103 protein-coding genes and 2 tRNA genes (1 of these 105 running past the window's edge) are annotated in these 113,266 nt (G+C 63.4%); 55 read left to right on the top strand and 50 right to left on the bottom strand.

The window, feature by feature from the left end; all coding sequences use genetic code 11:
- Nucleotides 1–781: 781 nt before the first annotated feature.
- From ACQKRQ_RS20180 to ACQKRQ_RS20190, 3 genes are all read right to left on the bottom strand, one after another.
- Nucleotides 782–1,186: a RidA family protein gene (locus ACQKRQ_RS20180; RefSeq protein WP_427478969.1), complete on the bottom strand. Its 405-nt coding sequence runs from the start codon at nt 1,184–1,186 to the stop codon at nt 782–784.
- A 189-nt stretch (nt 1,187–1,375) separates the two neighbouring features.
- Nucleotides 1,376–1,606 (bottom strand): hypothetical protein, encoded by a 231-nt coding sequence (locus ACQKRQ_RS20185; RefSeq protein WP_132373439.1) that lies wholly within the window; start codon nt 1,604–1,606, stop codon nt 1,376–1,378.
- Nucleotides 1,607–1,725: 119 nt separating this feature from the next.
- Complete coding sequence (locus ACQKRQ_RS20190; RefSeq protein ID WP_427478971.1) at nt 1,726–2,946, bottom strand: Bcr/CflA family multidrug efflux MFS transporter; 1,221 nt, start codon at nt 2,944–2,946, stop codon at nt 1,726–1,728.
- Nucleotides 2,947–3,215: 269 nt separating this feature from the next.
- Here ACQKRQ_RS20190 and ACQKRQ_RS20195 point away from each other — a divergent pair, with 269 nt between their 5' ends.
- From ACQKRQ_RS20195 to ACQKRQ_RS20230, 8 genes are all read left to right on the top strand, one after another.
- Nucleotides 3,216–3,905, top strand: coding sequence for a hypothetical protein (locus tag ACQKRQ_RS20195; protein WP_427478973.1), 690 nt, complete (start codon nt 3,216–3,218; stop codon nt 3,903–3,905).
- A gap of 139 nt (nt 3,906–4,044) precedes the next feature.
- Complete coding sequence (hemL, locus tag ACQKRQ_RS20200) at nt 4,045–5,328, top strand: glutamate-1-semialdehyde 2,1-aminomutase (protein WP_408316283.1); 1,284 nt, start codon at nt 4,045–4,047, stop codon at nt 5,326–5,328.
- 69 nt (nt 5,329–5,397) lie between these two features.
- Nucleotides 5,398–6,567 (top strand): bifunctional diaminohydroxyphosphoribosylaminopyrimidine deaminase/5-amino-6-(5-phosphoribosylamino)uracil reductase RibD, encoded by a 1,170-nt coding sequence (gene ribD, locus ACQKRQ_RS20205; protein WP_427478975.1) that lies wholly within the window; start codon nt 5,398–5,400, stop codon nt 6,565–6,567.
- 15 nt (nt 6,568–6,582) lie between these two features.
- Complete coding sequence (locus ACQKRQ_RS20210) at nt 6,583–7,197, top strand: riboflavin synthase (RefSeq protein ID WP_106283367.1); 615 nt, start codon at nt 6,583–6,585, stop codon at nt 7,195–7,197.
- Between the two features lie 200 nt (nt 7,198–7,397).
- Entirely contained in the window at nt 7,398–8,534 is a 1,137-nt protein-coding gene (gene ribBA / locus ACQKRQ_RS20215) for a bifunctional 3,4-dihydroxy-2-butanone-4-phosphate synthase/GTP cyclohydrolase II (RefSeq protein WP_132373434.1), read from the top strand.
- Between the two features lie 49 nt (nt 8,535–8,583).
- Nucleotides 8,584–9,090: a 6,7-dimethyl-8-ribityllumazine synthase gene (ribH, locus tag ACQKRQ_RS20220; protein WP_006050161.1), complete on the top strand. Its 507-nt coding sequence runs from the start codon at nt 8,584–8,586 to the stop codon at nt 9,088–9,090.
- Nucleotides 9,087–9,521 (top strand): transcription antitermination factor NusB, encoded by a 435-nt coding sequence (nusB, locus tag ACQKRQ_RS20225; protein WP_132373433.1) that lies wholly within the window; start codon nt 9,087–9,089, stop codon nt 9,519–9,521. The genes ribH and nusB overlap by 4 nt, the downstream gene beginning before the upstream one ends.
- 151 nt (nt 9,522–9,672) lie before the next feature.
- On the top strand, nt 9,673–10,869 hold the full coding sequence (locus ACQKRQ_RS20230) for a pyridoxal phosphate-dependent aminotransferase (RefSeq protein WP_427478978.1): 1,197 nt from the start codon (nt 9,673–9,675) through the stop codon (nt 10,867–10,869).
- A gap of 112 nt (nt 10,870–10,981) precedes the next feature.
- On the opposite strand, the gene ACQKRQ_RS20235 is transcribed toward ACQKRQ_RS20230, so the two are convergent.
- On the bottom strand, nt 10,982–12,187 hold the full coding sequence (locus ACQKRQ_RS20235) for a lytic transglycosylase domain-containing protein (RefSeq protein WP_132373431.1): 1,206 nt from the start codon (nt 12,185–12,187) through the stop codon (nt 10,982–10,984).
- A gap of 606 nt (nt 12,188–12,793) precedes the next feature.
- Between ACQKRQ_RS20235 and ACQKRQ_RS20240 the strand changes: the two genes are divergently transcribed.
- Both ACQKRQ_RS20240 and ACQKRQ_RS20245 read left to right on the top strand, forming a co-directional pair.
- Nucleotides 12,794–14,362, top strand: coding sequence for a UbiD family decarboxylase (locus ACQKRQ_RS20240; RefSeq protein WP_427478980.1), 1,569 nt, complete (start codon nt 12,794–12,796; stop codon nt 14,360–14,362).
- A gap of 52 nt (nt 14,363–14,414) precedes the next feature.
- Nucleotides 14,415–15,098 (top strand): LysE family translocator, encoded by a 684-nt coding sequence (locus ACQKRQ_RS20245; RefSeq protein WP_427478982.1) that lies wholly within the window; start codon nt 14,415–14,417, stop codon nt 15,096–15,098.
- Between the two features lie 89 nt (nt 15,099–15,187).
- On the opposite strand, the gene ACQKRQ_RS20250 is transcribed toward ACQKRQ_RS20245, so the two are convergent.
- From ACQKRQ_RS20250 to ACQKRQ_RS20260, 3 genes are all read right to left on the bottom strand, one after another.
- On the bottom strand, nt 15,188–16,153 hold the full coding sequence (locus tag ACQKRQ_RS20250) for a threo-3-hydroxy-L-aspartate ammonia-lyase (protein ID WP_427478984.1): 966 nt from the start codon (nt 16,151–16,153) through the stop codon (nt 15,188–15,190).
- Between the two features lie 247 nt (nt 16,154–16,400).
- Nucleotides 16,401–16,697: a hypothetical protein gene (locus tag ACQKRQ_RS20255; protein ID WP_427478986.1), complete on the bottom strand. Its 297-nt coding sequence runs from the start codon at nt 16,695–16,697 to the stop codon at nt 16,401–16,403.
- Nucleotides 16,698–17,069: 372 nt separating this feature from the next.
- Nucleotides 17,070–17,231, bottom strand: coding sequence for a hypothetical protein (locus ACQKRQ_RS20260; protein WP_007180743.1), 162 nt, complete (start codon nt 17,229–17,231; stop codon nt 17,070–17,072).
- Nucleotides 17,232–17,468: 237 nt separating this feature from the next.
- On the opposite strand from ACQKRQ_RS20260, the gene ACQKRQ_RS20265 reads away from it, so the two are divergent.
- The 3 genes from ACQKRQ_RS20265 to ACQKRQ_RS20275 all read left to right on the top strand — a co-directional run bounded on the left by ACQKRQ_RS20265 (nt 17,469) and on the right by ACQKRQ_RS20275 (nt 19,597).
- A complete protein-coding gene (locus tag ACQKRQ_RS20265) occupies nt 17,469–18,407 on the top strand; it encodes a Rossmann-like and DUF2520 domain-containing protein (RefSeq protein ID WP_408182455.1) in 939 nt (312 codons plus the stop codon).
- A gap of 77 nt (nt 18,408–18,484) precedes the next feature.
- Nucleotides 18,485–18,805, top strand: coding sequence for an EthD family reductase (locus tag ACQKRQ_RS20270; protein ID WP_408182456.1), 321 nt, complete (start codon nt 18,485–18,487; stop codon nt 18,803–18,805).
- Nucleotides 18,806–19,033: 228 nt separating this feature from the next.
- The gene (locus ACQKRQ_RS20275) at nt 19,034–19,597 is read left to right on the top strand and encodes a YggT family protein (RefSeq protein ID WP_132373424.1); all 564 of its coding nucleotides are present in this window, start codon (nt 19,034–19,036) and stop codon (nt 19,595–19,597) included.
- 108 nt (nt 19,598–19,705) lie between these two features.
- On the opposite strand, the gene ACQKRQ_RS20280 is transcribed toward ACQKRQ_RS20275, so the two are convergent.
- Nucleotides 19,706–20,599 (bottom strand): hypothetical protein, encoded by an 894-nt coding sequence (locus ACQKRQ_RS20280; protein ID WP_427478989.1) that lies wholly within the window; start codon nt 20,597–20,599, stop codon nt 19,706–19,708.
- A gap of 680 nt (nt 20,600–21,279) precedes the next feature.
- Here ACQKRQ_RS20280 and ACQKRQ_RS20285 point away from each other — a divergent pair.
- Both ACQKRQ_RS20285 and trmB read left to right on the top strand, forming a co-directional pair.
- Nucleotides 21,280–21,353, top strand: a tRNA-Gly gene (locus tag ACQKRQ_RS20285).
- A 659-nt stretch (nt 21,354–22,012) separates the two neighbouring features.
- On the top strand, nt 22,013–22,795 hold the full coding sequence (gene trmB, locus ACQKRQ_RS20290; protein WP_427478990.1) for a tRNA (guanosine(46)-N7)-methyltransferase TrmB: 783 nt from the start codon (nt 22,013–22,015) through the stop codon (nt 22,793–22,795).
- A gap of 81 nt (nt 22,796–22,876) precedes the next feature.
- Here trmB and ACQKRQ_RS20295 read toward each other — a convergent pair whose 3' ends face one another.
- The 3 genes from ACQKRQ_RS20295 to ACQKRQ_RS20305 all read right to left on the bottom strand — a co-directional run bounded on the left by ACQKRQ_RS20295 (nt 22,877) and on the right by ACQKRQ_RS20305 (nt 24,824).
- Entirely contained in the window at nt 22,877–23,713 is an 837-nt protein-coding gene (locus ACQKRQ_RS20295) for an undecaprenyl-diphosphate phosphatase (RefSeq protein WP_132373421.1), read from the bottom strand.
- 81 nt (nt 23,714–23,794) lie between these two features.
- On the bottom strand, nt 23,795–24,388 hold the full coding sequence (locus ACQKRQ_RS20300; protein ID WP_132373420.1) for a DUF1439 domain-containing protein: 594 nt from the start codon (nt 24,386–24,388) through the stop codon (nt 23,795–23,797).
- A 100-nt stretch (nt 24,389–24,488) separates the two neighbouring features.
- A complete protein-coding gene (locus ACQKRQ_RS20305; protein ID WP_408179771.1) occupies nt 24,489–24,824 on the bottom strand; it encodes a YkgJ family cysteine cluster protein in 336 nt (111 codons plus the stop codon).
- Nucleotides 24,825–25,048: 224 nt separating this feature from the next.
- Between ACQKRQ_RS20305 and hemN the strand changes: the two genes are divergently transcribed.
- Together hemN and ACQKRQ_RS20315 are read left to right on the top strand one after the other, a co-directional pair.
- Nucleotides 25,049–26,434, top strand: coding sequence for an oxygen-independent coproporphyrinogen III oxidase (hemN, locus tag ACQKRQ_RS20310; protein ID WP_427478993.1), 1,386 nt, complete (start codon nt 25,049–25,051; stop codon nt 26,432–26,434).
- A 106-nt stretch (nt 26,435–26,540) separates the two neighbouring features.
- Nucleotides 26,541–26,625, top strand: a tRNA-Leu gene (locus tag ACQKRQ_RS20315).
- Nucleotides 26,626–26,775: 150 nt separating this feature from the next.
- On the opposite strand, the gene ACQKRQ_RS20320 is transcribed toward ACQKRQ_RS20315, so the two are convergent.
- On the bottom strand, nt 26,776–28,161 hold the full coding sequence (locus ACQKRQ_RS20320; protein ID WP_427479272.1) for an amino acid permease: 1,386 nt from the start codon (nt 28,159–28,161) through the stop codon (nt 26,776–26,778).
- Nucleotides 28,162–28,376: 215 nt separating this feature from the next.
- Here ACQKRQ_RS20320 and ACQKRQ_RS20325 point away from each other — a divergent pair, with 215 nt between their 5' ends.
- Nucleotides 28,377–29,336, top strand: coding sequence for an alpha/beta fold hydrolase (locus ACQKRQ_RS20325; RefSeq protein WP_427478995.1), 960 nt, complete (start codon nt 28,377–28,379; stop codon nt 29,334–29,336).
- Between the two features lie 68 nt (nt 29,337–29,404).
- On the opposite strand, the gene poxB is transcribed toward ACQKRQ_RS20325, so the two are convergent.
- From poxB to ACQKRQ_RS20375, 10 genes are all read right to left on the bottom strand, one after another.
- On the bottom strand, nt 29,405–31,129 hold the full coding sequence (gene poxB, locus ACQKRQ_RS20330) for a ubiquinone-dependent pyruvate dehydrogenase (protein WP_132373415.1): 1,725 nt from the start codon (nt 31,127–31,129) through the stop codon (nt 29,405–29,407).
- Between the two features lie 138 nt (nt 31,130–31,267).
- Nucleotides 31,268–32,101, bottom strand: a complete 834-nt coding sequence (locus tag ACQKRQ_RS20335) for a M55 family metallopeptidase (RefSeq protein WP_427478996.1) — start codon at nt 32,099–32,101, stop codon at nt 31,268–31,270.
- Nucleotides 32,101–33,183 (bottom strand): P1 family peptidase, encoded by a 1,083-nt coding sequence (locus ACQKRQ_RS20340; RefSeq protein ID WP_427478998.1) that lies wholly within the window; start codon nt 33,181–33,183, stop codon nt 32,101–32,103. Before ACQKRQ_RS20340 ends, ACQKRQ_RS20335 begins: the two co-directional genes overlap by 1 nt.
- Nucleotides 33,180–34,085 carry a glutathione ABC transporter permease GsiD gene (gene gsiD, locus ACQKRQ_RS20345; protein ID WP_408179777.1) on the bottom strand — a complete coding sequence of 302 codons (906 nt, stop codon included), beginning with the start codon at nt 34,083–34,085 and terminating at the stop codon, nt 33,180–33,182. The genes ACQKRQ_RS20340 and gsiD overlap by 4 nt, the downstream gene beginning before the upstream one ends.
- Before the next feature lie 7 nt (nt 34,086–34,092).
- Nucleotides 34,093–35,013, bottom strand: a complete 921-nt coding sequence (gene gsiC / locus ACQKRQ_RS20350) for a glutathione ABC transporter permease GsiC (protein WP_132373411.1) — start codon at nt 35,011–35,013, stop codon at nt 34,093–34,095.
- A gap of 123 nt (nt 35,014–35,136) precedes the next feature.
- Nucleotides 35,137–36,699, bottom strand: a complete 1,563-nt coding sequence (gene gsiB / locus ACQKRQ_RS20355) for a glutathione ABC transporter substrate-binding protein GsiB (RefSeq protein ID WP_427479000.1) — start codon at nt 36,697–36,699, stop codon at nt 35,137–35,139.
- Nucleotides 36,700–36,769: 70 nt separating this feature from the next.
- Nucleotides 36,770–38,692, bottom strand: coding sequence for a dipeptide ABC transporter ATP-binding protein (locus ACQKRQ_RS20360; protein WP_408286838.1), 1,923 nt, complete (start codon nt 38,690–38,692; stop codon nt 36,770–36,772).
- Nucleotides 38,693–38,753: 61 nt separating this feature from the next.
- On the bottom strand, nt 38,754–39,746 hold the full coding sequence (locus ACQKRQ_RS20365; RefSeq protein WP_408286836.1) for an isoaspartyl peptidase/L-asparaginase family protein: 993 nt from the start codon (nt 39,744–39,746) through the stop codon (nt 38,754–38,756).
- Complete coding sequence (locus ACQKRQ_RS20370; protein WP_132373407.1) at nt 39,743–40,726, bottom strand: MurR/RpiR family transcriptional regulator; 984 nt, start codon at nt 40,724–40,726, stop codon at nt 39,743–39,745. The genes ACQKRQ_RS20365 and ACQKRQ_RS20370 overlap by 4 nt, the downstream gene beginning before the upstream one ends.
- 169 nt (nt 40,727–40,895) lie before the next feature.
- On the bottom strand, nt 40,896–42,149 hold the full coding sequence (locus ACQKRQ_RS20375) for an MFS transporter (protein WP_427479003.1): 1,254 nt from the start codon (nt 42,147–42,149) through the stop codon (nt 40,896–40,898).
- A gap of 95 nt (nt 42,150–42,244) precedes the next feature.
- Between ACQKRQ_RS20375 and ACQKRQ_RS20380 the strand changes: the two genes are divergently transcribed.
- Entirely contained in the window at nt 42,245–42,955 is a 711-nt protein-coding gene (locus ACQKRQ_RS20380) for a pseudouridine synthase (protein WP_427479005.1), read from the top strand.
- A 167-nt stretch (nt 42,956–43,122) separates the two neighbouring features.
- Nucleotides 43,123–43,311 carry a hypothetical protein gene (locus ACQKRQ_RS20385; RefSeq protein WP_132373404.1) on the top strand — a complete coding sequence of 63 codons (189 nt, stop codon included), beginning with the start codon at nt 43,123–43,125 and terminating at the stop codon, nt 43,309–43,311.
- 177 nt (nt 43,312–43,488) lie between these two features.
- Here ACQKRQ_RS20385 and ACQKRQ_RS20390 read toward each other — a convergent pair whose 3' ends face one another.
- The gene (locus ACQKRQ_RS20390; protein ID WP_427479008.1) at nt 43,489–44,514 is read right to left on the bottom strand and encodes an SDR family NAD(P)-dependent oxidoreductase; all 1,026 of its coding nucleotides are present in this window, start codon (nt 44,512–44,514) and stop codon (nt 43,489–43,491) included.
- Nucleotides 44,515–44,610: 96 nt separating this feature from the next.
- Here ACQKRQ_RS20390 and ACQKRQ_RS20395 point away from each other — a divergent pair, with 96 nt between their 5' ends.
- Nucleotides 44,611–45,642 carry a CDP-6-deoxy-delta-3,4-glucoseen reductase gene (locus ACQKRQ_RS20395; RefSeq protein ID WP_427479010.1) on the top strand — a complete coding sequence of 344 codons (1,032 nt, stop codon included), beginning with the start codon at nt 44,611–44,613 and terminating at the stop codon, nt 45,640–45,642.
- On the opposite strand, the gene ACQKRQ_RS20400 is transcribed toward ACQKRQ_RS20395, so the two are convergent.
- Nucleotides 45,608–46,093, bottom strand: coding sequence for a hypothetical protein (locus ACQKRQ_RS20400; RefSeq protein WP_427479012.1), 486 nt, complete (start codon nt 46,091–46,093; stop codon nt 45,608–45,610). The two genes, ACQKRQ_RS20395 and ACQKRQ_RS20400, sit on opposite strands and share 35 nt — an antisense overlap.
- Nucleotides 46,094–46,296: 203 nt before the next feature.
- Complete coding sequence (locus tag ACQKRQ_RS20405; protein WP_427479014.1) at nt 46,297–46,590, bottom strand: hypothetical protein; 294 nt, start codon at nt 46,588–46,590, stop codon at nt 46,297–46,299.
- Nucleotides 46,591–46,624: 34 nt separating this feature from the next.
- Between ACQKRQ_RS20405 and ACQKRQ_RS20410 the strand changes: the two genes are divergently transcribed.
- On the top strand, nt 46,625–47,809 hold the full coding sequence (locus tag ACQKRQ_RS20410; protein ID WP_427479015.1) for an acetylornithine transaminase: 1,185 nt from the start codon (nt 46,625–46,627) through the stop codon (nt 47,807–47,809).
- An 18-nt stretch (nt 47,810–47,827) separates the two neighbouring features.
- Nucleotides 47,828–48,298: a GNAT family acetyltransferase gene (locus ACQKRQ_RS20415; RefSeq protein ID WP_132373398.1), complete on the top strand. Its 471-nt coding sequence runs from the start codon at nt 47,828–47,830 to the stop codon at nt 48,296–48,298.
- Between the two features lie 87 nt (nt 48,299–48,385).
- On the opposite strand, the gene ACQKRQ_RS20420 is transcribed toward ACQKRQ_RS20415, so the two are convergent.
- The 7 genes from ACQKRQ_RS20420 to ACQKRQ_RS20450 all read right to left on the bottom strand — a co-directional run bounded on the left by ACQKRQ_RS20420 (nt 48,386) and on the right by ACQKRQ_RS20450 (nt 55,423).
- A complete protein-coding gene (locus ACQKRQ_RS20420; RefSeq protein ID WP_116139411.1) occupies nt 48,386–49,102 on the bottom strand; it encodes an ABC transporter ATP-binding protein in 717 nt (238 codons plus the stop codon).
- Nucleotides 49,102–49,875, bottom strand: a complete 774-nt coding sequence (locus tag ACQKRQ_RS20425; protein WP_132373397.1) for an ABC transporter ATP-binding protein — start codon at nt 49,873–49,875, stop codon at nt 49,102–49,104. Before ACQKRQ_RS20425 ends, ACQKRQ_RS20420 begins: the two co-directional genes overlap by 1 nt.
- 18 nt (nt 49,876–49,893) lie before the next feature.
- Nucleotides 49,894–51,063, bottom strand: coding sequence for a branched-chain amino acid ABC transporter permease (locus tag ACQKRQ_RS20430; RefSeq protein ID WP_132373396.1), 1,170 nt, complete (start codon nt 51,061–51,063; stop codon nt 49,894–49,896).
- Between the two features lie 18 nt (nt 51,064–51,081).
- Nucleotides 51,082–52,032, bottom strand: a complete 951-nt coding sequence (locus ACQKRQ_RS20435) for a branched-chain amino acid ABC transporter permease (RefSeq protein WP_012434109.1) — start codon at nt 52,030–52,032, stop codon at nt 51,082–51,084.
- A gap of 230 nt (nt 52,033–52,262) precedes the next feature.
- On the bottom strand, nt 52,263–53,462 hold the full coding sequence (locus tag ACQKRQ_RS20440; protein WP_132373395.1) for a branched-chain amino acid ABC transporter substrate-binding protein: 1,200 nt from the start codon (nt 53,460–53,462) through the stop codon (nt 52,263–52,265).
- 543 nt (nt 53,463–54,005) lie between these two features.
- Complete coding sequence (gene ispH / locus ACQKRQ_RS20445) at nt 54,006–54,965, bottom strand: 4-hydroxy-3-methylbut-2-enyl diphosphate reductase (protein WP_132373394.1); 960 nt, start codon at nt 54,963–54,965, stop codon at nt 54,006–54,008.
- 2 nt (nt 54,966–54,967) lie between these two features.
- Nucleotides 54,968–55,423 carry an FKBP-type peptidyl-prolyl cis-trans isomerase gene (locus ACQKRQ_RS20450; RefSeq protein ID WP_427479019.1) on the bottom strand — a complete coding sequence of 152 codons (456 nt, stop codon included), beginning with the start codon at nt 55,421–55,423 and terminating at the stop codon, nt 54,968–54,970.
- Between the two features lie 167 nt (nt 55,424–55,590).
- Here ACQKRQ_RS20450 and radC point away from each other — a divergent pair, with 167 nt between their 5' ends.
- From radC to nadB, 4 genes are all read left to right on the top strand, one after another.
- A complete protein-coding gene (gene radC / locus ACQKRQ_RS20455) occupies nt 55,591–56,370 on the top strand; it encodes a RadC family protein (RefSeq protein WP_427479274.1) in 780 nt (259 codons plus the stop codon).
- A 229-nt stretch (nt 56,371–56,599) separates the two neighbouring features.
- Nucleotides 56,600–56,833 (top strand): 50S ribosomal protein L28, encoded by a 234-nt coding sequence (gene rpmB / locus ACQKRQ_RS20460; RefSeq protein ID WP_007180631.1) that lies wholly within the window; start codon nt 56,600–56,602, stop codon nt 56,831–56,833.
- A 10-nt stretch (nt 56,834–56,843) separates the two neighbouring features.
- The gene (gene rpmG / locus ACQKRQ_RS20465) at nt 56,844–57,011 is read left to right on the top strand and encodes a 50S ribosomal protein L33 (protein ID WP_007180630.1); all 168 of its coding nucleotides are present in this window, start codon (nt 56,844–56,846) and stop codon (nt 57,009–57,011) included.
- Nucleotides 57,012–57,258: 247 nt separating this feature from the next.
- Nucleotides 57,259–58,857, top strand: coding sequence for an L-aspartate oxidase (gene nadB, locus ACQKRQ_RS20470; protein ID WP_408179791.1), 1,599 nt, complete (start codon nt 57,259–57,261; stop codon nt 58,855–58,857).
- Between the two features lie 89 nt (nt 58,858–58,946).
- On the opposite strand, the gene nadC is transcribed toward nadB, so the two are convergent.
- From nadC to purN, 6 genes are all read right to left on the bottom strand, one after another.
- On the bottom strand, nt 58,947–59,846 hold the full coding sequence (gene nadC / locus ACQKRQ_RS20475; RefSeq protein ID WP_427479023.1) for a carboxylating nicotinate-nucleotide diphosphorylase: 900 nt from the start codon (nt 59,844–59,846) through the stop codon (nt 58,947–58,949).
- Nucleotides 59,846–60,985, bottom strand: coding sequence for a quinolinate synthase NadA (gene nadA, locus ACQKRQ_RS20480; protein WP_427479025.1), 1,140 nt, complete (start codon nt 60,983–60,985; stop codon nt 59,846–59,848). Before nadA ends, nadC begins: the two co-directional genes overlap by 1 nt.
- A 130-nt stretch (nt 60,986–61,115) precedes the next feature.
- Nucleotides 61,116–62,312 carry a DesA family fatty acid desaturase gene (locus ACQKRQ_RS20485; protein ID WP_132373390.1) on the bottom strand — a complete coding sequence of 399 codons (1,197 nt, stop codon included), beginning with the start codon at nt 62,310–62,312 and terminating at the stop codon, nt 61,116–61,118.
- Nucleotides 62,313–62,514: 202 nt separating this feature from the next.
- Nucleotides 62,515–63,870 (bottom strand): mechanosensitive ion channel family protein, encoded by a 1,356-nt coding sequence (locus ACQKRQ_RS20490; RefSeq protein WP_427479027.1) that lies wholly within the window; start codon nt 63,868–63,870, stop codon nt 62,515–62,517.
- Between the two features lie 73 nt (nt 63,871–63,943).
- Complete coding sequence (locus ACQKRQ_RS20495; protein WP_408179795.1) at nt 63,944–65,203, bottom strand: RsmB/NOP family class I SAM-dependent RNA methyltransferase; 1,260 nt, start codon at nt 65,201–65,203, stop codon at nt 63,944–63,946.
- On the bottom strand, nt 65,200–65,853 hold the full coding sequence (gene purN, locus ACQKRQ_RS20500; RefSeq protein ID WP_132373387.1) for a phosphoribosylglycinamide formyltransferase: 654 nt from the start codon (nt 65,851–65,853) through the stop codon (nt 65,200–65,202). The genes ACQKRQ_RS20495 and purN overlap by 4 nt, the downstream gene beginning before the upstream one ends.
- A gap of 117 nt (nt 65,854–65,970) precedes the next feature.
- Between purN and ACQKRQ_RS20505 the strand changes: the two genes are divergently transcribed.
- From ACQKRQ_RS20505 to dut, 6 genes are all read left to right on the top strand, one after another.
- Nucleotides 65,971–66,966: a bifunctional riboflavin kinase/FAD synthetase gene (locus ACQKRQ_RS20505; protein ID WP_408179796.1), complete on the top strand. Its 996-nt coding sequence runs from the start codon at nt 65,971–65,973 to the stop codon at nt 66,964–66,966.
- Nucleotides 66,967–67,137: 171 nt separating this feature from the next.
- Nucleotides 67,138–69,975, top strand: a complete 2,838-nt coding sequence (gene ileS / locus ACQKRQ_RS20510; protein ID WP_427479030.1) for an isoleucine--tRNA ligase — start codon at nt 67,138–67,140, stop codon at nt 69,973–69,975.
- On the top strand, nt 69,975–70,493 hold the full coding sequence (gene lspA, locus ACQKRQ_RS20515; protein ID WP_132373384.1) for a signal peptidase II: 519 nt from the start codon (nt 69,975–69,977) through the stop codon (nt 70,491–70,493). The genes ileS and lspA overlap by 1 nt, the downstream gene beginning before the upstream one ends.
- A 100-nt stretch (nt 70,494–70,593) precedes the next feature.
- Nucleotides 70,594–71,808, top strand: coding sequence for a bifunctional phosphopantothenoylcysteine decarboxylase/phosphopantothenate--cysteine ligase CoaBC (gene coaBC, locus ACQKRQ_RS20520; protein ID WP_427479033.1), 1,215 nt, complete (start codon nt 70,594–70,596; stop codon nt 71,806–71,808).
- Between the two features lie 74 nt (nt 71,809–71,882).
- Nucleotides 71,883–72,902, top strand: a complete 1,020-nt coding sequence (locus ACQKRQ_RS20525) for an LLM class flavin-dependent oxidoreductase (RefSeq protein WP_427479035.1) — start codon at nt 71,883–71,885, stop codon at nt 72,900–72,902.
- Between the two features lie 13 nt (nt 72,903–72,915).
- On the top strand, nt 72,916–73,362 hold the full coding sequence (dut, locus tag ACQKRQ_RS20530; protein ID WP_427479037.1) for a dUTP diphosphatase: 447 nt from the start codon (nt 72,916–72,918) through the stop codon (nt 73,360–73,362).
- Between the two features lie 123 nt (nt 73,363–73,485).
- On the opposite strand, the gene clpA is transcribed toward dut, so the two are convergent.
- Nucleotides 73,486–75,783 carry an ATP-dependent Clp protease ATP-binding subunit ClpA gene (clpA, locus tag ACQKRQ_RS20535; protein ID WP_012434129.1) on the bottom strand — a complete coding sequence of 766 codons (2,298 nt, stop codon included), beginning with the start codon at nt 75,781–75,783 and terminating at the stop codon, nt 73,486–73,488.
- On the bottom strand, nt 75,780–76,094 hold the full coding sequence (gene clpS / locus ACQKRQ_RS20540) for an ATP-dependent Clp protease adapter ClpS (protein ID WP_006050100.1): 315 nt from the start codon (nt 76,092–76,094) through the stop codon (nt 75,780–75,782). Before clpS ends, clpA begins: the two co-directional genes overlap by 4 nt.
- A 550-nt stretch (nt 76,095–76,644) precedes the next feature.
- Here clpS and ACQKRQ_RS20545 point away from each other — a divergent pair.
- Entirely contained in the window at nt 76,645–76,851 is a 207-nt protein-coding gene (locus tag ACQKRQ_RS20545) for a cold-shock protein (protein WP_007180614.1), read from the top strand.
- Between the two features lie 348 nt (nt 76,852–77,199).
- On the opposite strand, the gene icd is transcribed toward ACQKRQ_RS20545, so the two are convergent.
- Nucleotides 77,200–78,456, bottom strand: a complete 1,257-nt coding sequence (gene icd / locus ACQKRQ_RS20550; protein ID WP_012434132.1) for an NADP-dependent isocitrate dehydrogenase — start codon at nt 78,454–78,456, stop codon at nt 77,200–77,202.
- A gap of 315 nt (nt 78,457–78,771) precedes the next feature.
- Here icd and ACQKRQ_RS20555 point away from each other — a divergent pair, with 315 nt between their 5' ends.
- The 10 genes from ACQKRQ_RS20555 (at nt 78,772) to ACQKRQ_RS20600 (ending at nt 90,869) form a co-directional block, all read left to right on the top strand.
- On the top strand, nt 78,772–79,341 hold the full coding sequence (locus ACQKRQ_RS20555) for a pseudouridine synthase (RefSeq protein WP_427479041.1): 570 nt from the start codon (nt 78,772–78,774) through the stop codon (nt 79,339–79,341).
- A 456-nt stretch (nt 79,342–79,797) separates the two neighbouring features.
- Nucleotides 79,798–79,992: a hypothetical protein gene (locus tag ACQKRQ_RS20560; protein WP_011489640.1), complete on the top strand. Its 195-nt coding sequence runs from the start codon at nt 79,798–79,800 to the stop codon at nt 79,990–79,992.
- A 145-nt stretch (nt 79,993–80,137) separates the two neighbouring features.
- Nucleotides 80,138–80,644, top strand: a complete 507-nt coding sequence (locus ACQKRQ_RS20565; protein WP_132373381.1) for a DUF192 domain-containing protein — start codon at nt 80,138–80,140, stop codon at nt 80,642–80,644.
- Between the two features lie 328 nt (nt 80,645–80,972).
- The gene (gene fusA, locus ACQKRQ_RS20570; RefSeq protein WP_132373380.1) at nt 80,973–83,078 is read left to right on the top strand and encodes an elongation factor G; all 2,106 of its coding nucleotides are present in this window, start codon (nt 80,973–80,975) and stop codon (nt 83,076–83,078) included.
- A gap of 177 nt (nt 83,079–83,255) precedes the next feature.
- On the top strand, nt 83,256–83,771 hold the full coding sequence (locus tag ACQKRQ_RS20575; protein WP_408179804.1) for a cupin domain-containing protein: 516 nt from the start codon (nt 83,256–83,258) through the stop codon (nt 83,769–83,771).
- 18 nt (nt 83,772–83,789) lie between these two features.
- Nucleotides 83,790–84,809: a HoxN/HupN/NixA family nickel/cobalt transporter gene (locus ACQKRQ_RS20580; protein ID WP_427479276.1), complete on the top strand. Its 1,020-nt coding sequence runs from the start codon at nt 83,790–83,792 to the stop codon at nt 84,807–84,809.
- Between the two features lie 316 nt (nt 84,810–85,125).
- The gene (locus ACQKRQ_RS20585; protein ID WP_427479044.1) at nt 85,126–86,790 is read left to right on the top strand and encodes an ABC transporter substrate-binding protein; all 1,665 of its coding nucleotides are present in this window, start codon (nt 85,126–85,128) and stop codon (nt 86,788–86,790) included.
- A 25-nt stretch (nt 86,791–86,815) separates the two neighbouring features.
- The gene (locus ACQKRQ_RS20590) at nt 86,816–87,826 is read left to right on the top strand and encodes an ABC transporter permease (protein WP_427479046.1); all 1,011 of its coding nucleotides are present in this window, start codon (nt 86,816–86,818) and stop codon (nt 87,824–87,826) included.
- Nucleotides 87,823–88,689: an ABC transporter permease gene (locus tag ACQKRQ_RS20595; protein WP_427479048.1), complete on the top strand. Its 867-nt coding sequence runs from the start codon at nt 87,823–87,825 to the stop codon at nt 88,687–88,689. Before ACQKRQ_RS20590 ends, ACQKRQ_RS20595 begins: the two co-directional genes overlap by 4 nt.
- Nucleotides 88,686–90,869 (top strand): ABC transporter ATP-binding protein, encoded by a 2,184-nt coding sequence (locus tag ACQKRQ_RS20600; protein ID WP_427479050.1) that lies wholly within the window; start codon nt 88,686–88,688, stop codon nt 90,867–90,869. The genes ACQKRQ_RS20595 and ACQKRQ_RS20600 overlap by 4 nt, the downstream gene beginning before the upstream one ends.
- A gap of 61 nt (nt 90,870–90,930) precedes the next feature.
- Here ACQKRQ_RS20600 and ACQKRQ_RS20605 read toward each other — a convergent pair whose 3' ends face one another.
- On the bottom strand, nt 90,931–91,185 hold the full coding sequence (locus tag ACQKRQ_RS20605; protein ID WP_427479052.1) for a hypothetical protein: 255 nt from the start codon (nt 91,183–91,185) through the stop codon (nt 90,931–90,933).
- A 328-nt stretch (nt 91,186–91,513) separates the two neighbouring features.
- Between ACQKRQ_RS20605 and ACQKRQ_RS20610 the strand changes: the two genes are divergently transcribed.
- Nucleotides 91,514–92,005 carry a hypothetical protein gene (locus ACQKRQ_RS20610; protein ID WP_408286788.1) on the top strand — a complete coding sequence of 164 codons (492 nt, stop codon included), beginning with the start codon at nt 91,514–91,516 and terminating at the stop codon, nt 92,003–92,005.
- Between the two features lie 27 nt (nt 92,006–92,032).
- Here ACQKRQ_RS20610 and ACQKRQ_RS20615 read toward each other — a convergent pair whose 3' ends face one another.
- The gene (locus tag ACQKRQ_RS20615; RefSeq protein WP_427479054.1) at nt 92,033–92,878 is read right to left on the bottom strand and encodes an aldo/keto reductase; all 846 of its coding nucleotides are present in this window, start codon (nt 92,876–92,878) and stop codon (nt 92,033–92,035) included.
- 190 nt (nt 92,879–93,068) lie between these two features.
- Here ACQKRQ_RS20615 and ACQKRQ_RS20620 point away from each other — a divergent pair, with 190 nt between their 5' ends.
- Nucleotides 93,069–93,815, top strand: a complete 747-nt coding sequence (locus tag ACQKRQ_RS20620) for a GntR family transcriptional regulator (protein ID WP_012434145.1) — start codon at nt 93,069–93,071, stop codon at nt 93,813–93,815.
- A gap of 88 nt (nt 93,816–93,903) precedes the next feature.
- On the opposite strand, the gene ACQKRQ_RS20625 is transcribed toward ACQKRQ_RS20620, so the two are convergent.
- Nucleotides 93,904–95,295 (bottom strand): CoA transferase, encoded by a 1,392-nt coding sequence (locus tag ACQKRQ_RS20625; RefSeq protein WP_427479056.1) that lies wholly within the window; start codon nt 95,293–95,295, stop codon nt 93,904–93,906.
- Nucleotides 95,296–95,420: 125 nt separating this feature from the next.
- On the opposite strand from ACQKRQ_RS20625, the gene ACQKRQ_RS20630 reads away from it, so the two are divergent.
- Nucleotides 95,421–96,662, top strand: coding sequence for a citrate/2-methylcitrate synthase (locus ACQKRQ_RS20630; RefSeq protein ID WP_408179813.1), 1,242 nt, complete (start codon nt 95,421–95,423; stop codon nt 96,660–96,662).
- A 36-nt stretch (nt 96,663–96,698) separates the two neighbouring features.
- On the opposite strand, the gene ACQKRQ_RS20635 is transcribed toward ACQKRQ_RS20630, so the two are convergent.
- The gene (locus tag ACQKRQ_RS20635; RefSeq protein ID WP_427479059.1) at nt 96,699–97,004 is read right to left on the bottom strand and encodes a DUF2917 domain-containing protein; all 306 of its coding nucleotides are present in this window, start codon (nt 97,002–97,004) and stop codon (nt 96,699–96,701) included.
- Between the two features lie 190 nt (nt 97,005–97,194).
- On the opposite strand from ACQKRQ_RS20635, the gene ACQKRQ_RS20640 reads away from it, so the two are divergent.
- From ACQKRQ_RS20640 to ACQKRQ_RS20650, 3 genes are all read left to right on the top strand, one after another.
- Nucleotides 97,195–98,613: a PLP-dependent aminotransferase family protein gene (locus ACQKRQ_RS20640; RefSeq protein WP_427479060.1), complete on the top strand. Its 1,419-nt coding sequence runs from the start codon at nt 97,195–97,197 to the stop codon at nt 98,611–98,613.
- A 78-nt stretch (nt 98,614–98,691) separates the two neighbouring features.
- A complete protein-coding gene (gene mdtD / locus ACQKRQ_RS20645) occupies nt 98,692–100,149 on the top strand; it encodes a multidrug transporter subunit MdtD (RefSeq protein ID WP_427479062.1) in 1,458 nt (485 codons plus the stop codon).
- A 251-nt stretch (nt 100,150–100,400) separates the two neighbouring features.
- Nucleotides 100,401–101,675 carry an EAL domain-containing protein gene (locus ACQKRQ_RS20650; RefSeq protein WP_132373366.1) on the top strand — a complete coding sequence of 425 codons (1,275 nt, stop codon included), beginning with the start codon at nt 100,401–100,403 and terminating at the stop codon, nt 101,673–101,675.
- Here the strand turns inward: ACQKRQ_RS20650 and ACQKRQ_RS20655 are convergent.
- A complete protein-coding gene (locus ACQKRQ_RS20655; protein ID WP_427479064.1) occupies nt 101,631–102,617 on the bottom strand; it encodes a sigma-70 family RNA polymerase sigma factor in 987 nt (328 codons plus the stop codon). The genes ACQKRQ_RS20650 and ACQKRQ_RS20655 overlap by 45 nt on opposite strands.
- 300 nt (nt 102,618–102,917) lie before the next feature.
- Here ACQKRQ_RS20655 and clpP point away from each other — a divergent pair, with 300 nt between their 5' ends.
- Nucleotides 102,918–103,565: an ATP-dependent Clp endopeptidase proteolytic subunit ClpP gene (gene clpP, locus ACQKRQ_RS20660; protein ID WP_132373364.1), complete on the top strand. Its 648-nt coding sequence runs from the start codon at nt 102,918–102,920 to the stop codon at nt 103,563–103,565.
- Nucleotides 103,566–103,809: 244 nt separating this feature from the next.
- On the top strand, nt 103,810–105,252 hold the full coding sequence (locus tag ACQKRQ_RS20665; RefSeq protein ID WP_427479067.1) for an NYN domain-containing protein: 1,443 nt from the start codon (nt 103,810–103,812) through the stop codon (nt 105,250–105,252).
- Between the two features lie 299 nt (nt 105,253–105,551).
- Here the strand turns inward: ACQKRQ_RS20665 and ACQKRQ_RS20670 are convergent, their stop codons facing one another.
- The 4 genes from ACQKRQ_RS20670 to xseA form a co-directional block, all read right to left on the bottom strand.
- Nucleotides 105,552–107,357 (bottom strand): pyrrolo-quinoline quinone, encoded by a 1,806-nt coding sequence (locus ACQKRQ_RS20670; RefSeq protein WP_427479069.1) that lies wholly within the window; start codon nt 107,355–107,357, stop codon nt 105,552–105,554.
- Between the two features lie 260 nt (nt 107,358–107,617).
- On the bottom strand, nt 107,618–108,175 hold the full coding sequence (locus ACQKRQ_RS20675; RefSeq protein WP_427479071.1) for a glycine zipper family protein: 558 nt from the start codon (nt 108,173–108,175) through the stop codon (nt 107,618–107,620).
- 383 nt (nt 108,176–108,558) lie between these two features.
- A complete protein-coding gene (sodB, locus tag ACQKRQ_RS20680; protein WP_132373360.1) occupies nt 108,559–109,137 on the bottom strand; it encodes a superoxide dismutase [Fe] in 579 nt (192 codons plus the stop codon).
- Between the two features lie 219 nt (nt 109,138–109,356).
- Nucleotides 109,357–110,736, bottom strand: a complete 1,380-nt coding sequence (gene xseA / locus ACQKRQ_RS20685; RefSeq protein ID WP_427479073.1) for an exodeoxyribonuclease VII large subunit — start codon at nt 110,734–110,736, stop codon at nt 109,357–109,359.
- Between the two features lie 567 nt (nt 110,737–111,303).
- On the opposite strand from xseA, the gene lpxK reads away from it, so the two are divergent.
- The 3 genes from lpxK to kdsB form a co-directional block, all read left to right on the top strand.
- Complete coding sequence (gene lpxK, locus ACQKRQ_RS20690) at nt 111,304–112,320, top strand: tetraacyldisaccharide 4'-kinase (protein ID WP_132373358.1); 1,017 nt, start codon at nt 111,304–111,306, stop codon at nt 112,318–112,320.
- Nucleotides 112,301–112,504 (top strand): Trm112 family protein, encoded by a 204-nt coding sequence (locus tag ACQKRQ_RS20695; protein ID WP_007180583.1) that lies wholly within the window; start codon nt 112,301–112,303, stop codon nt 112,502–112,504. Before lpxK ends, ACQKRQ_RS20695 begins: the two co-directional genes overlap by 20 nt.
- A 148-nt stretch (nt 112,505–112,652) precedes the next feature.
- Nucleotides 112,653–113,266 carry the 5' portion of a 3-deoxy-manno-octulosonate cytidylyltransferase gene (gene kdsB, locus ACQKRQ_RS20700; protein WP_408286769.1) on the top strand. The gene runs 187 nt beyond the window's last position, so only the first 614 of its 801 coding nucleotides appear in the window; it begins with the start codon at nt 112,653–112,655; the stop codon falls past the right edge of the window.

Genomic DNA, 113,266 nt, shown 5'->3' on the forward strand with positions numbered 1-113,266 from the left:
GTCGCCTTGGGTGTCGCCTTGGGTGTCGCCTTGGGTGTCGCCTTGGGTGTCGCCTTGGGTGTCGCCTTGGGTGTCGCCTTGGGTGTCGCCTTGGGTGTAATCATCCGTGTGCACTTGCTAGGCAGATGCCAAGCACTTCTAGATGCATCTTGCCGGATGCTCCAATCATTCCTTCAAGCACCCTCGTTGCATCGCGTTGGGCTGCATTGCCGTGCGTTGCACGCCCTGCAAGACGGTCCCGAATTTGGGACAGTTCCGGTTTTGGTACCGCTGGCGTCCTATCGTGGGCCTAGTCCCGATTCGTGACGCCTTAGGGACCGGATATTGCTGTCCAGTTCATGAAGGGGGACAAGATCATGATCAGACTATTCGGCATATTGGCCTTAGGGGCCGGTCTCGCGGGCTGTGTGGTGGCCGCGCCATACCAGGACGGCTACGGTTATGGGCCAGTACCTGCGTACGACTATGGCCCCGGCTATTACGCGCCGCGCACTAATATTGGCGTCGGCGTTGGTGGTGGCAGCGTTGGCGGCGGCGTTGGTGTTGGAGTAGGCGTCGGTTTCTGAGCCAGCGCGAAGCTCGACGCATCGACTGCGTCGATCGGCGTGTGCGCGATGACGAACATGAGCGGCAACGTCGGCGTGAATATCGCGGCCGGTGTGAGCAATGTCAGTTCAATGGACTCGTAGCCCACCGAGCTTAAGCATTGACGCGACCCGTTGAACGCCGTTATCCCACTGCCCCAAACGCGCGCCAAAACTTGAGACGCCAACGCCGCTAGCTAAACCAGCGCGGTCGCCTCGACCTCGATCTTGAAACCGTAATGCAGTTGAGGAACCGGCACGACGGCTCTCGCCGGACGCGCTTCACCGGCCCAACGCGCGTAGATCTGATTGAAGCTCATCCAGTTCTCGACATCGACGATGTAGACGCGCACCCGCACCAGTTGCGCGACGCTGCTGCCGACGCTTTCGAGCGCGGCCCGCACATTGGCCAACACCTGTTCGGCCTGATCCTCGAACGAGGCCTCGGATAGCTTGTCGCCTTGCGCGGTGATCGGCAATTGTCCCGAGACGAACACGAAACCATTTGCGACCGCGACGTGACTGTAATGACCGCCCGGCTGCGAAAGCGTAGCGGGATTGTTTGTATGCGGCAGATGCGGGTCGTGCTGGCTACCAGCCATGAATATCACTCCAGGTGTGACGGCGGCACACGACACTGCGTACGACTCATCCGCACGACCGCATCCCGTTTCGCAAAAGCGATGAAGCGATCACGCGAGGAATCATGCAACGCACTAGCGCCGCCCACTCCGGGCACAGCGCCTCGCAAAATAGACACGCTTCCACAAATAAGCCGCACGCATCACGCATCACACGCTAAGCATCTCCAGCTTCTCGCGCGCATCCGCACAACGGTGGTTCAGGTCGCGATGCATCAACTGACTGTCGAGCAGTGTCGATACATCAGACAAACCATAATCAAAGCGCAAGACGTATTCGATGTCTGTGTAATCGTGATAGGCGCCGCTGTCCGCCAGCTTCTGCGCTTCAGCGAATGCAGCTTGTTGCCGTTCGCCGTTCATCAAATCTCTGATCGCCATGAATGCCGCTCCGAGGAACAGTGGCTCCATCATAGCAATGCAAATTGAGACACACGGTCGCGCGCGCGCAACACCTGGTGTTTTCCGTAGACGCCGCGCGACTCGCGCCTCGCCCGTCCTCAAACGGCAGCGACAGGCGCCTTGATCCCATGCCACCTGACAACCAGAATCCGGCCGAGATAACACAGCAAGCCCGCCACGCCGACCGTCACGCCCATGCCCTTGGGAGAACCGTCCTGCCAGATTCCAACCGCGAGGCTCGACAACGCGCCGAGCGCCAACTGCACGGCGCCGAACACGGCGGCCGCGGCGCCGGCATTCATCGGATAGCGATGCATCAGATCGGTCGTGCAGTTCGCGGACAGAAGTCCGACGACGCCGACCACGAAGAACAGTCCGAACACGATCGACCACAGACCGCCCCAACCGGTCAACGAGACCAGACACACAAACAGCGAGGCAATGCAGCTTACGGTTGCAGCAAAACTAATGATCGGCAGCGAGCCGAGCCGGCCGACAAGCCGCGTATTCATGAAGTTGCCAAACATGATGCCGACGATATTCAGCGCGAACAGGAAGCCGTAATGCTGCGCCGACACATGGAAATACTCGATGTAGACAAACGGCGTCGCGGTGATATACGCAAACATCGACGCGAACGCCATGCCGCCGCACAGCATGTGCCCCCACGCAACCGGATCGCGCAGCAACTTGCCGTACGCGCCGAACGACTTCAGCAACGCGGAATGCGCACGCTTCTCACGCGGCCACGTTTCCGGCACCTTGAGAAACGCGGTCACCGCGCACACCGTGCCGAATAGCGTCAGCACGATAAAGACGACACGCCAGCCGCCGATCAGCAGCAACTGCCCGCCGAGCAGCGGCGCGAGCAATGGCCCGATCGACGTGACGATGGCGAGCATCGACAGCACGCGAGCGGCATCGGTCGGGCCGTGAGCATCGCGGGCAATGGCGCGCGCCAGCACCGAAGCCGCGCCCGCGCCCAGCGCCTGCACGAAACGGAACGTCACCAGCGAGCCGATCGAGAACGACATCGCACAGGCGACACTGGCCAGCGCATACATCACGATGCCGCCGAGCAACACCGGCCGGCGGCCATAGGTATCGGACAGCGGACCATACAACAGCATGCCGATCGAAAAGCCGAACATGAAGCTGGTGAGTGTCGTCTGCGCGGCGCCAGTGCTGATGGCGAACGCCTGCGCGATGGTCGGCAGGCTCGGCAGGTACATATCGATCGAAATCGGCCCGCATGCGGCAAGCGCACCGAGCAACAGAATCAGCCGGCCATCGGGCCGGCTTCTGGTGATGTGAGACATGGGAATCCAGATGAAGCGCCGCGCCGTTGTCGGCAGCGGAACAGGTGAAACGGGGAAAACAGCAACTTGACGGCCTCAATTGTACGCGACGGTTAACACGGCAGCCGGGCTTCGGACATGATCGAGGCCATGATCGCGAAGACGCGAATGATGCATCGGCGACATGCGGCAAGCACGCCGCCAATCGGTTAAGCTGCCGCCTGAACGCCTCGGGCGACGCGCGAAGCTGTGCGCAGCGCCCTTCCCCGCCATCCTGTACCGACCATGCGATGACCGCATTCCTGTTGATCTGGAGCCCCAAGAAATGGCCGTGGCCCGAGTTGCCCGACGTGGCCAAACGCGTGGCCGCGGGTGTCGCGGTGGCCGACGTATGGGGCTGCGGATTTGCGCGCAGCATCCTGCCGGGTGACCGCGTCTTCCTGCATCGGGTCGCGCAGGAACCGAAGGGCATCTTCGGCTCCGGCTATGTGACGCGTGCGCCATACGAGGTCCCCGATCCGGCGACGAAGCGTGGCTACCGTTTGTGCATCGACTTCGTGTACGACTGGGTGGTCGATGCACACGAAGGTGTGGTGATTCCCCGCGAGATGTTGCGCGCACATCCTTTCTCCGTGCAGACGTGGGACGCGCAGAGTTCGGGGACCGTGATCAAGCCGATGGCCGAAGGCGCGTTGGAAAAGCGCTGGGCGGAACTGACCGGCAAGCGCAAGCCGCCGAAGTTCGATATGCCGGCGGGTCCCACACGCTCGAGCAAGGTCACGGCTCACGCGGCGGTGGAAAAGCGCGCGGCGGACGGCCGCACCGTCACGAAGGCGAAGGCGGCGGCTAAACGGGTCGCTACGCAAGTGGCGACCCCGCCATCCCAGTCAGTTGCGACGCAGGACAGCAGGCGGATCACGAAACCGGCGACCCGGCCGGTAACAAAGACGGCAACCGCCAAGCGCGCACACAAAAACTGAGCGGGCGACCCGCTGCGCAGGCGCATCCGGAAAACCTGTTCACGCTGACTCCGGTACAATTTCCCCACCTATCCCAGCGCCGCGCGACTCGCCGACAGGCAAGCTGCGCCGCTGCGCAACCCCGATTCCAGCCATCGCCATGTCCAAAAACGAAACCCTTTTCGAACGCGCGCAACGCACCATTCCCGGCGGCGTGAACTCGCCTGTGCGCGCCTTCCGCTCGGTCGGCGGCACGCCGCGCTTCATCGAACGCGCGCAAGGCCCCTACTTCTGGGACGCGGACGGTCAGCGTTATATCGACTACATCGGCTCATGGGGCCCGATGATCCTCGGTCATGTCCATCCGGAAGTCCTCGAAGCCGTGCAGCGCGTGCTGGGCAATGGCTTCTCGTTCGGCGCGCCGACCGAATCGGAAGTGGAAATCGCCGAAGAAATCTGCAAGCTGGTGCCCTCCATCGAGCAGGTCCGCATGGTGTCGAGCGGTACTGAAGCGACCATGAGCGCGCTGCGTCTCGCGCGCGGCTTCACGAACCGCAGCCGCATCGTCAAGTTCGAGGGCTGCTATCACGGCCACGCGGACAGCCTGCTGGTCAAGGCGGGCTCGGGGCTGCTGACGTTCGGCAATCCGACTTCGGCGGGCGTGCCGGTGGATATTGCCAAGCACACCACCGTGCTCGAGTACAACAACGTCGCTGAACTCGAGGAAGCGTTCAAGGCGTTCGGCAACGAGATCGCCTCGGTGATCGTCGAGCCGGTGGCCGGCAACATGAACCTCGTGCGCGCCACGCCGGAATTCCTGCAAGCGTTGCGGCGCCTGTGCACCGAGTACGGCTCGGTGCTGATTTTCGACGAAGTGATGTGCGGCTTCCGCGTTGCCCTGGGTGGCGCGCAAGAGGTGTACGGCATCACGCCGGATCTGACCTGCCTCGGCAAGGTGATAGGCGGCGGCATGCCGGCGGCGGCTTTCGGAGGCCGGCGCGACATCATGGCTCACCTCGCGCCGCTCGGCGGCGTCTACCAGGCGGGCACGCTGTCGGGTAACCCGATTGCGGTTGCGGCCGGCCTGAAAACGTTGCAACTGATCCAGGCGCCCGGCTTTTACGACACGCTCGCCGCGCGCACCACGCGCCTCGTGCAAGGTCTCGCGAAGGTCGCGCGTGAAGCCAAAGTGCCGTTCGCGGCCGACTCGCTCGGCGGCATGTTCGGCCTCTACTTCACGGACTCGATCCCGACCAGCTTCGCCGAGGTCACGAAGAGCGACGTGCCGCGTTTCAACGCGTTCTTTCACAAGATGCTCGACGCCGGCGTGTACTTCGCGCCGTCGGCGTATGAAGCGGGCTTCGTGTCGATCGTTCACGACGACGCAATCGTCGACGCCACGATCGACGCTGCGCGCGGCGCGTTCGCCTCGCTCGCTGCCTGAAGCCGGCGAGACAACATCGCTAAAATCGAAACCCATTACAGCCTAGCCACCGTACCCGACCGGACACCGATGTTTTCGCAAACCGATTTCGTCCATATGGAACGCGCGCTCGCGTTGGCCAAGCGCGGCATGTACACCACCGACCCGAATCCTCGGGTCGGCTGCGTGCTCGTCAAGAACGGCGAGGTGATCGGCGAAGGCTTCACGCAACCGGCCGGTCAGGATCATGCCGAGATCCGCGCGTTGAAAGACGCGCGCTCGCGCGGCCATGACCTGCGCGGCGCTACGGCCTACGTGACGCTGGAGCCGTGCAGCCACTTCGGGCGCACGCCGCCGTGTGCGAACGCGCTCATCGAAGCGCAGGTCGCGCGCGTGGTCGCGGCGATGGAAGACCCCAATCCGCAGGTATCCGGACGCGGTCTCGCCATGCTGCGCGACGCCGGCATCGAAGTGCGCTGCGGACTGCTCGCCCTCGAAGCGCACGAACTCAATATCGGCTTCGTCTCGCGCATGACACGTGGCCGCCCGTGGGTGCGCATGAAAGTGGCGGCCTCGCTGGATGGCCGCACCGGTTTGCCTTCGGGCGATAGCCAGTGGATCACCGGTGAAGCGGCACGCGCGGACGGCCACGCCTGGCGCGCTCGCGCGTCGGCGATCCTGACCGGCATCGGCACCGTCAGGGAAGACGATCCGCGCATGACGGTGCGCGCAGTCGACACGCCGCGCCAGCCGCAACGCGTGCTGATCGACAGTCAGCTCGACGTGCCGCCCGGGGCGCAGATTCTGGCCGGCGCACCTACGCTGATCTTCTGCGGCAATCTGGATCAGCGCCATACCGATCGCGCCAACGCACTGCGCGATCGCGGCGCCGAGATCGTCCAGTTGGCGAACCCGGCCGGCAAGGTCGATCTGCCTGGGGTGCTGAAAGTGCTCGGCGAGCGCAACGTCAACGAACTGCATGTCGAGGCGGGCTACAAGCTGAACGGCTCGCTGCTGCGCGAAGGCTGTGTCGACGAACTGCTCGTGTATCTCGCGCCGAGCCTGCTCGGCATGGATTCGATGAGCATGTTCAATCTGGCCGCGCCCGAAACGCTCGAAGGCCGCGTCAAACTGAACTTCCACGCGATCGACCGGATCGGGGAGGATCTGCGGATTCTCGCGCGCTTTGTGCCCCAACACGCGCCCGAGGCCACGCCCGGACCCGGCGGCGATCCCGCGTCCCAACCCGTTTCGAAATGATCAAGGATTAGTACGATGTTCACAGGAATCGTCGCGGCCGTGGGCCGCATTGAATCAGTCAAGCCGCTCGGCACCGACGGCGACGCGGGCGTACGGCTGAACGTCGAAGCCGGTGGCCTCGATCTCGGCGACGTGCAGCTCGGCGACAGCATCACGATCCAGGGCGCCTGCATGACCGTGGTCGCGAAGACCGCCCACTCGTTCGAAGTCGACGTCTCGCGCGAAAGCCTGAACTGCACGGCGGGGCTCGGCGAGACCGGCGAAGTCAATCTCGAGAAGGCGCTGCGCGCGCACGACCGGCTCGGCGGACATATCGTCTCCGGCCATGTGGACGGCCTCGGCACGGTCACGCACTTCGCGCCGGTCGGCGAATCGCACGAACTGCGCGTGCTGGCGCCGCGCGAGATCGGCCGCTACCTGGCGTACAAAGGCTCTATCACTGTCAACGGCGTGAGCTTGACCGTCAACTCGGTTAAAGATCGCGACGATGGCTGCGAATTCTCGATCAACCTGATTCCGCACACAGTCGAAGTGACGGCGCTCAAGCGTTTGCGGGAAGGCACACAGGTGAATCTGGAGATCGATCTGATCGCGCGCTACGTCGAGCGCATGCTGAACGCGCCGAAATAAACGGCCGCAAGCCCTGCCCCGCATGGCCCGGCGGCGGCGCCCCGCCGCTTTCAGCCGGTTCATGCGTCCATCGTTTCGACGAGCATAGCAACGGCGGACGGCTCATCGCCAGTCGGCCAAACGGCCTATGCCGTTCGGCGGAGGCGACTTGGGCTCGCGCGTGGCGTAAAATACGCGCTTTCTTCGAAACTCTCGCCAACATGACGCTCGCCTCCACTCTAGAGATCATTGCCGAACTGAAAGCAGGCCGGATGGTGATCCTCGTCGACGAAGAAGACCGCGAAAACGAGGGCGACCTCGTGATCGCCGCCGAATTCGTCACGCCGGAAGCGATCAATTTCATGGCCCGTTACGGCCGTGGCCTGATCTGCCTGACGCTTACGCAGGAACGCTGCAAGCTGCTGAACCTGCCGCTCATGACCTACCGCAACGGCACGCAGTACGGAACGGCGTTCACGGTCAGTATCGAAGCGGCCGAAGGCGTCACGACCGGCATTTCGGCGGCGGACCGCGCCCGCACGATCGCCACCGCGGTGGCGCCGGACGCCAAGGCCGAGCACATCGTGCAGCCGGGCCACGTGTTTCCGATCATGGCCCAGCCCGGCGGCGTGCTGGTGCGCGCCGGCCACACCGAGGCGGGCTGCGACTTCACCGCGCTGGCGGGCCTCACGCCGGCCGCGGTGATCTGCGAAGTCATCAAGGACGACGGCACGATGGCGCGCCTGCCGGACCTGATGGAATTCGCCAAAGAACACGATCTGAAAATCGGCACGATTGCGGATCTGATCCACTATCGCAGCCGCACGGAGTCGATCGTCGAGCGGATTTGCGAACGCACCATGCAGACCGCGCACGGCGCGTTCCGCGCAGTCATGTATCTGGACCAGCCGAGCGGCCAGCCGCATATCGCGTTGGTGCGCGGCACGCCATGCACGGATCAGGACACGCTGGTGCGCGTGCATGAACCGCTGTCGGTGCTGGATCTGCTGGAAGTTGGCGAATCCACCCACTCGTGGACGCTGGACGCGGCCATGAAAGAGATCGCCGCACGCGACTGCGGCGTGATCGTGCTGCTGAACTGCGGCGACTCGAAGGACCATCTGATCGACGTTTTCAAGGCGTTCGACTCCAAGGAAAGAGCCGACGCGCTCAAACGCCGCCCGGTCGACTTCAAGACGTATGGCATCGGCGCGCAGATTCTGCGTGAGCTCGGTGTCGGCAAGATGCAGGTGCTGTCGAACCCGCGCAAGCTGGGCAGCATGTCGGGCTACGGTCTCGAAGTCACGGGCTTCGTGCCGATGCCGGGCAGCAAGCCACAATCTCCGCAACAAGGCTGATCCGACCATTCACGCGCTTAGCGCCCACTCAAAACACTACGGAATTCACATGGAAATCGGACAATACCAACCGAATCTCGACGGCGACGGACTGCGTATCGGCATCGTCCAGGCGCGCTTTAACGAACCCGTTTGCAATGGCCTCGCGGACTCCTGCATCGAAGAACTCGAACGCCTCGGCGTGACCGGCGAAGACGTGCTGCTCGTCACCGTGCCGGGCGCGCTGGAAATCCCGCTGGCGCTGCAAAAGCTCGCCGAAAGCGCGCAATTCGACGCACTGATCGCGCTCGGCGCGGTGATTCGCGGCGAAACGTACCACTTCGAACTGGTCTCGAACGAAAGTGGCGCGGGCATCACGCGTATCGGCCTCGACTTCGGCATTCCGGTCGCGAACGCGGTGCTGACCACCGAAAACGACGAACAGGCCGTCGCGCGCATGACCGAAAAGGGTCGTGACGCAGCACGCGTGGCCGTCGAAATGGCGAATCTCGCCGTCGCGCTCGAACAACTCGGCGGCGATGACGAGGAAGAAGACGAAGAAGAGGAAGAGGCATGAAGAGCGCACGCCGACGCTCCCGCGAACTGGCCACGCAGGGGCTTTATCAGTGGCTGCTGTCGGGCTCGCCCGGCGGTGAAATCGACGCGCAACTGCGCGGCGCGCAAGGCTTCGACAAGGCCGACCACGAACATCTGAACGCCATTCTGCACGGCGTGATCCGCGATTCGGAAGCACTGTCCGCGGCAATCGCTCCGTGTCTGGATCGTCCGATCGAACAACTCTCGCCGGTCGAACGTGCCGTGTTGCTGGTGGCCGCGTTCGAACTGAAGAATCACGTCGATATTCCGTATCGCGTGGTCATCAACGAAGCGGTCGAACTCGCCAAGACGTTCGGCGGCGCGGACGGCTACAAGTACGTGAACGGCGTGCTGGACAAGCTGTCGGCACAACTGCGCGTGGATGAAACGCAGGCGGCTCGCAAGCGTTGAGCGCCAGGCGCATGAGCGGCATGCATGATCGTCGTCATGCGCCTCGCTAAACGCGGCGGCGCAACCGGACCGTTTGCAAGGACGCCGCTTCGCGCGTGAACACTCGCGCCAAACGTCTTCCCGCTTTTGCTTTTGAACTGGATTTGATCGTATGAACTCCGTGACCGAACCCTTGGTGCGGCTTGCTGCACGCGTGGACGCCATCCAGCCTTTCTATGTGATGGAGCTGGCCAAGGAGGCCGCGCTTCTTGAGCGCGAGGGGCGCGACATCATTCACATGGGAATCGGCGAACCCGATTTCACCGCGCCCGAGCCGGTCATCGAGGCGGCCGCGAGCGCGCTGCGCCGTGGCGTCACGCAATACACCAGCGCGCTCGGACTGCATGCGTTGCGCGAAGCGATCTCGGCGCATTACGCCGACTTCTACGGCGTCGACGTGGATCCGGCGCGGATCGTCGTCACCGCCGGCGCATCGGCGGCATTGCTGCTGGCTTGCGCGGCGCTGGTCGATCGCGACGACGAAGTGCTGACGCCCGACCCGTGCTATCCGTGCAACCGCCATTTCGTGATCGCCGCCGAAGGCAAGCCGGTGATGGTGCCCAGTGGCCCGGCCGAACGTTTCCAACTCACCGCCGCCGACGTCGAGCGCCTCTGGAACGAGCGCACCCGTGGCGTGCTGCTGGCGTCGCCGTCGAATCCGACCGGCACGTCGATCGAACCGGCTGAACTGGAGCGCATCGTCAAGGCCGTGCGGGCGCGTGGCGGCTTTACGATCGTCGACGAGATCTACCAGGGCCTGAGCTACGACGCAAAGCCGGTGTCGGCGCTCTCGTTCGGCGACGACGTGATCACTGTCAACAGCTTCTCGAAGTACTTCAACATGACCGGCTGGCGGCTCGGCTGGCTGGTGGTGCCGCCCGGCATGGTCAGCGCGTTTGAAAAGCTCGCGCAAAACCTGTTCATCTGCGCCTCCGCGCTCGCCCAGCATGCGGCGCTTGCCTGCTTCGAGCCGGAAACGATCGCAATCTACGAAGCGCGGCGCCTGGAATTCAAGCGTCGCCGCGACTTCATCGCGCCGGCGCTGGAATCGCTTGGTTTCTCGGTGCCGGTCATGCCCGACGGCGCGTTCTATGTGTACGCCGATTGCCGCACGGTCGCGCATCCCGCGGCCGGCGACAGCGCGGCGCTCACCAAGGCCATGCTGCACGATGCCGGCGTGGTGCTGGTGCCGGGCATGGATTTCGGTACGCACGCGCCGAAGGAGTACATCCGGCTGTCGTACGCCACCGCCTATCCGAAGCTGGAAGAAGCGGTCGAGCGGCTGGCGAAGTTCTTCGGCAAGGGTTGAGCGAAGCGGCGCGCTCTCAATCGCCAGACAAAAAAAAGGACACTCCTGATGGGTGTCCTTTTTTTGTTGCCGCTTGCTTCAACATCGAGCCGTCAACTTTGCGCTACCGACCTCAAGCGCCCAACTCCGAAGCCGATGCCACGTGCTTGGTCGCGTTGGCGCTCGCGTCGTCCTGCTCGGAGGAAACCGGCGTCTTCACCGATGTCGCCGCACTCAACTGATGACTGCCTTCAAGCGTCACCTGCACGCGCTTGCCGTTGCCGGCAGGTGCAGCCGCAGTCGTATTGGTCGACGCAGTCAGAACCGGCGCTTGCGGCGCGTTGATCGGCACCTTGCGGCCACGCGCTACGTCGCGCAGACGGCCGCGCTCGGCCATCACCTTGGCGCCGTAGCCGCCGTCGTCCTGCGAGGTCGAGCCGACGTACAGGCGCAAGCCGCCCGGCAGCGAGCCGCCGCGTGCGATGCAATCCTTCAGCACCAGCGCGCCCACCTTGATGTTCGCGACCGGTTCGAGCGCCGCGCTCTGGCCGCCGAAATACTGGAATTTGTCCGAGTGCACCTTGGACATCACCTGCATCAGGCCTTGCGCGCCCACGCCGCTCTCGGCGTACGGGTTGAAGCCCGATTCAATCGCCATCACGGACAGCAGCAGCAGCGGATCGAGACCGACTTCGCGGCCGGTGTCGAACGCGGCCTTCACGAGCTCGCTGACGGGCTCCTGAGCGACGCGATAGCGCCGTGCCAGATAGGATGCAACCAGATCCTGCTCGCGGGTCGAGATCAGCACGCGGTCGTCGCGCGCGTCGGCGGATACGCGTTGCGACGGGATCAGCCGTGCCAGCGCGGTCACGCTTTGCATGGTGCGCGGGTCGAGACCGTTCAGCGCCGCAACACCCATACCGCTCACGCCGGTCGAGCCGGTGGTGTCGAATGCGCCGTCAAAGCTGGTGTTGCCCGCGGTGACGTCGGTGTTGCCGTTGCTACCGCTGTTCGTGCCGCTCAAGGCATCGGGGACGTTCGTGTTCGCGGACAGCGAGTCGTCAGAGGACGCGCGGGCGGGCGGTCCGAAAGCCGGCAGCGGGTTGCCCTGCAGCAGGCGGGCGGGACCGGCTTGCACAGCGGCGGAAATGACCGGCATCAACTTGGCGGCTAGCGTGCCGCGCAGGGCCGGCATCAGCCACAGTGCGACTGTCAGCACAACGGCGATCCCGCCGACGATGCTGAACAGGTGATGACTCATTCGCGTCCCGCGACGCAGCACACCACGCACAACTTGCGCGATACGCTCATCGGGACGCCACGATAACCAGGCGTTCATTCAGATCTCCCATGTTGCATGATCCGCGAACCCCGCCGGATGAAGAAGCGGTGAGGCACGTTCGCAGAATCAAGACATCGCGTGCTCTGTCTGGTTAGGGCAGCAGCGACGTCGGGAAAACGGCAAATACCGTTTGTGGGGAGCCATCCTGAAAGAGGACCGCGGCATGTCAAAAAAGCATGCGGGCGGTGGCTCCCACGCGAAAAACCAGCGTCAGTTGGCGCTGGCAGGACATCAATAAGGCCGTTAGATACCGTGCAGGGGTCGGTAAGCGGTGACGCGTTGCGTCTGATGGGACCGGGGGCAGTGGTAAAAACGTTCACGCCCTGCAACCAATGTGGACGGATTCTATGCAGGGTTTTATAGATCGTCAACACTATAGATAGGCAAATGTATAACTAATTGTAATAATGAACAGTGTTCAGACCGTCCAAAACCGCGCGGCACGCGCCTTTTGAGCTATCTCGACTCATCCGTCTCACTTAGGCCGTTTTGCCGATCTACGTGCGCTTACCAACACAGGTAAAATCGACAATCGTTCTGGCGCCGTTAAACCCTGCTGCGCCTCTCCTTTTTCGCCGCTTGCGCGGCACTGAACAGCACCAGATGAAATACAAAGACCTGCGCGATTTCGTCGGCCGTCTTGAGACGATCGGTGAACTGCGCCGCATCTCACAAAACGTCTCGCCGGTCCTGGAAATGACCGAGTTGTGCGACCGCGTGTTGCGCGCCGGCGGTCCCGCTTTGCTGTTCGAGAGCAAGGCACAGCACGCGTTCCCGGTGCTCGGCAACCTGTTCGGCACGCCTCGGCGGGTCGCGCTCGGCATGGGTGTCGACGCGCAAGCCGGCGAAGGCGACGGGGCCGCGCTCGAATCGCTGCGCGATGTGGGCCGGCTGCTCTCCGCGTTGAAGGAACCGGAGCCGCCGAAGGGGCTCAAGGACGCCGGTAAACTGTTCTCGCTGGCGAAGGCGGTATGGGACATGGCGCCCAAGACGGTAAGCGCGCCGCCCTGCCAGGAAATCGTCTGGGAAGGCAACGACGTGGACCTCGCCAGGCTGCCGATTCAGACCTGCTGGCCGGGCGACGCCGGCCCGCTGATCACATGGGGCCTGACCGTCACGAAAGGCCCGAACAAAAGCCGACAAAACTTAGGGATATATCGCCAGCAATTGATCGGACGTAACAAACTGATCATGCGATGGCTCGCGCATCGCGGCGGCGCGCTCGATTTTCGCGAGTTCGCGCTGCAGAACCCGGGCAAGCCATATCCGGTGGCCGTCGTGCTGGGCGCCGATCCCGCGACTATCCTCGGCGCGGTCACGCCGGTGCCCGACACGCTGTCCGAATACCAGTTCGCCGGCCTGCTGCGCGGCGGCCGCACCGAACTGGCGAAGTGCATCACGCCGGGCGTCGACGGCTTGCAGGTGCCCGCGCGCGCCGAGATCGTCCTCGAAGGTTTCATCTACCCGCAGGACGGTGCGCCCTCGCCCGCTCCCGCAGGCGCGCCGCCACGTCCGGTCAAGGGCGCGTCGGCGGCCTACGAACATGCGCTGGAAGGCCCGTACGGCGATCACACCGGCTACTACAACGAACAGGAGTGGTTCCCCGTCTTCACGGTCGAGCGCATCACCATGCGCCGCGACGCAATCTACCACTCCACCTACACCGGCAAACCGCCCGACGAACCTGCCGTACTCGGCGTCGCGCTCAACGAAGTGTTCGTGCCGCTGTTGCAAAAGCAGTTCAGCGAGATCACCGACTTCTATCTGCCGCCCGAAGGCTGCAGCTACCGCATGGCCATCGTGCAGATGAAGAAGAGCTACCCCGGCCACGCAAAACGCGTGATGTTCGGCGTGTGGAGCTTCCTGCGGCAGTTCATGTATACGAAGTTCATCGTCGTGGTCGACGAGGACGTGAATATCCGCGACTGGAAGGAAGTGATCTGGGCAATCACCACGCGCATCGATCCGGCGCGCGACACGGTGCTGGTGGATCGCACGCCGATCGACTATCTGGATTTCGCCTCGCCGGTGGCCGGACTGGGATCGAAGATGGGGCTCGACGCGACCAACAAGTGGCCCGGCGAAACCGATCGCGAATGGGGCCGTCCCATCGTAATGGACGACGCGGTCAAACAGCGCATCGACACCTTGTGGAACGAGTTGGGCCTCTGAGGCAAGCCGTACAACAAGACTGAATAACAAAGCGATCGGAGCCGTTGCGCGGATGCATGCCTTTTCAATGATGTCGGATGGATTCTTTCTGTCGCTGTCGCTGTGTCTGGATATCGGTCTCGTGAACGTCGCCATGATTTCCCTGGCGCTCTCGCATGGCTTCAAACCGGGCTTCTGGCTCGGCCTCGGTTCGTGCATCGGCGATCTGATTTACGCGGCGCTCGCGCTCGCGGGCATGGCCGCCTTGCTGCAGTTCGAGTCGGTGCGCTGGGTGGTGTGGCTCGGTGGCGCGGCGATCCTGCTCTTCCTGACCTGGAAGATGGCGCGTGAAGCGATGTTCCCGGCAACGGCGCCAGCCGTGGCCGTGGCCGGCGAAGCGGACGCGAGTGCGCCGCATCTGTCCGCGTGGCGCGGTTTCTTGCGCGGCGTCTTGCTGGCGGTGTCGTCGCCATCGGCGATTCTGTGGTTCGCCGCGGTCGGCGGCGCGTTGATCGCGAAAGCGGGCGCCACGAGCGTCACGACCGCGCCGGTGTTTCTCGGCGGATTTTTTCTCGGCGGCCTGTGCTGGACGATCTTTATCTGCGGACTCGGCAGCCACGGACGCAAACGCGCCGGCACCGGTTTGCTGCGCGCTTGTCATGTGCTGTCCGCGCTGCTGTTTGCGTACTTCTCGTATAGCGTGATCGTCAACGGATATCGCGATCTGATCGTGCAAACCGCGCACGTGGCAAGTTGACATGAAAACGGCTCGCGTTGGCGAGCCGTTTTCGATCACGCGTCAGGCATCGGCTACGGCAAGCGCAACAACGCCAGCCGGCGCATGTATCAGGCTAGGTATTGCGCGAGCTTTTCCAGATCGACGTTGCCGCCGCTCACCACCACCCCGACACGCTTGCCCTTCACCGGCAAGATGCCGTTGAGCACCGCAGCCGCGGCGAGGCAGCCCGTCGGCTCGACCACGATCTTCATGCGCTGCGCGAAAAAGCGCATCGTCTCGATCAACTGCTGGTCGCTGACCGTTTCGATCTGCGAGACCAGTTTCCGGATGATCGCGAACGTGTAGTCGCCGAGATGCGTGGAGGCGGCGCCATCGGCGATCGTGCGCGGTGTGTCGATATGCACGATCTCGCCGCGCGCCAGCGACTGCTGGCCGTCGTTGCCCGCTTCCGGCTCGATGCCGATCACCGTGCACGCCGGGCTCAACGCCGCCGCCGACAACGCGCTGCCGCTGATCAGCCCGCCGCCGCCGAGGCACACGAACAGCATGTCGAGCGGGCCGGTTTCCTCGATCAACTCTTTCACCGCCGTGCCCTGCCCGGCGATCACATGCGGATGGTCATACGGTGGAATCAGCGTCATGCCACGCTCTTCGGCAAGCCGCCGGCCGATCTCTTCGCGGTTCTCCGTGTAGCGGTCGTAGGTGATCACTTCACCGCCGTAGCCCTTGGTCGCCGCGACTTTGGCCGCGGGTGCGTCCTGCGGCATGACGATCGTCGAGTGGATGCCGGCCAGGCGTGCAGACAAGGCGATCGCCTGAGCATGGTTACCGGACGAATACGTCAGCACGCCGGCTTTGCGCTGCTCCGCGTCGAAATGCGAGATCGCGTTATAAGCGCCGCGAAATTTGAAGGCGCCCATGCGCTGAAAATTTTCGCACTTGAAGAACACCGCCGCCCCCGTGCGCTCGTTGAACGTGCTGGAGGTTAGAACGGGGGTGCGGTGGGCGACGCCTTCGAGACGCGCAGCGGCGTCGAGTACGTCGTCGAAAGTGGGAGCGGGAAGCGCTTGCATCGGCGAAACTCTCCAAAGCGGTGGCGAAACCGCCATTCTCCCAGCTTCGACCCAGGTTTGGAACGTCAGGCGTGCGGTGAGCTTCGGTGGCGACTCTCCGCCCTAACCGGCAAGCGCCCATTCAAATCGTCACTCCGACGATAAGCGCGGCATTGGCTGCATGAAAAGCGGCCACAAAAAAACAAACGGCGTAACCCGGCGATCAAGCCGGCGTTACGCCGCTAAAGAATAGCGTTGCGTGCCGCGGTTAGCGGCGATAGTAGCCGTGGCCGTAATAACCGCGGTAATAGCCGTGGTGGTGGTAGTAAGGGCGTCCATAGCCACCGTAGTAACCGCCCACCACGACTGGCGGCGGCGCATATACGACCGGCGGCGCATAGACCGGCTGCGGCGCGTAGTAAACCGGCGGCGGCGCGGCATAGACCGGGTAAGCCGGCGCAATCGGAACCCCAATACCGATACCGACAGAAACGTGCGCCTGAGCGGCACCGGCAAGTCCCAAGCCGAGTGCTCCGGCAACGACAAACGGAACGATCTTTTTCACTTTTATTCTCCTAGCGCGGCCCACCAAGGTCGCCGACTTCGCATGCCCTGCATGCTATGAAACCAATGTATCGAAAAAGACCACGCCTATCTGTTCGCATTTGTTGCAAATTGCAATTGGCGGCAGAAGCCCGCAATTCCTGCGTACGCCGTCAGTGACCAATGAGCTTCGCAATACGCTGAAAACTCAAGGATTGCAGGTGTCCGACCGCACCGCAATCAGTCGCAATGCCCGCATTACGGCTTGAGGCATTCGCTTCACGGTAATCTTTGATTACAAATTAGCTTCAATCCTGACGGCATCAATTGAGCCCCAAAATGAAAAATGCCCGGTCGACTGACCGGGCATTTCTTACCAGCGAAGGCTGCTACGTCAGCCGACCTTCACATACGCGAACTCGCGGGACACGCTCGGCGGGACATAGGCGCCGCTGATCCGCACGCGCGGCGTCAGGCGCTTTTTCTGGTCCCACCAGCGACGACGCTGTGCATGCGTCAGGAACCGCAAGTGCTTTCGGTAAGAAAAAATATTCATCGTGAACCTCCCGAATCTGACTGCGAGACGAAATACCCAGGACAGCAACTGCCAAACCGGCTCTGAAGAATTGTGAGCAGTTTTCAAACCCGCGGGGGGCGCGCCGCCGGATGACCGGCCGGGCGCTCCATATCGCGCGCGCACTTGTCAAGGAAAAGCCGGCGCCAAGCCGCGCCGCGGGCGTGGCGGATGCGCGATACTTCTGCTTTCCCAATGTTCCGTGTGGAGCAGGCAACCATGTCCCAGTCCTCTCTGCCGCGCCTCGGCTTTATCGGTGCGGGCCGGCTCGCGCGTTGTCTCGCGCTGAGCTTTTCACGCGCCGGCTATCCGGTCACGGCGGTGGCAAGCCGCTCGGCGGCCTCTGCCGGCCGGCTTGCCAGTCAAATCGAGCATTGCGCGGCATTCGAGAACCCACAACAGGTGGTCGACGCCGCCGATATCGTCTTTTTAGCTGTTCCCGATGACAGCATCGGTACGTCAGCGCACACACTCCGGTACGGGCCGGACGGCGCGGCCGGCGCGCACGGCAAGGCGCTCGTGCATTGCAGCGGCGCCTCGCCGGTCGAATTGCTCGCCCCGGCACGCGACCAGGGCGCCTCGATCGGCGGTTTTCATCCACTGTACCTCTTTAGCGGCGAACTCGCCGATCTCGAGCGCATCGCCGGCTGCTCGGTGACGATCGAGGCCGACGGCGCACTAAAAGACACCCTGACGGCGCTCGCCGTCGCGCTGCGCTGCCATCCGCTGTCGATTCCGGCGGGCGGCCGCATGCTCTATCACGCCGCCGCGCACTACGCCGCCAGCTTCGCGCTGTGCAGCCTCGCGGAATGCGTCGCGCTGTGGCGCACGCTGGGTTTTGCCGAAGACGACGCGCTGCGCGCGCTGCTGCCGATGCTCTCCGGCACCATCGAAACCGCTCGCGACAAAGGTTTGCCCAACGCGCTCGCGGGCCCCGTATCGCGCGGCGACACGGGCGTCGTGCAGAAGCAGCTGGCGTTGCTGGAAGGCCTCGGCGGCGACCACGCCGCGCTGTACGGGCTGATGTCGCGGCGCGCGGTCGGGCTGGCCGAACGCCGCGCCACGCCGCCCGCCGCGATCGACGCCATCTCCGAGGTGGTGGAAGAATCCCTCGAGCGGTCGCTGAATCAGGCCGCAGCAGGTGCAAGCGTCAAGTAAGCCGTGATAATGTGACGTCCGGCGCCGCGCGCAATCCGCCAGCGCCGCGCATCGGGACCAACAGACGAGAACGCACAATGATCAAGGTCAGCATCCTCTATCCGTACCGGGAAAACGGCCACTTCGACGTGGACTATTACTGCGTCGCGCATATGCCGCTCGCGGCGAAGCTGTTCGGGCCGTCGCTGAAGAGCTGGTCGGTCGACGTCGGCATCAATGCCGGCCCGCCTGGAACACCGCCGCCGTACGTCGCCGCGGGCCACTTCCTGTTCGACAGCGCGGACGACTTCTACAAAGTCTTCAAGCCGGCCTCCGAGAAATTGATGGCCGACATCCCCAACTACACGGACGGTGGCAACGGCACGATTCTGATCAGCGAGATCAAGATTTCCGTGTGATGCCCCGCGGAAGCGGGACGAATCGCGGCCTTTAATACAGTGAGCCGTTGATCGTGACCCGCGAACCTTGGCATCGCAAAACTACGCGGCCGCTTCAAACGACGCGTAACGCGCCCCAGTGCGGCAAAGGCGCGGGAAATTCCAAATGAAACCGCCGGCGCGCCGTTCGGAGAGCGCCGGCACCCTGCGGCCGGTCGGCGGCCGTCATCCGAAGGATAAGGACACGAGATGTTTGGCGATATCGCCCGTTTTCTGCTCAATACCGTCTTCACGCTGTTCGGCGCGGCGCTGTTGCTGCGCGCATGGCTGCAGGTCGTGCGCATGCCGCCCTACAACCCCGTCACGAACGCGGTGCTGCAAGTCACCAACTGGATCGTGCTGCCGCTGCGGCATATCTTGCCGAGCACGCGCAAGATCGATTGGGCGAGCCTCGTCGCGGCGTTGCTCGCGGCGATGGTGTATGTGGTGCTGATGGTGGTGCTGACCGGCGCCGATCCGCTCACGCTGTTGCCGACGCTGCTGATCGTCGCGGTGCTGACGCTGATCAAGTGGGCGCTGAATCTGATCATCTGGCTGACGATCTTGATGGCGCTGCTGTCGTGGCTCAATCCACGTTCGCCGGCTATGCCGATCCTGTACCAGCTCACGGCGCCATTTCTGAATCCGCTGCGCCGCGTGGTGCCGCAACTCGGCGGCATCGACCTCTCGCCGATCCTGCTGTTCGTGATCGTGCAGGTGCTGCTGATGGTGGTCACCCGCGCGGCCGTGCAACTGACTTACTTTGTGATCTGAAGGCACATGTAGCGAGCATTCAGAAGCCGCCGCCCATCAAAAAGGCGGCGGCTTTGTTTCGTGCGTCGCTTATGGCTTCCGCTTATTGCTTCCGCTTATTGCTTCCGCTTATTGCTTCGTTAGCTGACCGTAGGCGACCGTGGTGTTGGTCGCTGTCTTGATCATGAAGAAAATCGTGCGCACGTACAGGTTGCTGCCCGTGATCGGCAGGAACGTAATCGCCGCACTGCCCGAATACGTCGCGCCCGATTTCAACGTGCAGGATGCGGTCGTGCCGGTCACGCTCAAATTGTAGAGATTCTTGCTGGATGACGGCGTGGCGAGCAGCAACGTGCCGGAGACCGGGCAGTTGCTCAATGTCCCGCTTAACGTGCCGTCGCTTGCAATCGTCAGCGACGAGCCGGTTTCCGCCCACGTGCCCGCGACGCTCGACTGCGTGACAGCTAGCGCATTCGCCGCGTCGTAGTTCCAGGACAGATTCACCGTGGTGCCATTCTCGACATAGCTGCCCGTGAACGTCTGGTTATTGACGAACGAGCCCGAGCCGGAGGTCGTCGGAAAATAGACGTTGCCGATGAATGCCGCACCTGAGGTGAGCGTCCAGTTCGGCGCGGTGGCCGCGATGACGCCGAAGAATTCCGACAAGCCGATGCCGCTTACCGTATTCAGGTAAGAGATGTTGCCCTGCGCATCGACGAGCGCCGTGGTCTTGTCGACGCCGAACTGCGTGGTCCAGACTCCTTCTACGCCGTTGCCCGAGGCCGCAGCCGAACCGCTCTGCGGACTGGACAGACTCGGTAGTGGCTCGCCACTGAGGGCGGGCGAAGAAGCCGGATCCGGCGCGCTTGCGGGACCGGGAGCACTTGCCACCGCCGGCGCCGAAGCGCTGCCGGCCGACGGCGTCGCCGCCGAATTGCCCCCGCCGCCACCGCCGCCGCACGCTGCCAGAGCGAGCGAAGCGAGCAGGGATAACGTCAATTTAGCCTTAATTTTCATATCCATTTTTGTTTTTGGGCGACTGCGCAGCCAATCAGATTGGCTGTGTTACGCCGTTAGTAGTTTTGATCTCGATGTTTGCCGTCAGCGCCAATTCGTTGAATCATTCCAAAAATCCACTTGACAGAATCAAATCGAATGAACTCCTGTAACAATTGGAAAGGACGCTAGAGAAGTAAACGGCGGGATTTCGACAAGCTTTAATATTTGTTTGAAGTTTTTCGATAGCCGCATCCGTTATGCCGACGAAATATCATGCATAACGAATTAAAATCGAAGCGGGTTGCGCGTATCTATTTGATTGGTCTTGTATTTAGATGGGCTTCCATCTGCATTCAATTTCCGCGATCTGATTGACAGCCGAAGCGTTACTCGCCGCGTTCCGTTGTGCGTGGTAGCGGGTGGATCCGGCCTCGATCTACCCGGCCGCGGCGCCAGATGACAGCAGAAGTCACTTCAGGATCCCGTCGCAGGTAAAGCTCGCGAGAGACATAGCCGACCGAATGCGCGACAACACGCAAGGAAGCGCTGAATGCGTGGCTGGCTTAGTGAGGTGAATCGTTGTGCCGTGGCGCTGAACACTGCGCGCGCCGCGTCAACGCTCCCGCAGCGAGCGCCCATTCAGACGGGCCGCCGACGTCCACGTTTGCCAAATCGCGTGAAACCCGCGTAGAATGGCGTGCTCTGCGGGCGTCGTATAATGGTAATACCCTAGCTTCCCAAGCTAGAGCCGTGGGTTCGATTCCCATCGCCCGCTCCAGATACTTTTCAGTCGGCCCGTGAATAAGCGGGCTGCTTCGCGAAAAGGTCTGCCTCCACCGCTCTCTTCCTCCGTCGCTTCCTGGGAATTTTTTCTCGAACGACAAATTCGACAATCGATTCACTTGCGCAAACCGGCCGAGAAAAACGTCGAGTAAGCGACACCGCCTCGATTGGCATCCGACAACGAAGTGCATGCCACAGGTAACCGTAAACTGCGGGAAGGCCGGCGGCAAAGATGCGAACGCTTGCTCATGCTAGTTTCTCATCCAGATAATCGGCCCAAGCAATTACCTTACAAAACTATTAAATCAATTGGACAGGCATCTCCGTTATCTAGATGTAATATCCCCACCCGCATTCATACTCCCCGCCGTCCCCGGTCCGTCTGGACGCGCCCTTTTCGGTTGTGCTACCTTACGCGCACTTGCAACGCCCGCTCCACCTTCCTGCTGATGCCTTCAGCAGAATCCAGCACGAGCCGCCTCCATGAAGGCGGCTTTTTTGTCATAGCGGCAGCCCGGCGCAGCGAGCCGTAAACCTTGTGCTCACCAGCCGTGCCGATCGGCGCTCGCGCCCCATAAGGCGTGAGCATCGACAGGCACCGTGCAGCACGCGAGGCTTGCCGCGAAAGCCCTCACCCTTGTAGCAGCATCGAAGATGATCCACGATCCAAACGACGCCGGCCTGCCGGACGAACTCCCGACGCCCTCCAGCGATACCGAACACCGGCCCGCCGGCGACGACGCGCCGCAAGAAGAAGCTCTGCACCGGCGCCGCATCCGCAGCTTTGTCACGCGCGCCGGCCGCGTCTCGACAGGCCAGCGGCGCGCCATGGACGAACTCGGCCCGCGCTTCGTGGTGCCCTTCGCTCCACAGCAGCCCGACTGGAACAGCGTATTCGGCCGCGAGGCGCCACGCGTGCTGGAAATCGGCTTCGGCATGGGAGCGACCACCGCTGAAATCGCCTCGCACCGTCCCGGCGACGATTTCCTCGGCGTCGAGGTGCATGAGCCGGGCGTCGGCGCACTGCTGAAACTGATGGGCGAACAGAACGTGGCGAACATCCGCATCATTCAGCACGACGCGGTCGAAGTGCTCGAACAGATGATCGCGCCGGACAGCCTCGACGGCGTGCATATCTTCTTTCCGGATCCGTGGCACAAGGCGCGTCACCACAAGCGCCGGCTGATCCAGCCGAAGTTTGTCGCGCTGCTCGTATCGCGCCTGAAACCCGGCGCCTACCTGCATTGCGCGACCGACTGGCAGAACTACGCCGAACAGATGCTCGAAGTGCTGGGCGCCGAACCGGCGCTGGAAAACACCGCCGACGGCTATGCGCCGCGTCCGGAGTATCGTCCGGTGACGAAGTTCGAGCGCCGCGGGCTGCGGCTCGGACACGGCGTGTGGGATCTGGTCTTCCGCAAACGCGGCGCTGCGTAAAAGCGCAGCGAAGTTGGCCAGCAAATAAAAAAGGTCCGCACATGCGGACCTTTTCTCATGGATCGTGCGAAACGGAAGCGCTCAATCCGTCCAGCTCAACGCGCCGCTGTAGCCGACCAGCAGGATCAGCAGTCCGAAGCCGATGCGATACCACGCAAACGCGGTGAAATCGTGCGCGGCGATGTAGCGCAACAGCCAACGCACGCAGGCGAAAGCGCTGACGAAGGCCGCCACGAAACCGACCGCGAAGGTGCCGAGCGCGTCGACGGACAGCACATGCCAGTCTTTGTACAGCTCGTAACCGGTCGCACCGAAAATGATCGGAATCGCGAGGAAGAAGGAAAACTCCGTGGCGACGCGCCGGTCGAGACCGAACAGCATCCCGCCGATGATCGTCGAACCCGAGCGCGACATGCCCGGGATCAGCGCGAAGCATTGCGCGAGGCCGACTTTCAGCGCGTCCAGCGCATTCAGGTCGTCCACGCTCTGCACACGCGCCGCCGGCTCGCCGCGCGCGCGCTGACGCGATTCCGCCCACAGGATCACGACGCCGCCCGCCACCAGCGCGAACGCGACCGGCACCGGCGAGAACAACGCCGCCTTGATCGATTTTTCGAACAGCAAGCCAAGCACGATCGCCGGAATCGTGGCGATGATCACGTTCAGCGTGAAACGACGCGCATCCGGCCGGCTCGGCAAGCCGGACACCACACTGCCGATGCGGCGGCGAAATTCCCAGCACACGGCGAGAATCGCGCCGAGCTGGATCACGACATCGAAGGTTTTCGCATGCTCATCGGTAAAGTTCAGCAGGCTGCCCGCGACGATCAAATGCCCGGTGCTCGACACGGGCAAAAACTCCGTCAACCCTTCGACGACGCCCAGAATCAGCGCCTTGCAAGCCAATAGCCAGTCCATCCGTGCCCCTCATCGCTGTAGATAGTCGGAACGCACAGGGCCGGCACGAAAAGCGCGCGGCCCTGCCGGCCGCGCGCCGCGTCATTTTTCGACGATCTGCACGCGTATGCCGTTTGTAAGGATGGTGATTGTACCGGGTTCGTAATTCACTCCGGCAAATTGCAGTTGTTCGGGCTTGAAGGTGTAGATCGGATAGTTGGTCAGCAACTGCGTGGCGAGCACCGCCGCCGCGGCGTTGATCTGCTGCGTATAGGCCTGCGCCTGCCCGCTCACGCTGACATTGTCGACGTTCGGCGACTTGAGCACGACCGATTTGCTGGCGGCGTCGTAGGCTAGTTCGCTCGACAGCGTGAACACGCCGTCGACCGGCTGCGGCATGAAGGGACTTACGAGGCGCGCGTCGAGCTTCACCGAGACGCGGTTCGCGTCCGGCAGCAAGCCGACCACCGGGTTGGTGAGCGCGACATCGAACACTTGCGACACCGTACGCTGATAGGGAAATTTGCGCTGCACCGCGTCCTGCACCTGTTGCCGCGAGAACGTGTACTGCGAGGGGATGAACGGAAAAGTCGACGTCGCGCAGGCCGCGAGCGAAACGGTGATGCCGAGCGCGCTACAGCCTGTCAGCGCGGCAAGCAGGAAGCGGCGCCGGGCCGGCGCAGCGGGTCGAGTCATGCGAAATCTCCTGTGGAAACCTGTACGGGCATGCGATTGCGTTGTTTGTTTTCGGCTTGTGGTTTGCGGTTTGCGGCTTGCAGCGATTCGCTTGCGCGCGTTAGCAGCGAGCCACCGGTTGCGCGTGCGGTTGGGTTTGCGTTTCAAGCTGCGTGAGCCACGCGAGGGCCTCGCCGCGGTTCGTGCCGCACATTTCCATCTGCGGTTGCAGACCGGAACAGCACGCCGGCCGCTCCGGCTGGCCGAAGATCGCGCAGCGCAGATCGTCGCCGAGTTGCGCGCAGCGCACGCCCGCCGGCTTGCCGTTCGGCATGCCCGGAATCGGACTCGAAATCGACGGCGCAATACAGCACGCGCCGCAATCGGGGCGGCACGCGTGACCGGCCACGTGGAACGGAGACTCGCGCTTCACGGCGCTGTTCGACACATCACTCACGACATTTTTCCTGAACCCGAAAACGGGCAACGCACTATCAGACCCGCATTGTGCCACCGCATTCCGTGCGACCTTTTTACGCAATCGGGCGAACGCCCGCTCACGTAAACTCGCAAGATCCGAAAGGCCATGCTCAAGAGGCGTCCGCGCGGTTCGATCCGATCGCGCGAACCGCGGCGGTCCGCTTCTTCCTCGATGGCCGCCCGCCAGCCGTCGAGTCCCTCATGTCCATCGCCAGCATGCTGTTCCGCCCTGACCTGCTCGCCAAATACAGCGCGAACGGCCCACGGTATACGTCCTATCCGACCGCCCTGCAGTTCCGCGACAACTTCGATCCCGCCGACTATTTGCGCGCCGCCGCCGACCCGGGCGCGTCGGCCACGGATCTCTCGCTGTACTTCCACATTCCTTTTTGCGACACCGTGTGCTTCTACTGCGGTTGCAATAAGGTCGCCACGAAAAACCGCGCCCATGCGCGTCCGTACCTCGAGCGGCTGAAACGCGAAATGGCTCTGCAGGCGGTATGTTTCGACACGCGGCGTCCGGTGTCGCAATTGCACTGGGGCGGCGGCACGCCGACTTTTCTGTCGCACGACGAAACAGCCGAGTTGATGGCCGCCACGCGCGAGCACTTCACGCTGCTGCCCGATGCTGACGCCGAATATTCGATCGAAGTCGATCCGCGCGAAGCATCGCCTGAGACCATCGCGCATCTGCGCAAGCTGGGCTTCAACCGGCTGAGCCTTGGCGTGCAGGACTTCGATCCGGTCGTGCAGCAGGCGATCAACCGCATTCAACCGCTCGAGATGACCGCCTCGGTGATGCAGGCCGCGCGCGACACCGGCTTTCACTCGATTGGCGTCGATCTGATTTACGGACTGCCGCATCAAACGGTCGAGAGCTTCAGCCGTACGCTCGACACGATGCTCGCACTCGCGCCCGATCGTCTCTCGGTGTTTGCCTATGCGCACATGCCGCAGCTCTTCAAGATGCAACGTCAGATGGACCCTGCCACGCTGCCTTCGCCCGAGGTGCGGCTCGCGATCCTGCAGCGCGTGGTCGAACGTCTGACGGGCGCGGGTTATGTGTACATCGGCATGGATCACTTCGCGCTGCCCACGGACGAACTCGCGCGCGCGCAAGCGCAACGAACCTTGCACCGTAATTTCCAGGGCTATAGCACGCGGGCTGAATGCGATCTGATCGGCTTCGGCGCATCGTCGATCGGCAAAGTCGGCGACGTGTACGCGCAGAACATCAAGGATCTGCCGGGCTACGCCGCGGCGATCGATGCTGGCAAGCTCGCCATCGCACGCGGCGTGCGCCTTTCCGCCGACGACCGTCTGCGCCGCGACGTGATCACGCAACTCATGTGCAACCTGGAATTGCGCTTCGACGAATTCGAAGCGGCTTATGGCATCCACTTCGCCGAGACGTTCGAGCCGGAGCTGGAGCGTTTGCACGGCTTCGAGCAGGACGGCCTGGTGTCGCTCGCAGCGGACAAGCTTGAAGTGCGGATGGCCGGACGCATGCTGGTGCGCAACATCGCGATGGTGTTCGATCGGTATCTCGGCCAGCAGACACTCGAACGATTTTCCCGCACGGTTTGAAGGCCTTGAGGCGGACGAAAGCAACTGGCTTGCCCGTCGTCGAATTTTCGGCCATAATCTGCGTCTTCGCCGCGCGCCAGCTTCTGACGCGTGCGCTGCAAGACCTGCCCAGGTGGTGAAATTGGTAGACGCAGGGGACTCAAAATCCCCCGCCGCAAGGCGTGCCGGTTCGATTCCGGCCCTGGGCACCAACGAATTCGAAAGACCGCTGTTTCCGTATTCCTCGAACCCCGCCAGCGCATGCTGCTCGCGGGGTTTGTCGTTTCTGGGCCGCCCGAAAACCTCAGCAGACTCAAACGGCGTGAGCGCGAACATCGCCCCTCACGCCATTCGAGACACCTTTACTGCCCCACCACCCGCGCGCCACCGTGCACAGCCGCGCGCCGGCGCTTGAACACATACCCGCCCCACATCACCACGAGCCACGCCGGCACCAACCACACCGACACCGACAGACCCGGCGTCATCGCCAGAATCACGAGGATCAGCGCCATGAACGCGAGGCAGATCCAGTTGCTGACCGGGAACCAGAACGACTTGAACACGAGCGTCTCGCCGGCCGCGACCATCGCCTTGCGCGACTTCAAATGCGTCAGGCTGATCAGCGCCCAGTTCAGCACCAGCGCCGCCACCACCAGCGCCATCAGCAAGCCGAGCGCTTCGGCCGGAATCAGGTAGTTGACGATCACGCACGTAAACGTGGCGAGCGCCGACAACCCGATCGCCATATACGGCACGCCGCGCCGGTCGACCTTCATCAGCGCGCGCGGCGCATTGCCCTGCTCCGCGAGGCCGTACAGCATGCGGCTATTCGCATATACGCCGCTGTTGTACACCGACAGCGCCGCGGTCAACACCACGACGTTGAGGACGTTCGCGGTCAGCGTCGAACCGATCTGCGAGAAGATCATCACGAACGGACTGCCGCCGGCCGCCACTTCATTCCACGGGTACAACGACAGCAGCACCGCCAGCGAGCAGATGTAGAAAATCAGAATCCGGTAGATCACCTGATTCACGGCCTTCGGAATGCTCTTCTGCGGCTCGTCGGCTTCCGCCGCTGTAATGCCGATCAGTTCCAGCCCGCCGAACGAAAACATGATGACGGCGAGCATCATGAAGAGGCCATGAAATCCATGCGGGAAAAAGCCGCCGTGAGCCCAGAGGTTGGAGATCGAGGCTTGCGGGCCGCCGTGGCCGCTGATCAACAGATAGCCGCCGAACACGATCATGCCGATCACCGCCACGACCTTGATGATCGCGAACCAGAACTCGGTTTCGCCGTAGGCTTTGACGTTGGCGAGATTGATCGCGTTGATCAAGGCGAAACACACCAGCGCCGACACCCACGTCGGCACGCCGGGCCACCAGTAATGCACATAGGTACCGACGGCGGTCAGCTCGGCCATGCTCACGAGCACGTACAGCACCCAGTAGTTCCAGCCGGACAGAAAGCCGGGAAAGTCGCCCCAATATTTGTACGCGAAGTGGCTGAACGAACCGGCCACCGGCTCCTGCGCCACCATTTCGCCCAACTGCCGCATGATCATGAAGGCGATGATGCCGCCGATCGCGTAGCCGAGAATCATCGACGGCCCGGCTGCCTGCAACACGCTGGCGGAGCCGAGAAACAAGCCGGTGCCGATCGCGCCGCCCAGTGCGATCAGTTGGATATGGCGATTCTTGAGCCCGCGCTTCAGGCCGTCTTGCTGCTGTGCACTATTCAACATTGCGCCCCAGTGTATGGATATCGATCACCTGATCGGACTTATGGTCCGGCCCGGCAGAACCTGAAATTTTACCGTGGCCGATAAAGCCTAAATACTGGGAGCAACCCGCGCTTGGTTCTGCGCCGCACTTAACGGCGCGGATAGTGATTGTCACTGGCGCAGGGCTTCTGTATGTTGCCCTAGTCGAGCTTTTCAGCCTTCGGAGATTCAACATGTCGCCCAAACGTTTGCTTTGCGCCGCTGCTTTGTGTCTCTGCTTCACGGGCGCCGCCGCGCTCGCTCAAACCACCGCGCCCGCCGCGGCACCGGCGCCTGCGCCCACCATGGCGCCGAGCATGGCGCCCGCTGCCGAGCCGGCCGACGAGCCGGGCATGGAGGCGAGCGCGCCCGAAGCGCCGGCTCCGGCACCTGTGGCGCCCGCCGCACCGCCCGCCAAGGCCGCCGCCGCGGCGCCCCCCGCCGCGCCTATGACCGGGCCAGTGCGCAACGTCGTGCTGGTGCACGGCGCGTTCGTCGACGGCTCGAGCTGGAACGGCGTGGTCGCCAAATTGCAGCAGAAGGGCTATCACGTGAGCTCGGTGCAGAATCCGCTCACCTCCCTCGCCGACGATGTCGCCGCGACCCGCCGCGTCCTCGCGCGTCAGAACGGGCCGACCATACTGGTGGGACACTCGTGGGGCGGCGTCGTGATCACCGAGGCGGGCGCGAACGCGCCGAACGTCGCCGGTCTCGTCTATATCGCGGCGATCGCACCGGACCTGCACGAGTCGACCATGGATCTGATGAAGCGCGCTGCGCCGGCGCCCGCGGGCGCCAGCATCATGACGGATTCGAGCGGCTTCCTCTGGCTCGACCGCACGAAATACCACGCGGACTTCGCCGCGGACGTCCCTGAGAATCTGACGCGCGTACTGGCCACCGCCCAGGTACCGATCGCCGCGACAGCATTCAATGAAACGGTCAGCCAGGTCGCGTGGAAGGAAAAGCCGTCGTGGTACGTGCTCACGACGCGCGACCGGGCGGTGTCGCCGGGCGTGGAAAAATTCATGGCCGACCGGATGGGCGCCAAGATCGTGCCGATGGCGTCGAGCCACCTGGCACCCGTGTCGCACGCGGGCGCGATTGCCGACGTGATCGATCGCGCGGCGCGCGAATTGAGCCGGCAGCAGTAGTCCCGTTCAGGCGTATGCGCGTATCCCATCGCGCATACGCCGGTCGAAACAAACCAACCCAACGCGTTTCAGCGCAGATTCGTGGTCGCCAGTTCGACGACCTCGTCACCGCGGCCGTTCAGCACGGCCCGCAGCATGTACAGGCTGAAGCCCTTGGCCTGCGCCCACTGGATTTTCGGCGGCATTGCGAGTTCGTGCTTCGCGGTCACCACGTCGATCACCGCCGGGCCCGGATGCGCGAATGCTTCGCGCAATGCCGGCTCGATATTCTCGGACAGCTCGATTCGGACACCGTAGATTCCCGCGCCGCGCGCGATCGCCGAGAAGTCGGTCGTGGCCAGATCGGTGCCGGCCTCGAGATAGCCGCCCGCCTTCATCTCCATCGCGACGAAGCCGAGCGTGCTGTTGTTGAACACCACCACCTTGATCGGCAGATTGAGCTGACGCGCGGTGAGCAGATCGCCGAGCAGCATCGACAGGCCGCCGTCGCCCGATAGCGAAATCACCTGGCGGCCCGGCTCGGCTGCCTGCGCGCCCAAGGCCTGCGGCATCGCATTGGCCATCGAGCCGTGATTGAACGAGCCGTGCAGCGTACGCTTGCCGTTCATGGTCAGATAACGCGCGGCCCAGAGCGTCGGCGTGCCGACGTCGACGGAGAACACCGCGTCTTCGTTGGCGACCTTGTCGACGATGCTGGTGAGGTATTGCGGATGAATGGCGCGCCCCGGATCGGACGGCCGCGCGAGGTCGTCGAGGTCCTTGCGCGCGCTCGCGTAGTGCTTGCGCGCATTCTCGAGGAAGCGCCGGTCGGTCTTGCGCTTGAGCTTCGGCATCAGCGCCTGCAAGGTCGCCTTCACATCGCCGACCAGACCGAGCTTCAACGGCGCGCGCTTGCCCAGCGCGGAGCCGCGCCGGTCGATTTGCACCACGTTGCCATGCGACGGATAGAAGTTGCGATACGGGAAATCGGTGCCGAGCATCACGAGCGTGTCGCACGACATCATCGCGTGATAGCCGGAGCTAAAGCCGATCAGCCCGGTCATGCCGACGTCGAACGGGTTGTCCCACTCCACGTATTGCTTGCCGCGCAGCGCATGCACGGTCGGCGCGCCGAGCTGATCGGCGAAGGCGACCACTTCATCGTGCGCGCCGGCGCAGCCGCTGCCGCACAGCAGCGTCACGCCGCCCGCCTGGTTGAGCAGATCGGCGAGCCGGTCGAGATCCGCCTCGGACGGCACCACCGTCGAGCGTTCCAACGTGCCGGCCCACGCCGGCGTTTCCTCAGGCGCTTCGCCCAGTGCGACATCGCCCGGCAGCACGATCACGGCAACGCCGCGTTCTTCGATCGCGGTGCGCATGGCGCGCGCCAGCACGCGCGGAAACTGTGAAGGGTTCGTCACCAGTTCGACGTAGTGACTGCACTCCTTGAACAGCTCTTGCGGATGGGTTTCCTGAAAGTAGCCGAGCCCGATTTCCGACGACGGAATGTGCGCGGCAATCGCGAGCACGGGCTGATGATTGCGATGGCAGTCGTACAGGCCGTTGATCAGGTGCAGATTGCCGGGACCGCAACTGCCCGCGCAGACGGCGAGCTTGCCGGTCGCGGCGGCATCGGCGCCGGCGGCGAAGGCGGCCACTTCTTCGTGGCGCGTGTGCATCCAGCGAATCGAACCGAGGCGCTGCAAGCTATCCGACAGGCCGTTCAGGCTGTCGCCCGTGACGCCCCAGATTCGCTCGATGTCTGCCGCCGCCAGTGTTTTGGCCAGATAATCCGCGATAGTCTGCTTACCCATGCTGTACTCCGCTCAGTGAGAAAGACGCTGCCTCCGGAATGCAGGAGAGTAACGCTTCCTCACGAAACGTGCCGTCACGGTGCCGCTGTAAGCGTGGTGAAATGGCCGCGCCTGGGAGGACGGCCAGCCGTCGCGCGATCAGCGCAACATGAACGACATCGCCGACAGGCAATTCAACATACGCACCGCATGCTCCGCCGACGCCGCGCCAAAGCGCAGCGTGACCGCATCGACGCGCGTGAGCGTCGGCCATTGGCAGAACAGATCGGCGAGCGCGCTGGTTTGCACGCGCAGTTCGCATTCCACGGGCTTCGCTTCGGCGCGTGTGGATTCTCGTGCGCGTCCTTTGGCGAGATGCTGCTGAATCACCTCACGCGCGGCGGCTTCGATAGCGGCGCGCGCGCTTGCCGGCGATTGCGTGACGCCGCTCGCGTGCCCCGTCGCGCTCTTGGTGACGACAAACCGCGCGCCAGGAAAACGCGGCGCGGTTTCTTCGGCGAAGACGTCATCGCCGGATAAAAGCGCGACCTGTGCGCCATATTCTTCCGCCAGCGCGCCATAGACGCCCGCCTCGCCGACCTCGACACCGTTCAGCGAAACGCGCGCGAAGGCAAAGCTGTTGATGGTGTGCGCGAGGATGCCGCGCGTTTGCGACATCGCGTGATAGCCGATCATGAAGACCAGCGCCGCGCCGTATTCGAGCCCGGCCATCATGCCGAGCGTGCGCGGCTTGCCGAGCACCACCTGGGCGCGCGCGTCGAGCAGGTCGGGCAGCAGATTGCGAAAGCCGCCGTGAGAGTCATTGACCCACACGTGCGTTGCGCCGCCGGCGAATGCGCCTTCGATTGCGGCGTTGGCTTCGAGCGTCATCCAGCGGCGTGCGGCTTCGTATTCGCCGTTGCCCGCGCGCGTTTGTTCTGGATGAAACACACCGGCGATGCCTTCGATGTCGGTGGAAATGAGGACTTTCATCAGGGAGTGGGCTTGGGTAGTTGGGCGAGATCGGGGACTGAGTCACGCAGCGATAGCCGCCGGTGGCCGTCGCGCCCGGTGACGGACGCAGCGCTCCACAACGCATCGAGAATCGCCTGCTCCACGCTGTCCGCGCACGCGCGAAAGAGCGGGTCCAGACGCTCGTCGGCGAGCAATGGCGGGAGCGTGATGAAGTCGGCACCGTGCGGCACGGTATAGGCCGTCGAAAACGCGAGTGCGATATCGCCGCTGCCGTGGCCGTACACCGAGCCGGTGCGCGCAAGACCCGCTGCCGCACGCAATGAGAGACGCTTGAGCTGGCGCGCGTCGAGCGGCGCGTCGGTGGCGACGATCATGATGATCGAGCCTTGCTCCGGCTTCGTTGCCGCCGCCGTCGCCGTCGCCGCTTTGGCCGCGCGTGCGGCCAGCACACGGCCGAGCGGCGTGCCGTCGACGAGCAGCATCGGCAGGCGGCCGAAGTTCGCCAGCACGAGTGCGCCGACGGTATAGCAACGGTTCGCTATGCTCACCACACGCGACGCATTGCCGATGCCGCCCTTCAGATCGAAGCACGACATGCCCCGGCCCGCGCCGACCGATCCACTCACGACATCCGCGCTGGCCGCTGCATACGCATCGTCGAAATGCTGCGCGGTGACGGCGAGCGCCTGGATATCGTTCAGATACCCGTCATTGCATTCGAACACCAAGGGATTGACCGTCGACCACTCGCGCCCGATCTGCGGATTCGCGCGAATGGCCGCGCGAATCTGCGCCTGCGCGACGGCGGCAACGCCGAATGTGTTGGTCAACGCGATTGGCGTTTCCAGCGTACCGAGTTCGTCAACTTGCACGAGCCCAATGCTTTTGCCGAACCCGTTGATCACCGCCGACGCCGCCGGCACCTTGTCGAGAAACGAATCGCCGTCGTGTGGACGAATCACGGTCACGCCGGTTTGCACGGCACCTTGATCGAGCGTGCAATGACCAACCGTCACGCCCGGCACATCGGCAATCGTGCCGAGCGGACCCGCCGCCAACGTACCGATATGCGGCGCGTTCTGAACCCCAGTCGAATTCATGGCCGGTCGAGCTTCGGATCGAGCGCATCGCGCAAACCGTCGCCGAGCAGGTTGAACGCCAGCACGGTCAGGAAAATCGCCAGACTCGGAAACAGCGCGATATGCGGCGCGGTGACCATGTCGGCGCGCGCTTCGTTGAGCATCGCGCCCCACTCCGGCGTCGGCGGCTGCGCGCCGAGCCCGAGAAACGACAAACTTGCGGCGGTGATGATCGAAGTGCCGATACGCATCGTGAAGTACACCACCACCGAGGAAATCGTCCCCGGCAAAATGTGCCGCACGATGATCGTCCAATCCGACGCGCCGATGCTGCGCGCCGCCTCGATATACGTGAGCTGCTTGAGCATCAGGGTATTGCCGCGCACGAGCCGCGCGAACGCCGGAATGCTGAAGATCGCGACCGCGCAGATCACGTTGATCATGCCGTTGCCGAGAATCGCCACCACGCCGATGGCCAGCAGAATGCCGGGAAAGGCGAACAGCACATCGGCGACGCGCATCGTGATGCGATCCCACCAGCCTTCGTAGTAGCCGGCCAGCAGGCCGAAGAACGTGCCGATCACCGCGCCGATCGCAACGGACAGAAAGCCCGCTTCGAGCGAAATGCGCGAACCCGCGAGAATGCGGCTGAAAATATCGCGGCCCAGCGAATCCACGCCGAACCAGTGCGCGGCGGACGGCCCCGCATTCAACGCGTCGTAGTCGAAGAAATTCTCCGGATCGTACGGCACGATATGCGGCGCAATGATCGCGACCGCAATCAACAGCAGCACGAAGATGCCGGCGCCGAGCGCCACGTGCTGCTTACGGAATTTGCGCCAGAACTCGCTCCACGGCGTGCGGATCGCGCGTTCTGCTTTGGCGGCTTGCGCCGCGGTCGGCTCGGTGGCGGTCGTGCTCATGCGGGCCTCACTTGAAACGGATGGTCGGGTTGATCACGGCGTACAGCACGTCCACGACCAGATTGATGATGATGAATTCCAGCGAGAACAACAGCACTTCGGCCTGGATCACCGGATAGTCGCGCATCGATACCGCGTCCACCAGCAGGCGCCCGAGGCCCGGCCAGTTGAACACCACTTCGACCACGATCGAGCCGCCCAGCAGAAAGCCGAATTGCAGGCCCATCATCGTGATCACGGGAATCATCGCGTTGCGCAGGCAGTGTTTGACGATCACGAGACGTTCGGGCACGCCCTTGGCGCGCGCGGTGCGCACGAAATCTTCGTTCATCACTTCGACGAACGACGCGCGGGTGAAGCGTGCCATCACCGCCGCGACGGCCGCGCCGAGCGTGAGCGAGGGCAGCACGTAGCTCTGCCACGAACCATCGCCGACGATAGGCAGCCAGCCGAGCTTCACCGAAAAAATCTCCATCAGCAGCATGCCGAGCGCGAATGCGGGAAATGAAATGCCCGACACCGCGAGCGTCATGCCGAGCCGGTCGGGCCAGCGGTTGCGCCACACGGCCGAGACGATGCCGATGCCCATGCCCAGCACGACCGCCCACACCATGCTGGCGAGCGTGAGCAGCAGCGTGGGCATGAAGCGCTCGCCGATTTCCTGGCTGACCGGACGCTTGCTGCGCGTCGAGATGCCGAAGTCGCCATGCGCGATCTTCACGAAGAAGCTGGCGAATTGCTGCGGCATCGGCTTGTTCAGGCCGAGGTCGGCACGCACCAGCGCGACGGTCGCCTCGTCCGCATCGGGACCGGCGGCGAGCCGCGCCGGATCGCCCGGCAACAGATGCACGAACAGGAACACCAGCACGGCGACGATAAAGAGCGTCGGCAGCAGGCCAAAGAGACGTTTGACGAGGAAGTTCAGCATGACATCCAATCCGGCAATGATGCGGGCAACGAAAGATCTTGTGCGGCGCGTAATGGTGCAAAGCAGCGCCCGTGCGGCACGGCGTGCCAATGAAACGACACGCCGGCGCGCACGGTCAGCTCATTACTTGATCGCGATCTCGTCGAAATTGAACGAACCGTCCGGCGCCACATAGGCACCCGACAGACGCTTGCTGCGCGCGTACACGACCTTCTCCTTGACGAGGAAGATCCACGGCGCGTCGGCCCAGATGCGCTTTTGCGCGTCGGTGTAGAGCTCGGCCTTCTTCGTGCGGTCGGTGGTTTCGAGTGCCTGCTTCAGATCGCTGTCGACGGTGTCGTTCTTGTAGTACGCCGTATTGACCATCTTCGGCGGGAACGAGACCGACGCGAGCAGCGGCGTGATCGCCCAATCCGCTTCACCCGTCGACGACGACCAGCCCGCGTAGTACATGCGCACCGGTGCCGTTGAGGCGTCCTGCGCGCTTTCCACCTTGGCGACGCGCTGACCCGCCTCGAGCGCTTCGACCTGCGCCTTGATGCCCACTTGCGCGAGCTGCTGCTGCACGAACTGAATCACCTTCTGCGCGGTCGAGTAGTTATACGCGGACCACAGCGTGGTTTCAAAACCGTTCGGATAGCCCGCTTCCTTCAGCAAGGCGCGCGCCTTCGCCGGATCGTACGGCCACGGGCCCTGCTTCACCGCGTAGTCGACGCCTTGCGGCACCACGCCGTCGGCCGGCGTCGCGTAACCGGCGAACACGACCTTGGTGAGCGCATCCTTGTTGACCGCATAGTTCAGCGCTTCACGCACCTTCGGATTGTCGAACGGCTTCTGGTTCACGTTCAGGCTGATGTAGCGCTGAATGATCGACGGCGACGCGATCAGATCGACCTTCGGGCTCGACTGCAATTGCGCGGCCTGTTCGAACGGCACCTGGAACGCGAAATCCGCTTCGCCGGTGCGCATCAACGCAGCGCGCGTGTTGTTGTCGACCACCGGCTTCCAGTCGATCGCGTCGACCTTCGGGTAGCCCTTCTTCCAGTAGCCCGCGAACTTCTTCACCGTCAGATCGCCCGCCGGATCCCACTTCACCAGTTCGAACGGACCCGTGCCGACCGGATGGAACGCGATGTCCTTGCCGTACTTCTTCAGCGCGTCCGGCGAAATCATCACCGCCGACGGATGCGCCAGCACGTTGACGAACGCCGAGAACGGCGCCTTCAGCGTGATCCTCACCGTGTACGGATCGACCACTTCGGTCTTCTCGATGCGGTTGAACATGTTGTAGCGCTTGAGCTTGTTCGCCGGATCGGTGACGCGGTCGAAGTTCGCTTTCACCGCGGCGGCGTTGAAGTCGGTGCCGTCCTGGAACTTCACGCCGTGGCGCAGCTTGAACGTGTAGACCTTCGCATCCGGGCTGGCTTCGTAGCTATCGGCCAGCACGTTGACCAGCTTCATGTCCTTGTCGAACCCGAACAGCCCTTGATAGAACGACTTGGCGACGGCTTGCGAGAGCGTGTCGTTGGCATCGTAGGGATCGAGCGTCGTGAAGGTCGAGGCGACGGCCATCACGGCCGTGGTGTCGGCATGCGCCGCATTGCCCGCGAGCATCGCGAACACCACCGCGCCGCCGCTGATCAGCGCGCGCAAACGAAACGGAGAAGACGGGACCAGCAGGTTCATGAGGTTGGCTCCAGGCTGCGAAATGAAAACAGGTTGTGATGCTGCGAGAAGAAGCGTGTTTCTTTAGGTTTTAGTACGCGCCGCCCACCCGATGCTGGGCGACGAAATGATCCGGTCCGACCGCAACGAGCGGCGCCACGACGGGTTCATCGTGTAGTGCACGGATCGGGCTCGGAATCTCATCGGCGGCGAGCATGCGTTTCGCGTGACGGCGCGCCGGATCGGCGACCGGCACCGCGCCCATCAGCTTGCGTGTGTAGGGATGCTGCGGCGCTTCGAACACCGCGCGGCGCGGGCCGATTTCGACGATCTGGCCGAGGTACATCACCGCGACCCGATGACTGACGCGTTCGACCACGGCCATATCGTGCGAAATGAACAGATACGCGACGCCGAGTTCACGCTGCAAATCGAGCATCAGATTGACGATCTGCGCTTGCACGGAGACGTCGAGTGCGGACACGGATTCGTCGGCGATCACGACTTTGGGGTTCAACGCCAGCGCCCGCGCAATCGCGATGCGTTGCCGTTGACCGCCGGAGAATTCGTGCGGATAGCGTCGCGCGGCTTCGGGCGGCAGGCCGACTTTCTCGAGCAGCCACGCCACGCGCGCCTGCGCTTGCGCACCCTGTGCGACGCCGTGCACGAGCAGCGGCTCCATGATCGAGAAGCCGACGGTCAAGCGCGGATTCAGCGAGGCGAACGGGTCCTGGAAAATAAACTGGATATCGCGGCGCAGCGCCTGCAACGCGGGGCCCGTCAGCGAACTGATTTCCTTGCCGTTGAATTCGATCGACCCGCTTTGACTTTCGACGAGACGCAGCAGCGAGCGGCCCGTGGTCGATTTGCCGCAACCCGACTCGCCGACCAGCGCGAGCGTTTCGCCGGGCCGCAAATCGAAGCTGACTTTTTCCACCGCGTGCACGCGGCCCGTCAGGCGGCCGAACAATCCGCTCTTGACCGGAAAGCGCGTGACCAGATCGCGAACCCGCAGAATCGGCGGCGTGGTTTCTTGCACTAGCGGCTGCGTTTCCGCGGCGACGGCGGCAGCGGGACGCACGGCCTGATCGGTGCCGCTCAGGCTCGCCTGCTCGACGGTCAGGATCGGAAACTTGGCCGGCTGATCCGTGCCTTGCATCGCACCGAGACGCGGCACCGCGGCGAGCAACGCCTTCGTATAAGGATGCGACGGCGCGGCGAACAACGCGTCGGACGCGCCCTCTTCCACCTTCTCGCCGCGATACATCACGAGCACGCGATCGGCCACTTCGGCGACTACGCCCATGTCGTGCGTGATGAAGATCACGCCCATGTTCATCTCATCCTGCAAACCGCGAATCAATTGCAGGATCTGCGCCTGGATCGTCACGTCGAGCGCGGTGGTCGGCTCATCCGCAATCAGCAAGGCGGGCTTGCACGACAGCGCCATCGCGATCATCACGCGCTGGCGCATGCCGCCCGACAGTTGATGCGGAAAACGCGCCGCCACGCGCCGCGCTTCCGGAATGCGCACGAGTTCGAGTAGGCGCAGCGTCTCGGCGTGCGCGGCGGAGCGGCTCTTGCCCTGATGCAAGGCGATAGCCTCGCTGATCTGATCGCCCACCGTGAAGACCGGATTGAGTGACGTCATCGGCTCCTGAAAGATCATCGCGATGTCGGCGCCGCGAATCGAACGCATCGTGCCAGACGACGCTTTCGCGAGGTCGAGCACGCTGCCGTCGCGGCGCCGGAAAGCGATGCTGCCGCCGGCAAGGCGCCCACCGCCATGCTCGATCAGCCGCATCAACGCGAGTGAAGTGACCGATTTGCCCGAACCCGATTCGCCGACGATCGCCAGCGTCTCGCCACGCTCGACTGTCAGCGAGAGATTGCGCACCGCGTTGAAGGTGGTGTCGCCGCTGCGGAATGCGACCGACAGATCGTCGACCGCGAGCACGCGTTGCGGCGGCAAGGTTTCGATAAGCGGACGGGCGGTGTGCGATGAAGTCGGCACGGTGGTTCCTTTGAATTCGAACGCGGCTAACGGGGGTTCATGCTGTAAGCGGCCAGACTGACTAGCGGTAAATCGCCGTCACCGGCGCTTCACCGAGCCGCGCAAAACCGCGATACATGCCTTCGGTATTGAACGGCAGCGTGACATTGCCGCGCGCATCGACGGCAATCAGGCCGCCGCGTCCGTCGATCTTCGGCAGGCGGTTCATCACCACGTCGTCGGCCGCTTCCTGCAGCGACACGTTGCGGTAAGCCATTTGCGCGGCGACGTCGTAGGCCGCAACCATGCGCATGAACATTTCACCCGAGCCGGTGGTCGAGACCGCGCAGGTCGCGTCGTCCGCATAGCAGCCCGCGCCGATTAGCGGCGTATCGCCGACCCGGCCGGCCTGCTTGTTGGTGACGCCGCCGGTCGATGTCGCTGCCGCCACGTGCCCGTGCTGATCGAGCGCGACGGCGCCGACGGTGCCGAACTTGCGGTTCGGATCGATCGGTTCGTGCGGCGTCGGGTCGTCGTCAGTGGGAGATGGCGCGGCGGCGAGTGTGGCGCCGTCGTGATCGAGCATGGCGCGCTGTTGCCCGCGCGCGATCAGCCATTGGCGATGGCGCGCTTCGGTATGGAAATACTCGGGCTCGGCGAATTCGAGTCCTTGCGCGGCGGCGAACGCTTCCGCGCCTTCGCCGGTGAACAGCACATGCTCGCTGCGTTCGAGCACGCGGCGCGCCGCCAGAATCGGATTGCGCACGCGCTTCACGCAGCAGATCGCGCCGGCGTCGAGCGTGCTGCCGTCCATGATCGCCGCGTCGAGTTCGTGCGTGCCGGCCGCGGTGTAGACCGCGCCGCGGCCCGCGTTGAAGAGCGGGCAGTCTTCGAGGAGGCGTACGGCTTCGCTGACGGCGTCGAGCGCGCTGCCGCCGTCGGCGAGCACGCGCTGGCCGGCGCTCAGCACCGCGTGCAACGCGGCGTGGTAGTCGGCTTCGGCGCTGGCCGACATCGACGAGCGCAGGATCGTCCCTGCCCCGCCATGAATGGCAATGACTGCGTTGGAGTTCATCGTTTGGCTTTCGTAGTGCGAGGAGTGCGGGAAGTTCGGGTGGTTCGGGTCGCGCCGCGCGCGGGCCGCGCGCTCGTGCCGGCAGCCTCGGCTTGCGGGTCGACGAGCCACGGCAGCAGGAATTCGCTGACTTCGGCGGCGGCCTTCACCGAGCGTTTGGCCCGATACGCCACCGCGTCGCACAGCGCCTCGATCACGGCGAGCACGGCCGAATCGGCATTCGCCGCGAGCCGCCGGTCGGCGCGGACGTAGAGCGAGATGTCGGCGAACTGCGCGAGCGGCGAACGCGGACTGTCGGTAAGCGCGAGCACGCGAGCGCCACGGCCCGCCGCGCGATGCGCGAGCTCGATCGTGTCTTCGACATAACGCGGAAAAGCGATACCGATGACGAGGTCGCCCTCGTTGGAAGCAAACAGACGCCGCGCGGCGTGCGACGGTCCGCCCATTAGCGCGAGCGACTGCACGTTGTCGTGATACGGCATCAGGCCGTGTTCCATCAGACCCGCGAGAAACGCGCTGGCGCCGAAGCCGAGCACGAACACGCGGCGCGCGGCGATGATCGCTTCGACGGCGGCTTCGGCCGCGGCGCTGTCGATCGCCGTGCGGGTGGCGTGCAGATTGTTGGCGGCCTGTTCGAGCGAGGCGTCGACCACATCGTCGCCGGCTGCGAGCGACTCCTGCGCACTGCGCAAGCGCTCGACCGGTGCAAGCGTCGCCTCGAAGCCGCGAACCAGCGCCTCACGAAACTGCGGATAACCGTCGAAACCGAGCGCGCGCGCAAAGCGATTCGCCGTCGCCACCGACGCACCGACCACGCTGGCCAGCTCGTCGATCCGCATGGTCGCCGCGCGAAACAGATTGGCCAGCACGTAGTCGCCCATGCGCCGATGAATCGGCGTGAGGGTCGGCATGGCCGCGGCGATACGCGCGGCGATGGCCTGCTCGGCGGAATCGGAAGCAACGGACGGTTGATGGATCATGCGAGCGAGGGCGCGGTGCCTGGGGCGTAATGAAAATGAATGAAAGTATATTTACACGGAAATCTCGCAGAAAAAAATTCATTTTCATTTTCGAGGGTTTTCACCGACGCCCCGCGTACAAACGACGCATCCCAATCGCTCACCGGCGCGGCTTCGTGAAAATCTGTTTTCAGCAAGCCGCGGCGCTTTGCTCCGGAATGCGCGCAAGCCGCGCCGCCGGCGACATGACGATGATCAGCGCCTGCACGAGGAAGGCGGCCGCAGCAGCGACCAGACACGCGTCCATGCCCCAGCGCGCGCTGATTGCGGCACCGAGCAATGCACCGAGCGGCCGCGCACCGTAGGTGGCGGTGCTGTTGAGCGCGGAGACGCGCCCCATCATCCGTTCGGGCGTGATGGCCTGGCGCAGCGTGGTCGAGCCGACCACCCACAAAATCGGTCCGGCGCCGAGCAGGAAGAAGCTCAGCATCGCCAGCCAGAACGACGGCGCAACGAGTGTCGCCACCATCACGAGCGACGCGAGCAGTCCGCACGACGGCCCGATGATCAGCACACGGCCGAATGCGAGACGTCGCGCGATGGCGGACGCGGCGAGCGCGCCGCACACCATGCCGACACCGTAGGCGCCGAGCGTCACGCCGACCGCCGACGCGCTCAGACCCAGCCGATGCACCGCGTACGGTACATATACCGCTTGCAGCACGAAGAAGCCGAGGTTGAAGAACACCGCGGTCGCGAGCATCGGACGCAGCAGCGCGTCGCGCAGCACGAAACGCGTACCGTCGCGCAGTTCCAGCATGAAGTGACGCTGCGGTGCGGCCGCGCGCGGCGGCTCGCGCAAGCCCGCCAGCAACGCGACGGCCAACCCCGACAGCGCGGCCGCGCAGCCATACGCCCAACCCGCGCCGATCCAGCCGACCAGCAGTCCGCCGAGCGCCGGCCCCGCGGAATACGCCACGCTGCGCGCAAGTTCCAGCCGGCCGTTCGCGCTGGCGTAGGCTTCGCGCGGCACGAGCGCGGGCACCAGAGAAGGCGCCGCGACGTTGTAGGCCACCGTGCCGGTCGCGGCGATGAAGCCGAGCGCGGCGAGCAGCGGCAAGCTCAACGCATGGGTCATCACGAGCAACAGCACGCATAGCATGGCGATCACGCGCACGCTTTCAGCGAGCGTCATCAACGTGCGGCGCGAGCGACGGTCGGCCCAGACGCCGAGCGGTATCGACAGCAACAGGAACGGCAGCGTCTGCGCGGTTTGCAGCAGACCCGTGTCGCGCGCGTCGGCGCCGAGTGCGAAGACCGCGACGAGCGGCGCCGCGGCGAGGCTGATCTGCTCGGCGGATTGCGCGACCAGGTTCGACCACGCGAGCCGCTGAAAGGCGGCCGGCAGTCGGTGTACGGATAACGCGGAGGACGGGACGTGCATCGATGAGCTCCTGCGACGGGACATGGAAGCGTTCATCGTGGTCCGACTCGCCCCGTGGGGCGCTCCGCTTCTTGCGGTGTTATTCTTCGCTCGCCATGAATCTCGAAAGCATTCTCTTCACTCAAGGTTTCGGCTCGCGCCGCCAATGCCGCGCGCTGATCGCCGACGCGCGCGTGAGCATCGGCGGCGCTGTCTGCACCGATGCCGACGCCGATTTCCCCACCGGCGACACCACCTTCTCCTTCTGCGTGGACGGCGTCGTCTGGCCGTATCGCGAGCAGGCCTATCTGCTGCTGAACAAGCCGGCGGGCTACGAGTGTTCGCGCGATCCGCAGCATCATCTGAGCGTGTTCAGCCTGTTGCCGCCGCAGTTCGCCGAGCGCGGCGTGCAATGCGTGGGCCGGCTCGATCAGGACACGACCGGCCTGCTGCTGCTCTCCGACGACGGCAAGTTCGTGCACCTGTTCACGTCGCCGAAACGCAAAGTGCCGAAGGTGTATGTCGCGACCACGCGTCATCCGATCGACGACGCGCAATTGAGCGCGCTGCGCGACGGCGTGCTGCTGCACGGCGAGCCCAAACCGATCGCGGCAGTCGACGCAGAGGCACGCGGCGATCACGCGCTCGCGCTCACCGTGATGGAAGGCAAGTATCACCAGGTCAAGCGGATGATCGCCGCAGCCGGCAACCGCTGCGAGGCGCTGCATCGCGAGCGGATCGGCGGACTTGCTTTGCCCGAAACGCTTGCGCCAGGCGCGTGGCAATGGCTCGATGAAACCGACCTCGGATCTCTACGGAGCGGGTAAACCGGTAGCGCCCCTTTAAGCTCTTGATGCAGCAGGAAATCGCATGCGCGGCTGCGCACATAGCGCGCGCGGCGCCTGCTCGCGCGCTGCGTCGCAGCATGATCTTCCTTACACCTCGCCCTATACTCGTTTAAACAATGACTACAAAGGGTTCAGGGAGGGGCGCCATGATCATCCAAAACGGTTTCCAGATTCCGGCGGTGATGATTGCTTTTCTGTGCCTTGGACTGGTCGTGATCGGCGGCTTGCTGGTCATGATGCGGCTGCGGCACAAATATCATCCGAACCTGATCGGCGCATTGATCGGCGCGATGCTGTGTTTCCTGCTGCTGGAAGCATTGCCCGCGCTGACGTAGGCCTCGCGACGCCGCGCCGCGCTGCTGCAGTGGAGCGCGGCGCGGGTCGGATTTTTTCCGGGCGGTGCCTGGAGAGATGGTTTTTTGCCGCGCTTTTTTGTGGGTTTTTGCGGTGTGTGGGAAGGTTGAAGCGACGCTCTTCAACCTTCCCTTTCAGACCTTCACACCTTCACGCCTTCACGCCTTCACGCCTTCACGCAGAAAATCTTCGACGCTCGGATACCGCAAGCGCACGCGCAATTCCTCTTTGAGACGCCGATTCACCAGCCGCCTCGATTCACGCATGAAAGACAGCAAGGTCGGCTCGATCTTCGACTCTGCTTCGGCTCGCGTAATGCGTGGCGCACGCGCGAGGCCGAACGCATCGGCGACCTCGTCGAAGTACTCGCCCATTTTCAGCGACGTGTCGTCGGACGCGTGGACCACGCGCCCCGGCCGCCCGTGCGTGGCGAGGCGCACGAGGATCGCCGCCAGATCGTCGGCGTGAATGTGGTTGGTGTAGACGTCGTCGGCATCGATCAAGGCCGGCGTACGTTTTTCGAGCCGCGCGAGCGGCAGGCGGTTGCCCGCATAGATGCCCGGAATCCGCGCGATGCTCGCCGCGACGCTGCCGCGCGCGGTCGCGCGCCGCAATTGCCGTTCGGCCGAGACACGGCGCTTGGCGCGCGGATTGGCTGCTTGCGTCACGCGGGTCTCGTCGATCCACGCGCCGCCGCAGTCGCCGTAGACGCCCGTCGTGCTCGCGTACACGAGTCGCACCGGTGCGCGCGAACCGGCGGTCCGGCGCACCCCGTCGGGTACAATATTGGCTGTTCCAGATTCCGCCCACGAGGCACGAAGTTGGCGCAACCGCCCCACCGGCGAAACGGCAGGCGCCACAGCGGCCCGCGCTGAATCGCGGCGCGCGCTTAGCGTAGCGAGCAAGGCGCGGGTACGGCGGTCGTCGTCGCCGGTTTTCTGCGGTGGCGCGAGATGCAGCACCGTCGGCGCGAGGCCCGCGAGTCTTTTCAGGCTGCGGCGCACATCCAGATCGCCGACCAGCGGCGTCACGCCCGCCGCGCGCAATTCGGCGCAGCGCCCGGCGTGACTGGTCAGCGCGAAGACATGCGCGCGTGGCCGCAGCAAGGGCACGCAGCGCATGCCGACATCGCCGCAACCTACGATTAACACGCGCGGCCGGCGGAAGTTTCGTGTCGCTTTCATAGTGGACGCATTGTAGCCGTCACGCGCGGCAGGCACCGCGCCGTTGACACGGCAGCTCCGATAACGATTACCGACTTTTTCGATTTCGAACACTTTATGGCATTTAACGTCACGCTCCGGCAAAGCGGCCGGCAGTTTCAGGTAGAACAGGACGAACCGGTGCTGAGCGCCGCCTTGCGCCAGGGTATTGGCCTGCCGTACGGCTGCAAGAACGGCGCTTGCGGTTCGTGCAAGGGCACTGTGGTCAGCGGGGAAATCGAGCAGCGTGCCCATTCGTCGTCGGCTTTGTCGAACGACGAAAAAACGCGCGGCATGGCGCTCTTCTGCTGCGCGACTGCCTGCACCGATCTCGAAGTGGATATCCGCGAAGTGGCGGGCGTCGGCGACGTGCAGGTCAAGAAACTGCCGTGCCGCGTGAACGCGATCGAGCGCAAGGCCAACGACGTCGTCGTGCTGAAGCTGCAATTGCCCGCCAACGAGCGGCTGCAATATCTCGCCGGCCAGTACCTCGAATTCATTCTGAAAGACGGCAAGCGCCGCAGCTATTCGATGGCGAACGCGCCGCATACGGAAGGCCCGATTGAATTGCACATCCGTCACATGCCCGGCGGCGCCTTCACGGATCACGTGTTCAACGCCATGAAGGAGCGCGACATTCTGCGCTTCGAAGCGCCGCTCGGCACGTTCTTCCTGCGTGAAGATTCGGACAAGCCGATCGTGCTGCTCGCCTCGGGTACGGGCTTCGCGCCGCTGAAGGCGATCGTCGAACACGCGGTGTTCAAGAACCTGAACCGGCCGATGACGCTCTACTGGGGCGCACGTCGCAAGAAGGATCTGTATTTGCTCGAACTGGCCGAGCAATGGGCGCGCGAGATTCCGAACTTCAAGTTCGTGCCGGTGCTGTCGGAGCCGGACGCGGGCGACGCATGGACCGGCCGCGTCGGCTTCGTGCATCGCGCGGTGATCGAGGACTTGCCGGATCTGTCGGCGTATCAGGTGTACGCGTGCGGCGCGCCGGTGATGGTCGAGTCGGCGCAGCGCGATTTCACGCAGCATCACGGTCTGCCGGAAGACGAGTTCTACGCGGATTCGTTCACGAGCGCAGCGGATCTCGCGAACGCGGTTTGATGGGAGAGGCGTCGGCGCAGATGCGTCGATGCTCGCCATGCGCATTTCTGGAAGCGCGGCTATGCAAATGGCCGCGCTTCGCGCATTGATGATTTGCACCGGCGCAAGTCTCGATTTTGAGCCGAAGTACGTGCGCCTGATTCTCGAGCGCGGCATGCTCGGACCGCAGCACTTTATGCAAGGCGGTGCGGCCATCGCTGCCGGCCGTTCCCAGATTCGAAGCCAGAAAATTCACCGCGTTCAGTGTGTCGAATAGCCGGTGACCATACACCGGTTCATGATGTGCGACGCGATTGCGTGTCTGGTAGATGCGCTCCAGTTGAACAGCGACCGCGGACCGGTCGATCCGCTTGTTCGGGAAAATTGGCTTCAACGCTGGTTTCCATAGCGTCTGTTCGTAATCGCGGGAAAAAAAGCGCTTCCAGAAGTACATCGTGAGTTGGGTAATCACCTGACCACTTCTAACAGCGATCGCTTTTTGCTGCGCATCGACCCGATACTCATGTTCCAGGCCCGGAGGCACACCGCGACGGAACGCGGCTTGATTCAAAATGGGCGCTCAGTCGAGCGCCCATTTGCATTTCCAGCGGCCGTTCTTCGTGACCTGCCCCGCCCGCCGGGCAGGCGGTTCAAACGACCGCCGTCACATTTTAGTCAGCCGGACATCTCATAATCGGCAAGCCGCATGAACTCGCGCGATGGACAAAAATATCCCTCCGACGCAAATTCATGGTTTACACCAGCGCTTTCCTTGTCGTATTCTTTCGCGCATGAACCGCATCCAATCCGAACTTCGACGTCGCCGCTCGCCGCTCCCCTAGGGACGCCGCTGGCTTCGTCACGGATTCGCGCCACACAAAGGCGCAAGCTGTTCGAATCATGAAAGCCACGGCATGCCGTGGCTTTTCTGTTTTTCGGCCCCTGGTTTCGTAGTTGGCCGATCTTCATCCACCCTTCACCCCGCTGTCTGGAGCCTGCCGTCATGAATTTCAATGAATATCCGATCGAGTCGCTGATGTACATCACGAACCGGCCCGAAATCGTTTTCACGCACGGCAAAGGCTCGTGGCTCTACGACAATAACGGCAAGCGATATCTGGACTTCATCCAGGGCTGGGCGGTCAACAGTCTCGGCCATTGCAACGACGGCATGATCGAAGCGCTGAACAAGCAGGCCAAGCTGCTGCTCAATCCGTCCCCGGCCTTCTACAACGAGCCGATGGCGCAACTCGCCGGCCTGCTCACGCAACACAGCTGCTTCGACAAGGTGTTCTTCGCAAACAGCGGCGCCGAAGCCAACGAAGGCGCGATCAAGCTCGCGCGCAAGTGGGGCAAGAAGTTCAAGGACGGCGCGTTCGAGATCATCACGTTCGATCACAGCTTCCACGGCCGCACACTCGCCACCATGTCGGCGAGCGGCAAGCCGGGCTGGGACACGATCTACGCACCGCAAGTGCCGGGCTTCCCGAAGGCGGATCTGAACGACATTGCATCGGTGGAGAAGCTCATCACCGCGAAGACCGTTGCCGTGATGCTCGAACCGATTCAGGGCGAAGGCGGCGTGATTCCCGCCACGCGCGAGTTCATGCAGCAACTGCGCGAGCTGACCAAAAAGCACAACCTGCTGCTGATCGTCGACGAAGTGCAAAGCGGCTGCGGCCGCGCCGGCACGCTGTTCGCATACGAGTTGTCGGGCATCGAGCCGGACATCATGACGCTCGGCAAGGGCATCGGCGGCGGCGTGCCACTCGCGGCGCTGCTCGCGAAAGCGGACATCGCCGTGTTCGAAGCGGGCGATCAGGGCGGCACCTACAACGGCAATCCGCTGATGACCGCGGTCGGCTACTCGGTGATCACGCAACTCACGGCGCGGGGCTTCCTCGAAGGCGTGCGGGCGCGCGGCGAGTATCTGCGCTCGAAGCTGCTGGAGTTGTCGGAAGAACGCGGCTTCCTGGGCGAGCGCGGTGAAGGCCTGCTGCGCGCACTGCTGCTCGGCAAGGACATCGGCAACCAGATCGTCGAAAAGGCGCGCGACATGCAACCCGACGGCCTGCTGCTGAACGCGGCGCGTCCGAACCTGCTGCGCTTCATGCCGGCGCTGAACGTGACGAACGAAGAAATCGACCAGATGATGGCGATGCTGCGTTCGATTCTCGACACGCTGTAACCGAACGGGACCGCGCGTATGACATCGAGCGCATCGTTATCGATCCGCCGCTTCGAAGCGAGCGACACCGATGCCGTGGTCGCACTGTGGCAGGAGGCCTTCCCGGAGTATCGGGACGTCACGAGGCCGCAGCGCAATCCGCATCTGTCGATCGCCAACAAGCTGGCGACGCAACCGGAACTGTTCTTTGTCGCGGTGCTCGGCGAGCGAATCGTCGGCACGGTGATGGGCGGCTACGACGGCCACCGCGGCTGGCTGTATTCGCTCGCGGTGGATGAGTCGCTGCGTCGTCATGGGATCGGCACGCGCCTCGTCGCGCATGTCGAAAACGCGCTGACGGAGCGTGGCTGCCCGAAGCTGAATCTGCAGGTGTTGTCCGCGAAGGCCGATGTGCGCGCGTTTTACGAGGCGCTCGGTTATCGCGCCGATGCGGTGGTCAGTCTCGGCAAGCGTCTGGGTGAATTCGCGGACGCGGTGCCTGCCGTATAAAGTATAAAGCTCCGCAGAATAGAGAAAGGCCGCATGCGTAGTTCACGCATGCGGCCTTTTTTCATAGGCAGAGCAAACTAACGGGGCTTATTCACCCAGATAAGCCGCCCGCACCTTCGGATCATCCAGCATCTGCTTCGCGTCACCCGACATCGTGACCAGTCCCGAGTCCATCACGTAGCCGCGATTCGCCGCCTGCAACGCCAGACGGGCGTTCTGCTCGACCAGCAGCACCGTCATGCCTTCCGCCGAGATCGCCCGCACCACTTCGAAGATCTTCTCGACCATGATCGGCGACAAACCCATCGACGGCTCATCCAGCAGCAACAGCTTGGGACGCGAGATGATCGCGCGCGCCATCGCCAGCATCTGCTGCTCGCCGCCCGAAAGCGTGCCCGCGTATTGCGCCGCGCGTTCCTTCAGACGCGGGAAGAAGCCGAACATGCGATCGACGTCCGCCTTGATGCCGTCCGTGTCCGTACGCAGATAAGCACCCATCTGCATGTTCTCGACGATCGACATGCGCGCGAAAATACCGCGGCCTTCCGGCACCATCGCGAGACCCCGCTTGAGCAGCAGATGCGGCGGCACGCCCTTGATCGACTCGCCCATGTACTCGATGTCACCGATCGTGTACGGCTTCAGACCCGTGATCGCCTTCATCGTCGTGGTCTTGCCCGCGCCGTTCGCGCCGATCAGCGTGACCAGCTCGCCCTGCGCGACCTCGAGGTCGATCCCCTTGACTGCCTGGATGCCGCCGTAATTGACCTGCAGGCCCTTGATTTTCAACATTGCCGTTGCCATTAGTGGACCCCCGCACCCAGATAAGCTTCGATCACCTTCGGATCCTTCTGCACGTCGTGCGGCAGACCCTGCGCGATCACCTTGCCGTAGTCGAGCACCGTCATCTGGTTGCACAGACCCATCACGAGTTTCACGTCGTGTTCGATCAGCAGGATCGTCTTGCCGTCCGCGCGGATCTTGTCGAGCAGCTTGGTCAGCTCGACCTTCTCCGTCGCGTTCATGCCGGCGGCCGGTTCGTCCAGCGCGAGCAGCTTCGGATCGGTCGCCAGTGCGCGGGCAATTTCCAGCCGGCGCTGGTGGCCGTACGACAGGTTGCGCGACGTGTAGTCCGCGTACTGCGCAATGCCGACGTACTCCAGCAGTTCGATCGCGCGTTCCTTGATCTCGCGCTCTTCCTTGCGCTCGGCCGGCGTCTGGAACACCGCGCCGATCAGGCCGTGCTTGGTGCGCACGTGACGTCCAACCATCACGTTTTCCAGCGCGGTCATGCCGCCGAACAGACGGATGTTCTGGAACGTGCGCGCGATGCCGGCCTTCGCCACCTGATACACCGCGGTCGGCGTATAGTTCACGCCGTCGAGCTTGAAGTCGCCCGAATCCGGCGTGTACAACCCCGTGATCACGTTGAAGAACGTCGTCTTGCCGGCGCCGTTCGGGCCGATCAGACCGTAGATCGTGCCTTCCTTGATCTCCAGTCCGACGTCGGACAATGCCTGCAAACCGCCGAAGCGCTTGTTGACGCCTTTCACGGACAGTCGAATGTTGTCGCTCATGTTTTTCTCTCCGGTCCGTTAAGCCCGTATCGGCTTCTTGCCGCTACGCTTCGACAGTTTCGCGATCTTGTCTTCGTGCTTGGGCGACGGCCACAAGCCTTCTGAGCGATACAGCATGATCAGCACCATCGCGAGTGCGTAGACCAGCTGACGGATCACTTCCGTATCGACGATTTCATGGCCGAAGATCATGTTCTGCAGCGGACCCATCGTCGAGCGCAGGAATTCCGGCAGCACCGCGAGCAGCACCGCGCCGAGAATCACGCCCGGAATGTGGCCCATGCCGCCCAGCACCACGCACGCCAGCACCACGATCGACTCCGGCAGCGTGAACGATTCCGGCGACACGAAGCCCTGGAACGAGCCGAACATCGCGCCCGACAGGCCGCCGAACGACGCACCCATCGCGAACGCCAGCAGCTTCACGTTACGGGTGTTGATGCCCATCGCCTTGGCGGCGATTTCGTCTTCCCGGATCGCGGCCCAGGCACGGCCGATACGCGAGTGCTGCAAACGCGTACACACCCAGATCACCAGCAGCGCGGCCAGCACGAACAGGTAGTAGTACGAGTACACCGACGGGAACTGGAAGCCGAACAGCGAGTGCGTTTGCGCGAGGCTGAAATCGCCCACGTGCACTGGGTCGATCCCCGTGATCCCCTTCGGGCCGTTGGTGATATTCACCGGGCGGTCTAGGTTGTTCAGGAAGATCCGCACGATTTCCCCGAAGCCCAACGTCACGATGGCGAGGTAGTCGCCGCGCAGACGCAGCGTCGGCGCACCGAGAATCACGCCGAAGAACGCGGCGACAGCCATCGCGCAGGGCACGATGATGAGAAACGGCACGTGCAGGCCATTCGGCGCGAGATGCGCGATCCACTCGAATTGCGACACCAGGTGCGGCGAGCTCAGCAGCGCGGCCGTGTAGGCGCCGACCGCGTAGAACGCGATGTAGCCCAAATCCAGCAGGCCGGCGAAGCCAACCACCACATTGAGGCCGAGCGCGAGCATCACGTACAGCATCGCGAAGTCGAGCACGCGGACCCAGTAGTTGCCGCCGGCCGAGCCGATGATCATCGGCGCCGCGATCACGAAGATCGCGGTGATGATGCCGACGGTCAGCGTCTTCGTCAGGTTCTTTTCAGGGATGAGCGTCGTGGACGGCTCGATCGGTTGAATTGAGGTCATGTCTGTTTTCTCCCGGGATCAGGCGCGATCCGCAACACGTTCGCCAAGCAGGCCCGACGGACGGAACACCAGCACGATGATCAGCACGATGAAGGCGAACACGTCCTGATAGTTACTACCGAACACACCGCCGGTGAGGTTGCCGATATAGCCGGCGCCCAACTGTTCGATCAGGCCGAGAATCACGCCACCCACCATCGCGCCGCCGAGATTGCCGATACCGCCCAGCACCGCCGCGGTAAAGGCCTTCAGGCCGGGGATGAAGCCCATATAGAAGTGTGCGTTGCCGTATTCCGACGCGATCATCACGCCGGCCAGAGCGGCGAGCGCCGAGCCGATCATGAAGGTGGCCGAGATCACGAAGTTCGGGTTCACGCCCATCAGCGAGGCATTGCCCGGGTTCTCGGCGATCGCCCGCATGGCGCGACCGAGCTTGGTCTTGTGCACCAGCAGCAGCAGGCCGCCCATCACGAGGAACGCCACCACGATGATCACGATTTCAGTCATCGAGATCACGGCGCCAGGCGTCGTGTCGGTGGCCTTGATCACGTTGAGCGGGTCGGTGGGCAACAGCTGCGGGAACGGCAGCGGGTTGCGCGACCAGATCATCATGGCCAGCGTCTGCAGCAGGATCGACACGCCGATCGCGGTGATCAGCGGTGCGAGACGCGGCGCTTTACGCAACGGCCGGTAGGCCACGCGCTCGATCGTGTAGCCGACTGCCGCGCACACAATGGCCGCGATGATCAGCGCGATGATGAGCGTCGGCACATTGCCGAGGCCAGGGAAGTGGTTCTGAAGCACGCCTATGGCTGAGAGCGCAACCATCGCGCCCACCATCAACACATCGCCGTGAGCGAAGTTGATGATGCCCAAGATGCCGTAAACCATCGTATAGCCCAGTGCGATGATGGCGTAAACGCTGCCAAGCACCAGCCCGTTGAGGACCTGCTGGATGAAAATATCCATTTAATGCTCCTTAGCCCGTGCGACTGGATTCGCGTTCTTCATCAGCCGGTGGGCGGTGATGCGGTACGCCAATCTCAACGGCACTGCGGGTACTGATGTAAAAGACCGGTAAGGGTTATCCGCTGCCGGTTCGCCTTGGCGACTGGATGACAGTCGCGGGCTTGCCTTGGACGGATGCAAAAACGGCACCGTTGGGTGGTTTCGGTGCCGTCAGGCTGAACGTCCCGTCATCACATCTTCACGACGTCGAGAACTGCTTTTTTGCCGTCCTTGAAGTCGTAAAGCGTAATGGCGCCCTCTTTCAAATCACCCTTGTCGTCGAACGCGATGTGACCGATTACCCCGTTGTAATCAGTCGACGGCATCGCAGCCAGCACCTTGGGCGCCTCGATCGAATTAGCGCGCTTCATTGCATCGACAATCACGTACACAGCGTCATACGTGAACGGTGCGTAAATCTGCACCGGTGTGTGGAAGCGGTCCACGTACTTCTTCTCGAAGTCCGCTCCCTTGTCCATTTTCGAAAGCGCAAGTCCTGCCTCCGAACAGACCAGGTTTTGCACGGCGGTTCCCGCCAGCTCACCCACCTTGTCGGTACACACACCGTCGCCGCCAAGGATTTTTGCCCTGATACCGAGCGCCGCCGCCTGTTTGGTGAACGGCCCGCCCGTCGCGTCCATGCCGCCGAACATGATCACGTCCGGCTGAACACGCTTGATCTTTTTAAGGACGGCCTGAAACTCCGTAGCCCTGTCATTCGTGGATTCACGCGAGACGATCTTTGCCCCGCTCGCCTGGGCTGCTTTCGCAAACTCGTCGGCCAATCCCTTGCCGTAGACGCTCGAGTCGTCGACGATCGCGATGCGTTTCGCGTTAAGCACCTTCGTTGCGTAGTTGGCAAGCGCCGGCCCTTGCTGGGCATCGGTCGCGACCACACGATAAGTCGTCTTGAAACCTTGTTGCGTATAACCCGGGTTCGTCGACGACGGCGAGATTTGCACGATACCGGCATCGCTATAGATCTTCGACGCAGGAATCGAGACGCCCGAATTCAAGTGGCCGACCACGGCGACGACGTGATCGTCGACGAATTTTTCAGCGACCGCCGTTCCCGTTTTCGGGTCCGCGGCGTCGTCTTGTGCGTCGAGCTCCAACTGAATCTTGTGGCCGTCGATGGTCAAACCCTGTGTGTTGATTTCATCAACCGCCAAACGCGCGCCGTTTTCATTGTCTTTACCGAGGTGAGCAATGGGGCCCGTCAATGGGGCCGCATGACCGATCTTGACGATAGTCGCTTCGCTCGCCGGTGCCGCCGCGACCGTTGCCGCCGACGCCCCCGCTCCCGCCTCGCCATCCTGTTTCTTGCCGCACGCGGTCAACATCGCAACCGCGGCCGCGATGGACACGGCGTAAGCAAATTTGACTCGCATTAAGTAGGTCTCCTGCGCCTTCCAAAAACTATTGTTCGGGGCCCTAAGGCCTTGAGAACGCGCGCATTGTAACTCCAATTTTGCGACGGGCAATATTGTTGAACCGGCAGGGTTTTCCTGCATTGCAACCTTATTTTGAGAGCGAAATCCGCTAATAGGCGCAACCCGGTTGCGATTATTTTCCGTGCATCAGTTGCACCAGCGCTGCACCCAATCGCATCAAGTGTTGCGGCGAATTCCCTTGACGCCCGATTGCACCGCGCTTCGCGTTAAGTATTACGTTTCCAGCAATATCGAGACGCACGCACTATCTTAGTGCGTCAAAAAACCGCGCAGCCCGTTTAGGTCTTATAAAACGGGGACGCATCACTTATAAATCTATAAAAAACCGGATCACATTTCAAAGAAATTTGTGCGAGAGGACACCAAATTCAGCACTTTTTTATGATCTGGCACTTTATTTAGTGCGAGCTTGCGGAAGTTTGAAGATAAAAAAAGCGCGCCCTCGGGCGCGCTTTTCTTCTAGCAGTCGGCGATTGATCGTCAGGCCGGCAAACCCAGCCCGCGCGGCAACGGAAACGCTATGTTTTCCTCGATGCCGTCCAGCGCGCGCACGTTGCGCACGCCAAGCTCACGCAGCCGGGCGATCACCGCCTGCGCCAGCACCTCCGGCGCCGAGGCGCCGGCCGTCACGCCGATGCGGCGTTTGCCCTCGACCCAGACCGGATCGATCTGGTCGGGCGAGTCCACCATATAGGCCGGCACACCGAGCTTTTCCGCCAACTCGCGAAGCCGGTTGGAGTTTGAACTATTCGGGCTGCCGACCACGATCACGACGTCGCACTGCGGCGCCATGAACTTCACCGCGTCCTGGCGGTTTTGCGTCGCGTAGCAGATGTCCTGCTTCTTCGGCTCGCGGATGGACGGGTATTTGGCCTTCAGGGCGCCGATGATCTCGGCGGCGTCGTCGACCGACAGCGTGGTTTGCGTGACGAAGGCGATCCGCTCCGGGTCGGCCAGTTGCAAGGCCTGCACGTCTTCGATGTCTTCCACCAGATGCATGCCCTCACCCGCCTGGCCCATCGTGCCTTCGACTTCAGGATGGCCTTTGTGGCCGATCATGACGATGTCGAAGCCGTCCTGGCGCATCTTCGCGACTTCGATATGCACCTTGGTGACGAGCGGACAGGTGGCGTCGTACACGCGCAGCCCGCGCGACTCGGCTTCCGAACGCACAGCCTTGGACACACCGTGCGCGCTGAAAATCACCGTATTGCCGGGCGGCACTTCTTCCAGCCGCTCGATGAAGATCGCGCCCTTCTTGCGCAGATCCTCGACAACGTAGGCGTTATGGACGATTTCGTGACGCACGTAGATCGGCGAGCCGTGCAGCTTGATAGCCCGCTCGACGATCTCGATCGCCCGGTCGACGCCGGCGCAGAACCCGCGCGGCTGCGCCAGCAGGATCTCGGTTTCAGCAAGAGTCGTATCCGTGATGCTCATGTTTACAGAATCCCGATGATTTTGACTTCAAACGCCAGCGCCTGGCCGGCAAGCGGGTGGTTGAAATCGAACAGGGCCGACGTTTCGCCGACTTCTTTCAGGACGCCGGCGTAGCGGCCGCCACCTGGCGCGTTGAATTCGACCAGGTCGCCCGGCGAAAAATCCTCGCCGATCATGCTGTTTTCCCACAGCGTGGCCAGCGACACGCGCTGGATCAATTCCGGATTGCGGGGACCGAACGCCTGCCCTGGCGCTAGCTGAAAGGTCGAATGGTGGCCCACCTTCAAACCTAGCAGAATATCTTCGAGTGGCGGCGCCAATTGGCCGGCGCCGAGCAGCAGCGTGGCGGGTTTGTCGTTAAACGTATTGATGACTTCGGCGCCATCGGCAAGGGAAAGCCGGTAGTGCAGCGTCACGTGTGAACCGGGTTTCACTTCGGAAATGTCGATGATGCTCATGCAATGCTCGCTCAGTCGAAGCGCGCTGCACGCGTGCGCCGCTGGCGCAGTCGACGCGTGTGGCAAACCGTCGGGGTGCCGTGCGCAAAGCGTCTATTGTAAGCCACATAGCGGGCGGCGGCTTGCGTCCGTGGCGCCCCCAACCCGAAGCGGAGGACACTCTATATATGGCAGATCACGCCACCCTATTCGACGAGGCAACCCCTGAAACGGCCGCCCCCGAGCCGCCGGCGCCCAATGTAGCGGCTTGCGGCGAGCCCGCGTCCCCGCCGCTCCTGCGGGGTAAATGGCTAAAAAACGACATGCCGCGCGAGCGGCTGCTCGAACAGGGGCCCGGCGTGCTTTCGGATACCGAGATGATCGTGCTGATACTCGGCTCCGGCCTGCCCGGCCACGACGTCTTCAGTGTCGCGCGCGCGTTGCTCGACCGTTTCGGCTCGCTGCGCGCGATGCTCGACGCGACCTACACGGATTTCGACGGCCTGCGCGGCATCGGCCCGGCGAAAAAGGCGCAGCTGCTGGCCATCATGGAAATGGCGCGGCGCTCGCTGGTCGAAAAAATGCGCTCGCGCTCGCTGATGAATTCACCCGAAGCCGTGGAAAACTACCTGCGCCTGCGGATCGGCGGCCGTCCGCAGGAAGTTTTCGTGTCGCTTTTCCTCGACGCCCGGCATCGGCTGATACGCTGCGAAGAAAGCGCGCAGGGCACGCTCACGCGCATGGCCGTGTATCCGCGCGAGATCGTGCGGCGCGCGCTGAGCCTGAATGCAGCCAGCCTGATCGTCGCGCATAATCACCCTTCCGGCGCCGTCCAGCCGAGCGCGAGCGACAGCCGTCTGACGCGCACGCTGCGCGACGCCCTCACACTGATCGACGTACAACTGGTCGATCACCTGGTGATCGGCACGGACAGCGTCTACTCCTTCGCCCGCGCCGGCTGGCCGTGAGACGGCACGAACCAGGGCCGCGCAGACGTTGCGCCGTGTCCGGCATCGCAAATAAGGTTTGATTTTGCGGCTTTTTTTCCGCTATAATTCCGGTTTGCCTATTTCCAACCCCCTGTTCCGAAGCCACCAAGGCGTTCCGGAAAGGAAACGTGCCTGAATTTCAGCGCGGCTCTTTTCGGGAAACTTTCACGGCGTTCGAACTCAGAATTAGCGTATTAGGAGTGCTCTCATGGCACGCGTATGCCAAGTAACTGGGAAAGCGCCGATGAGCGGCAACAACGTTTCCCACGCGAACAACAAAACCAAGCGCCGGTTCCTGCCGAACCTGCAAAACCGCCGCATTTGGGTGGAAAGCGAAAACCGTTGGGTGCGTCTGCGCGTTTCGAACGCCGGCCTGCGCCTGATCGACAAGAACGGTATCGACGCTGTGCTCGCAGATCTGCGCGCACGCGGTGAAGCCTAAGGAGTAAATCATGGCGAAAGGCGCACGCGACAAGATCAAGTTGGAATCGACCGCAGGCACGGGTCACTTCTACACGACGACCAAGAACAAACGCAACATGCCTGAAAAGATGCTGATCAAGAAGTTTGATCCGGTCGTTCGTAAGCACGTTGAGTACAAGGAAACCAAGATTAAATAAATCTTGGCTCCTGCCTGACGAAGGCAAAAGACATGCAAAAAAGCCTCGCACTCGTGCGAGGCTTTTTTGTTTTCAGCGTTCGCATGTTTCTGCTTTTGAGTTTCTACTTCTGTTTATTCGCCAACGCGAACAGTCTTATGTCGTTCGGCCAGCTTTCCCTCATCCGTCGCGGCGCGTATCCTTTCTCGTTTTAGCGGCGAGCAAATGGCACGCCGTCACCGCAAAACGAAAGACGGAGATGTAGGCAATGGAATTCGATGTGGCGATTGTCGGTAGCGGTCTGGCTGGTTTGAGCGTCGCGCTCAATCTGGCGGAGACCCGGCGGGTGGCAGTGGTCGCCAAGCGATCGATGACCGAAGGCGCGAGCGACTGGGCGCAAGGCGGCATCGCCGCAGTTCTGGATTCGGCGGACAGCATCGAAAATCACGTGCGCGATACGCTGATCGCCGGCGGCGGGCTGTGCGACGAAGCGGCAACGCGCTTTATCGTCGAACACGGGCGTGCGGCGATCGAATGGTTGATCGAACAAGGCGTGCCGTTCACCAAGGACGACGCCGCCGAGCTCGGTTTCCATCTGACGCGCGAAGGCGGCCATAGCCATCGCCGGATCATTCATGCTGCCGATGCAACGGGCCATGCCGTGGTGGCCACGCTCAGCGAGCGGGTGCGCCGTCACCCGAACATCACGCTGCTCGAAGATCACTACGCCATCGATCTGATCACGTCCGACCGCCTCGGCTTGCCAGGACGTCGTTGTCACGGCCTGTACGCGCTCGATCTGCAAAGCGGGCGCACCGTCACGATCGAGGCGCCCCACACCGTGCTCGCCACTGGGGGCGCGGGCAAGGTCTACCTCTACACCACGAATCCCGACACTGCGACGGGCGACGGCATCGCGATGGCGTGGCGGGCCGGCTGCCGCGTGTCGAATATGGAGTTCATCCAGTTCCATCCAACCTGCCTGTTCCATCCGTACGCGAAGTCCTTTCTGATTTCGGAGGCGGTGCGCGGCGAAGGTGGCATTCTCAAACTGCCGGACGGCACCCGCTTCATGCCGAATCACGACGAACGCGCCGAACTCGCGCCGCGCGACATCGTCGCGCGTGCGATCGACTTCGAAATCAAGAAGCGTGGCATCGATTGTGTGTATCTCGACATCAGCCATCAGCCGCCTGAATTCCTGCGTGAACACTTCCCGACGATTCTGGCGCGCTGCCAGGAATTCGGCATCGACATCACCAAGCAAGCGATTCCGGTCGTGCCGGCCGCGCACTATACGTGTGGTGGCGTCGTAACCGATCTGGCGGGCCGCACGGATCTGGCCGGCCTCTATGCGGTGGGTGAGACGTCATGCACGGGTCTGCACGGCGCGAACCGGCTTGCCAGCAATTCCCTGCTCGAGTGCCTCGTGATCGGACGCTCCGCGGCGCAGGCTATCGAGGAAGAAGGGTTTAGCGCCGCCGTCCACGCACCGCTGCCCGATTGGGACGAAAGCCGCGTGTCCGATCCGGATGAGGAGGTCGTGGTTGCCCACAACTGGGACGAACTGCGCCGGCTGATGTGGAATTACGTCGGTATCGTACGGACCGACAAACGGCTCGCGCGCGCGAAGCACCGGCTCGCCCTGCTGCGCGACGAAATCCACGAGTACTACGCGAACTTCAAGGTGAGCCGCGACCTGCTCGAATTGCGCAATCTGGTGGACGTGGCATCGTTGATCGTCGAAGGCGCGCGTTCGCGGCGTGAAAGCCGCGGCCTGCACTTCAGCCGTGACTGGCCGGCCACCTTACCCAAGGCGCTGCCGACGGTGCTCTCACCGGAGCATGTGCGCAACCGCAACGTGTGATCGAGACGAACTGAAACGAAAAGGCCATCGCCGAAATGAACTGGCGATGGCCTTTTTTGCTTGAATGCTGCTGATTGCGGGCTTGGGCGTCAGACGATCCGCATCGAGTAATCCGTTGCGCGCACGTCTTTGGTCAGCGCGCCGATCGACACGCGATCGACACCGGTTTCCGCGATCGTACGCACCGTATCGAAGTTCACGCCGCCCGATACCTCCAGCACCGCGCGCCCCGCTGTGATGCGCACCGCTTCGCGCATGGCATCGAACGAGAAATTGTCCAGCAGAATGGATTGCGCGCGGTGCGCCAGCGCGGTCTCCAACTGTTCGAGCGTCTCGACTTCGATCTGGATCGAGACCCCAGCATTCAGCGCCAATGCCGCGTCCATCGCCGCGCCCACGCCGCCGGCCGCGGCAATGTGGTTTTCCTTGATGAGGATGCCGTCGTACAGCGCGAGCCGTTGATTCGCCCCACCGCCGACGCGCACCGCGTACTTCTGCGCGAGCCGCAAGCCCGGCAAGGTCTTGCGCGTGTCGAGAATGCGTGTGCGGGTATGTGCGACCGCATCGACATAACGGCGCGTCGCACTCGCCACGCCCGACAGCAGTTGCAGAAAGTTCAGCGCGTTGCGTTCCGCGGTCAACAATGCGCGAACGGGCCCGCGCATTTCGCAAACCGTTGTGTCGGCCGTCATTAGCTCGCCTTCGCGATAGCGCCACTGGACTTCGATACGCGGATCGACCTGGCGCATCACTGCTTCAAACCACGGCACGCCGCACAGCACGGCATCTTCGCGCACGATGATGCGTGCATCGCGCACGTCGTCCGCGGGAACGAGGCGGCCTGTCTGGTCGCCCGCGCCGACGTCTTCGGCCAGTGCATCGGTCACATTGCGCGCCAAAGCGGCGTCGAATGCCTCGCCGTATTGCGCGTGAATTTCAGCGAATAGCGGCGACACCGCTTCGAGCTTGTTGCTTTCTACCGCGCCCATCAAGCCGCCCCCACATTCGAATACAGTTGCGTGTCGCGCGCGAGATCGCCACTCGCTTGCACCCGCTTCTTGTGGCGCGCCGCGAAGTCCAGCATCCGGTCGATCGGCAGACGCGCCCGCTCGCCGATCGCGCGATCGACGAAAATTTCGTTGTGGCCGCGCTCGAGCACTTCGGCAAGATTCGCGAGGCCGTTCATCGCCATCCACGGACAATGCGCGCAGCTCTTGCAAGTCGCGCTGTTGCCGGCCGTCGGCGCGGCAATCAAGGTCTTGCCGGGTGCGGCGAGTTGCATCTTGTGCAAAATGCCGAGATCGGTCGCCACGATGAAATGCGTCGCGTCGAGTTTTTGCGCCGCGTCGATCAATTGCGTGGTCGATCCGACCACGTCCGCTTGCGCAACCACGTTAGCCGGCGACTCCGGATGCACCAACACTTTCGCGCCCGGATATTCGGCACGCAGCAGATCGAGTTCGATACCTTTGAATTCGTCGTGCACCAGACATGAACCCTGCCACAGCAGCATGTCCGCGCCGGTCTTGTTCTGGATATAGCTGCCGAGGTGCCGGTCCGGCGCCCAGATGATCTTTTCGCCGCGCGCATGCAGATCGGCAACGATCTCAAGGCCTATCGACGACGTCACCATCCAGTCCGCGCGCGCCTTCACCGCCGCGCTCGTGTTCGCATACACGACCACCGTGCGATCCGGATGCGCGTCGCAGAAAGCCGAGAATTCATCGACCGGACAGCCGAGATCAAGCGAACAGGTCGCGTCGAGATCCGGCATCAGAATGCGCTTGTCCGGACTCAGAATTTTCGCGGTCTCGCCCATGAAGCGCACACCCGCGACAACCAGCGTCTGCGCCGCGTGATCGCGCCCGAAGCGCGCCATCTCCAGCGAGTCGGCCACGCAGCCGCCGGTCTCGTCGGCCAGCTCCTGCAATTCCGCATCGACATAATAGTGCGCGACGAGCACCGCCTTCTCGCGCTCGAGCAATGCGCGGATGCGTGCCTTCAGCGCCACCTTCTCCTCCGCCGACGGCATGTCGGGCACCTTCGCCCATGCCTGCCCGATCCCGCAGGTTGTACCCTGCGCCTGCGGCCGGTCGTATTCCACGGCCCTGATCGCCTGCTGATCCATGATCTCCTCTGCCTTCGCTCTGCCGCCGCGGACTGTCAATCGCGTGTCATTGCAGTTTCCGCGGCCCAAAAAGCAAAACCCCGCCAACGCGGGGTTTTGTGACGTACTGAGATTTTAATGGATTTCGCTATCAGGCATAACGACGCAGTCGCATCGCAAACTCTTGCAGCGCTTTAATACCGCTCTGCTCAGCGCGATGACACCAGTCCTGCAACTGGATCAGCAACTGGTCGCGCGATGCATTCGAGCGCTCCCACATGGCGGCGAGCTCGTTGCGCATGTCGATGTAGGTCTTAAGCTTCTGGCTGTTCGCGAAGATTTGCGGCAGCTGGCGTTTCTGCGGCTCGTCGAGACCCGCTTCTTCCTTGTGGAACCAGCTACGCGCGCCGCGCATGACCTGATACTTCTCACGCGCGCCGACTTCCTTCAAATGCGCCAGTTCCTGACGATACGCGCGCTTGAGCGCCTTGCCGTAACGTGCCATCACTTCGTAGCGGTTGGCCAGCACGGCTTGCAGCGTGTCCTGATCGAGCACCATCTTGCCAGTGGTCAGACGCGGCGTGGGCGCCACCTTCTTCACCTTGGCCAGACGGAATGCCGACATGATGCGGATGTACATCCAGCCGATGTCGAACTCGTACCACTTGTTCGACAGCTTGGCCGACGTCGCATACGTGTGGTGATTGTTGTGCAACTCTTCGCCGCCGATGATGATGCCCCACGGGAAGATGTTGGTGCTGGCATCCGACGAGTTGAAGTTGCGGTAGCCCCAGAAGTGCGCGAGGCCGTTGACCACGCCGGCGGCCCAGAAGGGGATCCACACCATCTGCACAGCCCAGATCGTCAGACCGACGACGCCGAACAGCGCGACGTTCAGCACCATCATCAGGCTCACGCCGAGGATCGGGTACTTGGTGTAGACGTTGCGTTCCATCCAGTCGTTCGGCGTGCCGTGACTGAACTTGCGCATCGTTTCTTCGTTTTTCGCTTCGACGCGATAGAGTTCCGCGCCTTCGAGCAGCACCTTCCAGATGCCGCGCGTTTGCGGGCTGTGCGGATCTTCTTCGGTCTCGCACTTGGCGTGGTGCTTACGGTGAATCGCGGCCCACTGGCCGGTCAACATGCCCGTGGTCATCCACAGCCAGAAGCGGAAAAAATGACTGACGATCGGATGCAGCTCCAGCGCGCGGTGCGCCTGGCAGCGATGCAGATAGACCGTCACGCCGATGATCGTGATGTGCGTCGCGATCGCCGTGTACAGCACAAGTTGCCACCACGAGAAGTGCAACAGACCGTGGGCAAGGAAATCGAGCAAAGAATTCAACAAGGCAATTTACCTGTGGAACGAGAGACACCAGACACACGCAAAATGCGCATGTCAAGAAAGTGAAAGCATACAGCGGGATTGGACGACATTCTACTTGAACCGTTCCAAGTGTTTGTAACAAATAGGGATTTTTTGTGCGGCATCAACAGAAGGAACGCGCCGAAGGTCTTTCTAAGACCCACTGGCGCGCTCAAAGTGCCCGTCAGCGCGCGCTGTCGGACGGATTGACTGCCGGCGCGGTCATTGTTACCGGCCGCGGCATGGCGTCGCTCATGTTGCCGACGATTCGCACTTCGCGTTGCGCGAGGGGAATCGAGATGTCGTGCTCGGAGAACAGACGCCAGATATTGCGGTTGACGGCCGAGCGCACGCCCGAGGTTCCGGTGGCCGCGTCCTCGATCCAGAAACCTAGTTCGAGATTGATGCCGTCTGAGCCGAAACCCGCCAGATAAGCTGTCGGCGCCGGCTCCTGCAGCACGCGCGGTACGCCCTGAGCGGCCTGCGCAAGCAGCGCCATGGCCTGCTCGACGTCGGACGTGTACGCGACCTGCACGGCCGCCTTCGCATGGCCGCGCGTCAGGTACGACGACTGGTTCTGCACCACGTCCGTGATCAGTTTTTCGTTCGGAATCAGCGTTTCGATGCCGTCCAGCCCGCGCACCACGGTGTAGCGCGTGCGAATCTGCGTGACCATGCCCTGCAGGCCCCCCACGTTGATCGTGTCGCCAATGCGCAGCGAGCGGTCGATCAGGATGATGAAGCCCGACACGTAATTGCTGGCGATCTTCTGCAGGCCGAAGCCGAGACCGACGCCCAGCGCGCCGCCGAACACGCCCAGCACCGTGATATCGATGCCGACCAGCGACAGGCTGATCAGCACCGCCGCCAGCACGAACGCCGCCCGGCCGACCCGCGCCACCACCACCTTCAGGTTGGCATCGAGCGTCTTCGAGCGCATCAGGCGGTCTTCGAAGGTTGAGCCGAGCCACATCGCGACGATCATCGTCACGCACACCCACAGCAGGCCCGAGATGAGCGAGAGCAGCGTCAGATGCGCGTTGGCGACGCTGAAATGGACCCCCGCCATCCATGTGATCACGTCGTCCTGGATGCCCATCACCGTGAGCACCATGCCGATCCAGACCACCGTCGAGACGATCCTCTCGACGAGGAACAGCAACGGGTGCGTCTCGCCGTCGTGGCTGAACACCCGTCGCGCGAAGAAAAACACGATGTAAATCAAGCCGATGCCGAAGAGCGGCACCAGCGCCAGATCGAGCAGCGCGGTATGCATGAACTGGCCGGTGATCGACCGCGCAAGCCACACGAGGGCCGCGCCGATCAACGGGAAGAACGCGCGGTTCAGGCTTTCGGCGCCGAAGCGCAGCGTCTGGTAACGCGTCTGGCGGCGCAGATCCAGCGCACGGCGCAACACGCGCGCGAGCAGCCACGCGATCGCGAGCGTCGCGACCAGCACGCCGACCTGCCACAGCATCACGGGCTGGCCGAAGTCGCGTGCGAGGTCGCTGAACATATGAGGAAAAAGACGGTTTTGCATGATGTCGCCGAAATCGCCGGCGCACGGCCGGGTCCAGGAATCGAACCCGCGCGCCGGCAAAAGCCTGTTGCGCTTAGCTCTGGCGTTCCAGCACGGCGGCGAAGAAGCCGTCGGTTGCGTGGCGATGCGGCCACAGCGAAAGGTAATCGCCCATTTCCAGATCGATGCGCTGCTCGGCCAGCACGTCGCGTGCGGGCACCAGCGCGAAATCCGGATGGTCGGCGAGGAACTGCTGCACCACCGCTTCGTTTTCCGCTTCCAGAATCGAGCAGGTGGCGTAGACGAGGCGGCCGCCCTTCTTCACCAAACGCGCGGCGCTGGCCAGAATCGACGCCTGCTTCGGCGCCAGTTCGGCCACCGATTCCGGCGACTGCCGCCACTTCAGGTCCGGGTTGCGGCGCAGCGTGCCCAAGCCGCTGCACGGTGCGTCGACCAGCACGCGGTCGATCTTGCCCGCGAGCCGCTTGATCTTGGCGTCGTGTTCACTGTCGATCAGCACCGGATTCACGTTCGACAAACCGCTGCGCGCAAGGCGCGGCTTGAGCTTGGCGAGGCGCCGCTCGGAGATGTCGAACGCATAGAGCCGGCCGGTGGAGCGCATCGCCGCGCCCAGCGCCAGCGTCTTGCCACCCGCGCCCGCGCAGAAGTCGACGATCATTTCGCCGCGTTTGGGCGCGACCAGCGAGCACAACAGCTGGCTGCCTTCGTCTTGCACTTCGAGCCAGCCGTGCTGGAACGCGTCGAGCTTGGTGAGCGGCGGCTTGCCGACCACGCGCACGCCGAATGGCGCGAACGGCGTCGCGCCGCCCTCGATGCCGGCCTTCGATAGCGCGTTCAACACGTCGTCGCGACTCGCCTTGATCGGGTTCGCGCGCAGATCCAGCGGCGCCGGATAGTTCAGCGCGGCGGCCAGTTGCGCCAGTTCCTCGGGCTCGAAGCGCTTGCTGAGCGCCTGATAGATCCAGTCGGGCAGATTCAGGCGAATCCGCAACGGCAGGCTCTCCGGGTCGATCTTCGACACGTGTTCGAGCCAGCTCAACTCCTGTTCCGACACGAACGGCTTGAGCGCGTTACGCCCCGCCGTCTGCATCAGACCGAGCAGCGCCATGCGGCGCGCCGGGCTGCCGGCGCCGCCTTCGGCCAGATGGGCGAATTCCATCCGGCGACGCAGCACCGCGAAAACGGCCTCGGCGATCACGCCGCGTTCGCCGTGCCCGAGCTTCGGATGCGCGCGGAAGAAACGGCTCGTGGTAGCGTCGGCGGGGCCGTTGAGTCTTAGGACTTCAGCCAACAAAGTCTCAGTTTGTCCAATCAAAAAACCATGCAATCTCATGCGCCCTCTCCGGCGGTGTGACCGGCAAAGAGCCATTGCGGCTCCGGCGGCGTAAGCGTGACACGCAGGCCATCCAGAGCAAGACGCCCTTCGACGAACCAGCGCACCGCGCGTGGATAAATGATGTGTTCGGTTGCCAGCACGCGTTCGGCGAGCATGGCTGGGGTGTCGCCTGTTTCCACGGGAACCGCCGACTGCGCGACGATCGGCCCGTGATCGAGTTGCGACGTGACAAAATGCACGGACGCGCCGTGCAGCCGCACGCCCGCGTCGAGCGCCTGCTGATGGGTTTTCAGTCCCGGAAAGCTCGGCAGCAGCGACGGATGCACGTTCAGCATGCGCCCGGCGTAATGATCGACGAAACCGGCTGTCAGCACTCGCATGAATCCAGCGAGCACCACCAGGTCGGGGGCGAAACTATCGATTTCTTTGGCGAGCGCGGCGTCGAAGCTGTCTCGGTCCGGAAACTGGCGGTGGTCGACCACCGCCGTGGCAATACCGTGCGACGCCGCGAACGCAAGCCCCGCGGCATCAGGACGGTTGGCAATCACGGCGGCGACTTGCGCCGGCCAGGCCTCGTCCGAGCAGGCTCGAACGATGGCTTCCATGTTGCTTCCCCGTCCGGAAATCAGGATGACGAGTTTTTTCATCCGCGGATTTTATCATTCGGGGACACCGAAACCGCGACGCGCCGCCGTCCACTGCGCTGAACGTTTATAATCGTTTGTTTTGCGGCACTCCGCCCGCTCCACCTCAAACCCGCTATCGTGAGAGTCTTCCGCGGTCTTCCCAATGCTGAAAGCCGTGCGCCTTGCGCACTGACCATCGGCAACTTCGACGGTGTCCACCGCGGCCATCAGGCGTTGCTCGCCCACGTGCGCGCCGCCGCCGATGCACGCGGCCTGCCCGTCTGCGTGATGACCTTCGAGCCGCACCCGCGCGAGTTCTTCAACCCGGCGGGCGCGCCGCCGCGTATCGCCATGCTGCGCGACAAGCTCGAGGCGCTGCGCACCAACGGCGTCGACCGGGTGGTGGTCGAGCACTTCAACCACACGTTCGCGAGCCAGTCGCCGGACACGTTCGTCGAACGGATCATCGTCAACGGGCTGCACGCGCGCTGGGTCATGATCGGCGACGACTTCCGCTACGGCGCGAAGCGCGCGGGCGACTTCGGATCGCTCAAGGCCGCGGGGCAGCAATACGGTTTCGAAGTCGAGCAGATGGCCACCGTCGCCGATCCGTCGGGCGCGCGCATTTCCAGCTCGGGCGTGCGCGCCGCGCTGGTGGCGGGCGACCTCGACTCGGCGCGCGCCGCGCTGGGCCGCGACTATCTGATCAGCGGCCATGTCGTGCACGGCATGAAGCTCGGCCGCGATCTCGGTTTTCCCACGCTCAATCTGCCGATCGCCCACAAGCGTCCGGCGCTCGCGGGCATTTTCGTGGTGCGCGTGCACGGCGTGGCGGACGAACCGCTGCCGGGCGTCGCGAGCCTCGGCCTGCGCCCCACGGTGGATGATTCCGGCCGCGTGCTGCTCGAAGTTCACCTGCTCGACTGGCACGGCGACGCGTATGGCAAACTCGTGCGCGTCGAATTCCTGAAGAAGCTGCGCGACGAGGAAAAGTACGTCGACCTCGAAACGCTAACCGCCGCCATCAAGCGCGACGTCGTCAACGCGCGCGCGTGGTTCGCGGCCGTCGGCGCCGACACGCCGGGCAGCCGCTCCACCGGCTTCTCCACCTCGGCCACTGATCGAATTAGATAACCGCCGTGGTCCGTGCAGGCGCTCAGGCGCCGCGTGTGTGGACCCTCGCCGCGCGCATCGAAAGGCGTCCGTGGATCACGCGACATGCCTGCCGGGCGCGCCCAACGCCCTCGCGCATCGTGCGCATTCCGCGCCCTGCTGCGCATAGAAAGAATTCACCGCGACCTCATCATGAGCAACAAGAAAGCCGATTCGAAACCGCAGTCACGCTACCCGGTCAACCTGCTCGACACGCCGTTCCCGATGCGCGGCGACTTGCCCAAGCGCGAGCCGCAATGGGTCAAGGAATGGCAGGAACGTAAGGTCTACGAGAAGATCCGCGCCGCCTCCAAGGGCCGCAAGAAGTTCATCCTGCACGACGGCCCGCCGTATGCGAATGGTGACATCCACCTCGGCCACGCGGTGAACAAGATCCTGAAGGACATGATCGTCAAGGCGCGCAATCTGGCGGGCTTCGACGCGGTCTACGTGCCGGGCTGGGATTGCCACGGCATGCCGATCGAAATCCAGATCGAAAAACAGTTCGGCAAGTCGCTGCCGGCCGCCGAAGTCATGCAGAAGGCGCGCGCCTACGCAACCGAGCAGATCGAGAAGCAGAAGGTCGGTTTCCGCCGGCTGGGCGTGCTCGGCGACTGGGACAACCCGTACAAGACCATGAACTTCACGAACGAAGCCGGCGAAATCCGCGCGCTCGCGAAGATCATGGAAAAAGGCTACGTGTTCCGCGGCCTGAAGCCGGTGAACTGGTGTTTCGACTGCGGCTCGGCGTTGGCCGAAGCGGAAGTCGAATACAAGGACAAGACCGATCCGACCATCGACGTACTGTTCAGCTTCGCCGAACCGGAAAAGACCGCGCAAGCGTTCGGTCTGAATGCGCTGCCGCGCAACGAAGGCGGCATCGTAATCTGGACCACCACGCCGTGGACCATCCCCGCCAACCAGGCGCTGAACCTGCATCCGGAAATCGTCTACGCGCTGGTCGACACGCCGCGCGGCCTGCTGATCCTCGCCGAAGAGCGTGTTGAAGCCTGCCTGAAGCTGTACGGCCTGGAAGGCACGATCGTCGCCACCACGCCGGGCGCCAAGCTCGTCAACCTGCGCTTCAACCACCCGCTCGCGTCCGCGCATCCGGGTTACAAGCGCACGGCGCCGGTGTATCTCGGCGACTATGTGACGACCGAAACGGGTACGGGTATCGTGCACTCGTCGCCGGCGTACGGCGTGGAAGACTTCGTGTCGTGCAAGGCGCACGGCATGGCGGACTCGGACATCATCAATCCGGTGATGGGCGACGGCCGTTATATCGAATCACTCGCGCTGTTCGGCGGGCTGTCGATCTGGGCGGCCAACCCGCAGATCGTCGAAGCGCTGCAAGGCGCCGGCTCGCTGATGCGCACCGAGAAGTACACGCACAGCTACATGCACTGCTGGCGCCACAAGACGCCGATCATCTACCGCGCGACGTCGCAATGGTTCGCCGGCATGGACGTGCAGCCGAACGACACCGACAAGACGCTGCGTGAGACCGCGCTCGAAGGCATCGAAAACACCGCCTTCTATCCGGCGTGGGGCAAGCAGCGCCTGTTCAGCATGATCGCCAACCGCCCGGACTGGACGCTGTCGCGTCAACGCCAATGGGGCGTGCCGATGGCGTTCTTCGTGCACAAGGAAACCGGCGAGCTGCATCCGCGTACGCTGGAGTTGCTCGAAGAAGTCGCGCAACGCGTCGAGAAGGCCGGCATCGAAGCCTGGCAAACCCTCGACCCGCGCGAACTGATCGGCGACGACGCCAACATGTACGAAAAGAATCGCGACACGCTGGACGTGTGGTTCGACTCGGGCACCACGCACTGGCACGTGTTGCGCGGCTCGCACAAAGACGAACTGCAATTCCCGGCCGACCTGTATCTGGAAGGCTCGGACCAGCACCGCGGCTGGTTCCACTCGTCGCTGCTGACCGCGTCGATGCTCGACGGCCGTCCGCCGTATAACGCGCTGCTCACGCACGGCTTCACCGTGGACGGCGAAGGCCGCAAGATGAGCAAGTCGCTCGGCAACGGCATCGATCCGCACGAAGTGGCGAACCGCCTCGGCGCGGAAATCATCCGCCTGTGGATCGCGTCGACCGACTATTCGGGCGAGCTGGCGATCTCGGAAGAAATCCTGAAGCGCGTGACGGAAGGCTATCGCCGTATCCGCAACACGCTGCGCTTCCTGCTCGCGAACCTGTCGGACTTCGACTTCGCGCAGCACGCGCGTCCGGTCGAAGACTGGCTCGAGATCGACCGCTATGCGGTGGCGCTGTCGGCGAATCTGCAAAACGACATCCTCTCGCACTACGACAAGTACGAATTCCACCCGGTGGTCGCCAAGCTGCAGACGTTCTGCTCGGAAGACCTCGGCGGCTTCTATCTGGACGTGCTGAAAGACCGTCTGTACACGACCGCGGCGGACTCCGTCGCTCGCCGTTCGGCGCAGACCGCGCTGTATCACATCGCGCACGGCCTGCTGCGTCTGATGGCGCCGTTCCTGTCGTTCACCGCCGAAGAAGCGTGGAAGATCTTCCAGCCGAACAGCGAGACGATCTTCACTGAGACGTATCACGCATTCCCGGCCGTGCCCGAAGCCGGCGTGCTACTCGACAAATGGACGCTCCTGCGCGCCGCGCGCAGCGACGTGACCAAGGCGCTGGAAGAAGCGCGCGTGGCGAACCTGATCGGCTCGTCCTTGCAGGCGGAAGTCGAAATCCGCGCGAGCGGCGCGCGCTATGACGCGCTCACGAGCCTCGGCGACGATCTGAAGTTCGTGCTGATCACGTCGGCGGCGAGCGTCGTGAAGGTCGACAGCGAAGCGGAAGAAGGCGTCGAAGTCATCGCCTCGAAGTATCTGAAGTGCGAACGCTGCTGGCACTACCGCGCGGACGTCGGCGCGAATGCCGAACACCCCACGCTGTGCGGCCGCTGCTTCAGCAATCTGTTCGGCAACGGTGAAATCAGGAGCGCGGCATAATGGCGAGAACCATGTCGAAAACCGCGCCGAAAACATCTGCTGCAAACGGTTCGCTGGCGCCCTGGCTCGGCGTCGCGTTGATCGTCATCCTGTTCGATCAGTTGACGAAAATCGCGGTCCAGAAAGTGTTCGCCTACGGTGTCGCGCATGAGGTCACGTCGTTTTTCAACCTGATCCTCGTGTACAACCGCGGTGCGGCATTCAGTTTTCTCGCGATGGCGGGCGGCTGGCAACGCTGGGCGTTCACCGCGCTCGGCGTCGTGGCCGCGTTGGTGATCTGCTACCTGCTCAAGCGCCACGGCGGGCAGAAAATGTTCTGCACGGCGCTCGCACTGATTCTCGGTGGCGCGCTCGGCAACGTGATCGACCGGCTCGCGTATGGCCACGTGATCGACTTCCTCGATTTCCACGTGCGCACGTGGCACTGGCCGGCGTTCAATCTCGCCGACAGCGCGATCACGATCGGCGCGGTGCTGCTCGTGCTCGACGAACTGCGGCGCGTGCGCGGCTCGCGCTGACCGCGCGCGCTGGCGTTTGCGCACCAGTACGCTTTGAAAGACATGGCGGCGGGGACGCAACGCCTCGCTGCCCGCCACCACGCTTAGTCGGAGGCTTTCGTTGGCAACCGCAGAACTCGCAGGAAAACACCTCGTCCTCGGCATGACGGGCGGCATTGCCTGCTACAAGATCGCCGAACTCACGCGTCTGCTGACCAAGGCCGGCGCGACCGTGCAGGTCGTCATGACCGAAGCGGCCACGCAATTCATCACCCCCGTCACCATGCAGGCGCTCTCGGGCCGTCCGGTCTACATGAGCCAGTGGGACGGGCGCGTGCCGAACAACATGGCGCACATCGACCTGTCGCGTGAAGCGGATGCGATCGTGATCGCGCCCGCCTCCACCGATTTCCTCGCCAAACTCGCGCACGGCATGGCCGACGACCTCCTGTCGACGCTGTGCGTCGCCCGCGATTGTCCGCTGCTGGTCGTGCCGGCCATGAACCGGCAAATGTGGCAGAACCCGGCGACGCAGCGCAACGTCGCGCAATTGCGCGCGGACGGCATCGAAGTGCTCGGACCCGATTCGGGTCCGCAAGCGTGCGGCGAAGTCGGCGACGGCCGCATGCTCGAAGCCGCGGCCACTTACGAAGCGATCGCCTCGTTCTTCTCGCCGAAAATCCTCGCCGGCAAGCGCGTGCTGCTGACCGCCGGGCCGACGTTCGAGCCGCTCGATCCGGTACGCGGCATCACCAATCGCTCCAGCGGCAAGATGGGATTCGCGCTGGCGCGCGCCGCGCAACAGGCCGGCGCCGAAGTCCACCTGATCGCCGGCCCCGTCGCACTGGAGACGCCGTGGGGCGTATTCCGCCAGGACGTGCAAACCGCGCAGCAAATGCATGACGCGGTGATGCGCTCGGTCGCGGACGCCGACATTTTCATCGGCGTGGCCGCGGTGGCCGACTGGCGCGTCGATCACGCCAGCGAGCACAAGATCAAGAAGACCGCCGAGCGCGCGCTGCCGAGCTTCACCTTCGTCGAAAATCCGGACATTCTGGCCTCGGTGGCGAAACTGCCGCATCCGCCGTTCGTGGTCGGCTTCGCCGCCGAAAGCGGCGATCTGGAAGTTCACGGCGAAGAAAAGCGCGTGCGCAAAAATGTGCCGCTTCTGATCGGCAATCTCGGCCCACTGACTTTCGGCCTCGACGACAACGAAGTGATCCTGTTCGAAGCAGGCGGCGCGACGAAGCTGCCACGCGCCGACAAGCAGACGCTCGCGCGCGCTCTGATCGCGGAGATCGCCAGGCGTCTGCCCGACACAAGTCTGATTCGCTGAGCCATGCGCGCGACGCGTCAGCGCAGTCGCCACGCGTCGCACTAGCGAATGGAATCAACTGGAGCGGTACTGCCATGACGCGACTATCCGTACTCGATCAAACGCCGGTGATCGCCGAGCACTCGGTGGCGGACGCGATTGCCGCCACGGTCGAACTCGCGCAGCTCGCCGACGACCTCGGCTATACGCGTTACTGGTGCGCCGAGCATCACGGGCTGCGCGGCGTGTCGAATCCCTGCCCCGAGGTGATGCTCGCGCGGCTCGGCAGCGTGACCCAACACATTCGACTGGGCTCCGGCGGCGTGATGCTGCCGTACTACAGCCCGTTCAAGGTCGCCGAGCAATTCATGATGCTCGAAGCGCTGTTCCCCAATCGCATCGATCTGGGCGTGGGACGCGCGCCGGGTGGCGACATGCGCACGGCGCAAGCAGTCGCTGCCGGCGACTACAATCGCGGCGATATCTTTCCGCAGCAGGTGGCCGATCTGCTCGGTCTGATGCACGGCACCTTGCCCGCCGATCACATCGCGAGCGGCGTGCTGCTGCAGCCGCAAATCGATACGCGTCCGCAACTGTGGATGCTCGGGTCGAGCGAATTCGGCGGCTTGCTGGCGGCGCAACTCGGCATTCCTTTTGCGTTTGCGCACTTCATCAACGCGCATTTCGGGCACCAGGTCGCGCATGCGTATCGTGAGCGCTTCAAGGCCGGCCAGGACATGCAGCAACCGTATCTGGCGGCCGCCGTGTTCGTGATTTGCGCCGACACCGAACAGGAAGCGGCGGATCTGGAGAAAGCCGTCGATCTGCGCCGCGTGCAAATGGCCTATGGCCTGAACGAACCGATCCCGACGATCGAACAGGGCGTCGCGCAGGAATACGGCGAGCGCGAGCGTCTGGTGATCGATCGCGAGAAGCCGCGCAGCATCATCGGCACGCCGGAAACCGTCACCGAGCGGCTGCATGCCTTGCAGGAACAGTTCGAGGCCGACGAACTGATCGTGCTCACCGTTGCGGGCAGCTACCGCGCCCGTTTGCGCTCCTATGAACTTCTCGCCGAAGCGTTCCAGCTCGAACGCCCGGCCTCCACTTCTTAACCTTCGAATCTGCATGAAACTCGACCTCAAGATCCTCGACGCGCGCATGCGCGAGCAGCTCCCGGCTTACGCCACCAACGGCAGCGCGGGCCTCGACCTGCGCGCGTGCCTCGACGAACCGTTGACCTTGAAACCCGGCGAAACCGCTTTGGTGCCGACGGGTCTGGCGATTCACGTCGGCGATCCGGGCTATGCCGCGCTGATTCTGCCGCGCTCGGGACTGGGGCATAAGCACGGCATCGTGCTGGGCAATCTGGTCGGGCTGATCGATTCGGATTACCAAGGTCAACTGATGATTTCGACGTGGAACCGCGGCGAGACCACGTTCGTGCTGAATCCGATGGAACGCCTCGCGCAACTGGTGATCGTGCCGGTCGTGCAAGCGGAGTTCAATATGGTCGACGACTTCGAAACCAGCGAGCGCGGCGCCGGCGGATTCGGCAGCACGGGCAAGCATTGATCGATTCGATTGCTTCGGTCTACCGACTGTAACGAGCGTGGATCGAAGCAAAAACGAGCGCACAAAAGAAAACGGCGCGGGGTTAAACCCGCGCCGTTCTGCTTTTTGATGCCGATTCGAACTTTACTCGATTTCCACCGCTTCCGGATTCGGATTACGCGGCGCCGGATGCTCGTCGAAGGTCAACTGCACCTTGTCTTCCGCATCCACATCGACCGAGACGCGGCCGCCGTTCATCAGCTTGCCGAACAGCAACTCGTCGGCCAGTGCACGACGGATCGTGTCCTGGATCAGACGCTGCATCGGCCGCGCGCCCATCAACGGATCGAAACCGTGCTTGGCGAGATGCTTGCGCAGCGCGTCGGTGAAGAGCGCATCGACCTTCTTCTCGTGCAACTGATCTTCCAGCTGCATCAGGAACTTGTCGACCACGCGCATGATGATTTCCTCATCGAGCGAGCGGAAGCTGATCGTTGCGTCCAGACGATTACGGAACTCCGGCGTGAACATGCGCTTGATGTCGACCATTTCGTCGCCGGTTTCGCGACGATTCGTGAAGCCGATCACCGACTTGCCCATCGCCTCGGCGCCCGCGTTCGTCGTCATGATGATGATGACGTTGCGGAAATCCGCCTTGCGGCCGTTGTTGTCCGTCAGCGTGCCGTGGTCCATCACCTGCAGCAGCACGTTGTAGATGTCCGGATGCGCTTTCTCGATTTCGTCGAGCAGCAGCACGCAATGCGGCTTCTTCGTGACAGCTTCGGTCAGCAGACCGCCCTGGTCGAAACCGACATAGCCCGGCGGCGCGCCGATCAAACGGCTGACCGCGTGACGCTCCATGTATTCCGACATGTCGAAGCGAATCAGCTCGATGCCCAGTGTGAACGCCAGTTGCTTCGCCACTTCGGTCTTGCCGACGCCCGTAGGGCCGGAGAACAGGAACGCGCCGATCGGCTTGTCCAGCTTGCCGAGACCCGCACGCGCCATCTTGATCGCGGCCGACAGCGCGTCGATTGCCGGGTCTTGCCCGAACACCACGCTCTTCAGATCGCGATCCAGCGTTTGCAGCTTGCTGCGATCGTCTTGCGACACGCTTTGCGGCGGGACGCGGGCGATCTTCGAGATGATTTCCTCGATCTCGTTCTTGCCGATGGTCTTCTTCTGCTTCGACTTCGGCAGGATGCGTTGCGCCGCGCCCGCTTCGTCGATCACGTCGATCGCCTTGTCCGGCAGATGACGATCCGTGATGAAGCGTGCCGACAACTCAGCCGCCGCCGACAGCGCGCCCGACGAATACTTCACGCCGTGGTGCTCTTCGAAACGCGACTTCAGGCCACGCAGGATCGCCACCGTCTGTTCGACGGTCGGCTCGGTCACGTCGACCTTCTGGAAACGGCGCGACAATGCCGCGTCCTTTTCGAAGATGCCGCGATATTCCGTGAACGTGGTCGCACCGATGCACTTCAAAGTGCCCGACGACAACGCCGGCTTGAGCAGGTTCGACGCGTCCAGCGTGCCGCCCGACGCAGCGCCTGCGCCGATCAGCGTATGAATTTCGTCGATGAACAGGATTGCGTGCGGACGTTCCTTCAATTCTTTGAGGACCGTCTTCAGGCGCTGTTCGAAGTCGCCGCGATACTTGGTGCCGGCGAGCAGCGCGCCCATGTCGAGCGAATACACCTGCGCATCCGCGAGAATGTCCGGCACTTCGCCGCGCGTAATGCGCCACGCGAGACCTTCGGCGATCGCCGTCTTGCCGACGCCGGCCTCACCGACTAGCAGCGGATTGTTCTTGCGGCGGCGGCACAGCACCTGCACCACACGCTCGACTTCCGACTCGCGTCCGATCAGCGGATCGATGCGGCCATCTTTCGCCATCTGGTTCAGGTTCTGGGTGAACTGCGCCAGCGGGGTTTCCTTCTGCGCGGCGGCTTCGTCGGACTCGGCATTCGCGTCGCTCGCTTTCGCGGCGTCCGTGCTGCTCGTCTTGGCGATGCCATGCGAGATGAAATTCACCACGTCCAGACGCGTGACGCCCTGCTGTTGCAGGTAGTACACCGCGTGCGAATCCTTCTCGCCGAAGATCGCAACCAGCACGTTCGCGCCGGTCACTTCCTTCTTGCCATTCGAGGTGGACTGCACATGCATGATCGCGCGCTGGATCACACGCTGGAAACCCAGCGTGGGCTGCGTGTCGACGTCGTCCGTGCCAGGCACGGTCGGCGTGTTGTCATGAATGAAGTTGCGCAGGTTCTGGCGCAGATCCTCGATATTGGCCGCGCATGCACGCAACACCTCCGCCGCTGTCGGATTGTCCAACAGGGCCAGCAAAAGGTGTTCGACCGTTATGAACTCGTGCCGCGCCTGGCGTGCTTCCATGAACGCCATGTGCAGGCTGACTTCCAGTTCCTGGGCAATCATGCTTCCTCCATCACACACTGCAGCGGATGCCCGGCCTGCCGTGCGTGGGTAACGACTTGCTCGACTTTGGTCGACGCGATGTCCCGCGTATAGACCCCACAAACTCCCCTGCCCTCGCGATGCACCTTCAACATTACCTGTGTTGCGGTTTCACGATCTTTATTGAAATATTCCTGCACGATCATCACGACAAATTCCATTGGCGTGAAGTCGTCATTCAGCAGCACCACCTTGTACATGGATGGCGGCTTGAGCTTCTTCTCCTGCCGCTCCAGTACGGTGCCGTCCTGCTTGTCCGGGATAATCGCCATACACCCATTCTAAACAACTAGGACAGGCCCGCAATCCTGTCAAAACCCGGCCGACCGGCCGGTGAGCCCGTTCGCTACCGCTTGATGGGTGATTCCCCGCCATGCGTGCGTTAAATCGACGAGCCGATTGCGGAGCCGGCCCCTATCCTGTGATGCCTTGCGGTCGTGTTGCACCGCAGTCGGATCGAGTATCGCACAACCTGCCGTAGCTGGCTGACGGCTCGCCCGGCCTTGTCGCCGGCGGTGCGACCCGCAGAACAGCATGTGAGTCGATTATGCGACTTTTCAAGACGGCCCGCTTGCGCAACCGCACATAACGAAAGCGGGAAAAACCCTGGAAAGTGCCTGTTTGCAACGCCACAACTACGTCTCAAAATTTTCTTGACACCCGAATAAAGAGCCTCAACAATCAAGCTGGCACTTTTTTCACTGCGCCATAATTTCGAAAAAATGCCGATGGTGAGCTTGTGAGGAGGGAGCGGCTGCATCGCGCGGTCGTCGAGCTTTTCGAGGGCTCGTGGTAGTGACATGAGTTACAGGGGAAGTTGGAATGGCAACTGGTACGGTCAAATGGTTCAATGACGCAAAAGGTTTCGGATTCATCACGCCTGATGAAGGTGGTGAGGATCTGTTTGCACACTTCTCGGCCATCCAGATGAATGGGTTCAAAACCCTCAAGGAAGGCCAAAAGGTAACCTTCGAGGTCGTGCAAGGCCCGAAAGGCAAACAGGCATCGAACATCCAGGCACCTGCCTGATACTGGTCGATACCCGTCCTTTGAAACCCGGCTTCGTGCCGGGTTTCTTTTTTTGGACGTCGGCTTCCAGTCGTGCTTATTGCATGCACGTCCCACATATCGGGTAGCGTTTCGGCCTGCTGTCCACTTCCGCTTTTGCGATGATGGCCGACCTCCAGTTTTTTGCACTGATCAGGGGCAAGCACGGAGCGAAATATAGGCAACTGTATGACAGGTGCCAGTAACGCTTTTTGCAGCATCGCGAATATCTAATCGCGCGACGTCCCACGCGCCAGAAAACAAACAACCCCGGCCGCCTCTCAGCGCCGGGGTTGCAGATACGACCTACGCCAATTCAACGCGAACCGCTCACATATTCTCGATCAGCACCTGGCCGAAGCCCGAACACGACACCTGCGTCGCGCCTTCCATCAAACGCGCGAAGTCGTACGTGACGCGTTTTTGCAGAATCGACTTTTCCATCGACTTGATGATCAGATCCGCCGCCTCGGTCCAGCCGAGATGGCGCAGCATCATTTCCGCCGAGAGAATTTCCGAACCCGGGTTCACGTAGTCCTTGCCGGCGTACTTGGGTGCGGTGCCGTGCGTGGCTTCGAACATCGCGACCGAATCCGACATGTTCGCGCCCGGCGCGATACCGATACCGCCGACCTGCGCAGCCAACGCGTCCGACACATAGTCGCCGTTCAGGTTGAGCGTGGCGATCACGTCGTATTCGGCCGGACGCAGCAGGATCTGCTGCAGGAACGCGTCGGCGATCACATCCTTCAGGACGATGTCGCCACCGGTCTTTGGATTCTTGATCTTCATCCACGGGCCGCCGTCGATCAGTTCCGCGGCGAATTCCTTTTGCGCCAGCGCATAACCGTAGTCGCGGAACGCGCCTTCGGTGAACTTCATGATGTTGCCCTTGTGCACCAGCGTAACCGAGCGGCGTTCGTTGTCGATCGCGTACTGGATCGCTTTGCGCACCAGACGCTCCGTGCCCTCACGCGACACCGGCTTGATGCCGATCCCCGACGTATCCGGGAAGCGGATTTTCTTCACGCCCATCTCTTCGCGCAGGAACTTGATGACCTTCTTCGCCTGCTCTGATTCAGCCGGCCATTCGATACCGGCGTAGATGTCTTCCGAGTTCTCGCGGAAGATCACCATGTTGGTCTTCTCCGGCTCACGCACCGGCGAAGGCACACCCTTGAAATACTGCACCGGACGCAAACACACGTAGAGGTCCAACTCCTGGCGCAGCGCGACGTTCAGCGAACGGATGCCGCCGCCGACCGGCGTGGTGAGCGGGCCCTTGATCGATACGACGTATTCCTTGAGCACCTGCAGCGTCTCTTCCGGCAGCCATACGTCCGGGCCGTACACCTTGGTCGACTTTTCGCCAGCGTAGATTTCCATCCAGTGGATTTTCTTCTTGCCCGCGTACGCTTTTTCGACCGCGGCATCCACCACTTTGATCATGACCGGCGTGATGTCGAGACCGGTACCGTCGCCTTCGATATACGGAATGATCGGCTGATCGGACACGTTGAGCGAGAAATCGGCGTTGACGGTGATCTTGTCACCACCGGTCGGAACCTTGATGTGCTGATACGGCATGATCGACTCCAGTGAAGGCTGTGCTGAAAGCTGATGGGGAGACTGCGAAATGGGGCGCTCCTCGCTACGCGCAATGCCGGACGACTGCAAGCGGCCTGGCCGCTATTCTAGCCCACACGGCCGCCGCCCCGAGGCGGCAACGGCTCGGGGTTTTCCAACATGGACGAAACGCAAATCCGCGAGGCAATAAGTCTTATGTCTTATACAAGACATGGAGCCTGTCGCCACGCAATATGCTTTATTATCCCGCCATTTACTCTTGGTCCGGCGTCTCCTGGAGACCGGCGGCGCTGCGCGACTCACTCTCCACTCCCTATGCGCCTTCTCGCTCTGAACAAACCGTTCGGCACCATCTGTCAGTTCTCGCCGCACGAGACGCGGGCGTCGCTGGCCGACTGGGTCAAGGTGCCCAACGTGTATCCGGCGGGCCGGCTCGATTCCGATAGCGAAGGCCTGCTGCTTCTCACCGACGACGGCGCATTGCAAGCGCGCATCGCCGAGCCGCGTCACAAGCTTGTCAAACGTTATTGGGCGCAAGTGGAAGGCGCGGTCGACGTGGCCACGCTGAAGAAACTCGCACGTGGCGTCGATCTCGGTGATTACGTGACGCGGCCATGCCGCGCGGAATACGTCGAGCCGACCGACGCGCTCTGGACACGCACGCCGCCGATTCGCTACCGCGCCGCGATACCGACCACCTGGATCGAGCTGTCGATCACCGAAGGCAAGAACCGCCAGGTGCGTCGCATGACTGCCGCGGTGGGGTTCCCGACGCTGCGATTGGTGCGCGTCGGCATCGGCGCGCTCGACATATTTTCGCTCGGGCTGCAACCGGGAGAGAGCGTCGAATTGCCACCGAAGGCGCCGTGGGAAGGCATCGCCTGATCATCTGCACGCAGGCATCGACTGATAACGGAATCCGCAACACGCTCGCACTTCACGCTGCTGAAAAAATAAGCTAACTCGTTGTATCAGCAAACAAAAGAGCGCGTGAAACTACGGTGAAAAACGCGTGAAACAATTGCATGCATGCGTACGCTGCCGCCTCTCATTCGCATCAACGCAGCCACATATAAATTTCCACGAAATTCACGTCAACCGGTGCATGAGCTCAGGCGTTATTCGACGCAGATGCCGCCCGAAGCTATCCGGCATTCAGCCTTAAGGGCCTTTGTGCAAGCCGCTCTTGCGGTCAGTGCAGGGAGTCTGAGCGCTAAAGCAGACGTGTCGAAAAATTTGTCGATGCGGCTGTCAACCGAAAGGTGGATGGCACGTTTACCGACATGACTCCATATATAACCGGGTCATTTGGTTAATTAACTAAAGCTGAGGATTCACAAAATGAACAAACTGATCGCCGCTCTGGTCGCTGGTCTCTTCGCAACGGCAGCATTCGCACAAGCTTCGGCACCGGCAGCAGCTTCGGCAGCTCCGGCAGCAGCAGCTTCGTCGGCAAAGAAGACCACGAAGCACGCTCACAAGAAGTCGCACAAGAAGGCAGCAGCAGCTGCTGCAGCTTCGGGCGCTTCGGAGTAAGTTTGTTGTAAAAACGCAGTCAAGAACTAGCTTCATTGCCGTTCTTACGGCGTTGAAAGGCAGATCACCGCAAGGCGATCTGCCTTTTTGTTTTTGACGCGCTCGCGTAACATTCGCGGGTTAATTTCCAGCAAGGAGTCATGCCGTGCGATTTCCCATGCGCTCGTTGATTGCGCGTTTCGCTGTTGCCGTTGCACTGCCGCTCGCCGCGTTGTCGTTTGTCGCTACCACTGCTGCTCCCGCGCATGCGCAGCAGATGCCGGCCGGCGCCAAACAGCCCAGCGAATTTCCGCGCGCGAAACTGACCGCGGGCATGTTCGTGATCGACGCCGCCGTCGCCGCGAACGACGCGGACCGCGAGCAAGGCCTCATGTATCGCACGAGTCTCGCGCCGAACGAAGGCATGCTGTTCGTCTTCGGCGAAAACGCCGTGCATTGCTTCTGGATGAAGAACACGCTGATCCCGCTGTCGATCGCGTTCATGCGCGCCGACGGCACGGTCACCGACATCGACGAGATGCAGGCCGAAACCACCAACAATCACTGCCCGAAGAACAACGGCGTGTATGCGTTGGAGATGAGCAAAGGCTGGTTCACGTCGAAGGGCATCAAACCGGGGATGAAGATCCAGGGCTTGCCGGCCGCGCAATAAAACCGCGCCGGCCGCGCGAAAACGCCGCCGCTTCGTCCCACCGCTTTCCGAGAGCCGGTGCCTTGTTCCAGGGCGCCGGTTTTTTTCTTTTCCGCGCCGCGGCATCGGCGGGCGGGCACGATCGCCTCGCCTGGCACCACATCGAAGCGCGCGGCGCCGGCAGCCGAAGCCTTGCCAGCAGGCGTTCACGTCCGGCTGGCAAGATTCCTGCAAAAGACGGGCCGACGCGCTATCCTAGTAATCTTAGTAAAGCAGCATCCAGGCTCCCCGGGCAGCACAGACTGCCGCCCGGCAAGCGTTTCAGGCGCGCCATTCCAAGGAGGTTCACGTGCCCCGCAAGACTCCCATCGAGCGCTACCGGAATATCGGCATTAGCGCTCACATCGATGCCGGCAAAACCACCACCACTGAACGCATCCTGTTCTACACCGGCGTGACCCACAAGATCGGCGAGGTTCACGACGGTGCGGCAACGATGGACTGGATGGAACAGGAGCAGGAGCGCGGCATCACCATCACGTCGGCGGCTACCACCGCTTTCTGGAAGGGCATGGCCGGCAACTATCCGGAACACCGGATCAACATCATCGACACCCCCGGACACGTCGACTTCACGATCGAAGTGGAGCGCTCCATGCGCGTGCTCGACGGCGCGTGCATGGTGTACGACTCGGTCGGCGGCGTGCAACCGCAGTCGGAAACCGTGTGGCGCCAGGCGAACAAGTACAAGGTGCCGCGCATTGCGTTCGTCAACAAGATGGACCGCGTGGGCGCGGACTTCTTCCGCGTGCAGCGGCAGATCGGCGATCGCCTGAAGGGCAACGCGGTGCCGATCCAGATTCCGGTCGGCGCGGAAGATCATTTCCAGGGCGTGGTCGATCTGGTCAAGATGAAGGCGATTTACTGGGACGAAGAGAACCAGGGCATCAAGTTCGAATACCGTGATATTCCGCCGGAACTCGCGGCGACCGCGAAGGAATGGCACGACAAGATGGTCGAGGCCGCAGCAGAGGCGAACGAGGAATTGCTCGACAAATACCTCGGTGGCGAAACCCTGACCGAAGAGGAAATCAAGTACGGCATTCGCACGCGCTGCATCGCCAACGAAATCGTGCCGATGCTGTGCGGCAGCGCGTTTAAGAACAAGGGCGTGCAAGCCATGCTCGACGCGGTGATCGACTATCTGCCCTCGCCGGTCGACGTGCCCGCCATTACCGGTCACGACGAATACGACAAGGAAATCGAGCGCCATCCGAGCGACACCGATCCGTTCTCGGCGCTCGCCTTCAAGATCATGACCGACCCGTTCGTCGGCCAGTTGATCTTCTTCCGCGTCTATTCCGGTGTGGTGAATTCGGGCGACACGGTCTACAACGCCGTCAAGGAAAAGAAGGAACGCCTTGGCCGGATCTTGCAGATGCACGCCAACGAGCGCAAGGAAATCAAGGAAGTCTACGCGGGCGACATTGCCGCGGCCGTCGGCCTGAAAGAAGCGACCACGGGCGACACGCTGTGCGATCCGAACAACGTGATCATCCTCGAACGCATGATCTTCCCGGAGCCGGTGATCTCGCAGGCTGTCGAGCCGAAGACCAAGGTCGACCAGGAAAAGATGGGCATCGCGCTTAACCGTCTTGCCCAGGAAGATCCGTCGTTCCGCGTGCAGACGGATGAAGAATCCGGCCAGACGATCATCTCGGGCATGGGCGAGTTGCACCTGGAAATTCTGGTAGATCGCATGAAGCGCGAGTTCGGCGTCGAGGCGACTGTCGGCAAGCCGCAGGTCGCGTATCGCGAGACGGTGCGCAACAAGGTCGAAGACGTCGAAGGCAAGTTCGTCAAGCAGTCGGGCGGCCGCGGTCAGTACGGCCACGCGGTGATAACGCTGGAGCCGGCGCCGCAAGGCAAGGGTTACGAGTTCGTCGACGCGATCAAGGGCGGCGTGATTCCGCGCGAATACATTCCGGCAGTCGACAAGGGCATCGTCGAAACGCTGAAGGCCGGCGTGCTGGCGGGCTACCCGGTGGTCGACGTGAAGGTGACGCTGACCTTCGGTTCGTACCACGACGTCGACTCGAACGAAAACGCGTTCCGCATGGCCGGCTCGATGGCCTTCAAGGAAGCGATGCGCAAAGCCAAGCCCGTGCTGCTCGAACCGATGATGGCCGTCGAGGTGGAAACGCCGGAAGACTTCATGGGCAACGTGATGGGCGATCTGTCGAGCCGTCGCGGCATGGTGCAAGGCATGGAAGACATCGCCGGCGGCGGCGGCAAGCTGGTGCGCGCCGAAGTGCCGCTCGCGGAAATGTTCGGTTACTCCACGTCGCTGCGTTCCGCGACCCAGGGCCGCGCGACCTACACGATGGAGTTCAAGCACTACGCGGAAACGCCGAACAACGTCGCTGAAGCCGTGATCAACGCGAAGCAGAAGTAAGCACAACGCCGAAGGCAGCACACGCCAACGGCTCGAAGCCCGTCCCCTGTGGACGGGCTTTTTTTTCGTCCGCCGCGCCGCACACGGGGCTTCTTCACACGCACGTTTTTGAACATGCAAAAATGCCAGACGGCGCCGTGCCGAACGCCGGGATTCACGCCCTCGAGGAGACACATCATGAGCCAGGATCACGAACACCCGCATTACAAAGACGTGCCGCCGGCTGCGCCGGTCGATTGGCGCGAGCACGGCGTGAAAGTCATCAAAGGCGATCAGCTCGATAGCAACACCGCGCAGACGCCGGGCATGAATCGCGCGGCCGCGATCAACGCCGCACGTGTCGGCGCGCAGAAGATCTGGGCCGGCACCGTGACGATCCATCCGAATGCGAAAACCGGCGCGCATCATCATGGCGCGCTCGAAAGCGTGATCTACGTGGTACGCGGCCAGGCGCGCATGCGCTGGGGCGAGCATCTGGAGTTCACCGCCGAAGCCGGCCCCGGCGACTTCATCTTCGTGCCGCCGTATGTGCCGCATCAGGAAATCAACGCGAGCACCGACGACCCGCTCGAATGCGTGCTGGTACGCAGCGACAACGAAGCGGTGGTGGTCAATCTGAACATCGACGCCGTGGAACAGCCCGAGACGGTCTTCTGGGTCGATCCGATTCACAAGCATCCGCACGATCACTAACTCTTGCCCACGCGACTCATGACGCCGACCGCTTCCCTGCGCCCACGCCTCTTCACGCTGTACGCCGTGCTGATCGCCGCCAATCTCGGCGCATGGGCGTGGGCGCTGATCGCGTTTCGCCACTATCCGCTGCTGCTCGGCACCGCGCTGCTCGCCTATGGCTTCGGCCTGCGTCACGCGGTCGACGCGGATCACATCGCGGCGATCGACGCTGTCACGCGCAAGCTCATGCAAACCGGCAAGCGTCCGCTCGGCGTCGGGCTATCGTTTTCGCTAGGGCATTCGACGATCGTGATTCTGGCGACAATCGGCATCGCGTGGACCGCGCATTCGCTGCACGGCCGTTTCGAGACCTTCAAGGCGGTGGGCGGCACGATCGGCACGTTGGTGTCGGCGAGCTTTCTGCTGGTGCTCGCCGCCGTCAACCTCGTGATTCTGCGCGACGTGTGGCGCCGTTACCGGCACGTCCAACGCAGCGGCGAATTGCCTGCGCAAACGCCGGACTCGATTGCGCCGGCCGGTCTGCTGTCGCGCGCGCTGCGGCCGCTCTTCAGGCTCGTGACGAAAAGCTGGCACATGTACCCCGTCGGCGTGCTGTTCGGCCTCGGCTTCGATACCGCGACCGAGATCGGCCTGCTGGCGATCGCCGCATCGGAAGCCGGCAAAGGTCTGCCGCTTTATTCGATTCTCGTGTTCCCCGCGCTCTTCACAGCCGGCATGACACTCGTCGATTCGACCGACAACGTATTGATGGTCCACGCCTACGGCTGGGCCATGGACGACCCGAAACGCAAGCTCTACTACAACGCGAGCATCACCTTCGTCTCGGCGGTGGTGGCGATCGTGATCGGCGGCGTCGAGGCGCTGGGTCTGCTGTCGGACAAGCTCGGTCTGAACGGCGGCGTGTGGGATGCGGTGGCCAGCATGAACGAGCGCTTCGGTGTGCTGGGTTACGGCATCGTCGCGATGTTCATGGCGTGCTGGATCGGCTCGGTGCTGTTCCATCGCTGGCGGCGCCCAGGTGCAGTCGCGCGGTAAATCCAACACCGGCCGCGCGACACGATCGGTAAGCTTTCCATTCGCGGCATTAGCCGTTGCGCTGCTGCGGGGGTCGGCGTACCGGGCATGCCTCGCGCCGCGGCCATACAGAGCGTTGTGGTGACGATACACACCAGCCCTTTTAGCCCCCAATCGGGACCCCGGCAGCGGCGCAAGCGCTCCGAATCCACGGGCAATCGCTTACACTGAACCCGCTTCGCCTCGTCACTTTCGTCATTGCAATACCGTCGCCCTGTCGCGCGCACCTGGCGCGGCCCTTCAGAACCGGCAACAGAACGGACTGGACACTCCATCGATGAAGACTCCCGCGGACCGATTTCTCGCACTCGACGCAGCCCGCCTCACCGCCGACGCCTACGGCAACCACGCCATCGACGAATTTCTCGCCGGCCGCATCACGCGCCGCGATCTGCTGCGCTATGCCAGCGTGATCGGTTTGTCGCTGGTGGGCGGCGGCGTGCTGAATGCGCCGCGAGCCCACGCGCAAGGCACCGCTGGCGCGTCGAATCAGACGATCCGCGTGGCTCACCTGACGCCTGCGGGCGCGGTCGATCCGCTCACGGTGACGGACGCCGCGAGTCTTGCGCTGCTGAATCAGACCGGTGAATTCCTGATCGACGACGACGGCGAAAAGCTCGTGCTGAAGCCGGCGCTCGCCCTGTCGTGGAAGCCGAACGACAAGGGCGACGTGTGGACCTTCAAGCTGCGTCCGAACGTCAAGTTCCACGACGGCCAGCCGTTCACCGCCAAAGACGTGGCCGCCACGTTCGACCGCCTCGCCGATCCGGCCAGCGGCTCGGCCGCGCTGTCCGTACTCAAGGGCGTGCTGTCGAAAGGCGGCGCGAAGGTGGTGGACGACCAGACGATCGCGTTTCATCTGGATGCGCCGAACGGCAACTTCCCCTATTACGTTTCCTCGGACAATTACAACGCCGTGATCCTGCCCGCGAACTATGCGGGCGGTTATGAAAAGAGCTTCATCGGCACGGGTCCGTTCAAGCTCGAAAAGTATCAGGCTAAGGTGGGCGCATCGTTCGTGCGTAATCCCGACTATTGGGGCGACAAAGCGCTACCACAACGCGTACAGTTCTCCTTCTACTCCGACGAACAGGCGCAGTTACTCGCGCTGCAAGGCCATCAGGCGGATGTGATGGGCACCTTCACCGTGCAGGGCGGCGCCGGCATTCTGAACAATCCGGATTACAAGGCCGTGGGTGTGAAGTCGAGCGCGCATCGGCAGATCCACATGCGCAACGACAATCCGTTGTTCAAGGACAAGCGTGTGCGCCAGGCGCTGGCGTTGTCGCTCGATCGCGACGTGCTGGTGCGCGGCCTTTTCAAAGGGCGCGCGCAACTCGGCAACGACAGTCCGTTCGCTCCCGTGTTTCCGTCGTCGGATGCGGGCGTGCCGCAACGCAAGATCGACGTCGCGAAGGCCAAGCAACTGCTTGCGCAAGCGGGCGTGCCGAACGGCTTCGACGTGACGCTGACCACCGAAAAATACATGGAGATTCCCGATCTCGCGGTGGTCGTGCAGAACGCGGCGAAGGCCATCGGCGTGCGCATCAATCTGAAGGTGGAGAGCCAGTCGCTCTATTACGGAGCGGGCACGCCGGGCAAATCGGATTGGCTGGATTCGCCGCTCGGCATCACCGACTACGGTCATCGCGGTGTGCCGAATGTGTTCCTGAATGCGCCGCTCACCAGCACCGGCACGTGGAACGCCGCGCACTTCAAAAATCCGCAATACGATCAACTGGTCGCGCAATTCGTCGCCGCCATCGATCTCGGCTCGCAGAAGAAAATCTCCGGGCAAATCCAGACGCTGCTGCTCGACGAGACACCCATCATCATTCCGTTCTTCTACGATCAACTGATCGCCATGCGCAAGGGTGTGAACGGCGTGCGCTTCACCGCGCTCGCGCAACTCTATTTCGACCGCGCGGTGTTGAGCGCGTAAGCAGGCGTTTCGGCAGGAGAGCACGATGTCGACCACGGTGACCCCTTCCGCTCCCTCTGCGCCGAACGGCAATGCGGGCCGCGTCGTGCGGTTTCTGGCGACGCGCGTCGGCTTGTCGCTGATCACACTGTGGCTGCTCTCGGTGATCGTGTTCGCGGGCGGGCAGCTTCTGCCCGGCGATATCGGCCGCGCGGTCCTCGGGCCGCTCGCCGATGCGCGCGCGGTCGCCGCGCTCAATCATCAACTCGGCGCGGACCGGCCGCTCATGACGCAATACATCGAGTGGATTTCGCATTTCGTGCGCGGCGATATGGGGCTGTCTTATGCGTATCGCGAGCCGGTCGGGCCGTTTATCGCCGAGGCGCTCGCGCATTCCGCCAAGCTCGGCCTGCTGGCGTTCATCGTGGTCGTGCCGCTCGGCATTGCGGGCGGCGTGTGGTCGGCCATGCACGCGGGACGCTGGCTCGATCGCACGATCAGCATTGCCGGATTGTCGGCGACGGTGGTGCCGGAATTCGTTTCGTCGATCGTGCTGATTCTCGTGTTTGGCGTGTGGCTGCGCTGGCTGCCGATCGAAGCGTCGTATCCGCCCGAAGCGAGCGCACTCGAACAGTTGCGCCATCTGGTGCTGCCGGTGCTGCCGCTCGTGCTGGTGTTCTTCGGCTATATCGCGAGAATGGCGCGCGCCGGCACCGTCGAAGCGCTCGATGCGGACTACACGCGCACCGCGATTCTCAAAGGCCTGCCGCGCCATATCGTGATCTGGCGGCACGTGTTGCGCAATGCGTTGCTGCCCACCATCACGGTCGCCGCCACACAACTCGGTTATATGATCGGCGGCCTCGTGGTGGTCGAGACGCTGTTCCACTATCAGGGCATCGGCTCGCTGATCTACAACGCCGCCAAAGCCAAGGACTTTCCGATGCTCGAAGCGGGCGTGCTCACGATCGGCGTGGTCTACACGGTCGCTAACCTCGTTGCCGACGCGCTGCATGTCCTGCTCAATCCGCGGCTGCGGGTAAGGAGCGCTGAATGAGCACTATCGTTCCGCCGACGCCACGTGTTGCTGCCGAGCCGCGCTTCGACCAGTTGCGCGTGCTGCTGCGCTCGCCCACTTTCGTGGTCGGCGTGGTGATCGTCACGTGGTGGATCGTCTGTGCCATTGCCGGGCAGTGGATCGTACGCATCGATCCGTACGCGTCCGATCCACTCAACTCGCTAACGCCGCCCGACAGCACGCATTGGTTCGGCACCGACCAACTCGGACGCGACGTGTTCTCGCGCGTGATCGTCGGCGCGCGCGACATTCTCACCATCGCGCCGCTCGCGACTTTGCTCGGCACGGTAGCGGGTACCGCTTTGGGGTTGGTCGTCGGCTACTTCGAAGGCTGGGTCGACAACGTGGTCGGACGCGCGATCGACGCCGTGCTCGCGCTGCCGCTCGTGATCGTCGCGCTGCTCGCGCTTGCCGCGGTCGGCGCGTCGAACTTCACCGTCATCCTCGTGATCGGCATCACGTTCACACCCATCACCGCGCGCACCGTGCGCGCCGCCGTATTCGCCGAACGGCATCTCGACTATGTCGCCGCGGCGCAGCTACGCGGCGAACGCGCGCCCTACATCATGTTCGCCGAGATCCTGCCGAACGTGCTGCCGCCCATCATCGTCGAAGCGACGGTGCGGCTCGGTTATGCGATCTTCGCGGTCGCCACGCTATCGTTTCTCGGCTTCGGCATTCAACCGCCGTCGGCCGACTGGGGTCTCGCGCTGTCCGAGTCGTACACGCTGATGGCGGGCGGCGCGTGGTGGACCGTCGTATTCGCGGCCGGCGCGATTGCCAGCCTGGTGGTCGGCGTGAATCTGATCGCCGACAGCGTGCAAGGCGTGCTCGACCGATGAACGGCCCGCCGCCCTCCTCGTTCCCCGCCTTCGACGTCTCGAAGAGCGACCGCACGGACGCGCTGACCGTCGTCGGTCTGACGGTCACGTACCGCATGCGCGGACGCGATCGCGAAGTGCTGCAGGACATTTCGTTTCGCGTGCGGCGCGGCGAAGCGTACGGCCTCGTCGGCGAGTCCGGCTGCGGCAAGTCGACGGTCGCGATGGCTGCGCTGCGCTATCTGCCGCGTAACGGCAAAGTGAAGGCCGGCAAGATCATCATCGCCGGCGAGGACGTGCAGAAGCTCAACGCCGACGCGTTGCGCAACATGCGCGCGAATGCGATCTCGATGGTCTATCAGGATCCGGGGCGCGCGCTGAACCCGTCGCTGACGATCGCGCGTCAGGTCTCCGAGGCGTTCGAAGCCGCCGGTGTCGCGCGCGATGAAGCGTTGCGGCGCACACATGAGATGCTGCAGCGCGTGCGCATCGCATCGCCCGAGCGGGTGATGGAGAGCTATCCGCATCAACTGTCGGGCGGCATGCAACAGCGCGTGGTGATCGCGATGGCGCTCGCCTCGAACCCCGCGCTGCTGATTCTCGACGAACCGACCACCGGCCTCGACGCTACCGTCGAAGCGGAAGTGCTCGACCTCGTCGCGCAGTTGCGCAAGGAACTCGGCACGGCGGTGCTGTTCATCAGCCACAACCTCGCGGTGATCGGGCGGATGTGCGAACGCGTCGGCGTGCTTTACGCGGGCAAACTGGTCGAGGAAGGCGCGACGCAAGATGTCTTCACGCGGCCGCGCCATCCCTATACGGTCGGACTGTTGCGCTGTTTGCCCGCGGCCGGGCGCAGCAAAGACAGCGAGCGGCTCGACACGATTGCAGGCAGTCTGCCCTTGCCGGGTTCGGTCACGCAGGGCTGCATCTATGCGGACCGTTGCCGCCTCGCCGACGATCGCTGCCGCCGTGAAGCGCCGCCGCCGTATCGCGTGAGCGCCGCGCGCGGCGATCAGATGTCGCGCTGCCATTACCACGAACGCGCGATCGAATTACCCCGTGCGAGCGCGGAAGCGTTGCCCGAGCGCAATGGCGCGTCGATCGACGGCAAGCCGCCTGCTCTCGTGCTGCGCGCAGAAAAACTCTCGAAGACATTTCACGTGTCCGGTGCCCCGCTACGCGCGGTCGACAATGTCTCAATCGATCTCGCTAGCGGCGAGACGCTCGGGCTTGTCGGCGAATCGGGCAGCGGCAAGACGACGCTCGCCAAGCTGATGCTCGGCCTGCTCACGCCGGATGCCGGCAGCGTGCTCGAACTCGACGGCGCCCCGCTCGCCGCGCGCGTCACGCGGCGCAACAACGATCAGGTCAAGTCCCTGCAGATCGTCTTTCAGAATCCGGACTCGGCGCTCAATCGGGCGCATTCGGTGAAGCGGCTGATCGGCCGTGCGCTGTCGCGCCTCACCACGCTGCGTGGGCCGGCAATCGACGAACGGCTCGCCACATTGACGGCCGCCGTGCGGTTGCCGGAGCGCTATCTCGGCTCGCGCACGCGGCAACTGTCCGGCGGGCTCAAACAGCGTGTGGCGATTGCCCGCGCGTTCGCCGGCGAGCCGCGCGTGGTGGTCTGCGACGAACCGACTTCCGCGCTCGACGTCTCCGTGCAGGCCGCGATCCTGAACCTGCTCGCCGATCTGCAGCGCGAGCGGGGCGTCAGTTACGTGTTCATCTCGCACGACCTGCATGTGGTTCGCTATCTGTCGGATCGCATCGCGGTGCTGTATCTGGGCCGGCTGCTGGAAATCGGACCGGCCGCCGCCGTGTTCGAAGGACCGCATCATCCTTATACGGAAGCGTTGCTGTCCTCGGTGCCGACACTCGATGGTCACGGTGGCGCGACCCGCATCCGCCTGTCCGGCGATTTGCCGAGCGCGGCATCGCCGCCGTCCGGTTGCGTGTTCCACACGCGCTGCCCGCGCAAGCTCGGCGCGATCTGCGAACAGCAAGACCCGCCATTCGCCGATGCAGGCGAAGGCAACGCCGCAACGCCGTCCGCGCATCGAATCCGCTGCCACATCCCCGTCGACGAATTGCGCGCGCTGCAAACCGCATCACGCGGTGAGGCTGGAAAAGTCACGGGCAAAGTCCCTGACAAAGGCTCGGAAAACGCGCCCGAGAACGCCGGCCGTAACGAATAACACGGCATAGCGCGGCATCGAGCCCTCGCGTTTCAACGCCGAAACGTTTTCCCGTGTTTTTTCAAGCGGCGGTGGAAGCACTGGCGGCGGAAGCGGCGGCTGCGGTTGCGGAGGCTCCAGCGGCGCTGGCGCAGGTGGCGGTAAAGGCGGTGGCTTTGGCGATGGTTTCGGCGGCGGTAATGGTGGTGGTTTTGGCGGCGGCTTCGGTGGCGGTTTCGGCGGAGGCTTTGGCGGAGGCTTCGGCGGCGGTCACGGAGGCAAGGGTGGCGGCGGTAACGGTGGTGGCAATGTGGAGGGAACGGGCACTAGCAATCACCCGGTCTCTGGTTAGGGTGCCCCCCGCGCCCTAACGTCACCAATGTCACGTTCCGGTTTACCGTTCGCTGTCCGCCGGCATCGGCGGTGATGTCTCGATCCCCCGGTCGAGCGTCACCGCCCGAGGCCGGTTGGTTTGAGCGATCCACATAAGCGGGCCGATAACCCGCGGTGATGCAGATTCGGATCGCACACTCAAACCGCGTACGCCGAAGCGCTCGCAGTCGGCTATAACTCGAACGATCGGCCGCCCGTGCGCGCGTAACCGGAACCAAACCGAAGCGATCGCCTCATATCAGATTCAACGTTCGATATGAGGGCACCACAACATGCAACGAAACGTTCCCCCCTCCGCGGCACGCGTGGTCACCAGCTTGTTGATGGCCGCCGCGCTCAGCGTCGCATCGCTCGCTCATGCGCAAACGGCAGCGCAAACACCAACGCAAACAGCGCCAGCGGCTCAGCCGCTCTCACCGACATTGTCGCAAGCCGCACCGCCGGTCGATCCCACCTTCTCCGCGTATTCGCTTGCTCAGACCTGCAAGCGGAAGAACGACAACGTCGCGCAAGGCCAATGCGTCGGCGCGATTCGCGGCATCATCCACGGCTATCAGTACGGCGTGCTGTTCCTCAGTCAGCGCACCGCGTTGCCGGCCAATGAAACGCAGCGCGTGTCGCTGTGCCTGCGCAATACGCAGGTGTCGTCGATCGTCGACGAATTCGTCGCGGACGCCGCCCAGGTCAATGAAGATTCGCTCAAGCACACCCCCGCGGAAGTCGCGGTGCTCGGCTCCGTGCACATGCACCACGGCTGCAATTGACGAGGCGCGCGCGGCGCCCCGCTACGCTTACAGCATTTCGAGCGGACGCTTGCCGCGCGGCGGCTTGAAATAAGCGTCGATAGCGGTCAGTTCGTCCGCGCCGAGTTGCAGTTGCGACGCGCGATGGTTGTCGCGCACGTGCTCGACGCGCGCCGCCTTCGGAATCGCGAACACGCCGGGCTGGCGCAGCACCCATGCGAGCGCCACCTGGAACACCGAGACGCCACGCGCGTCGGCGATATCGTCGAGCGGCGAGCGCTTCGGCAGGCGCGCGTGATCGACCGGACTGTACGCCATGCCCGGCATCTTGCGCGCGGCGAGCCACGGCAGCAGATCGAACTCCGGCCCGCGGCGCGCCACGTTGTAGAGAATCTGATTCGTTGCGCAGGCATCGCCGCCCGGCGTGGCGACGAGTTCTTCCATGTCCTCGGTATCGAAATTACTAACGCCCCAATGGCGGATCTTGCCGGCCCGGCGCAATGCCTCGAAGCCCTCGACCGTTTCCGCGAGCGGCACCGAGCCGCGCCAGTGCAGCAGATACAGATCGAGCTGATCGGTCTTCAAACGCTTGAGACTCTGCTCGCAGGCCGCAATCACGCCGCGGCGGCTGGCGTTGTGCGGATACACCTTGCTGACCAGAAACACCTTGTCGCGCAAGCCGGCGAGCGCGTCGCCCAGCAGCGCTTCGGTCGCGCCGTCGCCGTACATTTCCGCCGTATCGATCAACGTCATGCCGAGTTCGATGCCGCAACGCAGCGCGTCGATTTCAGCGGCACGCCGCGCCGGCTTTTCGCCCATCTCCCAGGTGCCCTGACCCAGTTTCGGAATGTGTTCGCCGTCGGGCAGGCTCACGCTTGCGATGTCGCTCGTCATGCTGACTCCTCGAAGTGGCTCAATGGTCGGCAAAGCCGCTGCGCAGACGAATGCGCGCCGCATGCCACGAAAATCATAGCGACGAGTTTAGCGGTTCAATCGGCATTCGATCGGCCACCAGGCAAAAGCCCGCTATAACACAACGCGCCGATGTCATAGAATTGCCGCTTGCCCTTCTTGCGTGAGCTCCATGACCTCTGCCTCGGAAGACCGCTGGCGCGACCTGCGCCCGGACCCGGAAAACGACACGCCGCTATATCTGCAACTGGCTCGCAAACTCGGCGCCGCCATCCACGAGAACCGCTGGAACGCGGGCGAGGCACTGCCCTCGGAGCGTGTGCTCTCCGAGGCGCTCGGCGTATCGCGGATCACTTCGCGCAAGGCGATTGCCTTGCTGGTCGAGCAGGGTTTGATTCGGCGCACTCAGGGCGCGGGCAGTTTCATCACACCACGCTACGAAGATCCGCTATCGCGTCTGTCGAGCTTTAGCGAAATGCTGCGGCGACGAGGCTTTACGCCGAGTTCGAAGTGGCTCTCGCGCGAAATTTTGCCGGCCAATCGCGACGAAGTGATTCAGCTCGGCTTGTCGCCGGCAGCGGCGGTGACGCGGTTGCGGCGCCTGCGGATGGCCGACGGCATTGTGATGGCGGTTGAGAACTCCACCTTCCCCGCCGCGGTGATTCCCGATCCTCAAGCGATCGGCGATTCGCTGTACACGTATCTGGAGAATCGTGGACTGACGATTGTCCGCGCGTTGCAGCATTTCCGCGCGGTGAACGCGAGCGAGGAAATCGCGCAGCAGATGAGCATCGCGCCGAACGAGGCGCTGCTGTTGATCACGCGTGTGGGCTACACCGCCGATCAGCGGGCGATCGAATTGACCGACACGTACTGCCGCAACGATTACTACGACTTTGTCGCGGAGTTGAGGAAGTAGGTGGCCGGGTCTTTTGCGCTGTGTGCGGGGCATGCGCCGGTTGTGTATCGGCACGCGCCTCGCCACGGGCAGCGGTTACTTGAAGTCCTCACTCCCACTTAGCCTGATGCGCGCCCACTTGGGTCGGCGGCAGCGCGAAATACGCAGGCGTCTCCTCTAAAGCCTCAGCCGGCTGCACGCCCAGCACGCGTCCAAACTCCGACTCCACGGTAGCGAGGCAATCGCGCACATCCTCGAGCGTGACGTCAGGCGCTTTCCAGCCCTCGGGAATCTGCCCGAACGACTGCAGCCACCGGCCCGTTTGCGCGAGCGAGACGCGCACATGCCAGCTGCCGCCTTCTGTAGCCCGCCGCGCCAACGCGGCCATTGCGCCGAAAGCTGCCAGATAACCGGTCGCATGATCCAGCGCCTGACACGGCAAATGCTTGGGCTCGTTCCATCCCGCCGCCTGCCGCTCAGTAAAGGCAATCCCGCTCGCCGACTGCACGAGACTATCGAACCCGCGCCGTCGAGCCCACGGTCCCTCGTGCCCATACGCGGACACCGAAACATAGACGATCCCAGGCCGCACACGCGCCAGTTCCTCGGGACCGAAACCGCGCGCGGCCAGTGCTCCCGGGCGATATGCCTGCAGAAATACATCGGCGTCGGCAGCGAGACCGCGCAAAACCTCGCGCCCCGCCGCGTCGCGCAGATCGGCCAGAGCCGAACGCTTGCCGCGCCCGTTGTCGATCACCAGCGGCGCGATATTCGGCAGATGCGGCCCGTTGATCATCAACACGTCCGCGCCATGCTGCGCGAGTGCCCGCCCGGCCACCGGCCCGGCAATGATGCGCGACAGGTCCAGCACCCGCACGCCCGCCAGCGGCCGATCCACGCCGCCCTTGCGTGGCGGCTCGGCCGGCGCGTCGCCAATGCACTCGATCTCGAAGAGCGGCAAGCCCGCAATCGCTTTCGCCTGATCGAGCGCGGCCCACTCGTCGGGCGTGCGAATCAACGCCGCGCAGAGGCCGGCGTCGGCGAGCGTCTGGTCGAGCCGCGCGCCGTCCCAATCGCGAATTGCGGCGGCCACGGCCGCAGGATCGTTCTCGCAGTCGAGCACCTGCAATACGCCCTGGAGATGATGCGCGAAGTTCGTGTGCAGTTGAATCCAGCGGCCGTCGCGCGTCTCGTAGAAACCCGTCACCGGATCGCGCAAGGCGGGCGGCGGTCCGTCGTCGACACGCAAGTAGCGCTCGCTGCGAAACGACGCCAGCGCGCGCCGCATTTCCACCGTCACATGCTGCCTGCGTCCGGTGCGCAAACGGTGGTATTCGGCCGCCGCAAGGCCGGTCGCGGCGATGCTCGCCGAGGCCAGGCTGCCGACCCGGTAGACCGACGGCAAGCCCGGATCGGCGCCGGTCAGCGTCACGGAATGCAGCGCCGTCGGATCGCACCCGGCGAGCGTCCAGATATGTTTGAGAGCGAGTTCAGGTGTCATGTCGTCCCTAGCGAAGCAGGAAGAAGTGAACCGAGTCTAGAATTTCGCCCCGCCGCAATCAATCTTGATTATGATAATCAATATATATTGATTTCTTCGGTTTCCGCACTTTTCCATGCCGACCCATGCCGACTTCAAACTCCCTGACCGCCGCTGAAGCCGCCGCGACACTGGGCATCAGCTTGCCCACGCTCTACGCGTATGTGAGCCGCGGCATGCTGAGTTCGTCGCCGGATGCGCAGGGCAAGCATCGTCTCTACGATGCTGGCGAAGTGCGACGCCTCGCGCGCCGCAAGGAAGACGGCAAGCGCGCGGGCAAGGTCGCGCAGAAGGTGTTGGACTGGGGCGTGCCGGTGCTCGAATCGTCCATCACGCTGGTCGCCGATGGGCGCCTGCTGTATCGCGGGCACGATGCGATCGAACTGGCGCAAAGCGCGTCGCTCGAGGACATCGCGGCGCTGCTGTGGGAATGCAGCACAAGGCGTATTACCGATGCGCCGGCCGTGCCGTTCGCCACCGCCCAGTGGGCCGCGTGGCTCAAGCTCTGGGGCGACAGCACGCCGCTCGATCGCGCGCTCGTGCTGTTGCCGGCCGCCGCGGCGCAAATGCCGCGGGTGTGGGCGCTCGGCCGCGATGCGCAACTCGATACGGCCTGCGCCGTCATGCGCCTGCTGGCCGCCGCGATGATCTCGGCCGCGCCGTCGAACGAACCGCTGCATCGGCAACTGGCTTTAGCGTGGCATGTGCGTAACCGCCAGCAGGCCGGCTTGCTGCGCGCGGCGCTGGTGGCCTGCGCGGATCATGAATTGAATGCGTCGACCTTCACGGTGCGCTGCATCACGTCGACGGGGACGCACCTGTTCGGCGCGGTGGCGGGCGGTCTCGCCGCCTTGTCGGGACCGCGGCATGGCGGCGAAACGGTGCGCATCGCCGCGCTGCTCGAAGAAGCGTCGCGCGCGCCGGATCTCGACCGCTATCTGGCGAACCGTCTCGCCCGCGTCGAACACGGCGCGCATGGACCAGTGCTGTCGGGCTTCGGTCACCAGCTTTATCCGGACGGGGACCCGAGGGCGCGGCTGTTGTTGGCCATGCTCGCCGACTGCGCGCCGGCGCGTTCGCCGTTGCCTGAAGTGTTGGGACTGGTGCGCACGGTGCGCGACACGACCGGCGCGGAACCGACGGTGGATTTCGCGCTCGCCGCCATCGAGCGAGTGCTGGCGTTGCCGGCTGGCGCCGCCTTCACGCTGTTCGCAGTCGGCCGAGTGGTCGGCTGGATTGCGCACGCCATGGAACAGACGCGCGACGGCCGCTTGATCCGGCCGCGCGCGCGTTACATCGGGGAATATGAGGCTGCCGGGCCGGACTGAGGCGCCGCAAACCCGGCTGATTCGCTCGACGAATCGTCAGGCCGCGCCGAGCCAGCGCGGCAGCCAGTTCAAGACCGGCGGACCCAGCATCGGCTTCGTTGCGGTGCGCTCGGAGCCGCTTGCCAGCGCAAAGCGCGCGCCGGCCTGCCCCGCGCTGATCCACGCCACTGCGCGGCGCGGCAGTTCGATCGACTCGCCGGTAGCGAGCCAGTGATCCTCGCTGTCGCCTGCGATAGTCAGCCAGATCTCACCCGAGATCACCTTGAAGATCGACGGACGCGCGACACGCCAGGCCGTCGCGGGCTCGCCATGTTCCAATTCGAAAATCCGGACTTCACGCATCGCGCTCTCCTTCAAAGAACTTTTCTGTTGTACCGATTATTGACGTGCGATGATCGGATACCCATGCACAGTTCCGAACACTTCCATCGGAACTGTTCAGTCGAAAAACCGGACAGTTGGCGCGGGCAGCATGTTGTTTAGCGCCGAGTTCGAGCGCATCCGGCCTGCGATTCGGTGAAGGTAGATCCTCATGAAACTCGAAATCCAGCTCGATCGACACAACGGCGTGCCGCTGACCGAGCAGATCGTCACCGGCGTCACGACGTGGATCCGCTCGCGCATCGCGCACCCCGGTTCAAAGCTGCCGTCAATTCGCCAGTTCGCCGCCGACTACGGCGTGAGCCGCTTTCCGGTGATCGAGGCTTACGACCGGCTGGTGTCGCTCGGCTACGTCGACTCGCGCCACGGCTCCGGCTTCTATGTCGCCGACCGCCAGCCGGCGGGCACGCACTGCCAGGGCTCCTCGGATCCCCGCCGCGCCGAGGACGAGTCGGACCATCTCCTGCAGCAGTTCAACCATCCGGGCGAAACGCTCAAGCTCGGTAGCGGCTTCATCCCTGAAGCGTGGCGCGACACGGACAGCATCGCGCAGGCAATCCGCCACGTGTCGCGCACCGATCTCGCGAGCATGGTCGATTACGCCACCCCGCTCGGCAACCTGACGTTGCGCGAGCATCTGCAAAGCCGCATCGGCCAGTTGGGGATTCAGGCTGACACGTCGCAGATCCTCATCACCAACGGCGCAAGCCAGGCGCTCGACCTGTTGATGCGTTACATGCTCAAGGCAGGCGACACGATCTTTGTCGAAGACCCCGGTTACTACAACCTCCACGGTCTGCTGAAGCTGCACGGCGTGAAACTGGTCGGCATTCCGCGCACACGCAACGGTCCCGATCTGGATGTGATGCAGGAGCAGTTGAAGTCGCATCGGCCCAAGCTGCTGTTCATCAACACCGTGTTCCACAATCCGACGGGCACCAATGTGGCGCCGCCGGTTGCCTTCCGGCTGCTGCAACTGGCGCGTGAGCACGGCTTCTCGATCATCGAAGACGATATCTACGCCGATTTCCAGACCGACCTCACCGATCGGCTCGCCACGCTCGACCAGCTCGAACACGTGATCTATGTGGGCGGACTGTCGAAGACGCTGTCGTCGTCGCTGCGGATTGGCTGTGTGGTCGCGAGCCACGCGATCATCAAGGATCTGGTCGACATCAAGATGCTGACGAGCATCGGCGGCTCGCGTTTTGCCGAGGCGGTCGCCGTGGCGATGCTGGAGCGCGGCGCGTATCGCAAGTACCTGGAGCGCCTGCGTCGGCGTATGCGCGATGCGCTCGGCTCCACCATTCAGACGCTCGAAGACGCGGGTTGGGAAATTTTCGACAAGCCCGTGGGCGGGAAATTCGTGTGGGCTCGCGTGCCGCATGTCGCCAATGCGGAACGGCTGGTGGAATGCGGCGTGCCGCTGGGGGTGACCGTCGTGCCGGGCAATCACTTCCGGCCGAATATGGAAGTGAGCCCGTGGACCAGGATTCACATCGCATTCGGTAATGACCCGCGTGCGCAGGCGTTCTTTCGCGCCGCCGCGGCGTTGCCGGCGTCGGAGTGAGTTCTGAATGAGCGCCGGCCCGCGCTTTTCCCTAGAATAGCGAGTCCCAGCCCGTCCCTGCGCGCCTAGCCGCCCTCCATGTCCACGCCGACTCCGCCCGCCACCACGCCCGGTACGTCCAGTACACCTTCGCCCCGCTCGCTCACCGTGATGCTGTGGGTCGTCGCCACCGGCTTCTTCATGCAGACCCTCGACTCGACCATCGTCAACACCGCGCTTCCCGCGATGGCGACGAGCCTCGGCGAGTTGCCGCTGCGCATGCAATCGGTGGTGATCGCCTATTCACTGACGATGGCCGTGATGATCCCGGTGTCCGGCTGGCTCGCCGACAAGCTCGGCACGCGACGCGTGTTCTTCAGCGCGATCCTCGTGTTCGCCGTCGCCTCGTTACTATGCGCAAACGCGCATACCTTGAACCAGCTCGTGGCCTTCCGCATCATGCAGGGCGTGGGCGGGGCGATGCTGCTGCCGGTCGGGCGGCTCGCCGTGTTGCGCACCTTTCCGGCCGAACGCTATTTGCCGGCGCTCTCGTTCGTGGCGATCCCGGGTCTCATCGGCCCGCTAATCGGCCCCACGCTCGGCGGCTGGCTCGTGAAGATCGCCTCGTGGCACTGGATCTTTCTGATCAACGTGCCGGTGGGAATCGTCGGTTGCATCGCCACGTTCATCTACATGCCGGATAGCCGGAATGAACACGTCGGCAAGTTCGACATGAAAGGCTATCTGCTGCTGATCGTCGGCATGGTGGCGATTTCGTTCGCGCTCGACGGCCGCACCGAATTCGGCATTCAGCACGCCACGGTGCTGGTGCTGCTGATCCTCAGCCTCGCCTGCTTTGTCGCCTACGGCTTGCACGCCGTGCGCGAGCCCTCGCCGATTTTCTCGCTGGATCTCTTCAAGATCCACACTTTCAGCGTCGGCCTGCTCGGCAATCTGTTCGCGCGGATCGGCAGCGGCGCGATGCCCTATCTGATCCCTCTGCTATTGCAGGTGAGCCTCGGCTATAGCGCGTTTGAAGCCGGCATGATGATGCTGCCGGTGGCGGCTGCGGGCATGGCGTCCAAACGCCTGGTGACGAGCCTGATCATCAAGCACAGCTATCGGCGCGTGCTGATCATCAACACGGTGCTGGTCGGCTTGACCATGGCAAGCTTCGCGCTCACTACCGCGAACCAGCCGCTGTGGCTGCGGCTCGTGCAACTGGCGTTCTTCGGCGGCGTCAACTCGATCCAGTTCACCGCGATGAACACGTTGACGCTCAAGGACCTGGGCACCGGCGGCGCGAGCAGCGGCAACAGCCTGTTTTCGCTAGTCCAGATGCTGTCGATGAGTCTCGGCGTGACGGTGGCCGGCGCCCTGCTCGCGACCTTCACCGGCCTGCTGCCGCGCGTGACGGCCGCCAATTCGCTGCCCGCGTTCCACGCGACGTTCCTGTGTGTCGGCATCATCACGGCAGGCTCGTCGTGGATCTTTGCGCAACTGTCGCCGGACATCCGCACGCCCGCGAAAAAGACCGATCCTTCCGAACGGACCTGATGCGGGTCTACCCGGCTGCGCGCCCGCCACCGACCCGCAACGGGGCGCGGGCCGCACCAGCGAAGTGCGAACCGTCGCCTTCGCACCCGTGCTGGCGCACAATCGTCTAATCTGAGTGTGGCAACTGGGCATGCGTGCTGTGTTTCCGCACGCGCATAGTTCTTGCTCGCCAATCCTGTAAACTCACATCTTGCGCGTGCGAACTTGTGTCGAGCATGCAGGCGCGCAGCCACCTCCACACGACTGACATGATGAGCATGATCGAACTCGATCCTCCCGGCTTCCAGCCACCGCGCCCGATGGCCGGCGACGAAGGCTCCCGGCGCACCGTTCTGTACGGCGGCTACACTGTTTTCAGCGTGTTCCAGCCGGTTTTCTCCGTGTCGCACCGGCGCGCGATCGGTTATCACGCGTCGCTGCGCGCCCATGACGAACACGCGCTGCAAGTGCCGTCCCACGAGGTTTTCACGCAAGCCGCACGACGCGGCGACCTGCTCGAACTCGGGCGGCTCGCCGAATCGCTGCATCTGGGCAACTTCAACGCGTTCGACAGTCACGACGAATGGCTCTTCCTGAGCCTGCACCCCGCCGCGCTGATGGACACCAGTTACGGCGACGCGCTGCTCGCAGGCCTCAAGGCGCTCGGCCTGCCGCCGCAGCGCGTGGTGCTCGAAGTGTCCGAACAGGCGGGCGGCGAAACCACGCGCTTTGCCGAAATCGTCGACGCGCTGCGCAAATCCGGCTTCCTGATCGCGCTCGACGGCTTCGGTGCGAAGCATTCGAACATTGACCGCGTGTGGAATCTGCGGCCGGACATCGTCACGCTCGACCGCTGCATTCTCGCGCAAGCCAGCGAACATTCGCACATTGAACGCGTGCTGCCGGGCCTCGTCTCGCTGCTGCACGAATCCGGCCAACTGGTGCTGATGGGCGGCCTGAGCACCGAACGCGACGCGCTGATCGCGCTCGAATGCAACGTGGACTTCGTGCAAGGCGCGTTCTTCGCGGGCCCGAGCGTCGAACCGGTCAAGCCGCAAGCGGCGGCCGGTTTGATGGACTCGCTATCCGCGGCGCTGCGCGAACGGGTCACCGCGCGCGAACACGCACAATCGGCACGGCTCGCACCGTATGTCACGGCGCTTGAGACGGCCGCCGCGCAACTGGTGGCCGGCGAGTCGGTCGCGCAAGCCACTGCGCCGCTTCTGATGCTCGGCGAGACGGCACGCTGCTTCGTGCTCGACGGGTCGGGCCGGCAGATCGGCGACAACGTGCTCCCGCCGGGGCGCGCGTCGCAACGCGCCAAGCGTTTCCGTCCGCTGCTGCATTCCGAAGGCGCAAGCTGGGAGCGCCGGCCATACTTCATCCAGGCGATGCGCACGCCCGGCCACGTGCATCTCACCCCGCCTTATCTGTCCATCAACGAAGCGCATCTGTGCGTGACCGCCTCGATCGCCGCGCACACGCCGACGGGCACGCAGGTGCTATGCGTGGACATCAACTGGGAAGTCGCAGCCCACCGCAACTGAACTCATGGCGCTCTGCTGGATCCGTGCGAGCAGTTGCGAGACTGCCGCGCGGCCCAGCATGCGGTTGGCGGCTCGCAGACGCGCCGCGCTGGTCACCACGCGCAGCGCGACGATCTTCGTGGAACCATCCTCCAGGCTGTTTGTGGACACGTCGAGTACTCCGACGACATCGCCCTCGAAGATCAACGCAATACACAATGTGCCCGCCACCGATACCGTCTCGGCATTGCTCGCGTGTTCGACGAGCGACGTTACCGTATCCATCCACCCTGCCACCGCCGGTTCAGATGTGCTCACCGGCGCGCACACAGGCGCGTCGCTGACGACTTCCGGCGCATCACTAAAGAGCCGCAACAAGCCGACTCGATCTTGCGCCTCCAACGCCGTGCGCAAGCGCTCGACGATCCGCGCATGCGCTGCGGGATCGGCGGGCTCCACCGGTGCACCCGCGCGTTGCAGACGCGCCTTGGCCCGATGGACGATCTGCCGGCAGGCCGCCGGCGTTCGCTCGAGAATGGCCGCGATCTCGGCGTAGTCACAATCAAAGGCTTCGTGCAGTACGAACGCTGCCCGTTCGTCCGGTTTCAGACGCTCGAGCAGCAGCATCACGCCATAGGACATCTCCGCCGCGCGCAAGGCCAGTTCTTCGGCCGATGGCGCCACCTCATCGAGCCACAGCTCCGGCAACCAGCCGGCGGCCTGCGACGCGCGTTCGCGCTGCACACGCCGCAGCCGGTCGATCGCCACGCGCGTGGTGATCGTGGTGAGCCAGGCGACAGGTAGCTGCACCTCCTGCGTGTCCGCGAGGTGCCATTTCAATCCGACGTCCTGCACCACGTCTTCCGCTTCGGCGCGGCTGCCGAGCATCCGGTACGCCAGCGCGAGCAGGCGGGCGCGCACGGCCTCGAAGCTGGATGCCTTGTCGATTCCTTGTTCTGTCATACGTGGACCTCCAGATCGTGCGTGTTGAAAGGCGCGCGGCGCCCTGCCTGCGAAATGATCCGGGCGCGCGCCGACATCCTGATTCTTTTGGTCTTGACGGCTGGGCATCGAGCGATGTGACAGGTCCGCAAAAAAATATTTCTGTCACGGCGCCCTGTGTCCCGTCGTCATAGGGACAACAACCAGCGCAAGGAATGCGCAGGTTACGGATCGGCTAAGGCGCAGCCTGGAGGCTTCGCGCCATGAAGCCACACGCTCCGCACAAACCGCGGTCACCCAGACCGCATACGCGAGGTCAATATGCAGTCCAGCTATCCAACCATCACCGGCCTTGGCCTCGTGCCCACCGTGATCGAACAGTCCGGCCGCGGCGAGCGCGCCTACGATATCTATTCGCGCTTGCTGCGCGAGCGCATCGTGTTTCTGGTCGGGCCCGTCAACGAGCAATCGGCCAGTGTGATTGTCGCGCAGTTGCTGTTTCTGGAGTCCGAGAATCCCGACAAGGATATTTCTTTTTACATCAATTCGCCGGGCGGTTCGGTGTACGACGGCCTCGCGATCTACGACACCATGCAATTCATCAAACCGGAGGTATCGACCTTGTGCACCGGCTTCGCCGCGAGCATGGGCACCTTTCTGCTGACAGCCGGTCAACGCGGCAAACGGTATGCCTTGCCGAACGCGCGCATCATGATCCATCAGCCGTCGGGCGGCAGCCAGGGCACGGCGGCGGACGTCGAGATTCAGGCGAAGGAAGTGCTCTATCTTCGAGAGCGCCTGAATGCGATAACGGCCGAGCGCACCGGGCGCAGCATCGAGGAAATCGCCCGCGACACCGACCGCGACAACTTCATGTCGGCGCAGGCCGCGAAAACGTACGGTCTCGTCGATGAAGTGCTTGAAACACGCGCGGCGCTGAATGTCGCGCCGTATCACCAGGATAGGTAGCACGGGGGCCCGCGTAGTCAATCCACTGCGAACCAACGCCGTAGGGCTGTGACCCTGAGACTGTTTAGGCACAGCGTCGGCATGCCTGCAAGAGCCCTGGAGAACGTCATAGAAAGCGCGCGCTGTCGCGGGTTTTCGCCGCCCGTATCGGTGCGCCCGGAACACAAAAGCTGATCACCTCCGCTGGAATCGCTATCATGGTCGCGATTCGTCCAATTCGACGATCGCTTCAATGGAGATATACATGGCGTCATCCAACGAAACTGTCAGCATGGCGCTATTCTGCGACTTCGAAAACGTCGCGCTCGGCGTGCGTGACGCGAAGTACGACAAGTTCGATATCAAGCTGGTGCTCGAACGTCTGCTGCTCAAGGGCAGCATTGTCGTGAAGAAAGCATATTGCGACTGGGACCGCTACAAGAGCTTCAAAGGCGCGATGCACGAGGCCAATTTCGAATTGATCGAAATTCCGCACGTGCGCCAATCGGGCAAGAATTCCGCCGACATCCGGCTCGTGGTCGACGCGCTCGACCTCTGCTACACGAAATCGCACGTCAATACGTTTGTGATCATCAGCGGCGACTCGGATTTTTCGCCGCTGGTGTCGAAGCTGCGTGAGAACGCCAAGCAGGTGATCGGCGTCGGCGTGCAGCAATCCACGTCCGATCTGCTGATCGCGAACTGCGACGAGTTCTTCTTTTACGACGACCTCGTGCGGGAGAGTCAGCGCACGGTCGCCAAGCGCGAGTCGTCGCGCCCGCAACAGTCCGCCCAGCCGGCGGCCAAACGCGCGCCCGACGAGGACAAGACCCGCAACAAGGAAGACCTCGAGAAACGCCGCACCAAGGCGGTCGAAATCGCGGTGCAAACGTTCGACGCGCTTGCGTCCGAACGCGGCGATAGCGGCAAGATCTGGGCGTCGGTGCTGAAGAACGCGATCAAGCGCCGCAAGCCGGATTTCAACGAAACGTACTACGGCTTTCGCGCTTTCGGCAATCTGCTCGAAGAAGCTCATGCTCGCGGGCTGCTCGAGTTCGGCCGCGACGAGAAGTCGGGCGCGTATGTGTATCGAAGCACCGCCGCGAACGTGGCCGGCGACAACGCGGGCGAGCCCGTGGAAATCGTGGAGTCGGCGGAACAGTTGTATGAGGCGCAGGTCGCCGAAACGGTGATCGCCGAGTCGGGCGGCAAACACGAGTCGCGCCGTCGAGGACGAGGCAATCGCAAAGCAGGACGCAGCCAACAGGAGACCGTGTACGAAGAGCGTACGACCGTCGAACATGGCGGTGGCGCTCAGGCTCAAGCGGACGGTGTGCGCGAGCAAGCTCCGGAAAATGCCGAGTTCGCTTTTGAACTGCCGGAAGCGCCTTTCGCGGAGGCTGAAGCCGCGAACGCTGAAGAATCCGGCGGCTCGGAGAGGTCGGCAGAAGCAGACGAGCGAGAGACGAGCGGCAAGCAACCCAAGCGCCGCAGCGAACGCGCGCCGCGCAAGACGGCTGCGAAGCGAGCAAAGAAAGCTGCGCCGCGAAGCATCGACGATATTCCGGAGATCGCAGCGCCCGCTGAAGCGCCGGCCGCTTCTGTCACAGCGGAAGAAGCGCCTGCGCCGGTAAAAAAGGCCGCACGTAAGACGGCGTCGCGCAGTCGTCGTCCGCGTAAGACGGCCGCTACGAGCGACGCGGAGTGAGCCGTGATATCTGGCGCGGTGTGTAGCCGTGCCGATGCGGCTGCAACTGCACTAGCCCAGCGGCAAACAGACAGCCTTTGCTTCCAAAGCGCGAAATAAGCGTCTCGTCCGGCGCGATGCGTTGCCAGCGCCGCACCATAACCCACACGACCAACAGAAAGCCCCTGCTCCTCAAAAAATGGAACAGGGGCTTTTTTTCATACCGCGATCCAGATAACCGCAAGCCAACCACCGACACCCACGCGAACACACTCAACTACAGCCGCATCTCACCCAACGCGAAACCATCCCCCTTCCGCTCACAACAACCCAAACACCGCCACCCCATTAGTAGCGCCGACATACACCTTGCCGCGCGCAATCATCGGCGTGATGAACTTGTTGCCCGCGCCCCATTGATCGCGCGTGCCGGCCTGGTTGCTGTTGTACAACTCGACGGCGAGATTGCCCGCGTTGTACGCGTGTAACGCGCCGGTCGTGCCGTTTTCCGCCGCCCAGACAATGCCGTTGCTCGCGCCGTTCGCCGACACAGCCGGTGTCGCGCCCGGATACGGGAAAGTGGTCGGACTCCTCGACGCGGCGGTGGTTGCAAGGAACGCACCCGAGACCGGCAGCGCCTTCAGATTGTCGTTCAGCCCGCCGTAATAGACCACGCCGTTGTAGTAAGCCGGCGATCCCCAGATGCCACCCGCCAACGTGCCGATCAACTCCTGCCAGATGTTGTTGGCCGTCGGGTTGAATTTGCCCATCGAGTCGCGATCGACGACGTAGATGTGGTTGTCCTTGCCGGCCGCCACCGCGAGGTGCTTGACGACCCCTCCTGTCGTGGTCTGATCCGGCAACACCATGGCGCCGCCCGAGCCGAAATCGTTGTCGGTGGCCGCTTGCGTGACCACGTCTGACATCGCGAAGTAATCGGTGACCTGCAGGTTGCCCAAGGAGAGCTTCATCATCGAGTCGCCGAAGTCGCCGTCGACGGGAAAGCCCTGCGCATTCAGCGTGGTGCCGAACGTGCCGTTGCCGTCCACGACGTAAAGCGACGTGCCGTCCGACGCCATGCCCGAGCCGGCCATCCAGATCGAGCCTTGACTGCCGTTCGGCGTGATGTTGATCACGCTGGTCTGTTTCAGCGTGTCGGCGCTATAGGCCATCATCCAGCCGGTGTACGAGCCCCCCATGCAGTGCGCGGTCCAACCCATGTAGATGTTGCCGCCGACCAGCGTAAGTGCCGCGCGCTCCGTATGCAGCGACGGGTTGAAGGTAATCACCCCGTTGACGCTGCCCGCGCCGTTGCCCGGATAAGTCGCCGCGATTTCCGTCGGACCGCCGAGCACTTCGGCGCCGGTCGCCAGATCGAGCGCATGCAGCCGGTGATGGTAGCCGCCGCCACTGTCTTTCGTCATCGCCACGGCATACAGCACGCCATTCGTGCCGCGACTGCGGTCGATTACCGGCGTCGACGTAATGCCGATCTCAGGGGTGATGTCCGGGCATCCGTGGTCGTCGCTGGGCGTTTCGCCGCTGCCGATCAGCGAGACTTTCCACAGTTGCGCGAAAGATGTGGCGTCGTAGGCGTAGACGCTATCGTGTTCGGTGACCACGTAGACCACGTCGTGGGTCGTGCCGCCGATCGACAGGCTGGTGACGAAGAGCGGCTGTCCGTCGACCTTGCCGTCCGCGGCAAGAAACGCGACCTTGCCGAAACTCGCCGAGTTGACGTTCGCCGGTGTAAGCGTGGTCTCGGCGAGCATCTGACCAGTGCGGCCGAGATCGTTGTGATGCATGAGGACGTCGGTGGCGTAGGCCGTCACCGTTGCCGGTGTGTTGCCCGTGCCGGTCGTTCCGGTGCCGGTGCCGGTGCCGGTGCCCGTGCCGGTCGTTCCGGTGCCGGTGCCCGTGCCGGTGGTCGAACCCGTACCGCTACCGGAACCTGTATCCGAGCCGCTCGACGTGCCACTTCCGCTCGCCGACCCCGACGCGGCGCCCGAACCACCGCCGCCACACGACGCGAAACAGGAGGCGACGGCAATCAGCGCCACTACCGTGCCCCGACGGGTCCATGCGCCGAGCCCGGATGTCTCAGCGCCAGCTTGCGAGATTCGCATTTTCGCCTCGTCTCTTGAACGATGCGACGGTCAGCTCCGCACAACCAACGGTGCGCGCCGTGACTCACGTCGCGTGCCGTAAGAGAGGAGCCCGCCACGCGCGTCTCCCGCTCGCCGAACACAGTCATCGCCCTTACGGCTGATTAACCGTACGCTGTTTGCAAAGGCGTTTATCGCCATCGTGTCGCCTCTCTCCGCCATACGAGGCAATACGTGACGGCGATACGATTCAGTGGCCCCGGACGCTCGGCGAAATTCGATCAGTAGTACGGATAGGGCGCATACATTACCGGCGGCGGCCCGTAATAACGGGGCGGCGGAGCAACATATACCGGTTGCGGCGCATAGACCGGCATCCGCGGCTGCGAAATCGTGTTGCCCTTGGATACCATGCACTGCGCGTACGCCGCGTCGTACTGCGCCTGGAGGCTACCGCCCGCGTACTGTGCGCCGTTGGCGCCGGTCGCGCCGCCGATCAGCAAGCCGCTGCCCGCGCCAATGGCCGCGCCCGCGCCGGGATTGCCTGCCGCTGCGCCAAAGAGCGCACCGACAGCGGCACCGCCCAGCGTGCCGATAGCCGCGCTATTGACGCTGTTCGTGGTCGCGGCCTGCGAGGCGCCGGTCGCGTTGGTCGAGCGATAAGCGTAGTCGCGGCAGTTGTAGTCGTCCTGCTGGAACTGATTGAGCGGCTCGCCGCTGCGCGGCAGCGCGACGATGGAAGGACCGCTCGGCGGCACCACCGCGCAACCGCCGAGGAGCGCCAGTGCGACCGCAGCCACAGGCAGTGCGAAGCGTATCGATTGAGGACTTGAGATCATGGTGGCGCACGTTTCTTCATAGGGGACACATACGTTAGGCCAATTTGCGGGCGCTTTGTTTACGAGATAGTTACCGTATTTTTTCCGCCTGCATCTCGACGCGCTGTCGGCAGGCTGAATGCGAATTGGAAGCCGGCTTGCCGTTACCAACTGTGACAAAGATTCATGCGCCGCGGCGAGTGAAAAGCAATCCTATGCATCTTGGGCGCGAGCCCCGTCGAGACCCTTCGACGCACTGACGCGCGACAGCAAGCCACGCCAGGAAAAAGAAAAGCCCTCGCATTCGAGGGCTTTTCTTTCCTGCAATGGCTACGGAGTTCGACGATCAACGCCGCGACCGGATCACCCAGCCAGCGGCGCCGCATTCAAACTCAGCGGCAATCTCACGCGAAGTTCTTCGACGCGAATTCCCAGTTGACGATGTTCCAGTACGCTTCGACGAACTTCGGACGCGCATTGCGGTAGTCGATGTAGTAAGCGTGTTCCCACACGTCGATCGTCAGCAGAGCCTTCGCGTCGGTGGTCAGCGGCGTAGCGGCGTTGCTCGTCGACACGAGGTCGAGCGAACCGTCGGCCTTCTTCACCAGCCATGCCCAGCCCGAGCCGAACGTGCCGACCGCGGTCTTGGCGAACTCTTCCTTGAACTTGTCGAACGAACCCCACTTGGCGTTGATCGCGTCAGCGAGCGCGCCGGTCGGCGCACCGCCACCTTGCGGCGACAGGCTGTTCCAGAAGAACGTGTGGTTCCACACTTGAGCTGCGTTATTGAACACGCCGCCCGATGCCTTCTTGACGATTTCTTCGAGCGACAGGTTCTCGAACTCCGTGCCCTTGATCAGATTGTTCAGGTTGGTCACATAGGTCTGGTGATGCTTGCCGTAGTGATACTCGAGCGTCTCTTCCGACATGTTCGGCACGAGTGCGTTTTTCGCGAACGGCAGCGGCGGGAGCGTATGTTCCATGGTGCTTTCCTTCTGTCTGTATCTGTTGTGGGGGAGTCTGCGGATAACGCTTTTGAGCACTCGATTGTAGGCGACTTGGAATAACCCCGCAAACCAACGGACTTTATGCCCGGCATTGGCGAACACGCCTCGGGCACAGCGTAATTAGTGCTTGCGCACCCGGTGTGCCCGGCCCTCGCAACAGTCAAAAATACAGGCGCCGAGGCCGTCGGCGAAGTGTCAGAAACCGTCGGTCAGGCGCGGCTGCACATCGGCCAGCGCGATATCCGCGGCACCTTCCGCAAGATGCACCGTCAGGCGCCGTCCCGGCTTCAACGACGACGGCGCGCGCACCGCGCGTCCGCTCTGGGCGTCGAGCACGGCGGCATAACCACGCTCCAGCGTACGCTGCGGACTCAGCACTTCGAGACGCGCAGCGAGCGTGTCGATGCGCGCGGTCTGACGTTCATGCTGGCGTAACAAAGCCGCGTCCAGACGTTGCGAAAGATGGCCGAGTTTCGCCTGATGCCCGGCGAGATCCGGACGCCAACGCTGCCAGCGCATCTGCAGCAGCGAAAACCGCGCTCGCGCGTCGCGCACCGGACGCGCGCCCGCCGATGCCAACCGCACGCTCAATTGCTGCAGATGCGTGCGTTGCCGCGCGAGCCGCTCGGCCGGCGACACCAGCCGACGCGCGAGCCAATCGAGTTGCTGGGCGCGCCGCTCCATCATGCGGCCGAAGCCGCGCGCGAGCGTCGCGTGGCGGTGATCCAACTCGCGCAACAGCAGCACGCGCTGCGGACTGACGAGTTCGGCGGCGCCGGTGGGCGTCGGCGCGCGCACGTCCGCGGCAAAGTCGGCGATCGTGAAATCGGTTTCGTGGCCCACGCCGGTAACCACGGGAATCGCGCTTTCGGCGATCGCGCGCGCCAGCACTTCTTCGTTGAACGCCCACAAGTCTTCGATCGAGCCGCCGCCGCGGCACACGATCAGCACGTCGACTTCGCGCCGCGCGTTGGCGGCGTCGACCATCGCGGCGAGCTTGCCGCTCACGCCCACGCCCTGCACCGGCGCCGGATAAATGATCACCGGAATGTGCGGTGCGCGCCGCGACAGCGTGGTCAGGACGTCGCGCAACGCCGCGGCCTGCAACGACGTGACGATGCCGATCGCCCGCGGATGCGTCGGCAACGCGCGTTTGCGTTCGGCGGCAAAGAGCCCCTCGGCTTCGAGCTGCGCTTTCAGCCGGAGGAACGCTTCGTAGAGACGCCCCTGTCCGGTGCGCCGCACCGCTTCCACATTCAGTTGCAGTTCGCCGCGCGGCTCGTACATCGTCACCAGCGCGCGCACTTCGATGCGGTCGCCTTCGCGCGGCGTGAATTCGGCGTATTGCGCCCGCCCGCGGAACATCACGCAACGCATCTGCGCCTGCGCATCCTTGATCGAGAAATACCAATGGCCGCTCGCGGCGCGCGTGAAGTTCGACACTTCGCCGGCGACCCAGACGAGCGGAAACGAACGTTCGAGCATCGTGCCGATCGCGCGATTGAGCGCCGAAACGGGAACGACGACCTCACCGCCGGGCGTCGCCGACGAGGAAAAAGGGCTTTCGGGATTCATGCGAGGAATATGGGTGGCTGGCCGGACAGACGATAGACCGACCGGCCATCCGCGTCCAGCGCCGCGCTCGAATTGTTAAAAGTGTCCACATGGCGGGACCCGCCAGACGGATCCCGCCAGATTGCCTGCGAGGCCGCATGAATTCCAGGCATGTCGTTGATTTATATGGTGTTTACATCCCGTTAAAAAGAATGATTGCCGATACCGGGCGCGCGGAATGGCCTTCTCCGCCCGTCGGACGGCAGGTTCTCCACAAAGTTATCCACAGGCTGCGAGCAACGCCGGAAGCGCCGTTTCGCCGCGCGGCGCATGGCGCGCGGCTTGCCGGGCGTGATGCTCGCGCGCTAGAGTGGCGGGTTCGACGGCATGCCGAACGCCCCGCGGCGCCCGGCATTGCGGCACACTGCGAAAGTGCGTCCGTTGCCGCCTCGCTTCATTTTTCGCCTCACTTTCGATAGTCCGGAGAACCGCGTTGATGCTTGCCCCGCGTATTGCGCCTAGCTCCTTCACGCCGCCGTCCCGGCGCTTTTTAGCGAGCGGCGCGCCACTCGTCTGCGCGACGTGCCCATGAGCGAAGTCAGCAACCGTCTCGAAGCACGCCTCGCGCGCGAATGGCAACAGCGCGGCCCCCTCGCCTGGGCGCTGTCGCCGCTCGCCTGCGCGTTCGGCGCGATCGCCGCCGCGCGCCGCGCGGCCTTTTCGTTCGGCTGGTTGAAATCGGTGCGCATCGGCGTGCCCGTGGTGGTGGTCGGCAATGTGACCGTCGGCGGTACCGGTAAGACGCCGACCGTGATCGCGCTGGTCGAGGCGTTGCGCGCCGCGGGCTTCAAACCCGGCGTGGTGTCGCGCGGCTACGGCGCGCGCGTGAAGACGCCGACGCGGGTCACTTCCACCTCTGCGGCGAGTGTCGGCGGTGACGAGCCGCTTCTGATCGCACGCCGCACCGGTGCGCCGGTGTGGGTCTGTCCGGATCGCGTGGCGGCCGCGCAGGCGCTGTGCGCCGCGCACCGCGAAGTCGACGTGATCGTGAGCGACGACGGCTTGCAGCATTACCGGCTCGAGCGCGACGCCGAACTGGTCGTGTTCGATCACCGGCTCGGCGGCAACGGTTTCCTGCTGCCGGCCGGTCCGCTGCGCGAGCCGCTGTCGCGCCGCCGCGACGCGACGCTCATCAACGATCCTTACGCGCGCACGCTGCCGGCGTGGCCGAACACCTTCGCGCTGCAACTCGCGCCCGCCGACGCGTGGCATCTGGACAATCCCGCGTTGCGCCGGCCGCTCGCGCAATTCAGCGGCGATCGCGTGCTGGCGGCAGCAGGCATCGGCGCGCCGGAGCGCTTTTTCGCCACGCTGCGCGCCGCCGGCCTCACGCCCGCCACGCGCGCACTGCCGGATCACTACGCGTTCGAGCGCAATCCGTTTACGGACGTGGACGCCGACGCCATCCTGATAACGGAAAAGGATGCGGTAAAATTAGGGTCCTGGCACGACGCGCGCATCTGGGTTGTCCCGGTCGAAGCCGCGCTCGATCATCGCCTCATTGCATTAGTTGTGGAGAAAGTCCGTGGACGCTCGCCTGCTTGAAATTCTCGTCTGCCCGATCTGCAAGGGCCCGCTCAGCTACGACCGCGCCGCGCAGGAGCTGATCTGCAATGCGGACAAGCTGGCCTATCCGATTCGCGACGGCATTCCCGTCATGCTGGTCGACGAAGCGCGGCAGACCGTGGAAGGCACGCCGGTCGATCTGAATCCGGGCTCGGTGGCCTGAGTCAGACAGCGCTCGCGCGGGCGGCCGCCATGTCAGTGTGGCGCGTGGCGCGAGCTGAATCCGTCGACTTGTCCGTTCGCGGCCGCGCTGCATGCGCGGCCGATTTCTTCCGGCTTCATCGCCGCCCGTCTTTGCGCTTGCCTTGCCGATGACCCACGCCAACACCACCACTCCCCCGTTTATCGCCGTCGTGCCGGCCCGGCTCGCCTCGACGCGTCTGCCCAACAAGCCGCTCGCCGACATCGGCGGCAAGCCGATGGTGGTGCGGGTCGCCGAACGCGCGCGCGAATCGGGCGCGCAGCAGGTGCTGGTCGCCTCGGACGCGCAAGCGGTGCTCGACGCCGCCCGCGACCACGGCTTCGAAGCGGTGTTGACGCGCGCGGACCATCCGTCCGGCACCGACCGTCTCGCGGAAGTCGCGGCGCAATTCGGCTGGAGCGACGAGACGATCGTGGTCAACGTGCAAGGCGACGAACCGCTGATCGATCCGGCGCTCGTGTGCGGCGTTGCGTCGCACCTTGCGGCGAGCCACGGCTGCGCGATCGCCACCGCGGCGCACCCGATCACCGACCCCGCCGAAATCTTCAACCCGAACGTCGTCAAGGTCGTGCTCGACGCGCGCGGCGTCGCGCTGTACTTTTCGCGCGCGCCGATTCCATGGGCACGCGACGCCTATCAGCCGCACTGGCCCGATGTCGCATCGATGCCCGCGCCGCCCGCGCCCGCGGTAGTTCATCGGCATATCGGGCTGTACGCGTATCG

The sequence above is a fragment of the Paraburkholderia sp. NPDC080076 genome (genome assembly GCF_050281145.1).
Classification (GTDB): domain Bacteria; phylum Pseudomonadota; class Gammaproteobacteria; order Burkholderiales; family Burkholderiaceae; genus Paraburkholderia.

Bases quoted from the DNA above. Each gene is read 5' to 3' on its own strand.
- ACQKRQ_RS20180 (WP_427478969.1), bottom strand. From the start codon at position 1,186: ATGGCTGGTAGCCAGCACGACCCGCATCTGCCGCATACAAACAATCCC.
- ACQKRQ_RS20185 (WP_132373439.1), bottom strand. From the start codon at position 1,606: ATGGCGATCAGAGATTTGATGAACGGCGAACGGCAACAAGCTGCATTC.
- ACQKRQ_RS20190 (WP_427478971.1), bottom strand. From the start codon at position 2,946: ATGTCTCACATCACCAGAAGCCGGCCCGATGGCCGGCTGATTCTGTTG.
- ACQKRQ_RS20195 (WP_427478973.1), top strand. From the start codon at position 3,216: ATGACCGCATTCCTGTTGATCTGGAGCCCCAAGAAATGGCCGTGGCCC.
- hemL (WP_408316283.1), top strand. From the start codon at position 4,045: ATGTCCAAAAACGAAACCCTTTTCGAACGCGCGCAACGCACCATTCCC.
- ribD (WP_427478975.1), top strand. From the start codon at position 5,398: ATGTTTTCGCAAACCGATTTCGTCCATATGGAACGCGCGCTCGCGTTG.
- ACQKRQ_RS20210 (WP_106283367.1), top strand. From the start codon at position 6,583: ATGTTCACAGGAATCGTCGCGGCCGTGGGCCGCATTGAATCAGTCAAG.
- ribBA (WP_132373434.1), top strand. From the start codon at position 7,398: ATGACGCTCGCCTCCACTCTAGAGATCATTGCCGAACTGAAAGCAGGC.
- ribH (WP_006050161.1), top strand. From the start codon at position 8,584: ATGGAAATCGGACAATACCAACCGAATCTCGACGGCGACGGACTGCGT.
- nusB (WP_132373433.1), top strand. From the start codon at position 9,087: ATGAAGAGCGCACGCCGACGCTCCCGCGAACTGGCCACGCAGGGGCTT.
- ACQKRQ_RS20230 (WP_427478978.1), top strand. From the start codon at position 9,673: ATGAACTCCGTGACCGAACCCTTGGTGCGGCTTGCTGCACGCGTGGAC.
- ACQKRQ_RS20235 (WP_132373431.1), bottom strand. From the start codon at position 12,187: ATGAACGCCTGGTTATCGTGGCGTCCCGATGAGCGTATCGCGCAAGTT.
- ACQKRQ_RS20240 (WP_427478980.1), top strand. From the start codon at position 12,794: ATGAAATACAAAGACCTGCGCGATTTCGTCGGCCGTCTTGAGACGATC.
- ACQKRQ_RS20245 (WP_427478982.1), top strand. From the start codon at position 14,415: ATGCATGCCTTTTCAATGATGTCGGATGGATTCTTTCTGTCGCTGTCG.
- ACQKRQ_RS20250 (WP_427478984.1), bottom strand. From the start codon at position 16,153: ATGCAAGCGCTTCCCGCTCCCACTTTCGACGACGTACTCGACGCCGCT.
- ACQKRQ_RS20260 (WP_007180743.1), bottom strand. From the start codon at position 17,231: ATGAATATTTTTTCTTACCGAAAGCACTTGCGGTTCCTGACGCATGCA.
- ACQKRQ_RS20265 (WP_408182455.1), top strand. From the start codon at position 17,469: ATGTCCCAGTCCTCTCTGCCGCGCCTCGGCTTTATCGGTGCGGGCCGG.
- ACQKRQ_RS20270 (WP_408182456.1), top strand. From the start codon at position 18,485: ATGATCAAGGTCAGCATCCTCTATCCGTACCGGGAAAACGGCCACTTC.
- ACQKRQ_RS20275 (WP_132373424.1), top strand. From the start codon at position 19,034: ATGTTTGGCGATATCGCCCGTTTTCTGCTCAATACCGTCTTCACGCTG.
- ACQKRQ_RS20280 (WP_427478989.1), bottom strand. From the start codon at position 20,599: ATGGATATGAAAATTAAGGCTAAATTGACGTTATCCCTGCTCGCTTCG.
- trmB (WP_427478990.1), top strand. From the start codon at position 22,013: ATGATCCACGATCCAAACGACGCCGGCCTGCCGGACGAACTCCCGACG.
- ACQKRQ_RS20295 (WP_132373421.1), bottom strand. From the start codon at position 23,713: ATGGACTGGCTATTGGCTTGCAAGGCGCTGATTCTGGGCGTCGTCGAA.
- ACQKRQ_RS20300 (WP_132373420.1), bottom strand. From the start codon at position 24,388: ATGACTCGACCCGCTGCGCCGGCCCGGCGCCGCTTCCTGCTTGCCGCG.
- hemN (WP_427478993.1), top strand. From the start codon at position 25,049: ATGTCCATCGCCAGCATGCTGTTCCGCCCTGACCTGCTCGCCAAATAC.
- ACQKRQ_RS20325 (WP_427478995.1), top strand. From the start codon at position 28,377: ATGTCGCCCAAACGTTTGCTTTGCGCCGCTGCTTTGTGTCTCTGCTTC.
- poxB (WP_132373415.1), bottom strand. From the start codon at position 31,129: ATGGGTAAGCAGACTATCGCGGATTATCTGGCCAAAACACTGGCGGCG.
- ACQKRQ_RS20335 (WP_427478996.1), bottom strand. From the start codon at position 32,101: ATGAAAGTCCTCATTTCCACCGACATCGAAGGCATCGCCGGTGTGTTT.
- ACQKRQ_RS20340 (WP_427478998.1), bottom strand. From the start codon at position 33,183: ATGAATTCGACTGGGGTTCAGAACGCGCCGCATATCGGTACGTTGGCG.
- gsiD (WP_408179777.1), bottom strand. From the start codon at position 34,085: ATGAGCACGACCGCCACCGAGCCGACCGCGGCGCAAGCCGCCAAAGCA.
- gsiC (WP_132373411.1), bottom strand. From the start codon at position 35,013: ATGCTGAACTTCCTCGTCAAACGTCTCTTTGGCCTGCTGCCGACGCTC.
- gsiB (WP_427479000.1), bottom strand. From the start codon at position 36,699: ATGAACCTGCTGGTCCCGTCTTCTCCGTTTCGTTTGCGCGCGCTGATC.
- ACQKRQ_RS20365 (WP_408286836.1), bottom strand. From the start codon at position 39,746: ATGAACTCCAACGCAGTCATTGCCATTCATGGCGGGGCAGGGACGATC.
- ACQKRQ_RS20370 (WP_132373407.1), bottom strand. From the start codon at position 40,726: ATGATCCATCAACCGTCCGTTGCTTCCGATTCCGCCGAGCAGGCCATC.
- ACQKRQ_RS20375 (WP_427479003.1), bottom strand. From the start codon at position 42,149: ATGCACGTCCCGTCCTCCGCGTTATCCGTACACCGACTGCCGGCCGCC.
- ACQKRQ_RS20380 (WP_427479005.1), top strand. From the start codon at position 42,245: ATGAATCTCGAAAGCATTCTCTTCACTCAAGGTTTCGGCTCGCGCCGC.
- ACQKRQ_RS20385 (WP_132373404.1), top strand. From the start codon at position 43,123: ATGATCATCCAAAACGGTTTCCAGATTCCGGCGGTGATGATTGCTTTT.
- ACQKRQ_RS20390 (WP_427479008.1), bottom strand. From the start codon at position 44,514: ATGAAAGCGACACGAAACTTCCGCCGGCCGCGCGTGTTAATCGTAGGT.
- ACQKRQ_RS20395 (WP_427479010.1), top strand. From the start codon at position 44,611: ATGGCATTTAACGTCACGCTCCGGCAAAGCGGCCGGCAGTTTCAGGTA.
- ACQKRQ_RS20405 (WP_427479014.1), bottom strand. From the start codon at position 46,590: ATGAAGATCGGCCAACTACGAAACCAGGGGCCGAAAAACAGAAAAGCC.
- ACQKRQ_RS20410 (WP_427479015.1), top strand. From the start codon at position 46,625: ATGAATTTCAATGAATATCCGATCGAGTCGCTGATGTACATCACGAAC.
- ACQKRQ_RS20415 (WP_132373398.1), top strand. From the start codon at position 47,828: ATGACATCGAGCGCATCGTTATCGATCCGCCGCTTCGAAGCGAGCGAC.
- ACQKRQ_RS20420 (WP_116139411.1), bottom strand. From the start codon at position 49,102: ATGGCAACGGCAATGTTGAAAATCAAGGGCCTGCAGGTCAATTACGGC.
- ACQKRQ_RS20425 (WP_132373397.1), bottom strand. From the start codon at position 49,875: ATGAGCGACAACATTCGACTGTCCGTGAAAGGCGTCAACAAGCGCTTC.
- ACQKRQ_RS20430 (WP_132373396.1), bottom strand. From the start codon at position 51,063: ATGACCTCAATTCAACCGATCGAGCCGTCCACGACGCTCATCCCTGAA.
- ACQKRQ_RS20435 (WP_012434109.1), bottom strand. From the start codon at position 52,032: ATGGATATTTTCATCCAGCAGGTCCTCAACGGGCTGGTGCTTGGCAGC.
- ACQKRQ_RS20440 (WP_132373395.1), bottom strand. From the start codon at position 53,462: ATGCGAGTCAAATTTGCTTACGCCGTGTCCATCGCGGCCGCGGTTGCG.
- ispH (WP_132373394.1), bottom strand. From the start codon at position 54,965: ATGAGCATCACGGATACGACTCTTGCTGAAACCGAGATCCTGCTGGCG.
- ACQKRQ_RS20450 (WP_427479019.1), bottom strand. From the start codon at position 55,423: ATGAGCATCATCGACATTTCCGAAGTGAAACCCGGTTCACACGTGACG.
- radC (WP_427479274.1), top strand. From the start codon at position 55,591: ATGGCAGATCACGCCACCCTATTCGACGAGGCAACCCCTGAAACGGCC.
- rpmB (WP_007180631.1), top strand. From the start codon at position 56,600: ATGGCACGCGTATGCCAAGTAACTGGGAAAGCGCCGATGAGCGGCAAC.
- rpmG (WP_007180630.1), top strand. From the start codon at position 56,844: ATGGCGAAAGGCGCACGCGACAAGATCAAGTTGGAATCGACCGCAGGC.
- nadB (WP_408179791.1), top strand. From the start codon at position 57,259: ATGGAATTCGATGTGGCGATTGTCGGTAGCGGTCTGGCTGGTTTGAGC.
- nadC (WP_427479023.1), bottom strand. From the start codon at position 59,846: ATGGGCGCGGTAGAAAGCAACAAGCTCGAAGCGGTGTCGCCGCTATTC.
- nadA (WP_427479025.1), bottom strand. From the start codon at position 60,985: ATGGATCAGCAGGCGATCAGGGCCGTGGAATACGACCGGCCGCAGGCG.
- ACQKRQ_RS20490 (WP_427479027.1), bottom strand. From the start codon at position 63,870: ATGCAAAACCGTCTTTTTCCTCATATGTTCAGCGACCTCGCACGCGAC.
- ACQKRQ_RS20495 (WP_408179795.1), bottom strand. From the start codon at position 65,203: ATGAGATTGCATGGTTTTTTGATTGGACAAACTGAGACTTTGTTGGCT.
- purN (WP_132373387.1), bottom strand. From the start codon at position 65,853: ATGAAAAAACTCGTCATCCTGATTTCCGGACGGGGAAGCAACATGGAA.
- ileS (WP_427479030.1), top strand. From the start codon at position 67,138: ATGAGCAACAAGAAAGCCGATTCGAAACCGCAGTCACGCTACCCGGTC.
- lspA (WP_132373384.1), top strand. From the start codon at position 69,975: ATGGCGAGAACCATGTCGAAAACCGCGCCGAAAACATCTGCTGCAAAC.
- ACQKRQ_RS20525 (WP_427479035.1), top strand. From the start codon at position 71,883: ATGACGCGACTATCCGTACTCGATCAAACGCCGGTGATCGCCGAGCAC.
- dut (WP_427479037.1), top strand. From the start codon at position 72,916: ATGAAACTCGACCTCAAGATCCTCGACGCGCGCATGCGCGAGCAGCTC.
- clpA (WP_012434129.1), bottom strand. From the start codon at position 75,783: ATGATTGCCCAGGAACTGGAAGTCAGCCTGCACATGGCGTTCATGGAA.
- clpS (WP_006050100.1), bottom strand. From the start codon at position 76,094: ATGGCGATTATCCCGGACAAGCAGGACGGCACCGTACTGGAGCGGCAG.
- ACQKRQ_RS20545 (WP_007180614.1), top strand. From the start codon at position 76,645: ATGGCAACTGGTACGGTCAAATGGTTCAATGACGCAAAAGGTTTCGGA.
- icd (WP_012434132.1), bottom strand. From the start codon at position 78,456: ATGCCGTATCAGCACATCAAGGTTCCGACCGGTGGTGACAAGATCACC.
- ACQKRQ_RS20555 (WP_427479041.1), top strand. From the start codon at position 78,772: ATGCGCCTTCTCGCTCTGAACAAACCGTTCGGCACCATCTGTCAGTTC.
- ACQKRQ_RS20560 (WP_011489640.1), top strand. From the start codon at position 79,798: ATGAACAAACTGATCGCCGCTCTGGTCGCTGGTCTCTTCGCAACGGCA.
- ACQKRQ_RS20575 (WP_408179804.1), top strand. From the start codon at position 83,256: ATGAGCCAGGATCACGAACACCCGCATTACAAAGACGTGCCGCCGGCT.
- ACQKRQ_RS20580 (WP_427479276.1), top strand. From the start codon at position 83,790: ATGACGCCGACCGCTTCCCTGCGCCCACGCCTCTTCACGCTGTACGCC.
- ACQKRQ_RS20585 (WP_427479044.1), top strand. From the start codon at position 85,126: ATGAAGACTCCCGCGGACCGATTTCTCGCACTCGACGCAGCCCGCCTC.
- ACQKRQ_RS20590 (WP_427479046.1), top strand. From the start codon at position 86,816: ATGTCGACCACGGTGACCCCTTCCGCTCCCTCTGCGCCGAACGGCAAT.
- ACQKRQ_RS20595 (WP_427479048.1), top strand. From the start codon at position 87,823: ATGAGCACTATCGTTCCGCCGACGCCACGTGTTGCTGCCGAGCCGCGC.
- ACQKRQ_RS20600 (WP_427479050.1), top strand. From the start codon at position 88,686: ATGAACGGCCCGCCGCCCTCCTCGTTCCCCGCCTTCGACGTCTCGAAG.
- ACQKRQ_RS20610 (WP_408286788.1), top strand. From the start codon at position 91,514: ATGCAACGAAACGTTCCCCCCTCCGCGGCACGCGTGGTCACCAGCTTG.
- ACQKRQ_RS20615 (WP_427479054.1), bottom strand. From the start codon at position 92,878: ATGACGAGCGACATCGCAAGCGTGAGCCTGCCCGACGGCGAACACATT.
- ACQKRQ_RS20620 (WP_012434145.1), top strand. From the start codon at position 93,069: ATGACCTCTGCCTCGGAAGACCGCTGGCGCGACCTGCGCCCGGACCCG.
- ACQKRQ_RS20625 (WP_427479056.1), bottom strand. From the start codon at position 95,295: ATGACACCTGAACTCGCTCTCAAACATATCTGGACGCTCGCCGGGTGC.
- ACQKRQ_RS20630 (WP_408179813.1), top strand. From the start codon at position 95,421: ATGCCGACTTCAAACTCCCTGACCGCCGCTGAAGCCGCCGCGACACTG.
- ACQKRQ_RS20635 (WP_427479059.1), bottom strand. From the start codon at position 97,004: ATGCGTGAAGTCCGGATTTTCGAATTGGAACATGGCGAGCCCGCGACG.
- ACQKRQ_RS20640 (WP_427479060.1), top strand. From the start codon at position 97,195: ATGAAACTCGAAATCCAGCTCGATCGACACAACGGCGTGCCGCTGACC.
- mdtD (WP_427479062.1), top strand. From the start codon at position 98,692: ATGTCCACGCCGACTCCGCCCGCCACCACGCCCGGTACGTCCAGTACA.
- ACQKRQ_RS20650 (WP_132373366.1), top strand. From the start codon at position 100,401: ATGAGCATGATCGAACTCGATCCTCCCGGCTTCCAGCCACCGCGCCCG.
- ACQKRQ_RS20655 (WP_427479064.1), bottom strand. From the start codon at position 102,617: ATGACAGAACAAGGAATCGACAAGGCATCCAGCTTCGAGGCCGTGCGC.
- clpP (WP_132373364.1), top strand. From the start codon at position 102,918: ATGCAGTCCAGCTATCCAACCATCACCGGCCTTGGCCTCGTGCCCACC.
- ACQKRQ_RS20665 (WP_427479067.1), top strand. From the start codon at position 103,810: ATGGCGTCATCCAACGAAACTGTCAGCATGGCGCTATTCTGCGACTTC.
- ACQKRQ_RS20670 (WP_427479069.1), bottom strand. From the start codon at position 107,357: ATGCGAATCTCGCAAGCTGGCGCTGAGACATCCGGGCTCGGCGCATGG.
- ACQKRQ_RS20675 (WP_427479071.1), bottom strand. From the start codon at position 108,175: ATGATCTCAAGTCCTCAATCGATACGCTTCGCACTGCCTGTGGCTGCG.
- sodB (WP_132373360.1), bottom strand. From the start codon at position 109,137: ATGGAACATACGCTCCCGCCGCTGCCGTTCGCGAAAAACGCACTCGTG.
- xseA (WP_427479073.1), bottom strand. From the start codon at position 110,736: ATGAATCCCGAAAGCCCTTTTTCCTCGTCGGCGACGCCCGGCGGTGAG.
- lpxK (WP_132373358.1), top strand. From the start codon at position 111,304: ATGAGCGAAGTCAGCAACCGTCTCGAAGCACGCCTCGCGCGCGAATGG.